An 89063-nucleotide genomic window follows, 5' to 3' on the forward strand; every position below is an offset into this window, starting at 1 on the left:
TATCGACGCCCCGATCCATTACGATGTGCTGGAAAATCTGGCCGGCTTCTTCGGTCGCGATATGCCGGTGCACCGGCATGCCCAGTATCTGCAGATCCACTACATCGACCGTGGTGAGATCAGCTTCCATATCGATGACAAGATCTACCACGTCACCGGCCCCGCCTGTTTTCTGACCCCTCCTTCGGTACCGCACTCCTTTCTGACCGAGGCGGACGCCAAGGGTCATGTGCTGACCATCCACCAGTCCATCGTCTGGCAGCTGATGAAGGATGGGCTCGAGCAGGAGATCGAGAGCAACCTCGGCGAAGGGATCTGTCTCGAACGCGGCAGCCTCAGCCAGGAGCAGCGCAGGCTATGGACGCGACTGGCGCAGAACCTGCGCAACATCCGTGCTGAGTGGTACCAGGAGCTCGCGGCAAAAAACCTGGCGCTGGACTCGCTGGTCCGACTGTTGATCATCCGTATTGCCCGACTGTCTAGCAGACGCGCCGAGAGCATGACCGTCAACAACGACGACCTCAGACTGTTCCATCGCTTCTCCGACCTGATCGAAGAGCATTATCGGGAACAGTGGCATCTGCCGCAGTACACCCAGGAGATGGGCGTATCGGAGAGCCGCCTAAATCAGATCTGTCAGCGGATCTCCAACCGCTCGCCGAAAAAACTGATCCACGACCGTATCGTGCAGGAGTGCAAGCGCCTGCTCACCTTCAGCAGCCTGAGCAGCAGCGAGATCTGCTACCAGCTCGGCTTCGCCGACCCCGCCTACTTCTCCCGCTTCTTCAAGAAACACACCGGCGTTACCGCCCAGCAGTACCGCAAACAGCAGCAGTAGCTCGCTGGATCAACCGTACGGTTGATGTACATACCACTGGCACCGGGGTAATAGTGGCTGTTTCTCGCCCAGTATGATCAAGGAGCGTCGGGATGCTGACCAAGAAGTACCGCCGGAGAATCGTTGAGCTGGAAGAGGCCAATCTTTCCCTGAGCCACCGGAATTCGGAACTCGAAACCCGATTATCGGAGCAGTCAACCCGGATCGATACCCTGACCGACCAGCTCCAAGCAGCACGGCACAACATCCCGGCCAGCCTCTTCCGTACTCAGGTAGCCACGCTAGAGGATCAACTAACAGTCATACATGACCGCGTGCACCTGATCTCCGAAGAGCTGTTCGAACCCATGATCGAATCAGAAGGGTCGAACAAAGAACTGGCCCGGGTCAGTGACGAGTTAGAGCGTCTGAACGCCTCCCTGCTATCAATATCAAACAGCGCAGATAATACTCGGGATATTGTCAATGAACTCAAGAAGTTAGCCACCGACATAAACAGCTTTGCCGGTGCAATCAACAAGATCGCCGAACAAACCAACCTGCTCGCACTTAACGCGGCGATAGAAGCAGCGCGCGCCGGCGAACAGGGACGAGGTTTTGCAGTCGTCGCAGATGAAGTGAGGGAACTGTCCAGCCGTACCCGCGCATCCAGCGAACAGATATCGGATCTGGTACAGAAGATCGACACCAAAACCGCCGCCGTCGATGAGAAAATCGAAGGCTTGAGAGAGCTGTCACAGAGTGCGCGCCAAGTCGCCTCGGACACCGTCTCGTTAACCAAAGCTACCACTCATAAAGCCGGCACGCTGATGGCCTCGGTCTATCGCTCGATGGCCTTTGGCCATGGTTCCGATTCAGCGCTGGAGCTGATCCTGCTCTGCTTCCAGTGGTGGACTCTATGGCACAATGGCCAATCCGAGTATCCCCACACACTTCTCGATCCAAAGGCGACCCGGTTTGGACAGTGGTACTTCGACGGCGACGACAATGAGTTTGATTACCGATCACTCCAGGCTTTTCGGCAGATAGAGCCCTGCATACTGGCACTCTACAAGAGCGGCGAGGATTTGCTGACCACCCTGTCCCCACATGATTACCCGCAAGCCGAGCGTCTTTTCGTAACAATCCACGGCCAGATCAACAAGATAAGCCGTCACATGGACGACATCCAGAACCACCTGTTTCAGCATCTGTAACCCGCACCACAGGCGCCATACGTATCGCCCTGCCGTCGCAGAAGACGCGCCAAGATCATGACCGTCCACAATGCCACCTCAGACGCTGCTACCGTTTCTCAGACCTGATCGAGGAGCATTACCGACGGCAGCGGCACCTGCCGCAGTACCTCAAACAGCAGCAGTAGTTCCCCGGATCAACCGTACGGTTGATTTTTAGCCGATCACAAAAACGATTTAATGAATTTCGTATTTTCGGTGATTCCCCTCTCACCTTCAGTGCAACCGACAAACACAACAAGAAAAGCTAAAAAAACACACTGAGGAACACTTCATGAGAAAAGCATTTCGTCCTTCACTATCCGCACTGCTGTTGGGCTCGGCAATCGCTGCCGCATCCGGCTCCGCTTCCGCCTACAACCTGTACAACCAGGACGGCACCGAGCTGAACCTGGATATCGAGGTGATCCTTGGCCACTTCAGCAGCGAAGAGACCTACGGCAACAGCGAATCCAGCCCCGCCTGGACCGAGGGCTATGCCAAGTACGGCTTCTCCGGCAGCAAGACACTGGGCAACGGCAGCCTGTTCGGTGCGGTCAATGCCGTCACCTCCGGCACCTGGGGCGACGGCGATGCCGCGGGCCTGACTACCGGCGATGAGCGTGAAACCGATATCGAAGACCTATACATCGGCTACCGCACCGATATGGTCGAGTTCTCCGTCGGTCGCCAGAACCTGACCATCGGTGACGGTTTCATCCTCAACGGTGACTCGCTGAACATGGGCGAGGGGCTGGACGGCATCGTGCCGGGGTTCAGCGCCAACCGTGGCGGCGCCTACTGGCTGGCCGCGCGCAAGGCGTTCGACAAGACCGCGGTGCTGCGTGTCGGCGGTGAGTCCGGCCCGCGTGGCGATCTGTTCTGGTTCGAATCCGACAACCCGGCCCAGGCCAGCGTCGAGATGGCCGGGATCAACCTGGAGTACGTCACCGACAAAGGCACCTTCGGCCTGATGCACCTGAAGGGGCTGGATGTGGATGACAACGAAGCCGCGTTCTTCGGTTACGACGGTCGCGACGGCCAGAAGACCACCAGCGTTCGCTTCCAGGGCAACGCCGGGGTCGAGAACCTGTTCCTCTCCGCCGAGTACGTGGATCAGTCCCAGGGCAACAGTAACCCGGATGCCAACGCCTGGTACGCCGAGGCGGGCTGGACCTTCGCCGACATGCCCTGGTCGCCGAGCTTGAACTACCGTTACACCAGCTATGACGAAGGCTACGACCCGCTGTTCTTCGGCTTCAACCGCGGTTACGGCACCTGGTTCCAGGGTGAAGTGGCGGCCAACTACGCCGGTCCCTTCGGCACCGATGCCGACATTCACTATCTGGGCGTGAAAGCCAACCCGACCGAGATGCTGACGGTGGGTGCCTCCTACTTCGACTTCAGCGATACGGTGGGCGGCTCTGGCAGCAACGATGCCAACGAGATCGATATCTGGGCCGAGTGGGTGGCACACGATCACCTGATCATCAGCCCGCTGGTTGGTTTCTACACCCCGGATTCCAACAGCAGCACCCAGGGCAACGACGATACCAACACCTACGTTCAGGTACTGGCGATCGTTCCGTTCTAAACCACGGCCTGCCATCACATGGCAGATTTCGTACTAAAGGCTCCAAGGTCGGGGCGGTGCATACCGCCCTCGGCCCGGTACCACGCCTTGAATAGACAACATTAAAACAAACTCTATGGAGGCAACCATGTCCACCGAACTCTCCCTGCTGATCAACGGCGACAAGGTTGCCGGACAGGGCAACGCGTTCGACGTGATCAACCCGGCCACCGAAGCCGCCATCGCCTCAGGCCGGATGGCCTCGGTCGAACAACTGGATCAGGCCGTAGCCGCCGCGCGCCAGGCGTTCCAGAGCTGGCGTAAAACCTCCGATGCCGAGCGCACCACGCTGCTGCACAAGGTCGCAGACCGTATCGAGACCAATGCCGACGAGCTGGCCCGCATCATCGTGCAGGAGCAGGGCAAACCGCTGTTCCTGGCGCAGATGGAGGTGGGCGGCGCCGTGGCCTGGACACGCTACAACGCCGACCTGGAGATCCCGGTCAAGCTGATCGAGGACAGCGAGCACAAGCGCATCGAAGGCCATCGCAAGCCGCTCGGTGTGGTCGCCTCCATCACCCCCTGGAACTGGCCGCTGATGATCGCCATCTGGCACATCATCCCGGCCCTGCGTACCGGCAACACCGTCGTGTGCAAACCCTCCGGGCTGACGCCGCTGAATACTCTGCGTCTGGTTGAGATCATCAACGAGGTGCTGCCCGCCGGCGTGGTCAACCTGGTCACCGGTGAACGCGAGATCGGCGAGGCGATCAGCCGTCACTCCGGCATCGACAAGGTGATCTTCACCGGCTCGACCCCGACCGGACAGAACATCATGGCCAACGCGTCGGGCAACCTGAAGCGCCTGACCCTGGAGCTGGGCGGCAACGATGCTGCCATCGTGCTGCCCGGCACCGATGTGGATGCCGTAGCGGAGGGGATCTTCCAGACCGCCTTCCTGAACATGGGCCAGACCTGTGCCGCGCTGAAGCGCCTCTACGTGCATGACAGCCTGTACGATGCCCTGTGCACCAAGCTGGCCGAGATCGCCAACGCCCAGGTGGTCGGCGACGGGCTGGCCGAGGGCACCAGCTTCGGTCCGGTACAGAACGCCAACCAGTTCCAGCGCGTCAAAGAGCTGGTCGAGGATGCCAAAGCCCGGGGCGGGCGTATCCTCAGCGGCGGTGCACCGGTCGACGGCAAGGGCTACTTCTACCCGCCGACCATCATCGCCGATGTCAGTAACGGCGTGCGCCTGGTCGACGAGGAGCAGTTCGGCCCGGCCCTGCCGGTGATCCGCTATAGCGATATCGACGAGGCGATCCGCCTGGCCAACGACTGCCCCTTCGGCCTTGGCGGTTCAGTCTGGGGACCGGACCTCGCACAAGCAAACAGCATCGCTCGGCAGTTGGAGTGCGGCACCGTGTGGATCAACGGCCATGCCGAGGTCCTGCCCCACGCCCCGTTTGGCGGCTGCAAGCTATCCGGTGTCGGCGTCGAGTTCGGCGTCGAAGGCCTGCTGGAGTACACCCAGCTGCAGATCGTCAACATCAACCGGTAGCATGCAACACAGCAACCCTCTTCGACATTCAGCTTCCACCATGGCTCTCTGTTTTTGCAGAGGACTCTCATAGCCCCCTATCCGGGGGCTTTTTTTGTTTTTTAGGGGTAAGCGGATTTAATGGTTGATAGATCAACCCCGTAGTTGAGTTCCTCTGCGAAGTCCGGCAGTCCATAACCGATGGTTTTCTTGTAGAACGGAGAGACCTTCGCAGTCGGGGCCTTCTTCTTGTGCTTCGTGGTGTAGAGCATTCGTGCCCGCATCACCTCGAGGTTCAGGTTTCAGCTCCTTTCTGAGGCCCTTGCGCACCTTCTCCAGGGCATCGTTGGCTATGCTGACGATCTCCACCTTCTGCCGGCCTTTCATCTTCATCAGATAGTTGGTCTCTCAAAGCGCTGCTAGTGGCCTAGGAAATCGGCCCGGGCACTGAAAATGTCGCGTACTGTCTTCTCGGCTAGACCGGTCTGAGTCGCCACATAAGTGTAGGGATGTTACTCAGGCAGGTGCAGGATGTTGTTGGGCATTTCGGTCATGCGGCGAGCTCCTTCTCATGTTAACTCCATAATTTTTTGAATTTCGGTCAAACCTTTTCTTAGATGTGAAGGAACTTACTCTGCAATTAGCCTCAGAGCCAAGATTGGTCACAGTGCCTAACAGGTGCCGGGATGAATGACTAAAGAATGCTCCAAAGGTCGACCTTTTCCTGCTCGTGATCGGGCACCATTTCTTGTTGACGTGCATCGCGACTTGCATCTTAATCTTGGGCTGTCAGCAGTCCCTGAAAGCTTCCGAAGTCTTCAAGTCAGCTTTAAAGCACAAACGTGTGCTTCTCCCGTCTTGAAGGATTATATTTTCAAATTTCCAGCCAAGTCTCCGGGTTAATTTTTCTGTCAACTGCAGCCCGAGACCAAAACCAAGATCGTCATCTTTTTCCACTACCGATGTATCGAAGTTTTCTACCTCAACTATCCAACCTTCTTGAGTAATCCGAATCTGCCCCTCCCATGTGTGCTGGAAAGCATTGCGAACAAGATTGCCTATTACGATGCGGGCAGCAGTTTCAGGAAGTTCGAAGGTGCTGGGGGATGTGCGAACAGATAACTGGACACTTTTCCCATCCAGAAGGTATTTAAGATCGCTGGTGATGTTTTCGATCAGTTGATCTAGCCGCACTTCTCTCTGAGGCAGCTCACTGATGTCTTCTCGCCCTAGCCACAACAGGGTCTCAGTCAGATGTTTCATGGTCAGACTAGCGCGATCAATGCGATTGACAGCGGCATCTGCGCGAGAATCGCATTGAACGTCGGGCTGAAAGCTTTTGAGTTTTTCCAACAACTGGATGTTACTGCGTATGACACTGATCGGGGTGCGCAGTTCATGGCTGGCACGCCGAAGGAAGGTTTGCTCCCTATCGAGTCCGTCTTTCACCGAGATTAAGCTACTACGCACCACTTCGGCGAAATCGTTCAGGTCTCGGAATCCGAAATCCGGAACTTTTTCATCAAGCGTTTTTTCGTTCAGCCCCCTAGCCCAAATCCCCAAGCGAGTCACGGGTTGGGCCATTCGATGCATCAGCCACCACACCATCAGTGCCAGGACCACAGCAGTCCCCAATCCGATTGCCAGCAGAGTCACCAGTGAATCTCTGCCATTACGTAGCGCCAAATCGGATACTCTGTCAGGTGAAATGTGGAAACTGACATAAAAAAGATCTTTAGAGGTACCCGTGACCATGTAAAAAACCAACTGATCAAGCTCCTCTTCCGTTCTCTCTAAATTAACTTTCTGAAGCCGGTTAGAGTTTTGGGGCGGCGTGGGCACTGCTGCGACAATCGAATCGGGCTGGTCCGTCCACTCGCGAGTTACCGTGTAACCATCCAAGTCGCTGACCGCGGTATACCCTTTGTCGTTCGCGACAGCCGTTGCGGCTCGAACCATGTGGTCGGCAATAATAGTATCCATGCCTTTCATGAAATATTGGGCAGATAAGAAGCTGTACCCCATGACAAGTATCAGAGCGATGGTTGTAAATGTGAGAATCAGCGACCCTCGGAGACTGGAGTTAAGTTTGATCATCGCTATCTCTCAATGCAAAACCAAAGCCGGGCACTGTCTGAATCATGGGGGACAAAAAACCAGCATCTATTGCTTTGCGCATATAATGAACATGAACTTTTAAGGCATTGCTGTCAGGTAAGCTATCCCCCCATATGGTTGCCTCCAGCTTCTGCCGGGATACCGCTACAGGTGCTTCTCTCAGAAGTATCTCCAGCAGTTTCCAGCCTGTCGGGGACAGCTTCAGGGGGCGACCAGCGCGACAGACCTCTCGCTTGTTCAGATCCATCTTGAGTTCGCCGTAGCGCAAAATCCTGGCCTGGCCACTCCGACGTCGGGTAAGGGCGTTCACCCGAACCACGAGTTCGTCAAGTTCAAATGGTTTAGTCAGGAAGTCATCGGTACCGGAACGAAAGCCATCTAGCTTGTCCTGGAGTTGATCCCGAGCGGTCAGCATCAACACCGGGATATCGTGCCCCATATCCCGCAGCTTCTGGCAAAGAGTCAGCCCGTCGAGCCTTGGCAGATTGAGGTCTAACAGGAGCGCATCGTAATCATGTTTCTGAACGAGCTGAAGTCCGCGAACACCGTTGCTCGCGTGATCACACTGAATGCCTTCAAGTTCTAGGTACTGCACGACGGTGGTAGCTAGGTCATGATCGTCCTCAACCAACAAAACATCTAACATCGCTTTTGGACTCCCTCGCTATATGTCTTACCTATCGTCACTCGCTTCAGGAAAACGGTCATATCTTCTTGAATGGCGATAAGTGATGGTATCAGGATCAGAGTTATCACCGTGGCGAACATAACTCCATAGGCCAGTGAAACAGCTGCTGGAATCAGGAACTGAGCCTGCATGGAGGTTTCACTGAGTATTGGTATGAGACCGGCAAATGTTGTTGCCGATGTAAGCAGCACCGGGCGTAGGCGTCCAACGCACGCGGTTATCATTGCTTGTTTATGATCGTTGCCTTGCCGAATTTCCTGATTGTACTGACTCACCAATAGTAGGCTGTCGTTGACAACCACACCGCTGAGCGCAATTACACCGTTAAAAGATAATATGCTCAGAGGCAGGTCATTCAACCAATGGCCCAGAATAGCGCCAACGATGCCGAAAGGAATTGCGGTCATGATCACTACTGGCTGGATATAGGATTTCAATGGAACGGCCAGCAACATGTAGATCACGAGCAGGGCAAGCATAAACATGGTAGCCATGGACGATGACGTTTCCTGCTGCTGCTCCGCCTCGCCGCCAAACTGAATATCCAGGCCGGGATACTGTTCTTGAAGGTCTTTGGCGATGGTAATCTGTAGGCTCCGGACCAGTTCGGTCACGGATCTGGCTTCCTTGTCCACATCGGAGGTAATGTAAACGGCCCGTTTTCCATCAATACGGGTGATGCTATCGCGGGAAAATCCGTAAGTGACTTCCGCCACTGCGGAAACCGGCACGACATCACCGGACGAAGTTCGGATGTTTGCCTTGAGTACATCGACGGCACTGCCCCGGTCCGATTCTGGATAACGCACTTTTACTTCCACTTCATCTCCGCCACGCTGGTAGCGCTGAACGACCTGGCCACTGAATGCCTGGTATATCTGGGCTGCAAGATCATCGGTGGTGAGCCCCAGGGATTTGCCCTGATCCGTCAGCTTCAGGTTGAGCTGAGGCTGAGTGGGCGTGAGGTTATCATCCAGACCGCTGATCGCGGCAATACCCTGAAGGTGTTCTCTTAATTCGTTGCCCGCTTGATAGAGCACATCGTCATCGTTGGATCGAAGCTCAATACGCAACGCGTCTACCATCATTTGACGACTCTGGATACTGAGCGTTTTTGTGCCCTCGGGATTGCCTGCAAGCGTTCGCCAACGACGGGTAAACTCGTCTAACGTATAGGGCGCATTATCCGTCAACTCGACGGTCACTGAACCGCTTTGGTCATCTTCGGAAATGACCTGCAGGTTAGCAATAGCTATGTCGTCATGACTGCCGGCTGTTCGCAGAGCTTCGTCAACCTGGAACGCCTGAGATTCGAGTTGGCGCAGCGCATTGTGTGTCAGTCCGTAACTTGCATCTTTTTGCATGGTCAAACTGGCGGTCACGGTTTGGGCGGGCACATCTGGAAAGAAGCTGGTTCTCACTGTGCCGTTGAACGGCATGGCGATTACCAGTACAAACATTCCGATGCCGAACAAAACGACCGCGTAACGGTGGGCTATTGCGTGTCCGATTAGGGGGGTGTAGATGCGGTTATTGAGCGAGGCTAAAATTCCATCCGCGCCGTTCTGTATTTTTTGCCACCCCCGAGAGGCCCAGTTTCCGCGTTCCCCATTGCGATGAGTATGCAAGTGGGCCAGGTGAGCCGGCAGGATAAGCTTCGATTCCACGACGGACAATAGCAGGCAAATGGTGACTACTACCGCAAACTGTGCGTATAGCTGCCCGAGCGTGCCACTGATCTGCGACAATGCTGCAAAAGCAGCCACTGTAGTAAAAACGCCAAACAGAGTCGGCACGGCCACCAGCATGGTGCCTTTAATGGTATTGGTGAGTGTATCGCCATACTTTTCCCGCGTCGCATAGACGCTCTCACCCACAACTACCGCATCGTCCACCACGATCCCTAGAGCCATGATAAAGCCGAAGGTAGTGAATTCATTCAGGCTAAGATCGGCGAAGTTTTTGCCCATGAAAAAGAGCGTGCCAAAGAAAATGAATGGCAGTCCCATCGCCACCCAGAACGCCACCTTGAGATTCAGGAAAATAGCCAGTAGCAGGAATACCAGCACGATCCCCATCAGAGCGTTTTCGACCAACAGTGTTAGTCTGCTAGAGATATTTTCACTGCTGTCGCTCCAGCTCGCCAGCTCTATGCCTGCGGGCAACGTCCCGTTCTCCCGCCATTGCTTAATAACTTCTTCAACAGCGGCTACTGTTTTCATAATGTCATCGTCACCAATGCTAACTACATCCAGAGCAAGGCTGTTCCGGCCATTAAACCGGGACAACACTGGCGTTGAGTCATCGAAGGTGTCCCGAATCTTGGCCACATCGCCCAAGGTAACGACGCCCTGCTGAGCCGTAGTGATCAGCGGAATTTTTGCAAATTCTGTGGCGTAATATGATTGCTCGGATGCTTTGAGTTGCAGGAAAAGGCGTTCCTGACGAAGGATGGCCGTTGAAGTATTTGAGGAGAACTGATTGATGGCATCCTGAACATCAGTCAGGGACAGGCCATAAGCCTGTAAACTCGCCTCGTCGATTTCGATAGCCATTATCGGATCAACCCAGCCTGAATAGGTTATCCGACTGATATCCTGTCGTGACAGAAGGTCCGCCTTCAGCCGGTCTCCCAGTTGCTGCAAGGTCTGACGACCGACATCGCCATACAGTTGGAGTGTTATAGCCTGGGATTCCCGTTGACCTTTCTCTACCACCGGCTTTTCCGCATTGGCCGGAAAATTCGAAACACCATCCACCTTGTTTTTAACATCCCGTAGCAGCGCATCCAGGTCGTAATCCGACTGTCGCTCGACGGTGACCGTCACACCCTGGCTGTTAGAGGTAGATGTGATGGACTTGATGCCGGTGACACCCTCCAGAGCGTCCTCGATTTTAATGGCGACACCTTCCTCGCTTTGCTGGGCGGAACCGCTGAGATAGGTCACAGACACTGTAATACTCTCCGGATCAGCTGCCGGAAAGGCTTCCTTGCGTAAGTCGCCAACGCTCAACAGACCCGCAACAATGATGAGGACCAGAAGCAGGTTAGCGGCTACCGGATTGGTGGTGAACCAGGGAATCACACCCTTGTAGTTGTGCTGCTTACTCATCGTATTGCTCCCTGTGAGGAACAACTTTCATTCCTTCGCTGTAGCTGCTTAGTGGCTGAACAAGAACCTTCGCGCTTTTGCTTCTGTCAGGCGGCTCGACGTAGATGTGCCCGGTATCCGAAAAGCGGATGTTAGCGGCGTGAGCGTTCAGAAGGTTGTCGTCGTTGACGGTCCAGATCTCGCCCCGCTGGCTCAGTGCTGATGGCGGTAGCTTCCACAGGCCAGCCACGGCCTTTCCTGGAATTTGTGCGTTAAGGAAAGTGCCGGGATACAGTGGTGTCTCATGGTTGAGCGGTTGTTCCACTGTGACGATCAGGGATCGCAGGCGAGTATCCGTGTTCAGGCTCTTTTCGACACGAGTCACGACGCCGGTCCAGTGCTCCCCGGTTTCATGCTGCTGAAGCTTTACCGGGTAGTCCCCCGACAGGAGAGTTGCCTCGCTGGGCAGCATTGACCAGTCGCTTGCTGACAGAGGAATGGCAACGTCCACTGTACCGGCGCTTAACAATTGCCCGATCTCATTACCCGCTTGTATGTAACTCCCCGGCGCAATTTCCCGGCTCACCACGATGGCGTCGAACGGTGCCTTGATGCGGATACTGGCGAGGTCCGCCTCTGCAGCAGCAACGGCTTGTTTCGCGCTATCCAATGCTGCTTTTGCAGCGGCCAGTTGCGGTTCTCGCAGCACCAGAGGTGAGGTTGGCTCACCCGTTAACCCGGACGAGGACCATTCCTGTTGCGCCTGCTGCAACTCTTGTTGCTCTTGCAAGTAATCCACGCGAGCACTGGCCAGGGTCTCGCGGGCCGACTCCAGTGACGCCCGAAGCTGGCTATCGTCTAATGTGGCGAGGGTTGTGCCACTGGTAACCAATCGTCCGGACTCAAAAGCGTCGTGCACCGCGACAACCTGGCCACTGACACGACTGTTCAGCGCCAGATCAAACCTTGCCTTGGCGCCACCAACCCCTTCAACAGAAGCCTGGTGAGTGGCAGCGGTGATCTCGATCACGGCAACGGTTGGGCTTTGTGGCTCCCTGGCTGCCGGTGTCTGTTGCATAGCCTCCTGGTGCTCGGCCATTCGCCCGCTGTTATAAATAATGACAGCGACCACAAACACGACAGCCAGCAACAGGACAATTATTCGGATGGATTTACGACTCATTCGGTGACTCCCAGGCCCAGCGCAAGCGCCAGGGTGATGCGGTTATCAAGGCGGTTGAAAGTAAGTGTGTCGAGCTGTGCTTCCAGATCGTAGGTCTGCCCCTGTACGTCCAGAAGCTCCAGAATGGTGGCGTTACCGGCACGGTATTTGTCCTGATAACGCGTCAATGTAAGGCGCTGCGTTTCCAAGGCTTGCTGTATATAGGCCTGGCGTTCGGAAAGCGCCTGTTCACGGGCCAGCGCATTGCGGACTTCCTCAACGGCCGTTAGCAGGGTTTCGCGATAGTTCTGGTATTGAATGGCGCTCTCAAGATTGGCGATTTCGACAGCGGCTTTCAGTTTGCCACCCTGAAACAGTGGCGCGGTCAGTTGTCCCAGTAAAGACCAGACCGGATCGGTGAGAAGGGCATCTCCAGGTGAGGCTGCAATGTCTTCCAGTGCGGCTTGAACATCTATCCTCGGAAGCAGGTCTTTATAAGCAACGCTGGCGTCTTTTTCGGCTGCCGCAATGGCGTGCCACGCCGCCTGCAAATCCGGGCGGCGGGCCAGAGTCTGTTCCGGTAATTCAGCCAGTGGTTTCTCTACGTTGGGGTACTCGTCGGGCACCTGATATGGGTTGTCGGTTACACGACCCAGCAGACTGTTCAGCGCTCTCTCACCTTCGCGAATGGACTGTTCAAGCTCGCGTGCTGAAGCACGGGTGCTGAGGGTTGAACTGCGAGCACTGTCAAGGTCATCCAGAGTACCGAGGCCTCGCTGATACCGTTGCAGGATAAATTGCTCGTTCCTTTCAAGGGTGTTCAGCCTTTGCCGTTCTATCGCCAGGGAACGTTTTTGCGAGATCAGGCTTAGCCAGCTACTCATCGTTTCAGACGCCAGCGTATCCCTGGCTGCCTGATAGGTTTCCTGTTGCTGAAACTGGCTTTGCTCTGCTGCGTTAATACCGTCTTCAATGTGTTGCCACAGATCCAGTTGCCAGTTAAGTGTCAGCGACCCTGTGTATTGGCTGTCAGAATCCTTGGTGTTGCTTGCGCTGAACCCAGCTTCCAGCTCCGGGTAGCGGTCACCGCGCTTCTGGCGTAACTGGGTCTTGCTCTGCTCAAGCGCCAGGAGGGTTTGCTGTAATCCGGGGTTATTGGCCAGAGCCTCGGAAACCAGCGATTGAAGTTCCTGGCTGTTTATCAGTTCTGTCAGATGCGTGGCAGAACCCATTGAGTCATCGTTTGACCAGGCTGGCACCGTCAATGGTATGTGGCTGGCCTGGGAGGAATAATCCCTCTGATCACCCATACTGGCACAGCCCGATAGCAGGGCAAGCACCAAGGAGACCAAAAGCAGAAGGTAAGAAGGCATGAACTGTGTCCACCGGCGATAGGGTATTTAGAACCAGATGGACAACTTAAAGACAGAGGGGTTAGAGAAGGGTTAAAGCTTTAATGTTATCAACCACCTTTTCCGTTGGGAGAACGATATGAGTACCTTACAGTAAGTCGTGCATCAACCAGTTATTGCGGACACCCTTTATTAGTCGGGTTACAGATCAGCGGCAGAGTGAAGCGCATAACACCGCCTGGCTTGCGCTGCAACCCATATACTGTATATTTAAACAGTATTTTATTAAGAGCAGCGCCTTCATGTCCGCTTCAAAACCTCTACGAGGCCGGGCTGCCCTGAGCAATCCAGCCAACCGTTTCTCACCCACCCACCAGGAACTCGACGCCGAAACGGAGTTTGACGACGGCGAGGTTACTGACCGAATCGCTACGGTACAGATCGAAGAGCGGCCGAAAACCATCATCAGCCGCAACAGTTCGCCCGATGTACCCTTCGAGCAGTCGATCAACCCCTACCGCGGCTGCGAACACGGCTGTATCTACTGTTTTGCCCGCCCCAGCCACGCCTACTGGGACCTGTCACCGGGGCTCGATTTCGAGACCCATATCATTTGCAAGACCCATGCAGCCGAGCAGCTTGAGAAGGAGTTACGGGGGAAAAACTACCGCTGCACACCGATCACCCTGGGCGCCAACACCGATCCCTACCAGCCGCTGGAGCAGCAACGCCGCACCACACGCGAGCTGCTGGAGGTGATGCTCCGGTTCCGCCAGCCGGTGACGATCATCACCAAGGGTGCGCTGATCACCCGGGATCTCGATCTGCTCGCCGAGTTGGCTCGACAGCAGCTCTGCTCGGTGATGATCAGCATGACCACGCTGGATCCGCAACTCAAACGTACGCTCGAGCCGCGTGCGGCCGGCCCCAGGACCCGGTTAGCGGCGATCCGCGATCTGACCGACGCTGGCGTGCCGGTCGGTGTGTTGGTCGCACCGCTGATACCGATGATCAATGACCGCGAGCTCGAAGCCATTGTCAAAGCCAGTGCCGATGCCGGAGCGCGTTCCGCCGGCTATATCTTCATCCGCCTGCCGCATGAGGTGAAGGATCTATTTCGTGAATGGCTGGACCACCACTATCCGGACCGGGCCGAACATGTGATGAGTCTGATCCGTCAGAGCCGTGGCGGTCAGGAGTATGCCAGTCGCTTCGGCACCCGGATGCGTGGCGAAGGCGCGTTCGCCAATCTGATCGAGCAACGCTTTCGCCTGGCACTCAACCGATACGGCTTGGGCCAGCGTGACCGACTGCAGTTGCGTACGGACCTGTTCTCGGTACCACCCCAGACCGGCGACCAGTTGGCACTGTTCAGTTGAGCTCGCCGCGATAGCATCAAGCCAAAGTCCCTCACTCGGCTTCTCCCATCAAACACGCCTATCAACCGTACGGTTGATAGGCAATGCCTGCTAATTGCACTGTAATGAAGGTGTGTTCAGTCAATAACCCGTTTGCGGGGAGACGCTAGATGCTGCCAACGATCAATACGATCCTCTACGCCTCCGACATCAGCCCGGGCAGCCGTCCCGCTTTTCGCATGGCGGTGGAGCAGGCGCTCAAGCATGATGCCCAGATCATTTTCATCCACGCGCTGGAGCCGTTTAACAGCGCCGCCGCCGAGATGATTGATGATTACCTGCCACGCAAGGTAAACGCGGCCCATACCAACGCCTGGCTGAACACCTACAAGGAACGCATAACCGAAAGGATCCAGAGCTTCCTGGATGAAGAGTTGCCGGAAGGTACCCAGCTGCCCTACCCGACTCTAATAAAAGTACTCGTTGGCCCGCCGGCTAAGGTGATCGTGCGTAGCGCGGACAAGCTGGCTGCCGACCTGATCGTGATGGGTGAACGAAGCGCCTCGACAGCGTCCAGGATTTTCCTGGGTTCCACCGCCCAAAAAGTGCTTCACCACACTCAGATACCGGTACTCATCGTGCCCCTCAATAGCTCGAAAAACTCTAAAAAAGACTAACATACACACGTGAGGTGACCATGAAAAAACAGTTCAAGACATTGCTCGTTGCGGCAGCCGTAGCCGCGGCTCCGCTACTGACCGCAACGACTGCCTCTGCGGCCGACTATCCGTCCCGTCCGGTGAAGTTCGTTGTGCCCTGGCCGCCGGGTGACCTGGAAGATATCCTGACCCGCATCATCGCCGAAGAGATGACCAATGAAACCGGCAAGCCCGCAACTGTCGTGAACAAGGCCGGCGGCGGCGGCCTGATCGGAGCTGCCGACGTGGCCAATACGCCGCCCAACGGCCTGACTATCGGCTCCTTCGTCGCGGACATTCTCACCACCCACGTATTGGCCGGTAACGCGCCGTACGAAAAGGATACCTTCGAGCCTGTCGGTATCTTCCTCGACTATCCGTTCGTCATCGCCACCAAAGCCGACTCGCCATACAACAACCTGAAGGAACTGGCGGAATACTCCCAGACTCACGATGTGTCCCTGGGTCACTTCGGATACCAGGCGCTACCCACGGCGATCACCTTCAAGGCCGCGGTCAAAGAGGGGATCAAATTCGCCTCTGACGCCCCGTTCGACACCAACGACTGCTCTACGCTGGCCACCGGCGATGCGGACGTGATCAACACCACGACTCAGCAGATCCTGGCCTGCTTGAAGTCCGGCGAAGCGAAAGTGATCGCCTCGATCACCAATGAGCGCATCTCTATTGCGCCGGACGTACCAACACTGGCGGAGCAGACCGGTATTTCGCAGACCACCTGGAACGGCCTGTTCGTCAAGAAAGGCACTTCCGAAGAGATCAAGAACCGTATCGCCGAGATCGCACAGAAGGCACTCAAGGATCAGCGCGTATCTGATCTGGTTGCGAACACCGGCGCAGGTATCTACTGGGTTGGCGGCGCGGATGCCGAGAAGCGGGTTGCGAATGACTTTGAAGCCTCGAAAGAGCTGCTCAAGTTCATGAAGTGATCTGCCTGTTGTAACAAGCGAACCCCGGAGTCCATGAGGGACTGCGGGGTTCAGTAGCCGTCACGAGCCCATGAATAACATCTCGACAAAACAGATATCAGCGGCGCAGGAGAACGAGGAGTCCCTGGAGGAGAAATCCTACGGGGTCTACTGGTTCCTGTTGCTGGTGTCAGTGCTTCTTCTATGCCTGCTTCCCGACCAGGCGGCCTGGGTCAATACCAAACGCGGCTGGTTCACCCAGCCCATGGTTGGCTCCGCTCTCGGCCTCAGTGTCATGGCCATCTTTTCGCTGGTCCGTGTTGCCCAGTCACTCAAAGAGTTCCGCAACTCAGCTATCGTCCGCGGTGAAAACACCGTGGAGATGGTGTTCGACGGCCTGGAAAGCTATCGCACTGCGATTGCGTCATCTCTACTGTTCTTCCTGTATATCCAGTCCCTGACTCTGTTCGGCTTTCTGCTGTCGACCGTCCTGTTTACGACAACCCTGCTCTGGCTGTCGCGCCTGCTCGATCGCACCTGGTTTATCACCAACCTGCTCACCGTGGCGGCACTGATCATTGTCTTCCGCATCATCCTGCACATCTGGCTACCGGATGCCTGGCTCTACTCCCTGCTGCCGGACGACCTCGCCGACCTCGCCAACCAGTATCTATAACAGAGGCCCGACACTATGGAGACGTTACTCTTAGGTCTTAATGAAATTGGCCATCTCAATGTGTTGATGGCGATCGTGCTGGGCGCGCTGATCGGCGTGACCATCGGCTCCATTCCGGGACTGGAACCCGCCGGGGTCATGGCGATTCTGTTACCGCTTAGCTTCTCGATGGAGCCGCTGGCCGGCGTCTCCCTGCTGCTCGGCGTGTACGGTGGTGCCTGGTACGGCGGGGCGATACCCGCCATCCTGATGAACACCCCCGGTACCCCGGTGGCGGTGCTGACCACCTACGACGGCCACCCGATGGCGAAACGCGGTGAGGGCAAGCGCGCACTGTCGATCGCCTACACCTCATCGTTTGTCGGCGGCATCATCAGTGTCTGTTCGCTGGTACTGCTCGCGCCCACTCTGTCCCAGGTGGCCCGACAGTTCGGCTCCGCAGAGTTCGCCATGCTGGCCGCACTGGGGATGATCTTCGTTGTGCTTGCCCACCGCAACCATGTGGTTGAAGCGGCGATGATGCTCGGCTTCGGTATCTTCCTCGGTACCGTCGGTCTGGATCGCTCATACAGCACCCAGGTGTTCACCTTCGACCAGAGCTGGCTCCTCGGCGGTATCCCGCTGGTGCCGGCGGTGATCGGCCTGTTCGCCATGTCCCAGGCCTTCGTGCTGCTGTCCCAGCGCGGCAATGACGCACAGAAAACCAAGCTGGAGGGTAGCGGCATGTTCGCTGGCTTTGTCGAACTTCTCCGGCATAAAGTGACGGTGATCCGATCCGCTGCGCTGGGCGTGGTAATGGGCCTGCTGCCCGGTGTCGGCGAGTTCGGCTCGCAGTTTTTTTCCTACACCCTGGCGCAGAAATTCTCCAAGAATCCGGAGAAGTTCGGCGATGGCGCGCCGGAAGGTGTGATCGCCTCCGAGACCTCCAACAACGCGGTCACCGCCTCGGTCATGGTACCGCTACTGGCGTTCGGCATTCCCACCGACGCGCTGATGGCGATGCTGCTGGCGGTGTTCATGGTGCATAACTACATCCCGGGACCGACGCTGTTCGTAGAGCGCCCCGAGTTCATTTCGGGGCTGTATCTATCGCTGTTCCTGATGAATATCGTGGTGTTCCTGTACCTGACCTTCGCCACCCGCTGGATCGTCAACCTGACCCGCATTCGTGGTCGTTTCATCGGTGCCTTCATCCTGGTGCTCGGCTTTATCGGCAGCTACAGCCAGAACTACCGCTTCTCCGATGCGATGATCGCGCTCGGTTTCGCCATCTTCGGCTATATGCTTCGCCGGGCGAACATTCCGGCGGTGCCGATCATCCTCGGTCTGGTACTGGGGCCGGTATTCCTGACCCGCTTCCGCCAGGCGATGGGGGTTGGTGATGGCGATCTGACGATATTCCTGACCCGGCCGATCAGCCTGACCCTGTTCCTGATGATCGTGGCATCGCTGGGCTTCTATATCTGGGGATTACTGCGCAGGAAAAACTGAGCCCCGGCTTGGGCAGGGACGCCCGGATCGGCCACAGGCCGGCGCGGCGAATAGAATTCATTTGACATCAACTCTCACCCGCGCTAATAAGTTAATATATTAACTTTCTTACAAGCGGGTGACAGTTATATGAACGTCAATTCACTGTCGCACTCGGTAGGGCTATATCAGTTCCAGGAGGAATGTCTCGGTCTGCTTACCGGTGTGCTCGACGTACCTAAGGCGATCTCCTACCTTATCGACGAGAAGGGTAAACCGGTGTGCTACAAAGTACACCAGCTGCAGCCCTCGATGCACAGGGAATACGTCAACACCTACCACAAGTACGATCCGCTGCATCCGACCCTGTTCTCCGACAATGATGTCGACGTGGTCAAGATGAGCGATCTGGTGTCCGGTAGTGAGCGCAGCGAGCATCCCTATTTCCAAGAGTTCATCAACCCCTGGGGCGTGCGCGATATCGTCGAGCTGTTCCTGCGCCAGGACAACCAGCTGATTGCCGGTTTCGCCCTGTTCAACCTGGCCAGCCAGCCGGAGATCGATGCCGACTACGTACGCCGGGTGAACAAGCTCTATCAGTTCATGCAGTTCTCGCTGGAGCAGAGCATCGGCTCGCCGAAGAATGCCCAGTTCGACACCTTCTGCAGCCAGCATGGCCTGACCAATAAGGAGCGCCTGGTGGTCGAGCTGGTGACCCAGGGGCTGCCGAACAAATCGATCGCCAACAACCTGGACTGCAGCCTGGCCACGGTCAAGACCCACCTGCAGCATATCTTCCAGAAGCTATCGATCAACAGTAAGAACGAACTGATCTCCACGCTGTACCAGAAGCACTAGTCTCCTACTCCACCCGCTATCCGCACCAGGGCACTATCAACCTTCTGGTTGATAGTCGCCCAAACTCGCATCGATATACTCGATTTTATCGGCCGCGTTCCACCTCGCTGGGACATCGTTGCCGCGCTGGACTCCGCCCCGGCGCGCTTCTCGCGGTCCAAAGAAACCGGAGTAGATCATGCAATCGACAGCCCCAAAAGCGACAACTAAAACACAAAACTTCTGGAACCCGATGGCCCATCCCGGCGACCCGGCCTCGCGCAACTTTATCCAGATCGTCAAAGGCGACGGCAACTACGTCCAGACTGCTGCCGGCGACTGGCTGGTCGACGGTGTGGGTGGGTTGTGGAACGTCAACGTCGGTCATAACCGCCAGGAGGTCAAAGATGCCATCCGCGCCCAGCTGGATGAGCTGGAGTATTTCCAGATCTTCGACGGCTGCTCCCACCCCCGCGTCCACGAGCTGGCCGACAGGCTGGTCGAGATGACCCAACCGGAGGGGATGACCAAGGCGATGTTCAGCTCTGGCGGCTCCGATGCGGTGGAAACGGCGCTGAAGATCGCGCGTCAGTACTGGAAGGCGGTCGGGCAGTCCCAGCGCTACAAGTTCATCTCGCTGAAACAGGGCTACCACGGCGTTCACTTCGGCGGCGCCTCGGTCAACGGCAACACTGTGTTCCGTACCTCCTACGAACCCATGCTGCCGGGCTGCATCCACATCGATACCCCCTGGCTCTACCGCAACCCGTGGAACTGTGAGGATCCGGAGGAGCTTGGTCATCTCTGCGCCAAACAGCTGGAGGCGGAGATCCTGTTCCAGGGCCCGGACACTGTGGCCGCGTTCATCGCCGAGCCAGTGCAGGGTGCCGGCGGCGTTATCGTGCCCCCGGCCAACTACTGGCCGCTGGTGCGCCAGGTCTGCGACAAGTACGGCGTGCTACTGATCGCCGACGAGGTGGTCACCGGTTTCGGCCGCTCCGGCAGTATGTTCGGCGTGCGCGGCTGGGGCGTCAAAGCGGATATCCAGTGTTTCGCCAAGGGGATCAACTCCGGTTATATCCCGCTGGGTGCCACCCTGGTAAACGAGCGCATCTCCAGCGCCATCGAAGGCTGCCAATCCTTCACCGGCGCGGTGATGCACGGCTACACCTATTCCGGTCATCCAGTCGCCTGCGCTGCCGCGCTGGCGTCGCTGAAGATCGTCGAGCAGGAGAACCTGCCGCAAAACGCCGCCGTTCAGGGTGAGCTGCTCAAGCGCAAGCTGGAGCACGCATTGCTCGACTTCCCCGCCGTCGGTGAGATCCGCGGCAAGGGACTGATGATTGCCATCGATCTGGTCGCCAACAAGGAGACCCGTGAGCCGATCGATCCGACCAACGGTTATGCCAACCGCCTCGCTGCCGTGACCATGCGTGAAGGTGCCATCGTGCGTCCTGTGGGAACCAAGATCATCCTCTCGCCAACCCTGACCCTGACCGAAACCGAGGTCGACAAGCTGACCTTGGCGCTGAAGATCGCGTTCCAGGAAGTGAAGGCCTGATCCAACGCTCGAAACTATGCCTCAATTAAGCCTCGATTCGGCAACCCACTTCTATAGGTGATGCAATGTCTGAAAATACCAAGATCGATTTTATCTACCTGTCCGAGCCGGACATGATCAAAGCGGGCGTGACCGATATGCCTGCCTGCGTCGATACCATGGAGGAGATGTTCTCGCTGCTGCACAAGGGTGACTACCGCATGGCCGGCCCCAACAGCGACTCCCACGGCGCCATGATCACCTTCCCGGAAAGCTCGCCCTTCCCGACCATGCCCAAGCCGACCGCTGACCGCCGGCTGATGGCGATGCCGGCTTATCTCGGCGGCGACTTCCAGACCTGCGGCGTGAAATGGTACGGCTCCAATATCGCCAACCGTGAAAAGGGGCTGCCGCGCTCAATCCTGATGATGACCCTCAGCGACATCGATACCGGTGCGCCGCTGGCCCACATGTCCGCCAACCTGCTGTCCGCCTACCGCACCGGTGCGATTCCCGGTGTCGGCGCCCGCCATCTGGCGCGCAAGGATTCGAAAGTGATCGGCCTGCTCGGCCCTGGCGTGATGGGTAAAACCACCGTCGCCTCCTTCATCGCCGCCTGCCCGCAGATCGACACCATCAAGGTGAAAGGTCGCGGCCAGAAGAGCCTCGACAACTTCATCGCCTGGGTCAAGGAGAGCTATCCGCAGATCACCACCCTGCAGGTGGTCGACAGCATCGAGGAGCTGGTACGCGACTCCGACCTGATCTCCTACTGCAACTCCGGCGAAGTGGGCGACCCGACCACCTACCCGATGGTCAAGCGCGAGTGGCTGAAGCCCGGCGCCTATCTGGCGATGCCGGCCAGCTGCAGCCTGGACGACGGCATGAGTGGCCCGGACGTGCGCAAGGTGATGGACAGCATCGGCCTGTACGAAGCCTGGTACGAAGAGGTACCCAAGCCCAGCCACCACGTGATCCCGCTGGTCGGCATGCGCTTTATGGACATGATCGCAGAGGGCCAGATGAGCAAGGACGAGCTGGAAGACCTGGGGGCGATCATCTGCGGTGACACCCCGGCACGCCAGAACGACGACGAGATCATCATCATGTCGGTGGGCGGCATGCCGGTGGAGGACGTGGCCTGGGCCACCAAGATCTACCGCAACGCCATCGAAAAGGGTATCGGCGTCAAGCTGAACCTCTGGGATACCCCGGCGCTGCGCTGATCGCCCTTCGACGCCCCATTCAGGCACGGCGCTGCTCGCCGTGCCGTTTTCGTTACCCGTTTTCGTAATTTATTGTCGAGAAGATCCAATGACCAAGATCGTAAAAGTCAAAACCGGCTCCAAGTTTGAAGAGATCGCCAGCTACTCCCGCTTGGTAATGGTGGATAACCTGATCCACGTTTCCAACACCGCCGGTCGCAACCCGGATACCCAAGAGATCCCGGAAGATGTAATCGAACAGACCGAGCAGGTGTTCAACAATATCGAGCGAGCGCTGGCGGCGGTCGATGCCTCCCTGGCCGACGTCATCATGTCCCGCGTGTTTATCCAGAACCCGGACGACACCCCGGCGGTGATGGAGTTCATCGGTACCAAGTTCCGCGGCATCAACCCGGCCACCACCGTAACCTGCCCGCCGCTGGGCTCCACCGTGTACAAGGTCGAGCTGGAGGTCACGGCTTACCGTGGCGCGTCACAGGCCGAGGTGGAAGAGATCCGCATCGCGCAATAAATCACCGTGGGGTCGGTAGATTCGTCGCTGGCTCTGCCGCTGCTGCAGGACAACCACTATGACCAAAACACTGGAACCCGTCGCTACAGCTGACGAACTTCCCTCCGCCGCCGACGCCGTCATCATCGGTGGCGGTATTGTCGGCGTCACCGCCGCCCTGGCCCTGGCAGAGCGCAATATCTCGGTGCTGTTGCTCGAAAAAGGCCATATCGCCGGTGAACAATCCTCCCGCAACCTGGGCTGGATCCGAAAGACCAGCCGCCATGCCCATGACGTGCCGCTGGCCCAGGCAGCCGACCGCCTGTGGGCTGGAATGCCCGAGCGCATCGGCCGCTCGGTCGGTTACCGTCAGGCGGGTATCATGTTCGTCGCCCGCACCGAAGCGCAGATGGCGTTCTACGAAGACTGGTACAAGTCTGTTGAGACATTGAATCTGGATTCCAAACTGCTGACACCCGGCGATATTGACCGGCTGGTACCTGGCGGCAAGGGCAACTGGGTCGGCGGCATCCATACCCCCTCCGACGGCTATGCCGAACCTTCGATCACCACCAGCGCCATTGCCAACGCGGCGATGAAGCGCGGCGCGACACTGGTGCAAAACTGCGCGGTGCGCACACTGTCCATGTCGGCAGGCAGGGTATCAGGCGTGGTCACGGAAAAGGGCGAGGTACGCTGTTCGCAGGTGTTGCTGGCCGGTGGTGCCTGGTCACGTCGTTTCCTCGGCAACCTGGGCGTGTCGCTGCCGACCCTGCCTCTGATCTGCTCGGTGCTGAGAACTCAGCCGATGGAGGGCCCGACCGACACCGCACTGGGTGCACCGGACTTTTCCTTCCGCAAGCATCAGGACGGCGGCTTTATCATCACCCAGCGCGGCAAGCTCGACGCTCCGGTCACGCTGGATCACCTGCTGATCGGCCACCGCTATCTGGACCAGCTGCGCACACAGCGCAGCTTCCTGAAGATCGGTTTCGGTAAAGCCTTTTTCAAGGATCTGGCGCTGCCACGTCGCTGGAAGGCCGATCGCGAGTCGCCGTTCGAGAAGGTGCGTACCAACGATCCGGACTTTAACGCCGGCCTGAACCAGGACGCGCTGAATAACCTCAAGGCGGCCTGGCCCGCATTTGAGGGAGCCAGAGTGGAAGAAGCCTGGGCCGGCCTGCTCGATGTAACGCCGGATTCCAACCCGGTGATCGACCACATTGAATCGATTCCTGGTCTGACCATCGCCACCGGCTTCTCCGGCCACGGTTTCGGTACCGGTCCGGCCGCCGGCCAGTTGGCCGCTGACCTGGTAGCCGGCGTTGAACCGATCATCGATCCAACTCCATACAGATTTGATCGTCTCTAAGATCGATCCAGACCGACACTCACCCGGTTCAGGGTGAGTGTCGCCATGACGTGTCCCGAGTCCCCTCCCCCGGCTCAACTTATCTCCAAAAACCGCTCTGCCTGCCGACAGGCCCGACGGATCAGCTCCGGCGCCAGCTCACGGGCGGTTTCGGTCTCCTGTCGGCTGCGGATCCAGCCCAGGTAGGTACAGGCTCTGGCGGCCAGGAACAGCTCCAGATCCTCCAGTTCCTGATCCGACAACGCCCGCTCACGGCGATAGCCGTCGATCAACGCCTGTTTCGCCACCGGAAAGCCGGGCTCCTCCTGGATGAAGTAGAGTGCCGTGGCCAGCTCGAACAGGTGCCAGCCGAAGCCGGCGTCGTCGAAGTCGATCAGGCGCACAGTGTCGCCCTCGACCATCAGGTTCTCCGGCACGAAGTCAGCATGGATCAACCCATAACGCTGGGGCGAACGGTCGTAGCCCTCCAGTTTCTCGGCGATACGCTCGCGAACGCTTTCCATCAGCCGTTTCTGCTCCTCGGTCAACAGTTCGAGCTCCCAGAAACGCCCCCAGAAGGGTTCTTCACCCACCAAGCCCTGGCGATCCCAGGCATGACGCTCGAACCCTGCCGGCGGTATCCAGTCGCTTGAGCCGTTGTGCAGCCGGGCAGCCATCACCCCGAGGGTGGAATAGAGATGCTCGATGCGTTCGGCGTTGTCACCCAGCCCCTGCTCCACCGAGCCAAACTGCTCGCCATCGATCCACGCGAACAGATCGATGTCGCGCGCCTCGGGCACGGCCATATGCGACTCACTGACCAGAAGACGCCCGTCGACCGTCGGGATAACTTCCGGCACCGCGATGCCGTTTTCCGCCAGCGCCGACATCCACTGCAGTTCGGAGCGCAATGCTGCGCCACTGTGGTAACCCGGTCGGTGGATACGCAGTGCATAGCGCCGGCCATCGGCGGTATCGACCCGGTATACGGCGTTTTCGCGATACTTCACCAACTGCAGCTCGCTGTCCTGCAACGACCAGTGGCTCAGCGCCTGGGCCGCCATCTGCAACAAGCACTGACTCTGCTGTTCGGGGGTCAATTGATAGAATGCGCTCATACCCGGCCCTCCATCTCAGTCAGCACCTCGTCCAACATCTCCAGCAAAATATCCCCATGCTCTGGCTGGAATGGCATCGGAGGACGGAGCTTAAGAATGGAGTTATGCACACCGATGGTGCTGATCAGCACACCCTTGTCGCGCATCCGATTGATAATGCGCCGAGCCTCGGCCTTGGCCGGTGCCTTGCTGGTGCGGCTCTGTACCAGCTCAACACCGAAGAACATACCCAGGTCACGCACCTCACCGATCAGCTCGTGCTTTTGTTGCAGCTTGTTCAGGCCATCAGTCACATAAGCTCCAGTGGTCACCGCGTTTTGCATCAGGTTGTCCTCTTGCAGAACGTCGAGCACCGCCATGCCAACGGCGCAGGATACGGGGTTACCGCCGAAGGTATTGAAGTACATCGCCTCCTTGCTGAACGCCTCGATCATCTCCGGACGGGCCACGACACCGGCCAGCGGGTGGCCGTTGCCCATCGGCTTGCCCATCGTCACGATATCGGGCGTTACGTCATACCATTGGTGGGCCCAGAAGTGTTTTCCGGAGCGACCGAATCCTACTTGCACCTCGTCAGCGATGTACACGCCACCGGCCTTGCGCACCTTCGCTACCGCCTGTTCCAGAAAGCCGGCCGGTACATTGAGCAAGCCCTCATTGGCAAAGTCCGGGCAGACCAGTATCCCGGCTACCTTAATACCCTCTGCATGAAAGGCGTCGATCGCCTGCTGCACGCGGTCGGCATAGGCCTGCGCCAACGCCTCGCCGGTCAGGCCGTCGATACCGCGGTAGGAGTCGGGTATTGGGAACGCCTTTACCCGCTTGGTGGTTTTCGCCTCCGGCATAAAGCCGGTACCGATCTCGGCCACCGCTTCGGTGTTGCCGTGATAGGCGAAGTCGGTGACGATGATCCCCTGCCCACCGGTGCAGTAGCGCGCCATGCGCAACGCTAGCTCGTTGGCCTCACTGCCGGTGCAGGTCAGCATCGCCATCTGCAGGCTGTCGTCGAACGTGGCGGTGAGCCGCTCCAGGTAATCGACGATATTGTTGTGCAGGTAGCGGGTGTGGATATTCAGAGTCGATGCCTGGCGGCTCAGCGCCTCGACTACGCGGGGGTTGCAGTGGCCCACGTGGGGCACGTTGTTGTAGACATCCAGGTAGCGCTTGCCCTCGCTATCCCAGAGCCAGACGCCCTCGCCACGCACCAGTTGCAGCGGCTTCTCGTAAAACAGCGGGGTGTGATGCCCCATGACACGGTATCTTCTGGACAGAAGATCCTGAGCCTGATTATCGGCCATAGCGATACTCGCCTCCTCAGCTAAAAGTAATCGACTGATTCAGCGTTCAGTATTGGGATCTAGGGCAAGATGCGGGATCCACCGGAAGGTGGACTTGGGGAAATAGCCTTAGCCGTTCAGGTCCAGCAGCACCTTGGCGACAAGCTCGCTGCGTTTTTTCACCTCCGTTTTTCGAAAGATCCGTATCAGATGGGTCTTGACCGTCGCCTCTCCCAAGGCGAGATCCGTGGCAATCGCCTTGTTACTGCTACCGCGCAGCACCAGTTCCAGCACATCGAGCTCACGCTCGGTCAACTCGTACTTGGCGGCGAGATCCTGGCGTTCACTCTCCCTACGCGGCAGGTACACGGCGTTGAGGGCATATTCGAGAAAGGGCTGTACTTTCCTCAGTAAATCCAACTCGTCGGCCCGGAAATTGCCCAGCGACTCCTCCCGCATAATGCTCAGTCCGGCGATGATCTGTCCCTCACGGCGGAAAAACATATCCACGACATAGCGATGGTTAAACGGCACCATGAAATTCTGGTAGTAGAGCGTCTGCTTGAGATGATGAGGGGCGATCCGCGAGTCCAGCGTGACCAGTACCTCATCGCTGTTTGCGAAACGCTCTGGATGTAACGGATCGAGTGCGCCGTACTCCGAGGCGTAGGCCTTCTCCGCATCGGCGGCAAGATTATAGAGCACCGCCCCCTTGTGCTGCATGCCGGGATCGACCAGGAAAAAGGCGGAACTGCTCAAGGAAACCAGGCTGGAGATCAACTCCAGGCTCTTCTGCTGAAACTCCCGTGTGTCGGCATGTTCAATCGTCATCAACGCTACTCATGCATTTCGTGATACGACTGAAAGTTAACATCATAATCTCTTCCTTGTCCCCCTGTGCAGTCGAAGGATGCTGCCGAATACAAAAAAGGCCCCTGCTCGGGGGCCAATCTGATTCTCCGGTGTACAGGAGCCAGGGGTGGAATGATGAGGTCCTGAGTGTCAGGCGCGTTTGATGCTGAGCAGCTGGGATTGGGTATATTCGAGCAGTCCCTCCTCGCCGAACTCGACACCGAAACCGGACATCTTGCAGCCGCCGAACGGGCAGTGCGGCAACACTTCGGCGTGGTTGTTGATCCAGGCGGTACCGCTCTCCAGACGCACCGCGACCTTGCGTGCCTGCTCGATATCGCTGCCCCAGACCGAGCCGCCGAGGCCGTTGGGGTTGTCGTTGGCGCGGGCGATCGCGTCTTCGATATCGCTGTAGCGGATCACCGGCAAGGCCGGGCCGAACTGCTCTTCGTCCACCAGGCGGGTGCCATCGGTAATGTCGGCGACGATGGTCGGCGGGTAGAAGTAGCCGTTGCCCGGTAGCGCTTCGCCGCCGCAGAGTACCTTCGCGCCCTGGGCGCGGGCATCCTCGACCAGCTCTTTGACCAACTCAAACTGCGACTTGTTCTGTACCGGTCCGAAGGTGACACCCTCCTCCAGGCCGGAACCCACTTTCTGCTGCCGTGCAATATCGGCCAAGCGCTGACACAGCTCGTCATACAGCGAATCATGCACATAGAGGCGCTTCAGCGCCGCGCAGGTCTGCCCCATGTTGAGGAAGGCGGTCTGGAAGATCCCCATCGCCACCGCGTCCAGATCGGCGTCGGGCAGTACGATACCAGCATCGTTGCCACCCAGTTCCAGGGTCAGGCGCTTCAGGTTGCCGGCGGCATTGCGCATGATGTCCTGGCCGGTCGGGGTCGAACCGGTGAACACGATCTTGTTGATATCCGGATGACCGGTCATGGCACGGCCGATACCGCCCTCGCCGGTGACGATGTTGATCACGCCGGCCGGTACCTGCTCGTTGATCAACTCGACCAGACGGAGGGTATTGAACGGGGTCAGCGAAGAGGGTTTAACCACCACCGTGTTACCGGTGCGCAGTGCCGGCATGATGTGCCATACCGCGATCATCAGCGGCCAGTTCCAGGGGGTGATCGAGCCGACCACGCCCAGTGGCTTGTGATGCAGTTCGGCCAGGCGCTGCTCGCTGTCCTCGATCACCTTGACCGGGATCTCCAGCTCGGCCGTGTAGCGGGTCCAGGCGATGGCACCGCCCACCTCCATCTGCGCCAGCGCCAGCGGCTTGCCCTGCTCGCGGGTGACGATCTGCGCCAGCTCATCGGCGTTGGCTTCGATGGCGTCGGCGATACGGTGCAGGATCGCCTTGCGCTCGGCGTCCGAGCTGTACTGCCAGCTTTTGAACGCTTCGGCCGCGGCAGCGACCGCCTGATCGACCTGCTCCGGTGAGGCTGCGGGGCAGTCCGCGAAGCGCTCGCCGGTGGCCGGATCGATCACGGCGAAGGGGTCTTTGGCACCGGCGGTAGTCTGTCCACCGATAAGCAGGGAGTATTCAGTCTTCATTTGCAGATCCTCTGGGGCCTTTAAGCAACAGGAGCCGGCGACGAGGCCGGCCCTGTGCGGATATATCTTGTAATTAGCCTTGTAGTGAGTCTTGTAATCAGTTTAGAACGGTACGATCGCCAGCACCTGAACATAGGTGTTGGTATCGTCGTTGCCCTGGGTGCTGGTAGCCGCATCCGGGGTGTAGAAGCCGACCAGCGGGCTGATGATCAGGTGATCGTGCGCCACCCACTCCGCCCAGATATCGATCTCGTTGGCATCGTTGCTGCCGGAGCCGCCCACCGTATCGCTGAAGTCGAAGTACGACGCGCCCACCGTCAGCATCTCGGTCGGGTTGGCTTTCACGCCCAGATAATGAATGTCGGCATCGGTACCGAAGGGACCGGCATAGTTGCCGGCCACTTCACCCTGGAACCAGGTGCCGTAACCGCGGTTGAAGCCGAAGAACAGCGGGTCGTAGCCCTCATCGTAGCTGGTGTAGCGGTAGTTCAGGCTCGGCGACCAGGGCAGGTCGGCGAAGGTCCAGCCCGCCTCGGCGTACCAGGCGTTGGCGTCCGGGTTACTGTTGCCCTGGGACTGATCCACGTACTCGGCGGAGAGGAACAGGTTCTCGACCCCGGCGTTGCCCTGGAAGCGAACGCTGGTGGTCTTCTGGCCGTCGCGACCGTCGTAACCGAAGAACGCGGCTTCGTTGTCATCCACGTCCAGCCCCTTCAGGTGCATCAGGCCGAAGGTGCCCTTGTCGGTGACGTACTCCAGGTTGATCCCGGACATCTCGACGCTGGCCTGGGCCGGGTTGTCGGATTCGAACCAGAACAGATCGCCACGCGGGCCGGACTCACCGCCGACACGCAGCACGGCGGTCTTGTCGAACGCCTTGCGCGCGGCCAGCCAGTAGGCGCCGCCACGGTTGGCGCTGAACCCCGGCACGATGCCGTCCAGCCCCTCGCCCATGTTCAGCGAGTCACCGTTGAGGATGAAACCGTCACCGAAGGTCAGGTTCTGGCGACCGAAGGAGAACTCGACCATCTCGGTACGGTAACCCACGTACAGGTCTTCGATATCGGTGTCGCGCTCGTCACCGGTGGTCAGGCCAGCGGCATCGCCATCGCCCCAGGTGCCGGAGGTCACGGCATTGACCGCACCGAACAGACTACCGTTGCCGACCACCTTGCTGCCGGAGAAGCCGTACTTGGCATAGCCTTCACTCCAAGCAGGGCTGGATTCGCTGTTGCCGTAGGTCTCTTCGCTGCTGAAATGGCCGAGGATCACCTCGATATCCAGGTTCAGCTCGGTGCCGTCCTGGTTGTACAGGTTGTAGGCGGAGGCTGGTGCAGACAAAGCTGCAGCAGCTGCGACCAGCAGGTATCCAGATGTGCGACGGAAAATCTGATTCTTCATTAGCGTCATTCCTCGGGAGTGTGACCAGATGCCGCCCAGGCATCCTTTCTACGCGGAAAAAGTTCTGTGACGCTTGAAGACTAAAACCCGGCTGTAAACCAGTTATGCGGTTGTTGATCGAAGTTGTGGAGTTTTGTAACCAGTTGTAAATATCACGACCGCCCCAGCGCTTTGAGTCGGCGGTACAGGGTCAAAACTCGTGCGAGGCGGGGGCACTCCGATCCGTTATCCAGGTGCCGTGGAGAGCGATGCACGGCTCCCACAGCACAGGGTAACTCTCGATGATGACCTGCCGATCCATACCGGCTTCGAAACGATGCTGCATCGAGGTGCTGGCCAGAGGCTCATCCCGCCCGAGGGCTGCTTCCAGCGCGAAGTCGGCGCACAACTGCGCGTGATTGGTGACGCGGCCTTTCGCCCCTTTTCAGAAACACCCATTACTTGACGCTGGTGGACTGGAAATTCAGCAGTGCCCAGTTACCGCGCTCCTGGCGGTGCCACACTTCGGTGATCGCGGACACCGGCGATGTCGGTTCCTCCTGCCCCTCGCGCTGTAACTTCATCCTCAGGATGCCGGTCAGGATTGCCACCTCGCCCATCACGCTGATCTGGCGGTCCGAGACCTCAACCTTGAGGAAACGCACAGACTGCAAGAAATCGAGATAGCTGTCCCGGTTATCGATCCGGCCCGGCGCATGGATATAGTGCAGATTCGGTGACAGCAACGGCTCCATCGCCGCCCGATCGCCCGCGACCAGCGCGCTCGCACGCGCCAGATGGGCTCCATACACAGCCGCTTCGGCACTGTGCAGCGCTTTTTCACTCATCAAAACCTCCTTCGGTAGTGCTCAGCACAGATCACATCAACCCAAACATTGCAGGTAGCCACAGCGACAGCGCCGGAACCACGTTGATCAGCGCCATACACAGGAACATCATCAGCAGGAAGGGCATCATCGACTTGAACAGCGCCGACATGGAGATCGGTGTGGTCGCCATCACCACGAAGAGTCCCGGCCCCAATGGTGGTGTGACCAGCCCGACCAGCGTTGCCAGGCTGATGACGACACCAAAGTGGATAGGATCGATCCCCATCGCCAGCGCCGCCGGCAATACGATCGGCACCATCACGATCAGGATGCTCATGCTCTCCAGGAACATCCCCAGTACTATGATCAGCAGGTTGATCAGCAGCAGGAACACGATCGGTGAGTCGGTCACTCCGTTGATCAGCGCTACCACCCGATCGGGTACCTCTTCGAACGAGAGCGCCCAACCGAACATGGTGGCCGAAGCGATCAAGCCGGTGATCATCGCGGCATTGAGTGCAACCCGAAACAGCACGTCCGGCAGTTCGGACCAGCGCAGCGAGCGGTAGACCAACGTGCCGATCAGCAGCGCCAGCAGGGAGCCGATCGCACCCGCCTCGGTGGGTGTCATCACCCCCGCCGCGATGCCGGTGATAATGATCAGCGGAATACTCAACGGCACGATATCCTTGAGGAACTCCGCCGGCGTGACTTTAGGTGCATCCGCCTGTCCCTCACGCGGGAACCCGCAGAACAGACCGATCAGAAAGATGATAATCGCGAATCCGATGGTGATCAGAATCCCCGGTACCACTCCGGCCATGAACAGCGCGCCCACCGGCTGAAAAGCGATGACACCGTAGATGATCATCACCATCGACGGTGGAATGATCGGCCCGAGCAGTCCGCCGGAGACCGTCACCGCCGAGGCGAAGTCGCGCTTGAAACCCTTCTTTTCCATCGCCGGGATCATCACCCGACTCATGACCGCTATCTGGGCCAGCGCGGAGCCGAGGATCGAGCTGGTGATGGCATTGGTCAGCAGGTTCACATAGGCGAGACCACCGTGCAGTCGACCGACCAGCATCGACGCGAGTGCGATCAGCCGGTCGGTCAAGCCGCCCCGATTCATCAGCTCCCCCACCATCATGAACAGGGGGATCGCCAACAACCCGCTCTTCTCAAGCGAGCCATAGAGTTGCAGCGGCAGGCTGCCCATCAGCATACTGAGATCGCTTTGCTGCAGAAATACCAGAGTACCGACGAGCAGGGTGATCAGGATCGGCAATCCCATGAACAGGGAGATGAAGAATACCGCCAGGGTGATCATACGCCCTCCCCCAACACCAGGTTGCGCAGCGATTCGAACCAGTTGACGAGCTGATGAAAACTCATCGCCATCAGCGCGATCAGCAGTACGCCGTAGTTGTACCAACGGGGTAACTGGGTAGTCGGTGACAACTCACTCTGCACCAGCGGATCAGACACCCATTGATAGGTAAGCCAGGCGAAAAGGGCCAGGCTTGCCAGCGCCACCAGCTGGAACAGGCAGCTCACCAGTCGGCGCAGCGGCTTTGCCAGCATCAGATAGATGAAATCGATCGCGACCAGTTGCTGCTGGTAGATCAGGTAACTGACGCCCAGAAAGCTCATAGCCACCAGGATCTGCACCGCAACCTCCTCAGCCCAGAACAGCGGCGAGTCGAAGAGATAGCGCAGTACCACCTGGGCGATCAGCAGTAGTCCCAACGATGCGGAGAGGGCGACAAGGGTCCACTTTTCTATTTGGGCGAGCCCGCGGTTCACCCAGCTTATTATGGTCAGCATAGAGAGTCTCCGAACCCGCCGGGCAGACAGGCTGCATCCGACGGGTAGCGCTTGAGCTTATTGTTGTTGCGCCCGTACCTGATTGTAGAAATCGGCAATCAGCTTATCGTTCTCGATGTAACGGTCGCGGATACTCTTCGCCTCCTGCGCATAATCAGCCGCATCAATGCGGATGATATTGACCTTCGCATCCTTCAACGTCTGTAGATTGGCCTGCTCCACCTTCGCCTGCTCTTCGATACCCCACTGCTCGGCATCGGCGAACACCTCGCGGATCAGGGCCTGATCCTCTGCACTCTGCTTATCCCACCATTTTTTCGACACCAGCATGATGCCGGGGAAGGTCATATGGTTGGTCAGGGTCAGGTTGGGCGCCTGCTGGTAAAGCTTCAGCGCCACCACCAGATCCAGGTCCACATCGACGATATCCAGCAGATTGGTGGTCAACGCAGGTGCTATCTCCGGCAACGGCAGTGCAGTGGGTGCAGAGTTGTTGCTCAGCCACCATTCGTTGAAGATCGGTGCCGGGAAAGCGCGCACCTTCTTGTTCGCGATATCCGTCAGGCTGTTGACCGGCTCCACCGAGATCAGGTGGCGCATGCCGGCAATTACGTAACCCAGACCAACCATCCCCTGCGCGTCCATCTTGTCGAGCATCGCCTTGGCCGCCGGCAGCTGAGTTGCCTTGCCTGCCCCCTCGACGCCGTTGAACAGCCCCGGCAGGAACCAGCCGTTCAGGGAGGATTCCCGGTTGGTCATGAATCCTGCGGGAATCACGGCGAAGTTCAGGGCGCCAGCCTGCAGCATCTGGGCGTTCTCCGGATCGCGACCCAGCTTGCCGAACGGGAACACCTTGATCTCCAGCCGACCGTCGCTTTTCGCTTTCAGCTCCTCGGCAAACCTCTCCGATACTTTGCTGAAGATATGCCCCGGTGGTACCGGGGTACTCAACCGCAGGCTTGCAGCCGATGCGGTATTAAGGGTCAACGCCATTGCGGCAAGCGCCGCTGTGATGATCGTTTTCAGCCTTCTGTTGGTTACCCATTTCATGAATATCACCTCTAATATTTATTATTGGTTCGGGTTGGTTTTCGATCCTCAGGCAGCCGACTGGGTCGCGCCGCCCCTCCTCTCTCCACGCTCCGCTTCACGGAGCATCTGTTTCAGCTCGGGTATCACCGTCGCGGCGTTTTCTTCCGTTATCACCGCCATCACGTAGCGGTCGGGACGCACCAGGAACAGCGCATTTTCGACACCGTCGAAGATCCACTCCCTAGCCTTGCCGAAGGCATCTCGGAACACCCGTACGTCACCGTCCGGCACCGGGTTGTATTGCTGGGGCGTGATGCAGACCCGCTGGATATGGGAGGGCAGCTGCTGCTCCCACCCCTTCAACGGTGAAAAAGCCTCCTTGACCGAGGTGCCGTAACCCAGAAGCAGGAATCCCGGCGCACAGCAACCATCCAGCTTGGCCACATGACGCTGTGGATCCTCCAGTGCGGGCTGAGCGATCATGCGGCCCGAACGTGTTTTCTTGGCACTCAGACCGTCGGACAGGAACCAGCCGGAGGTGAAGCGGGGCTTGGGCTTATAGCGCATCTGGGTGACATAATCGCGGGCCGGCGGATAGAGACTCAGCAGGCGCATCCCCGCCTGCATCAGCCGGGCCTGGAACATGGTCGGCGGCATCATGAAGCGGCCCAGAATCGCCGCCATCTCGATCAGCTGCCAGGCGTGGGGTTTGCGCTCATCCTCGTAGGAGTCGAGGATGGTGGCTGGCAGTTGGCCGTGCACCACATGCGCCAGTTTCCACCCCAGGTTGGACGCATCACGGATACCGCTGTTCATCCCCTGTCCGGCAAATGGCGGGGTCAAATGGGCGGCGTCCCCCACCAGGAAGATGCGTCCCTCGCGCCAGCGCACCGCTTCCCTGGCATGAAAGTGATACACCTGCTTGCGCACGATTTCGGCATCGCGGTCGGGTCCGTGATCGGCCATCAAGCGGCGCACGAACGCCTCCTCGACCACCTCTTCCTCGGTCTCGCCGGGCAGCATCATAAATTCAAAGCGGCGTGTCCCATCCGGCCCCGGCAGATTGATACCGGGACGTCGCGGGTCGCAGTAAACCCGCGTCTGGCGGAAGTTGTCACGGGTGCCCTTCAGGTCGATGATCAGCCACTTCTGTTCGTAGGTGAGTCCCTCCAGCGGGATGTCGAGCGTGGTTCGGAAGTAGCTTTTGCCACCATCGGATGCGGCGACGTAGTCCGCCGTCAGTTCGTAGCGGTTGCCTTCGTTATCCTCAACCTCCAGCAACACACCCTGCTCATCCTGACTGAAGTTGACCACCTCGTGTCCGAAGCGGGCATCAACACACTCAAAACGCCGCAGTCCCTGTTTGAGGGAGGCTTCCAGATCGGGCTGGATAAACGCATTGCGCCGCGCGAAGCCGTATTCACTGGCGGTGGGCTCGATGCGGGCGAAAGGCCTGCGCTTCACATCCAGATACACCGATCCATAGTCCAGCGCACACTGACCGATAACTTCCTGATCAAGCCCGATCATCTGCATGGTACGCATCGATTCGTCATCGATGGACACCGCGCGCGGCAGTTGGACCGTGGTCAGGTTTTTTTCCAGTACGACCGTTTGGACACCGTAGGTACCCAGTAGATTGGCCAGTGTCAGTCCATTGGGGCCGGCACCAACCACCACGACCGGCACATGCTGCCGACCGCTCACAGATTTTTTTTCATTATTTGCGGACATAAATCCCCCCGGATTAATCCATCGACTGAGCCAGACACCCAGAAAAAAGCGTGCAGAATCCCCTACCGACAGGTCGGCATTTTTCGTTTTCCGGTTGCTTTATTCGGGGTGCGGCGTCAGGTATGAGGCCGTTTAACTGCGCAGGAAGGCCTGCCCCCAGTAGTTAAGGGTCTTCGGCGTGTGGAGCCAATCGGCGGCGGGCCGACCCTCCATCACCTCCAGCTCAGCGGAGATTTCAACCCAGTTTCCGTCCGGGTCGTGGATCATGAAGAACAGGTTGTTACCGGGACCGTGACGACCAGGTCCCCATTTCAGTTCGATATCCAGCGTGGAGAGGTGGTCGGCCCAATCGCGGATCAGGTTCCAGTCACCCGCTTCGTAGCAGTGGTGATCGAACCAGCGGCTCGGCGCCTTGAACACTGCGAGTACATGGTGCTCCTCATCGCTGCGCAGGAAACAGGCGCGCAGCTCGCCTTCCTCATCCAACACGTTATCGCTGACACTGAGACCGATCACATCACGGTAAAACTCAATCAGTGAATCGACTTCGGTGGTGGCCAGCGCCATATGTTGCAGACGTGCACGATAGGGCATATCCCCCAGGTCGGATTTTTCCGACACACCGTAGATACTGCGGTTACCGTCCGGATCGGTCACCGCAAACACTTCACCATCGAGATAGGGGTTAGCGCAGGGCTCCAGTGTCACACCCTTGCTTTCCAGCCGCGCACGCAGGGAGGCCAGCGCCTCCGCCGACATGCCATAGGCAAAATGCTTGAGTTCTTTCGCATCGCCTTCGCTGATCAGCAGCTTGCGTCCGGGCCCTGTCACCATCCAACCGGCATCGGTGAGCTTGGCTTCGTTACGTAGCGCCGTTGCGTAAAATGTCGCCAGCGCCTCAGGGTTCGGCGACCCCAGTGCCAGATGATCAAGATGTGCGTCGATTGTCATTTTTATTATCCTTCGTTCAGGGCTGGTGGCCTCTTGAGCCCAACACCCCTCGCGTTCAACTTATCGACCTACCTGACGAGCCGTTCGTACTCCCGACTTATCCTGTAGGCCAGCCCAATAATGCGTTCAGCCTCGGCTGCAATCCCGGTGTCGTCGTAATCCTCGATCGGTTGCACGCTGCTTAAACTGCCGATCACCTTCCCGTCGGGATTGAAGATCGGTGCGGCAAGACCGAATACACCCTCATCGACCTCAGCCTTGGTAACCGCATACCCTTTCTGCCGGATCACCCGCAGAGATTTCTTGAACTCGTCCCAGTTGGAACCGAGGTTCGCGCTCTTTATCTCTTCGCTGTAGTTCACGAAGATCTGCATCAACTGGCGATTGGGTAAAAACGCCAGGATCGCTTTCGAGGTCGCGCCCTTCAGCAAAGGCCGTGGAGTACCTCGGGAGTAACTGACCTGACGCCCCACCCCGCCAAACTGCTCAACGCAGATCACCTGATCCTTGAACAGACCGCAGATCAGCCAAGCCACGTTGACCGAGGCGCTGAGCTCCGGCTCGAGCAGCTTCGCCGCCCGCACCAGCGGGTCGGACAGGCGCAGCTGCCGATCCCACTGGATAATCCTTGCACCCAGGGTGTAACGTCCCTGCTCCACCTGAAACAGCAGCCCTGCATCGGCCAACTCCTTGGTGTAGCGATAGGCGGTGGAACGCGTGTACCCCATGGCATCGCATATCCCCTCCACCGACCAGACCGTCGCCTCCTCGGTAAATAGATCAAGGACCGACAACATCCGCTCCAGGCTACTGGTCTTACTGTTGGTTTGAGTCGTATTGGAGCCGGTTACATCCTGGGTGTTGGGTGAATTCATGGTACTCAGCGTTCTTCGTCGATAATGGTATTGCGTAGAATACCAATACCCGAGATCTCGATCTCCACCACATCACCCGGTTTCATCCACACCGGCGGCTCGCGAAACGCGCCCACACCACCGGTGGTACCACTCACGATCACATCCCCCGGTGCCAGTTCGGTGAAGGTGCTGCAGTACTCGATCAAGGCACCTACATCGAAGATCATGTCGGAGGTATCGGTCTCCTGCATCACCTCACCGTTCAGGCGCGTTACCAGATGCAGCGCCTGGGGATCGGGAATCTCATCCTTGGTTACCAGAGAGGGACCGAACCCACCGGTTTGGGGGAAGTTCTTGCCCGGTACGAACTGAATAGTGTGCTTCTGATAGTCGCGCACCGAGCCATCGTTGTAGCAGGAGTAGCCCGCAACGTACTCGAGCGCGTTTTCACGCTTCACATGACGCGCCGTCTTGCCGACCACGACGGCAAGTTCTCCCTCGAAATCCAGCTTGTGAGACACGAAAGGCCGAACGATGGGCTGATTGTGGCCCACCTGGCTGTCGGCAAAACGGGTAAACACCATGGGATGCACCGGCATATCGCGTCCGGTCTCTTTTACGTGGGTGGCGTAATTGATTCCGATACAGAGGATCTTGCCCGGATCGGGGATAACCGGCAGCAGCTCAACCTGATCCAGGGGATAGGATTGGAGCGACTCAACGTCGACGGACGCTACTTTATCGAGCGCACCCGCGGCGATAATAGAACGGAGCGACCCACCCAGCTCATCCAAATGGGGTGAGAGATCCGCGACCATCTCGCCGCTTAGAATCCCGACCGATACCTCACCATTTTTTCGCCGAAACGTGGCTAACTTCATTTTTATTGCTCCATTGGCGTTGGGTTCTCACCTGCGCAACAAGCCTACAACTACAGCTCTCATGCACAGCGTCTCAGGCTTTTAATGATTATTATCCCACAATACAGTATTGTCAATAATTCCTATATTTTGGGATTTTAAAGAATGAAGCCGATTCTTCAGTACATCACACGCCTAGGCCAACGGACTCCGGGAGGGATAGCGCTCTTGGTCGGCGCGCAACTGCTGGTGATCGTTGAGATCCTCTTAACCCGCGGCAATCGCGTAGAGGCGCTGTTGTAGTATGTGGTGAAAACTGTGCTGCACCCCGGTTATGACTTCGATTCTCTCCACCTTGGACACTCCTGTGCACCAGCTCTATGCCTAGGCCGTTGCTGCTACCAAGGTGTTCGGTCTAAACGGGGGCTACTCCACAGGAGCTGCTGGACAGCTTCAGCGCCTTTATCGGCGTTCGAAGCCTAATCGGTTGCTGTAAATGCAGTAGCACAGTGGGCTAGATCCAACCCTGCTGCACCATCCAGCGTGACAATGCGACGCCCTTGGGCTCACCCAGGCGCTCGATCAGCACCCGGGTTGGATTGATATCGGATTGCGCCCGCACCTCGTCCAGCAGCGGCGCCAGTTCAAGGCCGTTCAGATGCCAGATGCCCAGCGGCTGGTCGGGGGTGATCACCACCCGCGCCTCGGTGATAAGACCGTTGTCCACCACCGGCCGCACGCCGGTGCTGACCCGGTCCGGCGTTACCTCCAGATGCAAGGGCTGGCTGTCCGGCCAGGCCCGACGCGCACGCCAGAATGGATGCTCCGGCCACTGGGACTCCTGATCGTAGAAATCACGACCGATGCGGGCGAAGCGGTAGAACAACTGCTCGATTCGGGTTTCATGAAACGCCTTGGCCAGCGCCGCACGCTCAGGATGGCGGATCAGCGTGTTAATCACTGCCGGAGCCTGCAGCGCCGACGACAGCGCCTGAAAGATACCGTTTCCGGAAAGTGGATCCACCGCCATCGCGGCATCGCCGACCCGCAGCCAGTTATCACCGGCGCTGTGCTCACACAGCACCGGCGTGCTGGTGCGGGCATAGACCTCACCGACAGGCTCAGCACCCTCCATGAAAGGTTGCGCCTGCTCAAGCCCGCTGAGGCGTTCATAACACCACTGCCCCAACTGCTGTTTCGGCGGCAACCGGCTGCTGGCCACATCCAGCGTCAGTTGCAGGTAGCGGCGGCCATCCTCACGTTTGGCCATCCAGGCCCAGCCGTCGGCAAAGCTCTGCACCGCCGAGCAGGGAGTGCCGGCCGCGCCCTGCCAGTGCTGCAACAGGGAGACGCTCTGCGCACCGCGAACCCGCGGCACGCCTGAAGCGGGCGCGGCACGGCCCCGCGCCTCGACCAGAAAACCGGCTTCAACACAGTGCTCGCTACCATCGTCACCCACAACGCTAACCGAGAATCCAGCCTCCTGCGAGGCCATTGCCGTAACACGGCCCTGAATCACCCGCACGCCCGAACCGCGCAGATCCTCGACCAACGCCCGGTCGAAGCGCTGGCGCACGATCAGCCGTTCGGTGTTGGCCGCACTTGTCTCGCCGTTCCAGGTCACCGAGCGTGCGGAGGGTGCGGCCAAAGTGGTCAACGCGCGCTCGAAACCGGCGTGACGCATCCCTTCCACGACACGATCGGATACCCCCTCGATGGCATCGAACGGGCGCGGCTCACCGACCAGTGTCACCTCGTAGCCCAGCCGCTTGAGCCCGATCGCCACCGAGGCGCCGGCGGGACCTCCGCCCAGCACCAGGATCTGCGTGTCAGCCATGCTCCCCCCTGCGCTGCTCCGGGCCGATGTAGGCCGCCCGGGCTATCAACCACTCCCGGGCTGCACTCAGTGTCGGCGCGGGATTCTGCTGGAGAAATGCGCCCAGCTGAGCGGTCAGATGAGCACAGCCCAGGCTGGCACCTGAATGCCCCAGGCTGTCGTCCAGCGGCCGCACGCAGCCACCGAAGTCGGCATAGGGCGTTTCCAGGTAGGAGGTCTCGTGCCGGGCGCAGCGGGCATCGCCGGTCATGCGGAACACGCCGGGATAGTGGGATGGATAGACCGGCTCGCCGCGGGCCGGGCTCGAGGCACAGAGGATCACCCCCTGTTTCAGCGCCCGGGTACAGGCCTCGCGCAGGGAGTCCCGGTCCTGGCGCAGGCCGAGGCTCAGGTTGATCAGCTGTGCGCCCTGCTCCACCAGCCAGTCGATCGCCGCAGCCACCTGTGCGCTGCTGGTACTCAGGCGCTCCTGGAACACCTGGGCACTGAGGATCTGCGCCTCGGGCGCCAGCGCCTGGATCACCTCGATCACCCGGCTGCCGTGACCGAGCCGATCCGGCAATGCCGGCTCCAGCCAGAGCTGATTATCGCGCAGGATAAAGGCGGCACTGTCCGCGACCTGCTGCATCGGGGCGCTGCCGGAATCGACCACACCGATACGCACCGGCCTGCTCTCACTCATGTGGAACCTCGGTTATTTCGCTCAGATGACCGTTCTGCAGCAGCAGACGCAGATCGGCACCGGCCAACGTCGACGGCCGGTGGCTGATCAGTATCCGGGTACGCCCGGCAAACAGCCGGTCCACTGCCGCGATCACCTGCTGCTCGGTGGCTTCATCCACCGCCGAGGTCGCCTCGTCCAGCACCAGTACCGCCGGTTGCTGCAACAAGGCACGGGCGATGGCGATGCGCTGTTTCTGGCCACCGGAGAGCTGCTGACCACGCTCGCCCAGCGGCGTGTCCATCCCCTGCGGCAGTTGCTGGATCAGCTCCTCCAGCTGGGCATCAATGGCTGCGCGCAGCACCTGCTCGTCGCTGGCCTCAGGCTTGGCATAGCGCAGGTTGTCGGCCAACGAGCCGCGGAACAGGGTGATCTCCTGCGACACCACCGCCAGCGTGCGGCGCAGATCCGACAGGCTAAGCCCTCTGATATCCACACCGTCCAGCAATATTCGCCCCTGTTGGGGATCGTAGTGACGCTGCAACAGGTCGATCAGCGTCGATTTACCGACGCCGGACGCACCGACCAGCGCAATCTTGCGCCCTGCCGGCAGGGACGCATCGACACCGTTGAGAATCGGTTCTCGCTCACCGTAGGCAAAGTGCACCTGCTCCAGCTTCAGCTCGCCGAACAGGGGGCTCGGCAGGGGCGTGGGCACAGAGGGCGACTCGATCGTCACCTCGCTCAGGCGCAACTCGCTGACCCGGTTCAGGCTTACGCTCATGCGCTGGATCGCCACATAGAGTCCGAGCAGGCTGTTGACCGGCCCGGTGGCCATACCCAGGTAGGTGGAGAAGGCGATCAGCGAGCCTAGCTGCCACTGGCCATGAATCACCCACCAGCCGCCGATCAGAAAGGCGCTGGCGCGGGTCAGCGAGGTCAGCGTACTGGGAATCGCATGGGTGAAAAATTCGGTCACCTGCAGGCGCAGCAACTGGCCCAGGTAGTTGTCGTTGAGCCCCTGCAGGCGCTGCCGCTCACGCCGCTCCTGTCCTGTGGACTGAATGAACTTGATCGCCGGCAGTGTCTCCACCAGAAAACTGGAGAGGTCCGCCGAGCGTTCGCGCATCTCGCGTGTGCGCAGCTCCACCTTGCGCCGCATCCAGCGCAGCCAGAGCACCTCCAGCGGGATCAGCACCAGCACCAGCAGCGACAGCTGCCAGGAGAGCGCCACCAGCAGCACTAGAGCACCGGCAAGGCCGATGATACTGCTCACCGCCGAGAACAGGCTGTCGACGGCAAAGCGCTGGATCTCGGCCACATCGCCGTCGATACGCGAGAGCAGATCGCCGATGCGGCGCTGACCAAAAAAGGTCGGCGAGAGTTTTTGCAGGTGGCCGTAGAGGTCGGTGCGCAGGGCAAACAGGATGCGCCCTGACAAACGGGTGTGCAGATAGCGATTAAGCCCGGAGAGCACGGTGCCGAACAGGCCGACAAGGATCATCGCCACGGCGATCTGCACCAGCGTACCGTAATCTTTCGCCAACAGGCCGTTGTCGATCAGCAGCTTGGTCAGCCAGGGCTGCAGCAGCACCAGCGAGGAACCCAACAGCGACAGCGCCAGCAGGCCGCCAATCGCCCTCTTCTGCGGTCTGACAAAGCTGTACAACCAGCGAAAGCCCTGCTCCAGCCGGGTTCGGTCGGGAGCATGGATCGCACGTACCAGCCATTTCAGCATCGTCTCTCCTCGTTAAAAACGGCAAAACGGGAACCGCCATGTGACAGTCCCCGTTGTCCAATCGCTCACACAACCTATCCCATCAATTACGGATAGTCGCCACCCTCAGATCGGAGGTGGACATGTCGCCAGTCAGCTGGATGGAACCGATCTTCTCCAGCGTATCGCTGTCGTGGATCGAAATATCGCTGCTGGTACCGCCTACGTAGAGGGTCTTACCATCACCCGAGATGTTCAGGTCGTAGTAGGTGTGCGGCATATCATGCACGATCAGCGTCTCTTTTTTGCTGATATCGTGCTTGGACAGCGTATTGAACGAACCGTAAAGAATGTCGGGGTTACGCGGGTCGGCAACAAAGTTGAAGATGATGAACTGGAACGGCAGCACCTCATCCCGTGTCGCTTTACCGGTTTTCAGATCCACGCGGCTGATACCCCACCACCATTCGGCGGTTTCGAAGTTCCAGTCCTCTGAATCGAACTTGGCGGTCACGTAGGGCATGATGTATTCGTGCATCTGTTCACCCTGGGAGTGCATCGCAAATGCATCCGGCGGCAACCAGAGCGGCCCCTTCTCCCAGCTGGCCAGCTTGCTGACCATGCGGACTTCACCGGTCTTCGGGTTGATACCCTTAAGATCGGCACCGCCAAGAATCACCTCGTTCTCGTCGGTCACGGCGATCTTGGTGATACGACGATCCACCGGGAAGGTGCGCACCACCTTCGCATCCATTCCATCCTTGATGTTGAACACGGCCAGGCGCGGCTGCTCAACCTCGAAGCGATCGCTCAGCTTCTTGATCGGGTTCTGCACCGTGTACAGCTCCTTGCCATCGGCACTGACCGCAATCGACTGCATGGAGATCACCTGCTCGGTAGGCGAGGACTGCTCGGCCTTGAAGGTGATATCGCAGTTACGGATATCGAAGCCGTACACATCCTTGGTGCCGTTACTGAGCACATAGGCATGGGTGTTGTCCGGCGACAGCGCGATGGAGCCGGTGCCGAAGGGGCCCGGGATATCGCAGGTGCGCGCAATCGTGTTGCTGCTCATGTCGATCACGTGCAGTTGGTTCGGACGGGTAATCGTCAACAGGAACTCCTGATCGGCCATCGCCTGAGAGGCCAGCGAACCAAGACCAACCGCCCCCAGCACGCCGGCGGATTTCAATACGTTTTTCAGTTTCATCTGCACAGCTCCCGTTACTCGCCGTCCTCGAAAATACCGTCCAGCTTGCGCCAGTCCTCGTTGGCCTTGGCCACGTCCTTACCCCAGTCCGGGTAGGTATGCATGGTGTCGGGCACCTGCGCCGGCCACCAGCAGGCATCGGCGCAGCCGTACAGGTCGGATTCCATCGGCTGGCACAAAGACCCCAGACCACCGAAGGGATCGAGCTCCCAGCCCGGATCGGTGGTAGCGGTGCAACCGACAACGGTTTGCATGGCGACAACGTCTTCAACCTCTTCCGGGCTCACCGCCTGGTTGATCAGCTGTGCTTTCTTATTCAGAGACTTCAGATGTTTCATTGTTAGGCACTCCTCCTGGGAGAGACATGTGCTTCGAAGAACCCGGGGTTCTCAAGCATGATCCGTGAGTACACCTCCACGCCGAAATCGACCCAATCGCGCATCAGGTCGCAGTAGTGGTAGGAGGGGTGTGTCGGATCTCCATATTTGGCGTAACTTTCGTGATAGCAGCCACCGGAACAGAGGTTGCGAATGCGGCAGGTCTCACAGCCGGTATTGCTGCGATCGAGACGCTTCTCGACAAAGGCGCCAAGACTGGCCTTGTCGATACCGGACTCCACCGTGCCGAAGGTGGGCAGGTCGGAGCCGGTAAAGCGATGGCAGAGGTTAAGTCCGCCATCCTTGTCCACCGCCAGCAAACCGACACCTGCACCGCAGGGCACCAGTTTCTTGTTGCCCTCGTACATGTCGGTGATCAGCTGGTGCATGTTGCCGTAGCCGAAGTTCTCGTTGCGCAGCGCGGATTCCAGGTAGCGAGCACCTAAGCGCTTCATGCCTGCGAACACCTCCACCAGCTCCTCACCAGTCAGGTTGAACTCGGCGATATCACCTGAGGTGACAGGCCCGAAGCCGACCTCGAAAAAGCCCAGTTCGCTGTAGAGATGATCGAAGATCGTCTCCACATCCGTGACGCCTCGGGTCAGGGTGACCCGACAGCCCACCGGACGCGCGTTGTAGCGCTTGAGCAACATATCCACCTTGCGCTTGACCACGTCGTAGGTGCCTTGCCCGCCCACGGTAATACGGTTCTTGTCATGCATCGCCTTGGGACCATCCATAGAGATGGTAAGGCCGAAGCGGTGGGCGTTGAACCAATCCACCAGTTCCTCGGTGAGCAGTGTCGCGTTGGTGGTCAGGGTGAAGTCGACGGTGGCGTCGAGCTTGGCAAAACGCTCTTCGCAGTAGGCCACCACCTCGCGGATCAACGGCATGTTGGAGAGCGGTTCGCCGCCGAAGAACACCACGTTGTAGTGGGGCTGATCCGGCGACTCGCGCAGCAGCATCTCCACCGACTTGATCGCGGTGTCGTAGGCCATCTTCTCACCCTTGGACGGGGTGGTCAGATCCTCCTTGTAGCAGTAGGTACAGCTCAGGTTGCAGCCGGTATTGACGTTCAGCACCACCGTGGTGAGCGGAAACTTTTCCACCTTCTGCGGATCGGGATTGATCCGCGCCACCCTGCCATCGCCGGAGATGATCTCTAGCGTGCGCAACTCCGAAAGCACCTCATCGACCTCGGCATGACCAAAGCGACGGTTCAGCGGCTCAAGATCCGACTCCGTCACCCGCTCCTGCGCATCGAACAGCGCCAGCAGTTCACGGCTGAGTCCATCCAGCTCGAAGATTCCGCTACTGGGAATGTGAAACAGCATCTGCCGGGCATCGACATCCACCCTGTGCAGATTCGGTTTCACCAGCGTCATGGTACCCGTGTTTTCCACTTGAGTTACCTCACGTTGCGCGTATTGCGCTCTGTTTCAGTGACTTGCTATCCGGTATATCAGTCGAGCACGCGGCGCACGAAATCCGGCACGGATACGAGCAGACTGCCATCCCCCTCGACCGCCTCACCGGCGTCCTTGACGCTGGCCACGACCGCCAGACGACCGACGTTATTGGCCATCATCTTGCGCTTGGGATTGGGGCCGTCATCGCCCGGTGTGAAAATACCGGCCGCATCGATCGTGCCTGCAAACTCGGCATCCTTCTCTTCGGCGGCCATCTCGTCTGCGGGTTTGATCGACCACTCGGCGGGCATATAGCCCAGGCGCAGGTCATCCTCGGTACCCGGCTTGCCATCGGCACCGGCGCTGTAGCCAACCGCACGGTACGCAACACGCACTTTCGGCATCTTGCTCATTCCGCCGATACGCGCCACTGCGTTTTGCGGTGTCACTTCAACACGGGCCAGTTCGCCGTAAACCGCCAGACCCGATGCAAGCTCAGCCGCTCCGACCTGAACGCTCTGGGTGCCTTCATCGCCCGTGGCCCTGGCCATCAGGTGGATGCGGTCATCGCTGCGTTCGAGCACTTTCTCGACCTTAACGCCCGGGCCCAGATCGATATCGCCATCCAGGTTCTGACCGATGATGGTCAGCGCGGTGGATTCACCCTTGCGAAGATACGAGGGCATGACCGCAACCACGGCCGGCGCCTTGGTATCCTTGAGCGCGCTCATCACGCCGCCAATCTCACGTTCAGAGGCCAGGAACATACGCCCGTTCATGCTCATGCCCTTGGCATCCGCCGCCATGACTTGACGCATCTTCACGCCGTCGATGGTGATCGAGGCGCGCCATTCATAGCCGGTGTACACCGTCGCCTTGCCACTGCCGGACAGCGGTGAGCCATCGGCGTACTGACCTTCCAGGCTCAGGTTGTAGCGTCCACCATCGGCCTTGCTCGTGGTCATCCAGGCATCGTATTCACCCTTGCCCGGCACAAAGCCGGTGACGCGCCAGCGACCATCAAGGTCGGATTTAACCGCCTGCTTCCAGTTGTCCCAGGCCGGTGTCAGCAGCGGATACTGCTCGCCCAGCTGGACGGCCACCTCATCATGGGCGATCTCGTACCATTTGCGGTCACGCGCCAGCGAGTGGAATTCGGTGGTCGGGAACTGGCCCATATGGAAGTTGACCAGCAGCTGCCACTCTTCAGTGGTACGGCGCTGCAGGCCGAACCGTGCCGCCGAGTGACAGCGGGCGCAGGTTTCCGCCAGCGCCTGATCGACCCCTTCCTCTACAAGGTTGGTGTCCTGCTCGAGCAGATACCGGAAAGGTGCCGCCTCGGACGGCGCCAGCCCCTGGGTATCGGCCAGATAGCGCACCACCTCGCGCTTTTCGTCGTCGGAGATCTGAAGACCACGCAGATTGATCATGCGATTGATCGTGAACAGCCAGCCTTCGGGGGTCTTGCGCTGTTCACTGATACGGGAAAAGTTCGGGGCAGACGCGTCCCCGGACTCGGTGTGACAAGCTAGACAGCGATCACGAATAATCTGCTTTGCATCATCCGCCTGTACCGAAGCACTCGCCAGTCCAGCGAGTAACAGCACACCGCTGCCGATCAGTGTCCGTCTGGTTGATTTGTTAGTGGGTGCCATCACTCCCTCACTACTCTGGATAAGTTTGAACTTATTATTGCCCTGCCCGATTAGTTTAGACCTCTGCAAAACTACCGAGCAGGGTTCCTAAGCTACTGCCGGGATGTAAATGAATTTCCGGTGATTCTTGGCGTTTTGTTCGGATATGTAACAGATTGTATCTGGGCAGTTGGTGAACCGGAGTGACGTCCGATATATTGCCGTTATACCTGTCCGGCTCCGACTAAGCGCCGCTGAAGAGATACCATGACCCAGACACAGAACGCCGCACATATTCTGGTCGTCGAAGACGATTTCGCCTCCCGCTCCCTGCTGGTCAGCTATCTGGAGAAGGAGGGGTACCGCGTCAGCGAAACCGATCAGGCCGACGACCTGTGCTCACGGGTGAAAACCGAACAGATCGATCTGGTACTGCTCGATATCAATCTCCCCGGGCGCGATGGACTCACACTGACACGGGAGCTCAGAGCCGCCTCGCGCGTTGGAATCATTCTGGTCACCAGCAAGGGGGATGATATCGACCGCATCGTCGGACTCGAGATGGGCGCGGACGATTACGTGACCAAACCGTTCAACCCGAGAGAGTTGCTGGTCAGGGCGAAGAACTTGCTCTGGCGTATGCTACCGGCGGATACCGTACAGAGCGCACCGGGGTCGCCCTCACGCGCCTGCTGGTACTTCGAGGGCTGGGAGCTGGACTCCTACAAGCGTCAGCTCAGGCACGCCGACGGCCAGAACGAGCGACTGCCCGAGGGCGAGTTCAAACTGCTCAAAACCCTGGTGACCCACCCAGGTCAGGTGATGTCCCGCGACCAGCTGATGGATGCGATCCACGACCGGGAGTGGACACCGAATGACCGCTCGGTGGATGTACTGATCGGCCGGCTGCGACGCAAACTCGGCGACAACCCCTCCGATCCCCAGCTTATTCTCACGGCCCACGGCGCCGGCTACATGTTCGCCGGCGATGTGAAGAGATGAACACGCCACAGGGGTATCAGGTGGATCGCCACCTGCACCGACGCAAGGGTGTACTGATCAGCCGCGCCGTGCGCATGCAGGACGGCCATCAGGTGATACTCAAACAACTGGACCCCGCCCAGTGCAGCCGTGAGGATCTGGGGCGGCTGCAACATGAATACGAGCTGCTCACGTCACTCAAGATCACCGGCATTCTGCGTCCGCTGGAGCTGATCTCAACCGATACTGCACTGGTAGGTGTGTTCGAAGATTCAGGGGCAATCCCGCTTCGCCAGTTTATCTCCGAACGGCAGATGGAGTGGAACCAGTGGATTCCGGTCGCCATCCGTCTTAGCGAACTGGTGGGTCGCCTGCACGAGGCGCGGGTTATCCACAAACAGATCAGCCCGGACCACCTGCTGCTGCATCCAACCACCCTGCAACCGGTGCTGATCGGTTTCGACTACTGCACACGCTTAAGCCGGGAACAGCCCAACTGGCATGCCCAGGCGCTGCGCAGTTCGACACTGGCCTACATCGCGCCAGAGCAGACGGGACGCATCAACCGCACCATCGACTACCGCACCGACTACTACAGCCTGGGCGCCACCCTGTACGAGCTGATGACCGGTCGTCCGCCCTTCTTCGGCGGTCAGGATATCGAGCTGGTTCATAACCAGATCGCGCGTGCGCCGGATTCGCCCAGCCGCATAAACCCGCGCCTGCCGGAGATGGTCTCGCGCATCATTCTGAAACTGCTCGCCAAGGATGCCGCCCAGCGCTATCAGTCCACCGTGGGGCTGATCCACGATCTGCGCCGCTGTCAGAAAGAGCATAACCAGCACGGCCGCATCTCGACCTTCGAGCTGGCTGAACAGGATATTGCCGCCCAGTTTCAGATCCCGCAGCGGCTCTATGGGCGCGAGGCGGTATTGCAACAGCTGCGCGGGCTGATGGACCGGGCCGTGGAGGGCAAACAGACTCTGGTGCTGATCAGCGGCTATGCCGGTGTCGGTAAATCGAGTCTGGTACATGAACTGCGGCAATATGTAAACGAACTCGGTGGTCACTTCAGCAGCGGCAAGTTCGATCAATACCGGCGCAACCGCCCCTACTTCGCCATTATTCAGGCGCTGCAATCGCTGGTCAGACAGCTGCTGACCGAGCCGGAAGAGGCGATCCAACAGCTGCGTACCGAGCTCAATACCAGCATGCGCGGTCAGGGCCAGATGCTGCTGAAACTGATACCGGAGCTTGAGCTGATCATCGGCCCCCAGCCGAGCCTGCCCACTGCCACGCCCGCCGAAGAGCAGCGCCGCTTTTCGCGTCTGTTTATCCGCGTGCTCGATGTGCTGGCCACACCTGAGCGCCCGATGCTGCTGTTTCTAGACGATCTGCACTGGGCCGACCACGCCTCGCTGCAACTGATCGAAACGCTGGTGGAGAGCGGCGAGAGCGCTCATCTGCTACTAATGGGCAGCTTTCGCGATCAGGAGCTAGAACCGGCGCCACAGAAGACGCTGGACCGGCTGCGCCGGCTGCAAAAACCGGTGATCGAGCTGCAACTGGGGCCGCTGGACCTGCAACAGGTGTCCCAGCTGCTGGCCGACACCCTGCGCCGTGACGTGCAGTCCTGCCAGAGTCTGGCCCGCATCTGCATACGCAAAACCCAGGGTAACCCGTTCTTTCTCAGCCAGTTCCTCTATGCGCTGCATGAGGAGGGGCTAATCAACTTCCGCGAGCAGCGCTGGCAGTGGGATGAAAACGCCATTCAGGCGCGCGAGATGACCGACAACGTGGTGTCGCTGATGGTCAGCAAGATCCAGCGCCTGCCCACGGCCACCCAACGCACGCTGCCGCTTGCCGCCAGTATTGGCGGCAGTTTCAACCTGCGCACGCTTTCGGTGGTCAGCAAGCTGCTGCCATCAGAGGCGGTGGACGCGCTCTGGCCGGCGATGACCGAGGGCCTGATCGTGCCGCTGGACGATCAGTACCGTGTGTTCGAAAAGACCGACCAGATCAACACCCGTTACCGTTTTATCCACGATCGCGTTCAACAGGCCGCCTATTCGCTGATTCCGGAACAGGCGCGAGAATCCCTGCATCTGGAGGTGGGACGACAGCTCTGGCGAAGCCTGAGTTTAGATGAGATCGACAACCGCATCTTCGAGATCACCAACCACCTGAATCTGGCCTCGGCGCTGATCGACGATACGCAGGAACGCGTCGAGCTGGCCCGGCTCAACCTGCGTGCCGGCACCCGGGCGCGTGAATCCGCCGCATTCGACGTGGCGATGGATTACCTCAAGCGCGGCCTGTCACTACTGCCGAAAGAGAGCTGGCAGAACCAGTATTCGTTGACCCTGGGCCTGCACACACTGGCTGCCGAAGTGGCCAACATTCGTGGCGAACAGGCGCTCATGGACAGGCTGATTCTCGCCGTGGAACAGCATGCCCAGAACCTGCTCGATCGCGTGCGTGTACACGAGGTCAGAATTCAGTCGCAGGTAGCCAACAACCAGTTCAGCGAAGCGCTGAGTACCGCGCTGACACTGCTGCACCAACTCGGCGTCGAGCTGCCTGAACACCCGACACCGTTTCAAAATGCCTGGATCGCCAACCGGGTCAAATGGCTGCTCAAGCGCACGCCGCCCGAGCGCGTGCCCTACCTTAAATCGATGCAGGAGCCGACGCTGCTGGCGGCGATGCCCCTGCTCACCGGCATGTTCGGCATCGTCAAGTTCTCAAGCTCGGGGCTGCGTCCGATGCTGACGGCCAAGCAGGTCGAACTGACGCTGACCCGCGGTCTATCGGACTCCTCAGCACTGGCTTTCGCCGGATACGGCGGTGTGTTGTGCGGCAAGATGGCGGATATCGATCAGGGTTACCGGCTCGGCCTGCTGGCTCTGGAGCTCGACAAGCGGATGCCCGCCACGGCCAAGCATCACCGCACCCTGTCGTTGTTCAACAGCTATATCCGCCACTACCGTGAGCCGCTGTCGGTCTGCCGCGACTCGCTGCTCGATGCCCACCAGCAGGCACTGGATTGCGGCGACATGGAGTGGGGAGCCTACGCACTGGCCGCATATATACAGTACGCTTTCCCACTGTGTCAGAATCTGGATCAGCTGCAGCCGCGACTGGAGAAAGACACCGAACTTCTGCGCCAGTCCGGTCAGAAGCAGTCGCTGCAATACTCGCTGTTCATTCTGCAAACAATGGAAAACATGCGCGGCCAAAACAGCGACCCGACCCGGCTCGACGGCCGTTTCTACCGCGAGGATCGCGATCTCGCCGAACTCACCCGCGAGAACCACCGTACCGCCATCTGTTTGCACCATTTCTACAAGGCGCTGCTCGGTTTTATCTTCGATGACATGGAAGCGGCCTATCATCACAGCGAGATCGGCCTTGAGCTGCGCGACTCGGTATCCGGCACCTTTACCGTACTCTGGCTGATGCAGATCAACGCCCTGAGCATCATCCAGTTACTGCCAAGCACCAGTATTCTGACCCAACCGGCCCGGCTTAAAACCGTACGCCAGGCCCAGCGTTACATACGCAGGCTAGTCCGTTTCGCACCGGATAACCGGCTGCACCACTACGAACTGCTCAGCGCCGAGCTATTGCGCAGCAAGCGGCGTTACACCAGCGCCATGAACCTGTACGAAAAAGCGATCGAGCATGCCCAACAACAGGGGCTCAAGCTCGATCAGGCGATGGCCTGCGAGCTGGCCGGACGCTTCTATCAGGAGTGGCAAAAGCCCGGGATCGCACGCACCTACCTGCAAGATGCCTACCGGCTGTATGCCGAACTCGGTGCCCGGGCCAAGCTGCAACAGATGAAGGCTCAGTACGACATCGATCTGGAACCACCACGCCCGGTAACGGTGGAATCGCATACCGCAAGCGCGGAGCGCCGCCGCGAGCTGGACAACCAGACACTGGATATCAGCTCGGTCATCAACGCCTCACAGGCGATCTCCGATGAGATCGTGCTGGAGAAACTGCTCAACCGCCTGATGCGGCTCGCGATTCAGAACGCTGGTGCGCAACGGGCGATACTGGTGATGTACCGCCAGCAGCAGCTTTTCATCGAAGCGGAAACCCGCATCGACGAGACACCGGCCCTGTTTACCGCCATACCGCTGACCGAAGGCGCCGATATGCTGCCGCTGAGCATCATCAACTTCGTTGCCCGTACCAAAGATCCGGTGGTGCTGGGCAACGCGGTTGAACACCAGATGTTCCAGTCCGACAGCTATATCCGTCAGCAGCAGCCCCGTTCGCTGCTCACCATACCCATTCTCTACCACAGCGAACTGACCGGCATTCTCTATCTTGAGCACCGTGAAAGCCGGGATGTGTTCAGCCGCGAACGCCTGAAAACCTTACAGATTCTGGCATCGCAGGCGGCGATCTCCATCGAAAACGCCAAACTGTACAAAAGCCTTGAACAATCCGAGCGTGAATACCGCTCCCTGTTTGAAAACGCCAGCGAAGGGATCTTCCGCATCGCGCCCGACGGTCGCCTGATCTCCGCCAACCCGGCGCTGATCTCGCTGCTTGGCTATGACACGTCCGAGCAGTTCCTGCATGAGGTTACCGATCTGGTGATGGACTGCTTTATCGATCCCGCCGAGGGGCAGCTGTTCCTCGCCACGCTGACAGATGGCAACCGTGTAAACGATCTGGAGACACGCTGGCGGCGTCAGGATGGCAGCGATCTGCATCTGTCCATATCGGCACACCGCATCGCCGACGAGCATAACGCGATTCGCTATTACGAGGGCTCGCTCACCGATATCGGCGAGCGCAAGGCGAAAGAGCTGGCGGAGCTCGCGCGTCAGAAGGCGGAAGCGGCCAGCGAGGCCAAGAGCCAGTTCCTGGCCACCATGAGCCACGAGATTCGCACTCCGATGAACGGCATTCTCGGCATGGCGCAGCTGCTCAAGCGCTCGGCGATGAATCCGGCCCAGCGCGAACAGGTCGAGTCAATCTACCGATCAGGCCAATCCCTGCTGACCATCCTCAACGACGTGCTGGATTTCACCAAGATCGAAGCGGGCCAGATGACCTTCGAGGCGGAGGATTTCGAGCTGCGCCAGTTGCTCGAGCAGCTCAAGACCCTGCTCACCCCGATGGCGCGGGAGAAGAAGATCGACCTGATCCTGAGGCTCGACCCGGAGTTGCCCTCACGGGTGCAGGGCGATGCCCGGGCGCTGAATCAGGTGCTGATGAACCTGTGCGCCAACGCGCTGAAGTTCACCGATGAGGGGTATGTGGTGCTCAAGGCCCGCCCTGTGGCCAGTCACGCCGAAGGCCATGTGATCCGTTTTGAGGTCGAGGACAGCGGCATCGGCATTCCGCCCGAAGCGCACGATCGCATTTTCCAGCACTTCAGTCAGGCCGACAGCTCGATCACCCGACGCTACGGCGGCACAGGCCTTGGTCTGTCGATCTGCCGCAAGCTGGTGGAACAGCAGCAGGGCCGGATCGGTTTCGACAGCCAGGCCGGAAACGGCTCGCTGTTCTGGGTTGAGCTGCCCTACCGGAGCGCTGATCAGGCCACTGAGTCTGTCCAGACGACACCGTCGGTTACACCGAGCGAACCCAAGCAGGTGCTGGATATACTGCTGGTGGAGGACACCCCCATCAATCAGGAGGTCACCGCCAGCCTGCTGCGCGCCGAAGGTCACCATGTCAGTATCGCTGACGATGGCTACACGGCGCTGTCGATGCATAACGACAACGATTACGATCTGGTGCTGATGGATATCCACCTGCCCGATATGGACGGTCTGGAAACCACCCGCCGCATGCGCGCCCACCGCGATGCCGACAAGGCGCAAGTACCGGTCGTTGCGCTGACGGCCGCCGTTACCCGGCCGGAGATCCGGCGCTGCAAGGAGGCCGGTATTGAAACGGTACTGAGCAAACCCCTGCAGTTCGAAGAGCTTGAGCAGGTGGTGCGCGCCGTCGGCCAGCTCGAGTGCCCGCCACGTCTATCGATCGATACCGACGCCGATGAAGGCACGCTCAATCTCGCCCTGCTCAACCAGCACCGGCGCATGCTCGGCGATAAGCGAATGCTGGAGCTGCTCGATACCATGCGGACGCAGTGCGAATCACTTCTGCATCAGCTGGAGCAGGCAAAGCGCCCGCAACAACCGGCGCTGCTGCACAAGCTGGCAGGCGCCAGCGCCAACTTCGGGCTGCAGCAGATGGCCGAAATGTGCCGACAGCTGGAAGCCGAAGGCGGGGTGACGGATGAACAACAGGCCCTGCTCAAGGCGCTTTGGGCCGACAGCCTTCAGGCGCTGTCGGCGTTCAATACGACACCCTGCGCACAGACCGAATAGCGCGGCTAGCGCGCCGCGATCAGTGACTCAAGCCAGAGGGCCTGCTGCAACAGCAGAGCATCGCCGCGGGCACGCCCTATCAGCTGCACGCCCAGCGGCAGCCCCGCATCATCCCGCATCCCCGGCACTGTAATTACCGGAAGACCCATCGCCTGCCAGGGTCGGCTCATGTGCGGCGCACCGGTCTTGCCCTGCCCAAGCGGTGCCACACCCGGCGCGGCCGGCGCCAGAATGGCATCCACCTCACCGAGGTGCGACCAGAGCTGCTCGCAACCGGTCTGTGCAGCCAGCAACGAGTCCAGATAGTGTCGATGCTCGAGCCCAAGGCCGGATTCGATCAGTTGGGAGAGCGGCTCGCTCAGCTGATCGGGGAAACGAGATTCATAAGCCAGGTTGCGCGCAACCTCATAGGCCATGATCCGCTGATGATGCTCCACCATCTGCTCAAGCAAACCATCATCGGCAACCTGAACACAGTCGACACCGGCCTGTTGTAAGCGCTCGGCCAGCTGATTCAGCGCACCGCTCATCTCTACACTGGTCTCCCCAACTCTCTCACCGGGGCACAGCGCAATGCGTCGCGGCTTGATCTCGGCATCAAGCGAGAGCGGTTGCGCCTGTCGCAACAGAAGCGCGCGCAACAACTGGATATCTTCGACCCGACGCGCGAACAGGCCGAGGGAATCAAGCGATTGCGCCAGCGGCTGAACCCCGCGCAGCGAGAGCTCGCCGCGGCTTGCGACAAAACCCACCGCACCGCAATAGGCGGCCGGTCGAATCACCGAAGCCGCTGTCTGGGAGCCAAGCGCAACAGACACCATACCGTCGGCAACGGCAGCGGCAGAGCCACTGGAGGATCCGCCGGGCGTGCGCGTCAGATCGCGCGGATTGGCCGTTTTACCCGGCTTGAAGTAGGCAAACTCGGTGGTCACCGTCTTGCCCAGCGTGATGGCACCGGCATCATGCAGCATCGCGACACAGCTGGCGTCATCCACCGGTTGACGCCCGGTGTGAATGGACGAGCCCATTTCGGTGGGCATAGCGGCGGTATCGATGATGTCCTTGATGCCCACCGGCAGCCCCTTGAGCGGACTGGCCTCGTAGGCGTCCTGTTGCCGGCGGTACTGCTGTAGATAGGCCTCACGACTCAGCCGGTGCTGCCAGGCGCCGACCTCGGGCTCACGCGCCTCGATACGGTCAAAACAGGCCTCGATTATATCGAGCGCCGTGCATTCGCCAGACTCTATCGCGTGCAGAGCCTGACGCAGCCCCAGTATGTTCAACGCTTCAGCTTCAGCCATTGTCACTTTTCCATTTCAAAATCGTTATTGAAAACGCTCACTGGATCATCCAGGTCGCCAGCGGCGGATAGGCGGCAACCAGCAGCAACACCAGCAGCTGGAGCGCTACGAACGGGCCGGCGCCCTTGTAGATATCCACCATGCTCACCTCCTTCGAGGCGCTGCGGATATAGAACAGCGCCATCCCCACCGGAGGTGTTAGAAACGAGGTTTGCAGGCAGAGTGCGAGCAGAATGGCGACCCATACGGGGTCAAAGCCGAAGCCCACCATGATCGGCATCACCAGTGGCGCGACAATCAGCACGATCTCCATCCAGTCGAGGAAGAACCCAAGCAGAAACACGATCAGAATGACCAGCGCCAGTACACCGGCGGGCTCGAACGGCAGCGCATGCAGCGCATTTTCGATCACCTCGTCGCCGCCATATCCACGCAACACGACGGAGAAGCAGGAGGCACCGAAGATCAGGGCATAGAGAAAGGCCACGGTGCGCCCGGTCTGATAGCACACCTTGCGAAAATCCGCCCAGCTCAGCTGACGGGAGCGCACAGCCAGCAGCGTCGCGCCCGCCGCCCCGATACCGGAGGCCTCGGTGGGCGATGCGACACCGGCGATGATCGAGCCCAGTACCGACAACACCAGCAGCAGCGGCGCCAACAGCGCAGCGAGAATATCCCTGACCTGAGTGGCAAGCGATGCCTCGCTGCGCTGCTCCGCAGGAATGGCGGGCATGGCACCGGGCCTTAGCAGTGCATAGCCGAGGATAAACAGTACAAAGCAACCGGCCAGCAACAGCCCCGGCAGGATCGCGCCCATGAACAGATCGCCAACCGGTATTCTCAGCTGATCGCCCATCACCACCAGCATGATCGACGGCGGCACCAGAATGCCCAGACAGCCGGTGGCCCCCACCGTGCCTGCGCTGACCCAGCGGGCATAACCTGCATTGATCATCGACGGCAGTGCGATCGTTGCCAGCAGCACGACGGACGCACCGATGATGCCGGTGGACGCGGCCAGCACCACGCCGATCAGGACCACCGCGATTGCAAGCCCGCCGGGTGCCGGCCCCAGCACACGGCGCATGGCATCGATAAGGCGCTCGGCGACGCCCGAGCGCTCCAGCATGAAGCCCATGAAGATAAACATCGACATCGGTATCAGCGAGTAGCTCGATACCGTGGCGAACACCCGGTTGGCAACAAAACCGATCGAGCGCAGCTCGGCCACATCGCCAATATCCAGCGGCTCCAGAACACTGCCCAACGCCGCGAACAGCACGCCCACGCCACCCAGCACAAAGGCCACCGGAAAACCGGTGAACAGCACCAGCATGAAACTGGCGAACATCAGTATGACCAGCAGTACATCCATGGTGTCACCTCACGCCTGATCGAAGCTGATCAACAATCGTCATCACACTGCGCATCAGAATCGCCAGCCCCTGCAACACCAGAAGGCTCAGCCCCAACGCCATGACCCCCTTGATCAGGTAGCGCGCCGGGAGCCCCGAGGGCATGGGAGAGCCTTCGCGTAGCGACCAGGAGTAAGAGGCGATGTTCCAGGCATGCCAGCTCACCAGCAGCGTGAACGGCAGGAACAGAAACAGGATGCCGCAAACCTCCAGCACCGAGCGCCCCATCGGCGAGAGACGGTTGTGCAGCAGATCGACCCGAACATGCTCATCTGCCTGATAGGTGTAAGCGAGACAGCAGAGTACGGCGATCGCATTGAGGTGCCACTGCAGCTCCTCAAGCTCGATCAGGCCCATATCGAACACATAACGCAGGAACACGTTGAGCAAAATGGTCAGGATCAGCAGCGGAAAAAACAGCGAACCGATTTTGCCGACAGCCACCGTCACCCGCTCGATCAGCTGCACAACATTCATCATCATCTCCTACCCGATACTCACCTCAATCGGCCTTGTGGGTACTCCAGAGTGCAACCTTTTCACGGTAGGCATTCAGGGAATCCAACGTGCGCTTGAAGTCGGCATCGGCAGCAGACTGCTCGGCCATCACCTCATCCGTGGCCGTGCGGAACGCCGCCAGCACCGCCGGTGGGAAAGACTTGATCTGAACACCCTTGGTTTCGAAGTCGGCGATCGCCTGCGCATTTGGAATACTGGTGGAGGTGATCGACCAGATATGGGTTTCCCGGCAGGTGTCCTCGATCAGCTCGCGTTGCGCCTCGCCCATCGAGTCCCATTTCTGCTTGTTGATGATCAGTTCGTTGATCGCCGCCGGCTGATGCCAACCGGGCAGGTAGTAGTTCTTCGCCACCTTCTCGAAGCCCATCGCCGCATCGATGGCGGGCATGGAGAACTCGGTGCCATCGATTACGCCGCGCTCAAGGTTGGGGTAGATATCGCCACCGCCAAGCAACACCACCGATGCCCCCACCTTCTTCATCACCTCACCGGCAAGGCCGGCAAAGCGGATCTTCTTGCCCTTGAGGTCATCGATGCTGTTGATCTCGAAGGTGTACCAACCACCGGCTTCTGAATCCATCAGCCCGCAGGGAACCGGTACAACGCCCTGTTTGGCGTAGATCTCACGCCAGATCTCCAGTCCGCCGCCGTTATACAGCCAGCCCAGATAGTCGACGGCGTCGGGGCCAAAAGGCACACCGCCGAACAGCTGCATGGCCGGGAAACGCCCCGCCACATACAGCGGAGAGGTATAACCCGCATCCAGCGTGCCCTGTCTTACCGCATCGAATATCTCCAGCGAGGGCACGAGCTTTCCGGCGGAGTACACCTTGACCTTGATCGAGCCACCGGAGACGGCATTGATCCGGTCGGTGAAATGCTCGGCATTCTGGCCACTGGCCGGCAGTGTCAGCGGCCAGGCACTCTGCAGGTCCATCTTGATGGTATCGGCGCAAGCCGCGGTGGTACCGGCCAGACACAGAGTCGCGGCCATGGCGGCAGTAACGGATTTCAGAGACATGTGGTTCTCCTTAACGTGAGTAAGGTCCCTTTCTACAGGACCGACTGTAACGATTCGGATCAGTGCGCCACCGGCGCCGCCAGTATGCGCAAACACTCTTTCAGCACGTCGCGTTGCGATGCGCTCAACCGCCCGAGGACCTGCTGTTCATGCTCTATCGCTAGGCTGCGCACGCGGTCTATCAGCGTCCGTCCGCTCTCGCTGAGCCCAGAGTCGACCTCGATCAGCCCCTTGTCCCGCAGCCACTCCAGCGTCTCGCGAAGGCTCGCCACCGGCTGTGACACCTGTTGGGCGATCGCCTCGACCGGCGTGTCCGGCGCATCGGCCAGCACCGACAGCACGCGCCACTCCTCGGCGGTTATCCCCAGACGGGTCAGGGTCGGATAAAAGCTCTCCCGACAGGCCGAGAGCGCCTGATGCATCTGGTAGAGCAGGTAATCATTGAGAAAGCCGCCGGTTACCGGCGGGGTCGGCATGTCGCGAACACCGGGGTGAACCTCGGGCACGGCGTAACGGCCGTTGTGGAAAACCAGCGAGCCGACGTTGTCTTCATAGCCGTAGTCGGTGACTTCACCGACGATGATGAAGTGATCGCCGCCGTCGTAAACGCTCCAGGTGCGGCAGGCAAACCAGGCCGCCGCGCCCGGTACGCGAGGGCAACCGTTGGCATCTTCGAGCATCTCGAGTCCGGCAAACTTGTCGTCGCCGCGTCGGGCAAAACGGTTGGAGATTTCGACCTGATCGTCACGCAACACGTTGATGGTGAAGTAACGGCCCTCAGTAAAGGCCTGCAGGCTGTAGGCGCCCTTGTCGATACTCCAAAGCACGAGTGCCGGTTCGATAGACACGGAGTTGAAACTGCTGGCAGTCACGCCGATACGCTCACCCCGGTCGTCGGTAGTAGTGATAACGGTCACGCCGGTGGGAAACTTGCCCAACGCACGGCGGAAATCTTTAGCATCGATAGACATGGGGAACCCCGCTTGAACTGCTTGATGATGATGGCCGCTGGAGAAAACGGCGGGACAGCCCACGGCCCGGTCGTCCCGCCTCAGGCCTCAGGTCAGTACGGACAGGAAGCGCTCGTTCAATACCCTGTCGTGGTAGAAGATCGCCTTGCCCAGCTGATCCACATCCCAGGTCACCGGCGGATGGTCGGGATAGTGATAGTCGCCGGAGCCGTGGGTAAGGCCGTGACGTGTGGGGCCGATGTCGATGGAGGTATCGGTCATCGAGATCAGGTCCGCCGCGCGCAGCACGCTCTCCCAGGTTTCCAGAAAGAATGAAGCGTGGTGGAACTTGCCGGGTTCCGGATGATCGATGAACGCCACATCGTGCGCCTTCATGCTTGCGGTCAGGAACTGCGCCACGCGCGTACCGTCCGGCGTCACCACCTGCTCGGCAAGATCGAAGCCCAGCACATCGCGGAACAGATCAAGCGTCTTGTCCAGGTTCGTACCGTAGAGCAGGCAGTGGTCAAAACGCTGCGCCTGCATCCCCTTGATACCACGCGGCCAGGCTTCCGGATTCTTCTCGCCCACGCCCCACTTGCCTGGCTGTTCCTTGGTCGCGAACAGCTCAAAGGCATGACCGCTCGGCGCGGTGAAACGGACACGACGGCCACAGCCGCTGAGTTCACCCTCGGGGATATTCTCCACTTCGCAGCCAAACGCCAGCAGCTCTTCGCGGCGGGCATCCACCACATCTTCGCTGATGCACTTGAAGCCCATGAAGTCCATGCCGGCGGTGTCGGCTTCGCGCAGCACCACGGAGAACTTGTCCACCTCGGTCCAGCCCTTGAGGTAGACACGCCCCTGGGCGTCACGGTCGGTTTCGATCAGGCCGAGCAGATCGACGTAATGCTTGATCGCTTCATCAAGGTCCAGCACCCGGATCTGCACATGGCCGGGACGCATAATGCCTTTTTTCATTGGGGTTTCCTCTCTTGTTTTTATCGGTTTGCATTCGTTTCGCGCCTGTTCGGGCGCACCTCGTCCTGCCTTAGCCAATGGCGCGGGGCAGCATCAGGGAGAGCGAGGGTACGGTAGCGATCAGCAACAGGCGCAGGATGTCGGCACACCAGAACGGTGTAACGCCCTTGAAGATCGTGGACAGCTTCACGTCGGGCACGACCCCTCTGAGCACGAAGACGTTCATGCCCACCGGCGGGGTGATCAGGCTGATCTCGGTGACCACCACCACGAGGATGCCGAACCAGATCAGATCAAAGCCCAGCGCCTCAACCATGGGGTAGAACACCGGCACCGTGAGCAGGATCATCGACATGCTTTCCAGCACACAGCCCAGCAGCAGATACACCCCGATCAGCATCAGGATCACCAGCATCGGGCTTACGCCCTGCGCCAGTACCCAGTCACGCATGATCACCGGCAGCCCTGTCAGGTTGATGAAGTTGGAGAAGATCACCGCACCAATCACCAGGAAGAACAGCATGGCGGTGGTACGCGCCGCATTGCTCAGCGCCCGTCGCGCCATCATGAAATTCAAGCGACCGGAGAACAGTGCGATCAGGAAGGCACCGGATGCACCGATCCCGGCCGCCTCGGTGGGCGTGAATATGCCGGCATAGATACCGCCCATGACGATGATGAAGATCAGGTTGATACCCCAGACACCCTTCATCGCCTGCAGGCGCTCACGCCAGCTCGAGCGGGGACCTGCCGGGCCGCTCTGCGGATTGATACGCACCGCAAAGGCCACCGCCGCCATATACATCAGCACACCGATCAGCCCCGGAATCAGCCCGGCGATGAACAGCTTGCCGATATCGCTCTCGGTCATCAGGCCGTAGATCACCAGAATCACGCTCGGCGGAATCAAAATGCCCAGGGTGCCACCGGCCGCAATCGCCCCCGTGGCCAGGCCATCGGAGTAGCGGTATTCACGCATGGAGGGCAGCGCCACCTTGGACATGGTCGCCGCCGTCGCCATGGAGCTGCCGCAGACAGCCGAGAACGCACCGCAGGAGACCACGGTCGCCAATGCCAGGCCGCCCTTGAAGTGGCCCAGAAACGCGTTGGCGGCTCGGTACAACTCCTTCGACATACCCGACTCGGTGATCAGGTTGCCCATCAACAGGAACAGCGGCACCACCGACAGGCCATAGGCAAGACCTGTATCGAACGCCACCGAGGCGATCATGTTGAGCGCCGCATCCAGCCCGCGCGGGTTGCCGTATCCCACCATCTGCATCCAGGCGAACCCGCCGACCCCGACCATGCCCATGGCGATGGCCAGTGGCAGTCGGATCAGGATCAGCACCATCAGCAGCACAAAACCAATCAGACTCGCTTCCATTACGCCTCACCTCCGGCGAGCATCGCGCGCAGGCGACGCAGCATGATCGTCAGCTGAGCCAGTACCGACAGCGATGCGGTCACCGCCATCAGATACGCAAGCCACGCATAGGGAATTTCCAACACCGCGGTGGTGTCTTCGTAGGCCTGCACCTTCATCGCATGACGCCAGAGCATCCAGGCAAACACGCCGAAGGCGAGCAGAGTGACCAGATCGATCAGCACCCGCTGAACCGGTCTCAGCCAGCCACGCACGGCCGAGTCGATCAGGTCCACCTCGATGTGTCCCTGATCGGCGGTGACCAGCGGCAATCCCAGAAAGATCACCGCTGCCAGCATCAACTCGGTCAATTCGAAGGCACCGACCAGTGGCGCGGAAAACAGATAACGTCCCAGTACATCGACCAGCGTCACCGCCATCAGCAGGAACATCATGATCACCGCAACGGAATCCAGCGTCAGACGCAGAACCCGCTCAACCCGGCTTGTGTCATCCGGACTACCACTGAGCGTGAGTTTCATCTCGACCTCCTCAGTTCGCGGCGGTCTGCACCGGCGCGTGGCTCAGCGTGCGGAACGCATCCAGAGCGGCCTTACCGTCGATACCCTTGGCCTGAGCTTCCTTGAGCCACTCGGCCTCCATCGGTGCGCTCTTCTCGCGGATCTCGGCAATGAAGGCATCGTCAGCCGTAATGATCTCGTTGCCATTGGCCTTGAGCTGGTTCAGGCCATCGGCATCCACCTGATCCCATACACGACCGGCCAGACGTGCCAGCGCTTCGCCAGACACACTGTCGATCGCCTCCTGATCCTGTTTCGAGAGGCTGGCAAAGCGGTCACGGTTCATCACCACGAAGAAGCTGAAGTTATACAGACCACCGGGCACCAGCGTGGTGTAGCGGGTCTTGTCCTCGATATGGAAGGCAGCGACCGATTCCAACGGGAACAGCGTGCCGTCGGCCACGCCGCTGGAGACCAGTTCATAGATGCTCGAAGAGGGTTTTTGCAGCGTAACGGCACCCAGTGCCGAGGCCAGGTCATTCATGATGCCGCCACCGACACGCATCTTGAGCCCCTTGAGATCGGCCGCCGAGTTCACGCTGTGCTTGCTGTTGTGAATCTGGCCCGGACCATGGGTAAACAGGCCGAGCAGTTTGACATCCTTGTGCTCACCGGCCTTGGCCAGATAGTCGTTGTAGACCTTCCAGTACGCGACCGAGGTACGCTCGGCGCTGTCACCGGCAAAGGGAAACTCGACCATCTTGTACAGCGCGAAGCGGCCCGGCGTGTAGCCCTGTGCTCCATAGGTGATATCGGCCTGACCGTCGCGGGCGATATCGTAGTGCATCTTGGGATGGCCCAGTGCAGAGGGTAGAATCACGATCTTGACCCGGCCTTCGGTGGCGCGCTCCACATTGGCAGCCCAGGGATGCATTACATCCTTGACCAGCGGATGCCCCGCCGGCAGCCAGGACGACATTGTCAAACGCGTTTCAGCCTGAGCGCCCATCGCCAGCAGCGCCAGTACAGCAGAACATGTCAGTGAGATCAGCTTGTTCATTTTCACTCTCCCGTTTATTGTCGTTATGCAGTGCTATGAAGCGCCCACGTCGGCGACGGCTGGCTTCAGATATCGATAACCAGACGCGCACTTTTTGCCCGTGAGCAACACAGTGCGATCTGGTCGTTGTCCTCTTTCTCCTCCTCGGTCAGGAAGTGGTCACGGTGATCCGGCGTACCCTCGAGCACATCGCAGATACAGGTGCCGCACACGCCTTCCTCGCACGACATCTGTACCTTCACCCCCGCCGCTTTCAGCGCCGTCGCGATGCTTTCATTCGGGCCGACCTGCACGGTCACGCCACTGGTTTCAGCAAACACCTCAAACGCCTCGCCGCTGATATCGACCTCGGCGCTGAAGTATTCGAAGTGGATCTGCGCATCCGGCAGGCCCGCAGCCTTGCTCTGCTCGATCACCCAGTCCATGAAGCCGCCGGGGCCACACACGTACACGTGGCTACCCTGCACTGCGTCTTGGCACAGGGCTTTCGGGTCGATGCGTGCGGCATCGCCGGCATCGTCAAAGTGCAGCACCAGTTGCTCGCCGAACTCACGCTTGAGCTCAGCGAGAAACGCCGCCTTGCTCTCGCTGCGGCTGCAGTAGTGCAGTTCAAACGAACGCCCGGCCGCCTTGAGTGCATACGCCATGGCGATCATCGGCGTAATGCCGATACCGCCGCCGATCAGCAGGCTGTGCGCGGCCTCCATCTCCAGCGGGAAATGGTTGCGCGGTGCGCTGATGGTCAGTTCGGCACCGGTTTCAAGTTCTGCGTGGATCCGTTTCGAGCCGCCGCGGGAATTGGGGTCGTTGAGAATTCCCAACCGATACACGCCCTCCCCCGGCGCATTGCTCAGGGAGTACTGACGAATGGTGTCGTCATCCAGAATCACGTCGATGTGCGCACCCGCCTGGAAGGGGGGCAGCGCAGAGCCATCCACAGCGGACAGCACGAACAACGCGATGTCGTCGGTCTGATTCTCGCGGCGCGTCACCGTCGCGCGGATCAGGGTTTCATTGATACTGCTAGTCATTGGCATTACCTCAGCGCATGAACAGGCCGCCGTTGATGTCCCAGGTGGTACCGGTCGCGAAGTAGGCTTCGGGCCGGGCCAGCTGAACCACCATGTCACCGATAAAGTCCGCATCGCCGAGCTGCCCCGCCGGGATGGCGGACAGCAGTGTCGGCAGACGCTCCTCGGGAACCAGTGCTTTCACCATCGGGGAATCAATGGGACCGGGGGCGATGGCGTTAACGGTTACGCCCCGTGACGCCAGCTCCTTGGCAAATACCTTGGTCAGGGTCAGGATCCCGCCCTTGGACGCGGCATAGTGGGCACCGGTGGAGGTGCCCCCGTTCTGCCCGGCCAGCGAGGCCATGTTGATGATGCGGCCGTAGCCCTGTCCGGCCATGTACCCGCCAATCACCTGACAGCCGGCGAAGGTGCCGCCCAGATTGATGCCGACCACCTCATTGAACTCCTGCAGGTCGATCTCCATCACCGGTGTTGCACGGGTCACGGCAGCGTTGTTCACCAGCACTTGAAGCTCACCCCAGCGATCGACCACGGCAGCCAGTGCCGCCTCAAAGTCCGCCCGGTGGGCCACATCAAGCGACACCGACATGGCGGTGTCGCCGCTGGCGTCCAGCGCACGGGCAGCGCGTTGCGCCGCCTCGCCGTCGATATCGCTGATCGCAACCTTGAAACCCGCCGCATGCAGACGCTGGGCGATATGTTGGCCCAGTCCCTGGGCCGCGCCGGTGACCAGCGCAATCTGTGTGTGTGTTGGGTTACCCATGGCCGTCGCTCCTTAGAAGATGAAGCTGACGGTGCGCAGGAAGCCGTCGGCGTGGAGCAGCTTGACCACCTTCTGTTCCAGCTTGAGGCCCTCGGCCGTCGGCTTCAGGGTGTACTCCACATTGGCCGGATAGGTCACCAGCTTGCCGTGGCGCAGCTCGTTCAGGGTCATCGCACAGCGTGCGATCACCAGGTCGTCACCGGCTTCGAGGATGCGCACGCGGGATACCATGCGCACCGTGGAGCCGACGGAGATGGCCGATACCGACTCACCGTTTTCCAGCCGGGCCACGCGCATGCGGCGCATGTCGGCGTCGTCCAGCGCCAGGTTCAGGGTATTCAGGTAGTCGGTCTCGTTGAGGTCCGTCGGCACGATGTAGAGACCGCTGTCGGTCCACAGCGATAGCCACTCCTGGTACGCCTTGTGATCGAGCAGGTCCGCTTCATAGCCGATGAACTCGGTGACCTGCGCCAGCAGTTGGGTATTGGATTTCATCGCTTATTTCTCCTCTGCCGCGGCCATCATCTTTTTGTACTGCTGGTAGGCACCGCGCATGCCGGTCTCGGAGCAGACCGCCCCCTGCGGGTTGCCATCTTCGGAGGTGCGCAGCTTGCTCATGCCGCGGTTGACCAGAATCCAGCCATCGGTACCGGCCATGGAACCCTTCTGCACCCGCTCCCAGGCCTCTCCGTCATCCGGGGTACCGAAGCCCATCGGGCCCTGGAAATGTTCGTGCAGACGCATCCGCTTGTGGTTGAACGCATCAGGTGCGCCGTCACCGCCAAGGGCCACGTGCTGAATTTCGGTCTCGCCGACGCTGACCGGACGCAGCACACGGAAGAACGCCATGGAGCAGGAGACGTTGGGGAACAGGTTGAGGTTGAAGCCGGTACCGTGCGCTGCACGCACCAGTTTTTTCACCTCGTTTTCTGATTTGCCTTCGTCGCGCAGCGCCTGCGCCAGCGCCGAGAAACGCTCCGGGATCGGCTGATCGAGATCGGCTTCCAGATCCACCAGTTGCGGAATCATCACCATCACGCTGTGACCGTTGCCCAGATCCTCGACAAAACCCTCGCCGTCGAGGAAGTCGAAGATGTCGGCGGTGGCCTCGTCCAGCGAGGAGACGAACGACTTGTGCACAATCGGGAAGTGGTAGGCGTCGGTGGTGTTCTCGAGCTGGATCTTCCAGTTACCGGGGAAATTGAAGCGGTGCTCGCCCAGTACTTTCACCGGGTAACCGCCACCCTGTTTCATGAACAGGTCGATCCACTTTTTCGCCCCGCCCAGGAAATCTTCGAGCGGTTCGATATCGTTATTGAAGGTGGCGAACACCATACCCTGGTAGCTCTCGACCCGCAGGCTCTCCAGCGGCATCTCGCTCTTGTCGAAAACGCCGTCGTACTCCTCAGGCTTGGGCAGTGCACGCAGACTGCCGTCCAGACCATAGCCCCAGCCGTGGTAGGGGCAGGTGAACGCCTTGGTCTTGCCCTTGCGCGCCTCGCAGACGGTGGCGCCACGGTGGCGACAGCGGTTCTGCAGTACGTGCAGAACCATCTTGCGATCACGGCTGAGGATCACCGGCTGACGACCGATGTAGGCGGTCTTGAAGCTGCCCGCCTCCGGCACTTCGCTCTCGTGGCCGACAAACACCCAGGTGTTGTTGAACACCAGATCCAGCTCCTCCTCGAAGATCTCGGGGTTGGAGTACAGCTCCTTCTTCACCCGGCCCTTCTCCACATCCACCATATCGGCGGCCTGCAGGCCGATGTTTTTCATATCGATCAACTGGCTCATTGTCGTTCTCTCTTATTCGTTCTCTCCGGCGCCGAGGCCGGTCATCTGTTCTTCGGGCACCGGCAGCGGCTGCGGGTTGTCCCAGGGGCTCTGCACAGGGCGATTGAAGCGGCTGGTGGTGCAGAAGTGGGCGATCTTCCAGCGCCCCTGCTCACGCCTGAACAGCACATCCAGCAGTGCACTGCTCAGCTGTGAGCGGCCGTCGGCGAAGGTGGCGGTTTGCAACAGCACCCAGCTGCCCTCAGCCTCGGTATCGCTCTGCACCTGCACCCGTTCGGAGGTCAGAAAGTGCACGTTGAGGGCAAAATGTGCCGGTGGCAGGGTGTACTTCTCGAACATCGCCCGCACCGCCTCGCGCCCCTCGCGCCGACCGAACGTCGCGGCATAGCGCTTGCCCTTGCCCTCCCAGATCGCGTCCTCCGTAAACAGCGCCATGAGCGGCTCCAGGTCGAAACCCTCGTCGAGGTAGTCGCACAGCTGCATGTACTGATGCAGGCAGGCACTGACCTCGCGCGCCGCCTCAAGCCTGAATACCCGCTGCTTCAACTGCTCCAGTTCGCTCATGGCCAGGGCCTCAGGCACGCTGCACGATCAGTTCGCGGCCGATGCGGGCCTCGACCTTGGCATAGCGCCACAGCTTGTACGGCCCTGAGCCCACCTCGGTGGTGCGAAACAGGTTGCAGCAGGCGGTAACCCGCTCGTAGTCCGCCACGTCGGCGAGCAGATAGGTGGTCCAGGGGTAGCCGCTGGAGGGGCCGACCATGCTCTGGTCGTCGTCCATATTGCCGATCACCTCGACCCCTTCCATGTCGTGGATGCCGTTCCACATCTGGCCAAATGCGGCCCATACCTGAAGTTGCTCGTCACGCGGTGCATCCATGAAGTTCTGGTTGATGCCCATGCAGAACAGGACGCGCAGTGGTTTGTTGTCACTCATGATCTGTCTCTCCGTTGGGATTAGAGGTAGCCCGGCAGCGGGTCGTGGCCGAAGAACATGGCGCCGGCATTCTTGAAGGTGATCGCGCCCATGAAGGCATGCTGGGTCGCCAGCATGGCATCCCGCGCCACACGGCATAGCGGGTGGTCGGTGTAGGCACTGGTCATACCCGCCAACTCATACGCTGTGCGCACCACGGCGGCACACTCATGGGTCAGGTGGCTGGTGGAGAGGCGCAGCAGATTGGTCTGCTCGCGGCTCGGCTCGCCACCGGCCAATACGGCATTCCAGGCCTCGTCGGTGGCGTCGTAGAAGAACGCACGCGCGGAGCGGTAGCGCGCTTCCGCCTTGCCCACCTCGATCTGCACGTACTCACGTTCACCGAGGTTGGGGGCACCGGTCACCGACTTGCGACCGGCGGCCATGCCCTGAATCACATCCAGCGCTTCGCGTGCCAGACCCGCCGTGGTAACCGACAGCACCTGGGAGGCAAAAGAGAGCGAGGGATAGCGGAAGAACGGTGCATCCATGTTTGGCGCACTGCCACGGACGAATGTCCACTCGTCGGGCACAAACACATCCTCGACAACCAGATCGTGAGAGCCGGTCCCGACCATGCCGATCACATCCCAGTTCGGCTCTATCTTGACCTGTTTGGCAGGCATCACCGCCAGCAGTGGCAGCTTCTGTTCGCCGCCATCCGGCTGGATGCCAACCGCGAGAAGATCCGCCCCCATGCAACCGCTGCTGAATCTCCAGCGTCCGTTGAGGATGTAACCACCCTCGACACGTTTGGCCGGCTGGATCGGGAAGATACCGGCGGCAAACACGACGTTGGGGCCCTGTGCCCAAACCTTGTCGATGGTCTGCGGCGGCAGCGATGCCAGGTAGGCGGGGTTCATGCCGAAGCTGGCGATCCAGCCGGCAGAACCGTCGGCTGCCGAGATCGCCTCGACCATCTGCAGGAACTCTTTCGGGGAGCGTTCATCACCGCCAAGTGTCTTGGGCACCATGGAGCGATAGACACCTATCTCCTTGAAGGACTCGATAATGTCCTGCGAGATATGCTTTTGTTTCTCGAATTCGTCGCGGCGCTCGCGCACCTCGGCCAAGAGGGCGTCGAAGACTTTCTCTCCGCCCCAAAGGGATTTATCGATCTGATGGGCTGGCATCGTACACCGCTCCCTTAATCGTATTTATTGTCATGCCGGACTGCTGTTTCCGGCGGGAATTTTTGTGTCTTCAACGTACGCTTGCTCCAAGCACCTGCCCCGAATCGGCAAAGCGGCCAGCACTCCATTTGTGATGGTGCTGACACACCTGCATACACCCTGTCACGACCATAAAAAACGAAGCGTTTTTTCAGCACATTTCGGCAGCTCAGTTCTGTAGAAACACACATGATCAGACTCGCCTATCTCGGGTGTTCGCCAAGGGATGCAACCGCTTGAACAGTTCGTCCGAAGACACCTTGAGAATTTCACTATTCACTTGAATCGTCAACTAATTTGCGAGACATATTTCCTATGACAGAGGTCAATGCAAATTGACGCAGACTATTTTCACAAACATCCAGAAACCAGTGAAAAGGTCTTGATCTCCACAAATAATTGATTATTTTTCATATACTTAAAAACCTAAAAACCCTTTATCCGCCATCGCAAAAACCTCGTCATTTCGCTGCTGCAAAAAATAAATTTCCATTTATGAGATGTTCGATTCCCATAAATAACGACTCAAAACAGGCTATAAAAAATTGCACCAAACTATGCTTATTGGCATCAAAAACGTGCAGATCCATGCACCGTTACGGGACATTGCGCCCCCAGCTTGAGCAAAAGTCCATGCAGCCTCTGCACGATAGACACAAGACGCTGTATACTTGACCGATCAACTATTTTTGAACTGAGCCCCGTGCGGAAAACGACGAGAAAGCAGGCATGAGCAAGAGCAGCAAATCCGACATGTACGATCCGCTGGGCGATAATTTCAGACGGCGGGAGTTTCCGTTCTACTGGGTAGCACAGGTGAATGCGTTATACACCCAAGAGATGGAGAGAATACTGAAGAAGATTGATATGGATCTGCCGCGCTGGCGTATTCTGTTGATTCTGAATGAACATCAGCCGCTGAGCATCTCGGAGATCGCCCAACACGCCGTCGCCAAGCTGCCGACCATCACCAAGATCCTCTATCGCATGCAGGATCAGGGGCTGGTGGAGCTGACCACCTCAGCCAGCGATGGCCGCGTCACACTGGCAACACTGACCGACAAGGGGTATGGCAATCTGAACGAGGTCAGGGACTCGGTCAGCAATATCTTCAAACGCAGTTTCAAAGGCTTTAGCAACCCGCAGATCCACCGCATCAACGACCTGCTGGAAAAGCTCTTCGACAACCTGAAGTCGATTCGGGACTAGTGAAAACATGGGAGCGTGCTGTAGCCGACATACTCATCATCGTCGAGCAAAGTGAGAATCGACCTGAAAAAAAGCCCCAGATGTTATCCGGGGCGAATTACACTACCGAGGTGCCGTATTGCCTTTTACCCCCTGCCCGAGACACGGTGCCCGGACAGGGTTAACTCATCACTCCACGCAGGCATTTAGCGGCGGGCGGCGTTGCACCCAGGGCTGGGCCTGCTCCAACTGATGGGCCAGTGCCAACAGCGTGCTCTCCTCACCGAAGCGTCCGGCAAAGTGCGCCCCGATCGGCAATCCGTCCGGAGTCCAATACAGCGGCACCGACATCGCCGGCTGACCGGTGGCATTGAACAGTGCAGTGTAGGGCGAGTAGCTGTGGAAACACTCGATCAACGTCCCCATATCGGCCTTGTCATCGGCCACATCAAGCGTACCGATCAACGGCGGCTCGCGTGTCAGCGTCGGGGTAAGGATCAGGTCGTAATCGCGCATGAAGTTGGCGAAGGTGCGACCGAGGGCATGAATCCCCTCTATCGCCTGCACATACTGCACGGCACCGATATCGCCCTTCTCCCTCAGGTATATCCGGGTACGCGGTTCCAGCTCCTCTCCGGTTACCGGCGCTCCGCGCATCGCGCCCAGCATATTCAGATAACTGCGCGTGTTCGGGCCGATGATGTCGAACGCCATATTGAAGAACTGCGGCAGATCCACCGGCAACGTCACCGGCAAGACCTGGTGGCCAAGGTTTTCACAGAGTCTCGCCGCATGACGCACAGCTGCCAACGCCTCAGGCGACGAGGGCCAGGGATCCATCTGTTCCACCAGTGCGATCCTTAGCGGTTTGGTCGGCCCCCTCATCGCGTCGACGTAGGAGGCCGGTCGAGCAGGCGCCGCATAAGGTGCGCCCAGATCAGAACCGGCGGTCATATCCAGCAGCGCCGCGCTGTCACGAACCGACAGGGTAATGGCGTGGCCGACGCCCATACCGCCCCAGCCCTCACCGACCAGAGGACCGTTCGGCATCAGACCACGGCTGGGTTTGAGGCCGAATACACCGCAACAGGATGCCGGCACCCTGAGGGAGCCGCCGCCATCGTTGCCGTGGGCGAAAGGCACTACACGAGACGCCACCAGTGCCGCGGCGCCGCCGCTTGAACCACCGGCGCTGCGCTCGGTATTCCAGGGGTTGCGGGTGGCACCGAAACGGGTGGACTCGGTGGTGTAGGAGGTACCGAATTCGGGCGAGGTCGTGGTACCGACAAATACGCAGCCAGCCCGACGCAGGCGGCTGACCAGCTCATCATCCATCCCGGGGCGCGCTTCGCCCAGCGCCAGGGAACCGTTGGTCATACGCGCCTCGGCCAGCGGCGCGAACAGATCCTTGATCAATGTCGGCACACCGGAAAATGGCCCCTTACCGGGCGCCTGCCGGCGGGCCTGATCGTAGAGCTTTTCGGCGACCGCATTCAACTCGGGCTCGACCTTCTCCAGCCGCGCGATGGTCGCCTCCAACAACTCCTGCGGCGTCACCTCGCCCGCGCGAATCGTTTCGGCCAGTGCAGTGGCGTCCGATTGATCGATCAGTGCTTGTATATCCTGCATGATATTTCCTTTCCAATCGTAAAAGGACCGACCGCCAGAACATTGGGGGTAAACAGGATGGCGGTCGGTCGTACAACAGTAGTCAGACGATCAGGTCAGCGAGGTATCGGTGGCACTCGGTGCCGCACGACCGGGTATCATCCGCGCAAGCAGCCAGATACCGGCACCGACGAGACTGGCGATCGCCAATGCGGAGATGGCCTCGCGCAGGTCACCGCTCTGAGCGATCAGTGCCGCCACCACCAGCGGACTGACGAACTGGCCGATATAGAGGCTGGCGGTGAAGCCGCCCATGCCGCGTCCGCGAGTGGCGCCCGTCAGTGCGTTCATCACCGGGGCCATGGAATTGGGTACCAGCAAACCGGCACCGATACCGTGAATGGTGACGGCCACCAGCACGGCGTTGAAACTCTGCGCATGGGCGAGCAACCAGAGCCCCATCGCGATCAGCGCCAACAGCAGGGCATTACAGCCACGAATGCCCAGCAGGCGGCGCATCAGCGGCCAGATCAACGATCCGCCCAGTGTTGCCAGCAGACCCAGACCGGCCGAGGCCCCGATCATCGTGCTTGAGGTTACCCCCATACCGACCAGCAGTGCCGGCGCCTGGACCGGCACGATAAAATTCAGCACCATACCGGCAAACACCAAAAGATAACCGACCAGCAGCGCCCACATGTTGACCTGCTGCGGATCGTTCGCACTGACCTGCTCACGATGCTGTCCCGGCTCCCACAGCACCTTCATCATCAACGGTACCAGTAGTATCGGCAGCAGGTAGAGGTAGAAAGGCGTACGCCAGGAGTGCTCCCCCAGTGCCCCGCCAATCACGAAGAACAGAGAACCGATCACACCGATGGTGACCACCTGGAGATTGACGTACTTCAAGCGCTCCTCACCGCTCCAGTAATCCGCTATCAACGTGGCACAGCAGGTCATCACCGCCGCTTCGGTACAGCCGAACAGCAGGCGTACACCGACAATCGCCTGTAGATCATTCAGGAAGGCGGGAATAGCGCCCAACAGTGCGTAGAGCAGCGTGGCCAGTATCAGCAGGTTCTTGCGACCAAGCCGGTCGGCCAACAAACCGGCCACTGGCGCAAACAGGGCGATCGCCAGCGCCGGACCGGTAATCGCCATCGGCACCAGCACCTGGGCATTCGGCTCGACCGGGCCAAACTCGGCACCCAGCTTGGGCAGAATTGGTGCGACCATGACCGCACCCATAATGGTCAGGCTGCTGCCGAGCATCAGCAACGCCCCTTCACGACCTCCCGTCGCTTGACGGGTCGTAACATTCACTTCAGTCATGACGATCGCTCCTCATCAAAAGCTCTGCGCAATGCGCAGTGCCAGTTGATAGCCCTCGGTACGGTTTTCCGCGTCGAACTCCTTGTAGGCATGCAGCCATACCGCCGGCAGACCCGGTCGGAAGAAGCTCAGGGCGGGCCCTGCCGCGAACACCTGTGCACGGTTGCCATTGCTCAGCCCCGGGCCTTTGTCATCGCTGATCTGGCGGTAGTAGTAGCCACCCAGCCCCAGCGTCCAATCCTTGACATGCTGACCGACCGCGAACTCATGGCGATACTCGGTACCACTGCGATAATCCGTGTCATCGTTGCGGGTATTGAAATCAAGCTGGAAGCTGGAGGAGAGCTCGAAACCTGTATCTGAGATATAGCTGGCGTTGAGAATCGGTGAGAAGGTCCAGTGGTTCAAACCCGGCGACACCAAACGATCCCTGTCGTAATCGCCGGTCGGTGCCTGGATCTGGAACTGGGCGTTCACACCCAGGTTGCGCGAGGGATTCCATTGCAGAATCAGCGGCGTTACCGTCATATCCGCCTGACGAAACAGCTCGGCACTGTCCGAAAAGGTACCGAAGGGTGTCGGTACATTCAGTGATGCATCCATGCGGAAGAACGGCAGTACGGCACTCCAACCATACTTGGCGCCCCACAGTTCATAATCCGTCATACGTACATGGGCCAGGCTCATCGACAGGACGTCGAGGGAAAAATCCACAGGCGTATCCCCTCCCGAGCCGTCCTTGAGTTTATTGGCCGAATAGAAGGCCACACGCGTTCCAAACGCACCATTTGGTGTGGCCGGCGGCATAAAGCCGGCACCGAAATCGTACAAACCAAAGGACGTGGTCGGCGCACCGTTCTCGGTCGCCTGAACGGATGCCGCGGATAGGATCAGAATCGCGCCGCCAACAGCGCGTGTTATTTTTCTTGGATGCATTGGCTACTCCGGTGTGATTGTTGTTCGAGTCAACAATCACACTACAAAGGAGTCAGCCGGACAGGTTATCCGAAATCAGCACAATGTCGCCGCACTCGACTCAGGGTATCCGAGGGACGCTCCCCGAACAGCTGCCGATACTCGGCGGCGAAACGGCTCAGGTGCCAAAACCCCCAGTTCGCGGCAACATCCTGAACAGTCATGGTCGCATCCGCTTGCAGCAGCGCGCGGTGTACGGCGTTAAGCCGCAATATTCTCAGGTAGGCCACGGGGTTGACGCCAAGCGTCTCCTGAAAGCAGTACTGCAGCTTACGGCGGCTGGCACCGACGTGGTTACAGAGATCCATGATCGAGGGAGGGTTGTCGCGATGGCTCAATGCAAACTCACAGGCCCGGTCGACAATCCGCTTACGCGCAGTAGAGGAGAGAGGCGTCACCTCCTCGGAGTCGATCAGATCCAGCAGGTGCAACAGGACCGTATCGCGAATACCGGCGCGAATCGCCGCGTGAGCCAATAGCGTCGGCCCCTCTCCGTCCATGACACTATCGATGAGGGTTGCAAGTTCTTCACGGCAGGAGAAATTAGCCAGCTGAAAGCAGCCTGCTACAACGTCCAAATCCAGCCTGAGGTCCCGCTGCTGTTGCGCAAGCATAGTCTCGAGCAGAGATTTTTCGACAGCGACGCATAGCAAGTCGACTTCCGCAGGGGTGCGCAGATCCGGCAACTGATTGCCGGACGCGGCCAGGACGCTCTGCACGTTGATCGCACGCCCATCGCAATGGAAGTCGTGCTCTTTCACCGCCAACGGCAGACTGAACGTGACTGCGCCGTCCCAGGACTGACCACTCTTGACCATCGCCTGATTGGCCCGGTCTCGGATCAGTTGCATCCCGTCCAGGTCCAGTTCGGTGATGCTGCCTTCAAACAGGCCGGGAGTGACCTGGTTGTAGTCCATCTTCCAGCCGCTGAAGCCGCGCGCGTGCTCTTCGACATTATGGGTGCTCCGATGACGGAGGCCGGAACATCCCAGTGGCGTATCAACGTGCTCAAGGCGCATAACAGCAACGCTCACTATCTTATTCTGATTGTTTTTTAATCAAATCAACTTTTATTCCGAATGACAACCGCCGTCGCCATATTTGCCGAAATCGGATAGTGAGTCTGTATCGATTGATACCATATTGCAGGTTCAATTACCCTCAACGCCCAATCGGGTACCTTGTATCAATCCACTTTAGCGGGTGCCGACGGCTGCAGGAGCCGTTCCGCCTGCCGCCACTTGCGCAACGAATCGACGGTCATGATGCCAAGCGCTGTCCAGATCAAGCCGAAGGTCACCAGCTTGCTCGGGCTCAGCGGCTCATCATAGACAAACACCGCCAGTAGAAAGATGCCACTCGGCGAGATGTACTGGAAAAAGCCCAGCGCGGTCAGGCTTATCCGATTGGCCGCCGCCGCGAAACACATCAGCGGCACCATGGTGATAGGACCGGCGGCGAACAGCAGTAGATAGGTAACGGCCGTATATTGAGCCGGCTCGCTGCCCGGACTGCTACTGAACAACAGATAGCCCGCCGCAACCGGTAACAGCAGGCCGGTTTCCAGCGCCATGCCGGTAAAGCTGTCGACACCGAGCTTCTTGCGCACCAGGCCGTACAGTCCGAAGGTGGACGCCAATACAAGGGCAACCCAGGGCAGACGTCCGAACTGGATCAACTCGAACAGCACGGCGACAACGCATAGTCCGACAGCGAGCGTACGCACTCGATCCAAGCGTTCACGAAAGAACAGCATGCCCAGCAGGATATTGATCAAAGGATTGATGTAATAGCCCAGACTGGCGCTCAGCATCAGGTTGGCGTTGACCGCCCAGATGAAGACACCCCAGTTCAATCCGATCAACACCGTGGAGGCGAGCAGCGCCCAACGCGCACGGTTCGAGCGTAACGCGGCGATCAACATGTGGCGCTTCTTGAACAGCAGAATCAGGCCAAGCGTAATGAGGCAGGACCAGATGATACGGTGGGCCAGTATCTCGAGGGCAGGGATATCCTGCATTACCTTGAAGTAAACGGGTGCGATCGACCACAGAATATAGGCGATCAGGGCGTAGAAAACGCCGCTTTTGGTGGTTTGGTCCATAGCTGATCTTGATCGGTGTCAGTGGGGAGGTGGAGCAAGGATACCTTTTATCCTGTCCGACAAGCCAAGAAAAGATAGACGAGATAAGGGCTGGACAGCGCCAGCCCTGTCACCTCAGCGGGAAAGCAGCGTATGCAGGAACTCGGACCAGCGCTGCGTCTGGCCGTAGTAGTTGGAGATCTCGAGCCGACGCAGGCCGCCTTCCGTCTCCAGCAACAGGGTGGGAAAACCGCCGCCACCGTTGGCATCCAGCATCCGCCGGGTGTCATCGATATGACCCATGACCGATTCGCTCTGCTGCGCAAAAACACGGTGGAACGCCTCGGCCTCCAGGCCGAGACCGACGGCCAGTTCGACCAGGGTATCGAGTTCGGACACCCTGCGCCCGTCGACATAGTGCGCATGCTGGATCACCACATGCATCGCCAGGCCGTCCCCGGCCAGCGCCTCGACCGCCCGAATCGCCGTGATCGGCGGCAGTGAATCCATCACCGTATCCGGATCCTGTATCAGTCCATTCAGATACGCCTCGCCAAACGGCTGCCCGGTGAGTTGCGCAATGCGACGGTCGCTGGAGACGATATGCTGACGCATCGCCGGTACGACCCGCTGCCCCCGCATCAATCCACCGCCATGCAGTACCAGTTCGAACCTCTCCAGTGCCTGAGCGGCCTGGATCAGGGGCTCCGCTGCGTAGCACCAGCCACACAGCGGGTCATAGATGTAGTGCAGTATCGGTTTACTCACACCACCTCCTTACCACTTCATCTCGCCGGTGCTGACCTTGGCGCCGATATCGAGCGCGATCCCCAGGCCCGCGTTCGGGTAGTGCTGCTTCATCACCTCGATCAGGTCGGCGGACCCCTGGGCTTTCGCCAGCTCCTGTTCGAAGGTGTTCAGGTAGGTCTTGGTATACTCCAACGCTTCCAGTCCGGTCGGCGCGCCCTCTGCCATATGGCCGGGGATCACGGTCGTCGGCTGCAGTGCCTCGATACCTTCGAGCGTCCGCCCCCAGTCCTGGCGCGCCTCCTTGCTCTGGGTATCCGCCGTCCACAGGTGCAATCCACTGAACACATTGACGCCACCGACCACCGCCTTGATATCGGGAATCCACAGGTAGCCTCGGAGTGACTGGTCACCGTTCGGACCGCTGACGACCAGCTCATGGCCTTCGATGCTCAACCCCTCGGCCGGCAACGGCTCTGGGATCACAGGCGAGTGCGGTGCGTTGGCCCCCAATTTTGGCCCCCAGAAGCCGACCTTTTTCTCGACCGTGTTGCGAATCCACTCGATGGTGGGAGCGCTCGCGTACACCGGCACGTCCGGGAACTCTTCGCGAATCACCTCGGCGCCGAAGTAGTAATCGGGATCGCCGTGGCTGATATAGATCGCTTTCAGCGTCTTGCCGCTGCTGAGGATATTGGCCACCAGCCTGTGAGCATCCGCGCGGGCGAACTGGGTGTCGACCAGCACCGCTTCCGTCTCGCCGCTGATCAGCACCGAATTGACATGGAAACTGTTAGCGTCGGCGTTGAATACCTGCAGAGACAACGGCTCCGCAGCCTGAACGGCGGTGATGGCCGAGATCGACAGCGCCAGGGTCGCTGCTGCTCCTACGATTTGGGTTTTGAATGAGGTCATCTCACGCTCCTTTTCCGATATTGAAGAGATGACGCCACTCTACCCTCTTGATTGGATATGAAATATGCCTAAAAATGTTACTTATTATTACAATAAGTGAGCAAATATGGATCGTTTGACCGCCATGCAGGTGTTCGCCGAAGTCGCCAAACGGGGCGGTTTCACCGCTGCCGCCGAGCATCTCGATATCAGCCGCGTCAAGGCCACACGCTATGTCAGCGAGTTGGAAAGCTGGCTCGGAACGCGCCTGCTGCAACGCTCCACACGCCGGGTGTCGTTGACCGAAGCGGGCGAGGCCTGTCTGCGCCAGTGCGAGCAGATGCTGGCCCTGACCCAGGATCTGCAGTCAACGGTGGGAAGACGCGACAGTTCGCCGCGCGGACAGTTGCGCATGACCACCAGCATCTCGTTCGGTCAGGCCCATCTGGCCGGCGCCGTGGCCGAGTATCTGCAGCAGTATCCCGATGTGACGGTGGATCTGATGGTGATCGACCGTGCCGTCAACCTGATCGAGGATCGAGTGGACCTGGCGATCCGCACCACCGGCGAACTGGACCCGAACCTGGTGGCCCGACGTATCGCCCCCTGCAGCTCGGTGATCTGTGCCTCTCCGGACTACCTCAGGGCCAGGGGCACTCCCGACCACCCGCGGGCGCTAAGGGAACACAACTGCCTGACCTACACCAACTTCGGCCGCAGCGAATGGCGTTTCGACAATCGCCAGGGTGAGGAGATCCAGGTGGAGATCAGGGGCAACCTGACCGCCAACGAAGCCTCCATTCTGATGGAGGCCGCGCTTGCCGGCGCCGGCGTGACGCAGTTGCCCACCTACCTAGCCAACCCGCTGATCGAACGCGGCGAACTGATCGAACTGCTGCCGCAATGGAGCCCGCCTGAGTTGGTGATCTGGGGTGTCTATCTGTCGCGCCGCCATCTGCCCGCCACGGTGCGCACCATGCTCGACTTTCTGGTCGAGCGTTTTCGCGATGCCCAGCGTTGGGAGAACTCGATTCACAAGACGTCTTGATACACCGAATATGACCAGGGGTAGAGGCAGGCGGCAGGCCCTAGCCAACGCCCCGTGTGACCCCTTATTATTCCTATGTTTAACTGGACTTTAGTTAATATATTAATGACAATTAAGGTCCATATAAGGCTTAGATATTTGACCCACCTGCCCGCAGATGCGTCCATCGGCACGGTACCCACACTATGCGTAAATTCGACGATTCCATACCGCTGAAACTGCTCAAGGCGCGCGAAGCGTCGATGAACTTCTTTCGTCCTGTGCTGCAGGAGATCCCGCTGACCGAGCAGCAGTGGCGCGTCATCCGCGCACTGTACGAATACAAGGAGCTGGAGTCCAAACAGCTTGCCGACCTGTGCTGCATCCTCAGCCCCAGCCTCACCGGCATCATCAGCCGCCTGGAGCAGCAGGGCTACATTCAGCGCCGCAAGTCGACCGAAGATCAGCGCCGCGTGCTGATCAGTCTGACCCAGCAGGCGATCGATATGTTCGAGCGTGTCAGCCCGACGCTGGAAGCGCGCTATCGTGCCATGGCAGAGCAGTTTTCCGACGAGAACATGGCCCTGCTGCACGATCTCCTCAACAAGCTGTGCAAGATAAAACCCTGACACCGATCAATAAGAGATCAACTGACTAACCACTCGCCCAGTTTGTGCATTGACTCTATTTAACATGTTAACTACCTTATTACTTAACATGTTAATAAGTTTATCAGTTTTGCCGTTCGACAAATGCGGCTTGATGACCGGTCGGTCTCCCCGGCAGCCATCACTCGACCCCCTCGACATAATAAAGGTGTTCACAATGGGCGAAATCGTTCTTGCAGCTAAAATCACCCACGTTCCGACCATGCTGCTGTCGGAAAAGCCGGGCAAACTTGAAGGTTGTCGTCAGCAGGCGATCGACGGCCAGCGCGAGATCGCTCGCCGCGCCAGAGCGGCAGGAGCTGATACCGTGGTGGTGCTCGACACCCACTGGCTGGTGAACGCCGGTTTCCATATCAACAGCAACCCCCACTTCAAGGGGGTTTACACCAGCCACGAGTTCCCCCACTTTATCCAGAACCTGTCCTACGAATATGAGGGCAAGCCGGAGCTGGGTGATGCTATCGCCGCCAAGGCGACGGAGCGCGGCGTCCACACCCTGTCCCATCAGGTCGAAACCCTAGATCTGGAATATGGCACGCTGGTGCCGATGTACTTTATGAATCCGGAAGCGGATCTGAAGGTGGTATCGATCGCAGCCTGGTGTACCGTGCACAACCTGAACGACTCACGCGTTCTCGGCGAGGCGATCGCCGAGGCGATCAAGGAGAGTGACAGCAAGGTATTGCTGCTGGCCTCCGGCTCCCTGTCGCACAAGATCTGGGAGAACGAGTTGTACGAAGCGAACAACGGCACCTTCACCATCTCCCGTGAATTCAACCGCCAAGTCGATCTGCGCGTGCTGGAGCTGTGGCAGAAGGGCGAGATCGCAACGTTCCTCAAGATGCTGCCGGAATACGCCCAGTACTGCGCAGGTGAAGGCGGCATGCACGACACCGCGATGCTGTTCGGCGCCTTAGGCTGGGACAACTACACCGGCAAGGGCGAGCTGATCGGCGAATACTTCCCCAGCTCCGGTACCGGCCAGGCGAACGTGGTGTTCCCGGTCCAGTAAGCGACACCTGCTGCACCTCAAGCGGGACTGGCTGGGCTTAAAGCGCCCTGCTATTCCCGCTTGAGCAACTGGCTCCAACTCGGGTCACCCCTCCACTGCCACGCCCTCTGCGGAGGCAACATTGCCCCGAAATACTCCAGACTCGGGCGGCACACCCAGTCTTATCGCTGTAAAAAAACATACATATAAAAGAGTTATAAGATCAGGCTTGAACTTTGCATAATATCTTGCATCGGTAAAGATCGACACAAGCAGAATGCCGGCAACGACGCCTCACCCGATTGCATCCCATCGATGCAGTCGCGTGGGGCGTTTTGTCGTTTCTCACACTGTTTACCCAGCCCGGCCGGAACGCAGAGCCTACCCGGGCCTGGTGTCGAACGGGGCAGAACCACCTCACAGGCGAAAACACAAGGGAGAGTCTGAAATGCAGGGAGCCATACAAAAGTGCTATCAGGAAGGCGACCTGCGGCCTCTTCAGACCAGTTCCGCCCCACTGAGCCGTTGCTATCGGGGCAATGAGCTGACTAGCCATTTTCAGCCGATATACAGCATCGCACACCGATGCGCTGTCGGCTATGAGGGTTTGGTGCGGGCTCATCGACGAGATGGCACTGCGCTGTCCCCTGCCGAGCTCTTTGCCCTGCCCTCGACCAGTGGCGAGATGCTACAGCTGGACCGACTGTGTCGCGCTCTGCATATGGAGAATTTTGCCCACCAAAATACTGAACAGCAGTGGCTATTTTTGAACCTCAACTCCCAGCTACTGATCAGCGAACAACCCGATAGCGGTTTTACCCGCCGCATGCTGGAAGAGAACGCCATTCCCGCTCACCGGATCGTGATCGAGGTTCTGGAAAACCAGATCCAGGACCTTGGCCGCCTGAAAGGCTTTATCGACCATCTGCGCGCGTTGGGCTGCCTGATCGCAGTCGACGATTTCGGTGCAGGCAGCTCCAACTTCGACCGTATCTGGCAGTTGGAGCCGGATATCGTGAAGATAGACCGGCAACTGGTGCTCCGAGCGGCCGAATCCAGCCGGGTCGGCAAAATGCTTGGCGGCATCATCGATCTGCTGCATGGCGCCGGCAGCCAAGTGGTGCTGGAGGGCATTGAAACGGAGCAGCAAGCGATGCTGGCGATCGCGGCCAATGCCGATATGGTTCAGGGCTACTACTTTGCCAAGCCTGAGCCCCGGATCGCGAATCGCCCCGGCGACAGGGAGCGATTCAATCACCTGCTCAAGCTGCGCAAAACCCAGCGTACCCAACTCCATTACGCCAAGGATCTCTATACCCAGGCGCTGGAGTACCAGTTCCGGCGCGCAGCACAGCAGTACCGTCTGAGCCAGGATTTCTCGGCAAGCTGCAACCAACTGCTACAGGAGCCGAACACGTTGCGCTGTTATCTGTTGGATGAATCGGGAGAGCAGGTACACAGCGGCATCACCCCGCGCCATATCGGCGGCGATAGCGGCCGACGCTTTGCACCGCTGCAGCATTATCGCAACGCCAGCTGGTCCCACCGCCCCTATCACTATCTGGCCTTGGAATCACCGGGCCAGACCCAGATAAGCCAGCCTTACCTGTCGATCACCGATTCACGCCTGTGCATCACCCTGTCTCAGGCGATCGATCTGGGGAACCGGTTGAGCGTGTTCTGCTGCGATTTTCTCTGCCCTGAGGAGTGAGTCGGATATCCTGCTCGATACCCGACTCAGAGGGGATCAACCCAGTTCGTTGGCCAGCAGCTCCAGCGCGTACTGCCCGGCGACCGAATTGCCGTTGATATCGAGTGCGGGCGACCAGACACAAACTGACATCCTGCCCGGCACGATTGCCGCAATGCCACCGCCAACCCCGCTCTTGGCGGGCAGGCCAACACGGTAGGCAAACTCGCCCGCCGCGTCGTACATACCGGAGGTAAACAGAATCGAGTTGATCTTGCGGGCAAGCTCCGGTTCGACGATCTGCTCCTGCGCCTGAAGTGAATAGCCGGATGCAGCCAGATAGTTCAACGCCACCGCCAGATCGGCACAGCTCATGCCCAGTGCACAACAGGCGAAATAGGCATAGAGCACATCGTCCACCTCGTTATCGATGTTGCCGAACGCCTTCATCAGGTAGGCCATCGCCGCATTGCGCGAGCGGTGCTGCCACTCTGACTCCAGCACCTCGCGGTCGATCAGTACCCGGTTGTCGCCGGACAGTCGGCGCGCCACATCCTGCAGATACTGCGAGGGGGTGGCGAAGGCGCTGACCAGATGGTCGGTGACGACGATGGCACCGGCATTGATGAAGGGGTTGCGTGGTTTGCCCCGCTCTACCTCCAGCTGGGTCAGGGAGTTGAACGGCATACCGGAGGGGTTGAGCCCCACCCGCTCCCAAAGTGCATTGCCGAACACCCGCAGTGACAGGGTGAGCAGAAACAGCTTGGAGATGCTCTGGATCGAGAACGCTTCGCGGGCATCTCCGGCGGTATAGAGTTCCCCCTCGTTGGTGTAGATCGCAATACCGAAGCGGTCCGCCTCCTGCCGCGCCAGTGCCGGGATATAATCGGCCACCCGGCCCTGCCCCAGCCGACTGCGGGCGCGCTCGGCGATCGATTCAACCCAGGCCCGCATCTGCGGCGCACTTCGGTGCCCCCGGCCGGAGCCGGGGGCTGAGTACAACAGGGGCATCAACCGGCTCCGGCCAGACTGCGCTGCGCCAGCATCCAGAGCTCGCGCAGTGCCACCGAGAACACGGCACACTCCTTCTGCCCAACGCCACGCAGATCCGCCAGCATCTGCTGCCAGCGGCTCAGTGCATCGCCATGATGCGACAGCCACTGCTCGATCGACCTGCCCGCGTCGGCGCTGCTCTGGTCGAACTGCAGCACACTGACGGTCAATGCACGCTGCTGGCTGTCCAGCTCCTCGCGATAACTGTCGCGCGCCATCGCTTCCCAGTGGCTGTCGGCGCTCAGCGCCTTGACCTGCTGATCGAACCAATGCAGTTCCAGCCGCTCGCCGAGGCCGAAATAGATATCCGCCACCTGCTCCAGCGGCTGCCCTGTCTGTGCCGCCACCTCGATAATCGCCAGTGCCGAGTAGAGGCTGTCGCTACCGGCGACGACGCCGGCGAGATCATCCGGCACCCCGACACCGGTGAGTTCGTCGAAGCGGGCCTGCCAGTTCTGCCGCGGTTCGCCACTGAGGCGCTCGGCAAGCGATTGGCTCAGTCCCGCAACGCCCTGACGGTAGCGTTCGACCGCATCGGCGGCATTGCGCAGCAGTTCTGGCTGACGCAATACCCAGCGGCAAGCACGGCGTGCCAAACGCACCAGATCGCTCATCATGTCGAGCTGGACTGCGGCCGGCACACGGTTATCGAGCGCCTCGATTCGCCGCCAGAGTGCCGGCAGCTCGAACAGGTCGCGGCTGATCACGTAGGCGGTCAGGATCTGTGCCAGCCCGGCACCGGTGGACTGACGCAGACGATTGGCGAAGCTCGGCCCCAGGGTGTTGACCATATCGTTGGCCAGCTGCGTGGCGACAATCTCCGGCTTCAGCCGGTGGCGCAGCAGCGGTTCGGCATAGGCCGAAACCAGAGGCTCCGGGAAAGCAGTTGCCAACGCGGCACCCAGGTAGCGGTCGTCGGTGACCTCGGTCGCCCGCATCAGCTCCTCCTTCAGTTCCGCCTTGGCATAGGCGAGCAGCACCGACAGTTCCGGACGGGTCAAGGCCGGACCGCGGTCACGTCGCTCCGCGAACTGGGCATCGTCCGGTATCGCTTCCAGCGCCCGGTCCAGTCGACCACTGCTCTCCAGATGCTGAATCAGGCGCAGATACTCATCCGGGGCATGGCGCACATGGCGCTCTGCCAGACTCAGGGCCTGTACCTGACGATAGTTGTTGCGCAGTACAAGCTCGGCCACCTCGTCGGTCATCTCCGCCAGCAGGCGGTTACGCTGCTTCAGCGTCAGATCACCGGCGGCAACCAGATCGTTGAGCAGTATCTTGATGTTGACCTCATGGTCGGAACAGTCGACCCCCCCGGCGTTGTCGATGAAATCGGTGTTGCAGGCGCCCCCCAGTGCGGCGAACTCGGCCCGGCCCAACTGGGTGAAGCCCAGATTACCGCCCTCGCCCAGCACCCGGCAGCGCAGCTCGCGGGCGTCGATGCGCAGGCCGTCATTGGCCTTGTCGCCAACCTCGGCGTGGGTTTCGCTGCTCGCCTTGATATAGGTGCCGATACCGCCGTTCCAGATCAGGTCCACCGGCGAGCGTAGCAGCGCGCTGATCAGCTCATTCGGCGTCAAACGCGTTTCTGTGATACCGAAGCGCTCGCGCATCGGCTCGGTTATCTCGATCCACTTGGCACTGCGTAAAAAGACACCGCCCCCCTGGGAGATCAGACCGGGGGCGTAATCGGCCCAGGTGGTGCGGGGCAGTGCAAAAAGCCGCTGCCGCTCGGCAAAGCTAGCGGTAGCGTCCGGCTCGGGATCGATAAAAATATGTTGATGGTTGAACGCCGCCGCCAGGCGGATATGCTCGGACAGCAGCATGCCGTTACCGAACACGTCACCTGACATGTCGCCGATGGCGACCACGGTGAAGCTCTCGCTCTGCGTATCCAGCCCCTGTTCGCGGAAGTGGCGTTTGACCGATTCCCAGGCGCCGCGGGCGGTGATCCCCATCTTCTTGTGGTCGTAGCCCTGGCTGCCACCGGAGGCGAAGGCATCGCCGAGCCAGAAGCCGTACTCCTCGGCGATGGCGTTGGCGATATCGGAGAAGGTGGCGGTGCCCTTGTCCGCCGCCACCACCAGGTAAGGGTCGTCCTCGTCGTGACGCACCACATCGGCCGGCGGTACCAGCTCGCCAGCGACCAGGTTGTCGGTCAGATCCAGCAGCCCGCGAATAAAGGTCTGGTAGCAGGCGATCCCCTCGGCCAGCAGCGCCTCCCGGTCGCCGCCATCGGGCAGTCGCTTGGCAACGAAGCCGCCCTTGGCCCCCACCGGTACGATCACTGCGTTCTTGACCTGCTGCGCCTTGACCAATCCCAGCACCTCGGTGCGGTAGTCCTCCAACCGGTCCGACCAGCGCAGGCCGCCACGGGCCACCTTGCCACCACGCAGGTGCACGCCCTCAACACGGGGCGAGTAGACGAAGATCTCGAACCTGGGCCGCGGCTTGGGGATCTCCGGAATCGCGCTCGGATCCAGCTTGAAGGAGAAGTAGCCGCGTGGCAGCCCTGCCTCGTCGGTGCGGAAATAGTTGGTTCTCAGCGTCGCCCTGATCAGCACCAGGTAGCGGCGCAGTATCTTGTCGTCGTCCAGGCTGGAAACGCGATCCAACCCCTCTAAAATACTCTGCTCCAGCCGCTCGGCCAGCGCCTGCACCTTGTCGCTGACCTGACGCGCCGGTTCGAAACGGGCGCGGAACAGTGCCACCAGCTGGCGGGCGATCTGTGGATAACGGCACAGCGCCTCGGCGATATAGGTCTGGCTGAAACCCAGACGCAGCTGTTTGCTGTAACGCGCATAGGCGCGCAGCAGAGCCACCTCGCGCCAGTTCAAACGGGCCGCCAGCACCAGGCGGTTAAACGGGTCGTTCTCGGCATCGCCGTGCCACAGGCGCAGGAACGCCTCCTGCACGATCGGCTTGATCGCCTCCAGCTCCACCGGTTCTGCGCCGCGGGGGGTCAGGGTGAAATCGTGTAACCAGAAACGCTGGCCATCACGGCGTTGTACCGGATAGGGGTGCTCACCCAGCACCTTGAGCCCGAGCTGCTCCAGGATCGGCAACACATCGGACAAGACAATCGAGCGCTCGGCCTGATACAGCTTGCAGCGCAACACCTCGGAGGTCGGCTCCAGCGCCCGATAGAAGCTCATCGCCACCGGCTGGCTCGGCGTCAACTGTTCCAGGTGGTAGATATCGAGCAGCGTACTGCGCGGCGAAAAGTGCTCGCGATAGGCGGATGGGAACGCCTGTACATAGTGCATCGCCAGGCGGTTGCCCTGCTCCTCACCGTTGACATCTACCAGCCCGCGTTTGAGTTCGTCATCCCAGGCCCTTGAGGCCTCGATAACCCGGCGCTCCAAGCGCTTGAAATCGCAGCCGGGGGTCGAGTTCGGATCGACCCTGAGGACGAAATGGACACGGGCCAAAATCGAGTCGGAGAAGCGGGTGCGGAACTCCACCTCCTGCGCCTGCAACTGCTCCGTCAACACCTTCTGGATCTTCTGTCGCAAAGCGCTGTTGAACAGCTCGCGCGGTACATAGTAGAGACAGGAGTAAAACCCTTTGCAGTCGTCCCGGCGAATCAACAGGCGGACCTTGTGTCGCTCCTGCAAGTCAAACACACCTATCGCGATCTGATAGAGTTCATCGATGCTGGCCAGGAACAACTCCTCGCGCGGCAGATCCTCGAGGATATCCAACAGCTCCTTGCTGCTGTGCCCATCGGGGGTAAAGCCGGCACGCTTGAGCACCGCCTGCGCTTTTGTTCGCACCAGCGGGATCTCGGTCAGCGAGCGCCGGTAAACCGGCGAGGTGTAGAGCCCGACGAAGCGGTGCAATGCCCTGACCTTGCCGCTGCCATCAACCGACTGCACGCAGATAACATCGAGATGTGCGGGACGGTGTACCCGGGAGCGTCGCCCTTCGCGGGAGAAGCTCAACAGTTCGCCGTCACTGATGCCGGTGGGGTTCAGCAGCTGATCCCCGCTTTGCCGGGACTGAATACCCAGCGCCTGTTGCGGCAGCCGTTGCCAGCCACTGCCTTCAGCGGCGGGCTCAAACCGGTCGTAGCCGAGAAAGGTAAAATGGTTGTCCAACAACCAGTCGAGAAACTCTGCGGTTTGCTGCGCCTGCTCACCAGCCTGCGACTTCGTCGACTCAAGCAGCTGACTGACACCTTCCCGCATCGGCTGGTGGTCGGTCACCGCCACTCGCACCTCGGTCAGTACATCCAGCAGTCCCTGCTGCAGGGCTTTTAACACCTCAGGATCTGACTGGCGGTCGATCTCGAGATGGATCAACGATTCACGGCGACACTCCACCTCCGGCATCGCTTCGGTCAGTATCGATTGCAGTTGCCCCTGATCACGCTGCACACATAACACGGTGTTGCAGATGGTATGGATCGCCAGTTCGCGGCGATTCAGCTCCATGCGGATAGAGTCGACCAGGAACGGCATGTCCGACTGCAGCACTTCGATCACGGTGTGTCCCGACTGCCAACCGTGCTGTTCGAAGTCCGGATTGAACACACGCACCTTGGGTTCATCGAGGTCATGCTGCTGCAGGAACTGCCAAGCCGATAGGGTGATGCCGAGCAGGTCATCCAGCGAGCGTTGCAGCAGTTCGTCACTGGGTATGACCTGGTAGTAGCGTCGTGCCAGGGCGGTGATGGCTTCGACTTCCTGGACAGGAAAACGCACCTGCAGGTTTTCGCCGAGTCGGCTGATCAGTTGTTCTTTATTATCGTATTCGGGGTGACTATCGGACATTGGGGGCACCTTGCACTAACGCGCAATACGGTTCTTTGGGGTTCTTATAGTTGGTTGCTTATCGTTATTCCGGGAGCAAAAACGCCCGCCCGCAGGCGGGCGTCTCGAACCCGGTTTGGATCAGTGATTCAGAATCTGACTGAGGAACAGCTGGGTCCTCTCATGCTGCGGGTTGTTGAAGAACTCGTGTGGGTCGTTCTCCTCGACGATCTGCCCGGCGTCCATGAAGATCACCCGGTCCGCCACGGTCTTGGCAAAACCCATCTCGTGGGTCACGCAGAGCATGGTCATCCCCTCCCGGGCCAGCTCGATCATCACGTCGAGCACCTCCTTGATCATCTCCGGGTCCAGCGCCGAGGTCGGCTCGTCGAACAGCATCACATCCGGGTTCATACACAGACTGCGGGCGATCGCCACGCGCTGCTGCTGACCGCCGGAGAGCTGCCCCGGGTACTTCAGCGCCTGCTCCGGGATCTTCACCCGCTCCAGGTACTTCATCGCCGTGGCCTCGGCCTCCTTGCGCGGCACCTTCTTG

Annotated in this window: 73 protein-coding genes and 1 pseudogene (1 of these 74 only partly in view); 22 read left to right on the forward strand and 52 right to left on the reverse strand. The window is 59.6% G+C overall.

Translation table 11 applies throughout. From position 1 onward, the window contains the following. From hpaA to IEX40_RS03880, 4 genes are all read left to right on the forward strand, one after another. Positions 1–838 carry the 3' portion of a 4-hydroxyphenylacetate catabolism regulatory protein HpaA gene (gene hpaA / locus IEX40_RS03865; RefSeq protein WP_188745758.1) on the forward strand. 68 nt of this gene lie to the left of the window's left edge, so the window shows 838 of its 906 coding nt (coding positions 69–906); its start codon lies off the left edge, out of view; it ends in the stop codon at positions 836–838. Positions 839–1185: 347 nt separating this feature from the next. After that, positions 1186–2034 (forward strand): methyl-accepting chemotaxis protein, encoded by an 849-nt coding sequence (locus IEX40_RS22075; RefSeq protein WP_229680563.1) that lies wholly within the window; start codon positions 1186–1188, stop codon positions 2032–2034. 313 nt (positions 2035–2347) lie between these two features. After that, the gene (locus IEX40_RS03875; RefSeq protein ID WP_188745760.1) at positions 2348–3646 is read left to right on the forward strand and encodes an alginate export family protein; all 1299 of its coding nucleotides are present in this window, start codon (positions 2348–2350) and stop codon (positions 3644–3646) included. Between the two features lie 127 nt (positions 3647–3773). Further along, positions 3774–5186 carry an aldehyde dehydrogenase family protein gene (locus IEX40_RS03880; RefSeq protein ID WP_188745761.1) on the forward strand — a complete coding sequence of 471 codons (1413 nt, stop codon included), beginning with the start codon at positions 3774–3776 and terminating at the stop codon, positions 5184–5186. 101 nt (positions 5187–5287) lie between these two features. Here IEX40_RS03880 and IEX40_RS03885 read toward each other — a convergent pair. The 6 genes and pseudogenes from IEX40_RS03885 to IEX40_RS03910 form a co-directional block, all read right to left on the reverse strand. After that, positions 5288–5677 (reverse strand): annotated as a pseudogene (locus IEX40_RS03885) (hypothetical protein); the annotation flags it as partial. 277 nt (positions 5678–5954) lie between these two features. After that, positions 5955–7262, reverse strand: coding sequence for a sensor histidine kinase (locus IEX40_RS03890; protein WP_188745762.1), 1308 nt, complete (start codon positions 7260–7262; stop codon positions 5955–5957). Continuing rightward, positions 7249–7929: a response regulator transcription factor gene (locus IEX40_RS03895; RefSeq protein WP_188745763.1), complete on the reverse strand. Its 681-nt coding sequence runs from the start codon at positions 7927–7929 to the stop codon at positions 7249–7251. The genes IEX40_RS03890 and IEX40_RS03895 overlap by 14 nt, the downstream gene beginning before the upstream one ends. After that, the gene (locus tag IEX40_RS03900) at positions 7923–11084 is read right to left on the reverse strand and encodes an efflux RND transporter permease subunit (protein WP_188745764.1); all 3162 of its coding nucleotides are present in this window, start codon (positions 11082–11084) and stop codon (positions 7923–7925) included. Before IEX40_RS03900 ends, IEX40_RS03895 begins: the two co-directional genes overlap by 7 nt. Then, entirely contained in the window at positions 11077–12246 is a 1170-nt protein-coding gene (locus IEX40_RS03905) for an efflux RND transporter periplasmic adaptor subunit (RefSeq protein WP_188745765.1), read from the reverse strand. The genes IEX40_RS03900 and IEX40_RS03905 overlap by 8 nt, the downstream gene beginning before the upstream one ends. Next, positions 12243–13457, reverse strand: a complete 1215-nt coding sequence (locus IEX40_RS03910) for a TolC family protein (RefSeq protein WP_229680543.1) — start codon at positions 13455–13457, stop codon at positions 12243–12245. Before IEX40_RS03910 ends, IEX40_RS03905 begins: the two co-directional genes overlap by 4 nt. Before the next feature lie 422 nt (positions 13458–13879). Between IEX40_RS03910 and IEX40_RS03915 the strand changes: the two genes are divergently transcribed. From IEX40_RS03915 to IEX40_RS03960, 10 genes are all read left to right on the forward strand, one after another. Then, positions 13880–14956: a PA0069 family radical SAM protein gene (locus IEX40_RS03915; RefSeq protein ID WP_188745767.1), complete on the forward strand. Its 1077-nt coding sequence runs from the start codon at positions 13880–13882 to the stop codon at positions 14954–14956. A gap of 149 nt (positions 14957–15105) precedes the next feature. Further along, positions 15106–15612, forward strand: coding sequence for a universal stress protein (locus IEX40_RS03920; RefSeq protein ID WP_188745768.1), 507 nt, complete (start codon positions 15106–15108; stop codon positions 15610–15612). A 20-nt stretch (positions 15613–15632) separates the two neighbouring features. Then, complete coding sequence (locus IEX40_RS03925; protein WP_188745769.1) at positions 15633–16583, forward strand: tripartite tricarboxylate transporter substrate binding protein; 951 nt, start codon at positions 15633–15635, stop codon at positions 16581–16583. Positions 16584–16653: 70 nt separating this feature from the next. Continuing rightward, positions 16654–17238 carry a hypothetical protein gene (locus tag IEX40_RS03930; RefSeq protein WP_229680544.1) on the forward strand — a complete coding sequence of 195 codons (585 nt, stop codon included), beginning with the start codon at positions 16654–16656 and terminating at the stop codon, positions 17236–17238. A gap of 15 nt (positions 17239–17253) precedes the next feature. Continuing rightward, a complete protein-coding gene (locus IEX40_RS03935; RefSeq protein WP_188745770.1) occupies positions 17254–18729 on the forward strand; it encodes a tripartite tricarboxylate transporter permease in 1476 nt (491 codons plus the stop codon). A gap of 129 nt (positions 18730–18858) precedes the next feature. Next, on the forward strand, positions 18859–19566 hold the full coding sequence (locus IEX40_RS03940) for a helix-turn-helix domain-containing protein (protein ID WP_188745771.1): 708 nt from the start codon (positions 18859–18861) through the stop codon (positions 19564–19566). A gap of 178 nt (positions 19567–19744) precedes the next feature. Further along, positions 19745–21106 (forward strand): aminotransferase class III-fold pyridoxal phosphate-dependent enzyme, encoded by a 1362-nt coding sequence (locus tag IEX40_RS03945; RefSeq protein ID WP_188745772.1) that lies wholly within the window; start codon positions 19745–19747, stop codon positions 21104–21106. Positions 21107–21171: 65 nt separating this feature from the next. After that, complete coding sequence (locus tag IEX40_RS03950; RefSeq protein ID WP_188745773.1) at positions 21172–22311, forward strand: ornithine cyclodeaminase family protein; 1140 nt, start codon at positions 21172–21174, stop codon at positions 22309–22311. A gap of 88 nt (positions 22312–22399) precedes the next feature. After that, entirely contained in the window at positions 22400–22822 is a 423-nt protein-coding gene (locus tag IEX40_RS03955) for a RidA family protein (protein WP_036183350.1), read from the forward strand. A gap of 58 nt (positions 22823–22880) precedes the next feature. Beyond that, the gene (locus tag IEX40_RS03960; protein ID WP_188745774.1) at positions 22881–24173 is read left to right on the forward strand and encodes an NAD(P)/FAD-dependent oxidoreductase; all 1293 of its coding nucleotides are present in this window, start codon (positions 22881–22883) and stop codon (positions 24171–24173) included. A gap of 74 nt (positions 24174–24247) precedes the next feature. On the opposite strand, the gene IEX40_RS03965 is transcribed toward IEX40_RS03960, so the two are convergent. From IEX40_RS03965 to IEX40_RS04025, 13 genes are all read right to left on the reverse strand, one after another. After that, a complete protein-coding gene (locus IEX40_RS03965) occupies positions 24248–25270 on the reverse strand; it encodes a phosphotransferase enzyme family protein (RefSeq protein WP_188745775.1) in 1023 nt (340 codons plus the stop codon). Then, positions 25267–26568, reverse strand: coding sequence for an aspartate aminotransferase family protein (locus IEX40_RS03970; RefSeq protein WP_188745776.1), 1302 nt, complete (start codon positions 26566–26568; stop codon positions 25267–25269). Before IEX40_RS03970 ends, IEX40_RS03965 begins: the two co-directional genes overlap by 4 nt. A gap of 108 nt (positions 26569–26676) precedes the next feature. Then, a complete protein-coding gene (locus IEX40_RS03975; protein ID WP_188745777.1) occupies positions 26677–27378 on the reverse strand; it encodes a helix-turn-helix transcriptional regulator in 702 nt (233 codons plus the stop codon). A 171-nt stretch (positions 27379–27549) separates the two neighbouring features. Beyond that, positions 27550–28965, reverse strand: a complete 1416-nt coding sequence (locus tag IEX40_RS03980) for an aldehyde dehydrogenase family protein (protein ID WP_188745778.1) — start codon at positions 28963–28965, stop codon at positions 27550–27552. Positions 28966–29067: 102 nt separating this feature from the next. Continuing rightward, on the reverse strand, positions 29068–30366 hold the full coding sequence (locus tag IEX40_RS03985) for an alginate export family protein (RefSeq protein WP_188745779.1): 1299 nt from the start codon (positions 30364–30366) through the stop codon (positions 29068–29070). Between the two features lie 437 nt (positions 30367–30803). After that, on the reverse strand, positions 30804–31193 hold the full coding sequence (locus tag IEX40_RS03990) for a nuclear transport factor 2 family protein (protein WP_036186856.1): 390 nt from the start codon (positions 31191–31193) through the stop codon (positions 30804–30806). A 31-nt stretch (positions 31194–31224) separates the two neighbouring features. Further along, positions 31225–32505: a TRAP transporter large permease gene (locus tag IEX40_RS03995; RefSeq protein ID WP_188745780.1), complete on the reverse strand. Its 1281-nt coding sequence runs from the start codon at positions 32503–32505 to the stop codon at positions 31225–31227. Next, a complete protein-coding gene (locus IEX40_RS04000; protein ID WP_188745781.1) occupies positions 32502–33002 on the reverse strand; it encodes a TRAP transporter small permease in 501 nt (166 codons plus the stop codon). The genes IEX40_RS03995 and IEX40_RS04000 overlap by 4 nt, the downstream gene beginning before the upstream one ends. 57 nt (positions 33003–33059) lie before the next feature. Continuing rightward, positions 33060–34052, reverse strand: coding sequence for a TRAP transporter substrate-binding protein (locus IEX40_RS04005; protein WP_188745782.1), 993 nt, complete (start codon positions 34050–34052; stop codon positions 33060–33062). A gap of 48 nt (positions 34053–34100) precedes the next feature. After that, the gene (locus IEX40_RS04010) at positions 34101–35768 is read right to left on the reverse strand and encodes a bifunctional 3-(3-hydroxy-phenyl)propionate/3-hydroxycinnamic acid hydroxylase (protein WP_188745783.1); all 1668 of its coding nucleotides are present in this window, start codon (positions 35766–35768) and stop codon (positions 34101–34103) included. A gap of 132 nt (positions 35769–35900) precedes the next feature. Then, positions 35901–36719 carry a VOC family protein gene (locus IEX40_RS04015; protein WP_188745784.1) on the reverse strand — a complete coding sequence of 273 codons (819 nt, stop codon included), beginning with the start codon at positions 36717–36719 and terminating at the stop codon, positions 35901–35903. A gap of 68 nt (positions 36720–36787) precedes the next feature. Further along, positions 36788–37594, reverse strand: a complete 807-nt coding sequence (locus tag IEX40_RS04020; RefSeq protein ID WP_188745785.1) for an IclR family transcriptional regulator — start codon at positions 37592–37594, stop codon at positions 36788–36790. A 5-nt stretch (positions 37595–37599) separates the two neighbouring features. After that, positions 37600–38457 (reverse strand): fumarylacetoacetate hydrolase family protein, encoded by an 858-nt coding sequence (locus IEX40_RS04025; protein ID WP_188745786.1) that lies wholly within the window; start codon positions 38455–38457, stop codon positions 37600–37602. A 144-nt stretch (positions 38458–38601) separates the two neighbouring features. On the opposite strand from IEX40_RS04025, the gene IEX40_RS04030 reads away from it, so the two are divergent. Then, positions 38602–38739: a hypothetical protein gene (locus tag IEX40_RS04030; protein ID WP_188745787.1), complete on the forward strand. Its 138-nt coding sequence runs from the start codon at positions 38602–38604 to the stop codon at positions 38737–38739. A 211-nt stretch (positions 38740–38950) separates the two neighbouring features. Here the strand turns inward: IEX40_RS04030 and qhpG are convergent, their stop codons facing one another. The 7 genes from qhpG to peaA form a co-directional block, all read right to left on the reverse strand. Next, positions 38951–40273, reverse strand: a complete 1323-nt coding sequence (gene qhpG, locus IEX40_RS04035) for a flavin-dependent monooxygenase QhpG (protein WP_188745788.1) — start codon at positions 40271–40273, stop codon at positions 38951–38953. Further along, positions 40266–40955 (reverse strand): subtilisin-like serine protease QhpE, encoded by a 690-nt coding sequence (qhpE, locus tag IEX40_RS04040; protein WP_188745789.1) that lies wholly within the window; start codon positions 40953–40955, stop codon positions 40266–40268. The genes qhpG and qhpE overlap by 8 nt, the downstream gene beginning before the upstream one ends. Further along, positions 40948–42672 carry an ABC transporter ATP-binding protein gene (locus IEX40_RS04045; protein ID WP_188745790.1) on the reverse strand — a complete coding sequence of 575 codons (1725 nt, stop codon included), beginning with the start codon at positions 42670–42672 and terminating at the stop codon, positions 40948–40950. Before IEX40_RS04045 ends, qhpE begins: the two co-directional genes overlap by 8 nt. An 82-nt stretch (positions 42673–42754) precedes the next feature. Beyond that, positions 42755–43861, reverse strand: a complete 1107-nt coding sequence (peaD, locus tag IEX40_RS04050; protein ID WP_188745791.1) for a quinohemoprotein amine dehydrogenase subunit beta — start codon at positions 43859–43861, stop codon at positions 42755–42757. Positions 43862–43875: 14 nt separating this feature from the next. Further along, positions 43876–44199 (reverse strand): quinohemoprotein amine dehydrogenase subunit gamma, encoded by a 324-nt coding sequence (gene qhpC, locus IEX40_RS04055; protein ID WP_036186887.1) that lies wholly within the window; start codon positions 44197–44199, stop codon positions 43876–43878. A gap of 2 nt (positions 44200–44201) precedes the next feature. Next, complete coding sequence (gene peaB, locus IEX40_RS04060) at positions 44202–45623, reverse strand: quinohemoprotein amine dehydrogenase maturation protein (RefSeq protein ID WP_188745871.1); 1422 nt, start codon at positions 45621–45623, stop codon at positions 44202–44204. Positions 45624–45700: 77 nt separating this feature from the next. Next, on the reverse strand, positions 45701–47302 hold the full coding sequence (gene peaA, locus IEX40_RS04065; RefSeq protein ID WP_188745792.1) for a quinohemoprotein amine dehydrogenase subunit alpha: 1602 nt from the start codon (positions 47300–47302) through the stop codon (positions 45701–45703). Between the two features lie 246 nt (positions 47303–47548). On the opposite strand from peaA, the gene torR reads away from it, so the two are divergent. Then, positions 47549–48283: a two-component system response regulator TorR gene (torR, locus tag IEX40_RS04070; protein ID WP_188745793.1), complete on the forward strand. Its 735-nt coding sequence runs from the start codon at positions 47549–47551 to the stop codon at positions 48281–48283. Further along, complete coding sequence (locus IEX40_RS04075) at positions 48280–54624, forward strand: AAA family ATPase (RefSeq protein WP_188745794.1); 6345 nt, start codon at positions 48280–48282, stop codon at positions 54622–54624. The genes torR and IEX40_RS04075 overlap by 4 nt, the downstream gene beginning before the upstream one ends. 5 nt (positions 54625–54629) lie before the next feature. Here IEX40_RS04075 and IEX40_RS04080 read toward each other — a convergent pair whose 3' ends face one another. From IEX40_RS04080 to IEX40_RS04155, 16 genes are all read right to left on the reverse strand, one after another. Further along, positions 54630–55925, reverse strand: a complete 1296-nt coding sequence (locus tag IEX40_RS04080) for an amidase (protein ID WP_188745795.1) — start codon at positions 55923–55925, stop codon at positions 54630–54632. 37 nt (positions 55926–55962) lie between these two features. After that, positions 55963–57300, reverse strand: a complete 1338-nt coding sequence (locus tag IEX40_RS04085) for a TRAP transporter large permease (protein WP_188745796.1) — start codon at positions 57298–57300, stop codon at positions 55963–55965. A gap of 4 nt (positions 57301–57304) precedes the next feature. Beyond that, on the reverse strand, positions 57305–57823 hold the full coding sequence (locus IEX40_RS04090; RefSeq protein ID WP_229680547.1) for a TRAP transporter small permease subunit: 519 nt from the start codon (positions 57821–57823) through the stop codon (positions 57305–57307). A gap of 19 nt (positions 57824–57842) precedes the next feature. Next, the gene (locus tag IEX40_RS04095) at positions 57843–58880 is read right to left on the reverse strand and encodes a TRAP transporter substrate-binding protein (RefSeq protein WP_188745798.1); all 1038 of its coding nucleotides are present in this window, start codon (positions 58878–58880) and stop codon (positions 57843–57845) included. Between the two features lie 59 nt (positions 58881–58939). Continuing rightward, positions 58940–59851: a flavin reductase gene (locus tag IEX40_RS22080; RefSeq protein WP_229680549.1), complete on the reverse strand. Its 912-nt coding sequence runs from the start codon at positions 59849–59851 to the stop codon at positions 58940–58942. 87 nt (positions 59852–59938) lie between these two features. Beyond that, positions 59939–60811 carry a catechol 2,3-dioxygenase gene (locus IEX40_RS04105; protein WP_188745799.1) on the reverse strand — a complete coding sequence of 291 codons (873 nt, stop codon included), beginning with the start codon at positions 60809–60811 and terminating at the stop codon, positions 59939–59941. Positions 60812–60881: 70 nt separating this feature from the next. Further along, positions 60882–62198, reverse strand: coding sequence for a TRAP transporter large permease (locus tag IEX40_RS04110; protein WP_036186898.1), 1317 nt, complete (start codon positions 62196–62198; stop codon positions 60882–60884). Next, positions 62198–62719, reverse strand: a complete 522-nt coding sequence (locus IEX40_RS04115; RefSeq protein WP_188745800.1) for a TRAP transporter small permease — start codon at positions 62717–62719, stop codon at positions 62198–62200. Before IEX40_RS04115 ends, IEX40_RS04110 begins: the two co-directional genes overlap by 1 nt. Positions 62720–62729: 10 nt before the next feature. Further along, positions 62730–63758, reverse strand: a complete 1029-nt coding sequence (locus IEX40_RS04120; protein WP_188745801.1) for a TRAP transporter substrate-binding protein — start codon at positions 63756–63758, stop codon at positions 62730–62732. Positions 63759–63823: 65 nt separating this feature from the next. Continuing rightward, on the reverse strand, positions 63824–64789 hold the full coding sequence (locus IEX40_RS04125) for a PDR/VanB family oxidoreductase (RefSeq protein ID WP_188745802.1): 966 nt from the start codon (positions 64787–64789) through the stop codon (positions 63824–63826). Positions 64790–64799: 10 nt separating this feature from the next. Beyond that, positions 64800–65555, reverse strand: a complete 756-nt coding sequence (locus IEX40_RS04130; protein ID WP_188745803.1) for an SDR family NAD(P)-dependent oxidoreductase — start codon at positions 65553–65555, stop codon at positions 64800–64802. Between the two features lie 12 nt (positions 65556–65567). Continuing rightward, positions 65568–66050 carry an aromatic-ring-hydroxylating dioxygenase subunit beta gene (locus IEX40_RS04135; protein ID WP_036186902.1) on the reverse strand — a complete coding sequence of 161 codons (483 nt, stop codon included), beginning with the start codon at positions 66048–66050 and terminating at the stop codon, positions 65568–65570. Positions 66051–66053: 3 nt separating this feature from the next. Further along, positions 66054–67349, reverse strand: coding sequence for an aromatic ring-hydroxylating oxygenase subunit alpha (locus IEX40_RS04140; RefSeq protein WP_188745804.1), 1296 nt, complete (start codon positions 67347–67349; stop codon positions 66054–66056). Positions 67350–67361: 12 nt separating this feature from the next. Beyond that, positions 67362–67913: a nuclear transport factor 2 family protein gene (locus IEX40_RS04145; RefSeq protein ID WP_188745805.1), complete on the reverse strand. Its 552-nt coding sequence runs from the start codon at positions 67911–67913 to the stop codon at positions 67362–67364. 10 nt (positions 67914–67923) lie between these two features. Then, positions 67924–68286, reverse strand: a complete 363-nt coding sequence (locus IEX40_RS04150) for an IacB protein (RefSeq protein WP_188745806.1) — start codon at positions 68284–68286, stop codon at positions 67924–67926. A 20-nt stretch (positions 68287–68306) separates the two neighbouring features. Next, positions 68307–69458 (reverse strand): acyl-CoA dehydrogenase family protein, encoded by a 1152-nt coding sequence (locus IEX40_RS04155; protein WP_188745807.1) that lies wholly within the window; start codon positions 69456–69458, stop codon positions 68307–68309. A 768-nt stretch (positions 69459–70226) separates the two neighbouring features. Between IEX40_RS04155 and IEX40_RS04160 the strand changes: the two genes are divergently transcribed. After that, a complete protein-coding gene (locus tag IEX40_RS04160) occupies positions 70227–70706 on the forward strand; it encodes a MarR family winged helix-turn-helix transcriptional regulator (protein ID WP_188745808.1) in 480 nt (159 codons plus the stop codon). 168 nt (positions 70707–70874) lie between these two features. Here IEX40_RS04160 and IEX40_RS04165 read toward each other — a convergent pair whose 3' ends face one another. The 7 genes from IEX40_RS04165 to IEX40_RS04195 form a co-directional block, all read right to left on the reverse strand. Then, positions 70875–72314 carry an amidase gene (locus IEX40_RS04165; protein WP_188745809.1) on the reverse strand — a complete coding sequence of 480 codons (1440 nt, stop codon included), beginning with the start codon at positions 72312–72314 and terminating at the stop codon, positions 70875–70877. A gap of 90 nt (positions 72315–72404) precedes the next feature. Next, positions 72405–73625, reverse strand: a complete 1221-nt coding sequence (locus IEX40_RS04170; protein ID WP_188745810.1) for an MFS transporter — start codon at positions 73623–73625, stop codon at positions 72405–72407. Between the two features lie 15 nt (positions 73626–73640). Continuing rightward, entirely contained in the window at positions 73641–74561 is a 921-nt protein-coding gene (locus tag IEX40_RS04175) for a SphA family protein (protein WP_188745811.1), read from the reverse strand. A gap of 65 nt (positions 74562–74626) precedes the next feature. Beyond that, entirely contained in the window at positions 74627–75619 is a 993-nt protein-coding gene (locus IEX40_RS04180) for a helix-turn-helix domain-containing protein (RefSeq protein ID WP_188745812.1), read from the reverse strand. A gap of 167 nt (positions 75620–75786) precedes the next feature. Continuing rightward, positions 75787–76704, reverse strand: a complete 918-nt coding sequence (gene rarD / locus IEX40_RS04185) for an EamA family transporter RarD (protein WP_188745813.1) — start codon at positions 76702–76704, stop codon at positions 75787–75789. A gap of 114 nt (positions 76705–76818) precedes the next feature. Beyond that, on the reverse strand, positions 76819–77451 hold the full coding sequence (locus tag IEX40_RS04190; RefSeq protein WP_188745814.1) for a DsbA family protein: 633 nt from the start codon (positions 77449–77451) through the stop codon (positions 76819–76821). 9 nt (positions 77452–77460) lie between these two features. Next, complete coding sequence (locus tag IEX40_RS04195; protein ID WP_188745815.1) at positions 77461–78345, reverse strand: MBL fold metallo-hydrolase; 885 nt, start codon at positions 78343–78345, stop codon at positions 77461–77463. Positions 78346–78451: 106 nt separating this feature from the next. On the opposite strand from IEX40_RS04195, the gene IEX40_RS04200 reads away from it, so the two are divergent. The 4 genes from IEX40_RS04200 to IEX40_RS04215 all read left to right on the forward strand — a co-directional run bounded on the left by IEX40_RS04200 (position 78452) and on the right by IEX40_RS04215 (position 82721). Next, positions 78452–79372, forward strand: coding sequence for a LysR family transcriptional regulator (locus IEX40_RS04200; RefSeq protein WP_188745816.1), 921 nt, complete (start codon positions 78452–78454; stop codon positions 79370–79372). A 185-nt stretch (positions 79373–79557) separates the two neighbouring features. Further along, positions 79558–79980 carry a homoprotocatechuate degradation operon regulator HpaR gene (gene hpaR, locus IEX40_RS04205; protein WP_188745817.1) on the forward strand — a complete coding sequence of 141 codons (423 nt, stop codon included), beginning with the start codon at positions 79558–79560 and terminating at the stop codon, positions 79978–79980. Positions 79981–80176: 196 nt separating this feature from the next. Then, entirely contained in the window at positions 80177–81031 is an 855-nt protein-coding gene (gene hpaD, locus IEX40_RS04210; protein ID WP_188745818.1) for a 3,4-dihydroxyphenylacetate 2,3-dioxygenase, read from the forward strand. A gap of 427 nt (positions 81032–81458) precedes the next feature. Then, positions 81459–82721, forward strand: coding sequence for a sensor domain-containing phosphodiesterase (locus IEX40_RS04215; RefSeq protein WP_188745819.1), 1263 nt, complete (start codon positions 81459–81461; stop codon positions 82719–82721). Positions 82722–82757: 36 nt separating this feature from the next. On the opposite strand, the gene glsB is transcribed toward IEX40_RS04215, so the two are convergent. From glsB to IEX40_RS04230, 3 genes are all read right to left on the reverse strand, one after another. Continuing rightward, entirely contained in the window at positions 82758–83711 is a 954-nt protein-coding gene (glsB, locus tag IEX40_RS04220) for a glutaminase B (RefSeq protein WP_308421589.1), read from the reverse strand. Beyond that, on the reverse strand, positions 83711–88528 hold the full coding sequence (locus IEX40_RS04225; protein WP_188745820.1) for an NAD-glutamate dehydrogenase: 4818 nt from the start codon (positions 88526–88528) through the stop codon (positions 83711–83713). The genes glsB and IEX40_RS04225 overlap by 1 nt, the downstream gene beginning before the upstream one ends. A 120-nt stretch (positions 88529–88648) precedes the next feature. Beyond that, the coding region (locus tag IEX40_RS04230) for an amino acid ABC transporter ATP-binding protein (RefSeq protein ID WP_229680551.1) at positions 88649–89063 on the reverse strand (415 nt) is incomplete at its 5' end.

The organism is Marinobacterium zhoushanense (genome assembly GCF_014641945.1).
In the GTDB taxonomy this organism is placed as follows: domain Bacteria; phylum Pseudomonadota; class Gammaproteobacteria; order Pseudomonadales; family Balneatricaceae; genus Marinobacterium_D; species Marinobacterium_D zhoushanense.

Coding starts and splice junctions, on each gene's coding strand:
- IEX40_RS22075 (WP_229680563.1), top strand. CDS start 1,186: ATGATCGAATCAGAAGGGTCGAACAAAGAACTGGCCCGGGTCAGTGAC.
- IEX40_RS03875 (WP_188745760.1), top strand. CDS start 2,348: ATGAGAAAAGCATTTCGTCCTTCACTATCCGCACTGCTGTTGGGCTCG.
- IEX40_RS03880 (WP_188745761.1), top strand. CDS start 3,774: ATGTCCACCGAACTCTCCCTGCTGATCAACGGCGACAAGGTTGCCGGA.
- IEX40_RS03890 (WP_188745762.1), bottom strand. CDS start 7,262: ATGATCAAACTTAACTCCAGTCTCCGAGGGTCGCTGATTCTCACATTT.
- IEX40_RS03895 (WP_188745763.1), bottom strand. CDS start 7,929: ATGTTAGATGTTTTGTTGGTTGAGGACGATCATGACCTAGCTACCACC.
- IEX40_RS03900 (WP_188745764.1), bottom strand. CDS start 11,084: ATGAGTAAGCAGCACAACTACAAGGGTGTGATTCCCTGGTTCACCACC.
- IEX40_RS03905 (WP_188745765.1), bottom strand. CDS start 12,246: ATGAGTCGTAAATCCATCCGAATAATTGTCCTGTTGCTGGCTGTCGTG.
- IEX40_RS03910 (WP_229680543.1), bottom strand. CDS start 13,457: ATGGGTTCTGCCACGCATCTGACAGAACTGATAAACAGCCAGGAACTT.
- IEX40_RS03915 (WP_188745767.1), top strand. CDS start 13,880: ATGTCCGCTTCAAAACCTCTACGAGGCCGGGCTGCCCTGAGCAATCCA.
- IEX40_RS03920 (WP_188745768.1), top strand. CDS start 15,106: ATGCTGCCAACGATCAATACGATCCTCTACGCCTCCGACATCAGCCCG.
- IEX40_RS03925 (WP_188745769.1), top strand. CDS start 15,633: ATGAAAAAACAGTTCAAGACATTGCTCGTTGCGGCAGCCGTAGCCGCG.
- IEX40_RS03930 (WP_229680544.1), top strand. CDS start 16,654: ATGAATAACATCTCGACAAAACAGATATCAGCGGCGCAGGAGAACGAG.
- IEX40_RS03935 (WP_188745770.1), top strand. CDS start 17,254: ATGGAGACGTTACTCTTAGGTCTTAATGAAATTGGCCATCTCAATGTG.
- IEX40_RS03940 (WP_188745771.1), top strand. CDS start 18,859: ATGAACGTCAATTCACTGTCGCACTCGGTAGGGCTATATCAGTTCCAG.
- IEX40_RS03945 (WP_188745772.1), top strand. CDS start 19,745: ATGCAATCGACAGCCCCAAAAGCGACAACTAAAACACAAAACTTCTGG.
- IEX40_RS03950 (WP_188745773.1), top strand. CDS start 21,172: ATGTCTGAAAATACCAAGATCGATTTTATCTACCTGTCCGAGCCGGAC.
- IEX40_RS03955 (WP_036183350.1), top strand. CDS start 22,400: ATGACCAAGATCGTAAAAGTCAAAACCGGCTCCAAGTTTGAAGAGATC.
- IEX40_RS03960 (WP_188745774.1), top strand. CDS start 22,881: ATGACCAAAACACTGGAACCCGTCGCTACAGCTGACGAACTTCCCTCC.
- IEX40_RS03965 (WP_188745775.1), bottom strand. CDS start 25,270: ATGAGCGCATTCTATCAATTGACCCCCGAACAGCAGAGTCAGTGCTTG.
- IEX40_RS03970 (WP_188745776.1), bottom strand. CDS start 26,568: ATGGCCGATAATCAGGCTCAGGATCTTCTGTCCAGAAGATACCGTGTC.
- IEX40_RS03975 (WP_188745777.1), bottom strand. CDS start 27,378: ATGACGATTGAACATGCCGACACACGGGAGTTTCAGCAGAAGAGCCTG.
- IEX40_RS03980 (WP_188745778.1), bottom strand. CDS start 28,965: ATGAAGACTGAATACTCCCTGCTTATCGGTGGACAGACTACCGCCGGT.
- IEX40_RS03985 (WP_188745779.1), bottom strand. CDS start 30,366: ATGAAGAATCAGATTTTCCGTCGCACATCTGGATACCTGCTGGTCGCA.
- IEX40_RS03990 (WP_036186856.1), bottom strand. CDS start 31,193: ATGAGTGAAAAAGCGCTGCACAGTGCCGAAGCGGCTGTGTATGGAGCC.
- IEX40_RS03995 (WP_188745780.1), bottom strand. CDS start 32,505: ATGATCACCCTGGCGGTATTCTTCATCTCCCTGTTCATGGGATTGCCG.
- IEX40_RS04000 (WP_188745781.1), bottom strand. CDS start 33,002: ATGCTGACCATAATAAGCTGGGTGAACCGCGGGCTCGCCCAAATAGAA.
- IEX40_RS04005 (WP_188745782.1), bottom strand. CDS start 34,052: ATGAAATGGGTAACCAACAGAAGGCTGAAAACGATCATCACAGCGGCG.
- IEX40_RS04010 (WP_188745783.1), bottom strand. CDS start 35,768: ATGTCCGCAAATAATGAAAAAAAATCTGTGAGCGGTCGGCAGCATGTG.
- IEX40_RS04015 (WP_188745784.1), bottom strand. CDS start 36,719: ATGACAATCGACGCACATCTTGATCATCTGGCACTGGGGTCGCCGAAC.
- IEX40_RS04020 (WP_188745785.1), bottom strand. CDS start 37,594: ATGAATTCACCCAACACCCAGGATGTAACCGGCTCCAATACGACTCAA.
- IEX40_RS04025 (WP_188745786.1), bottom strand. CDS start 38,457: ATGAAGTTAGCCACGTTTCGGCGAAAAAATGGTGAGGTATCGGTCGGG.
- IEX40_RS04030 (WP_188745787.1), top strand. CDS start 38,602: ATGAAGCCGATTCTTCAGTACATCACACGCCTAGGCCAACGGACTCCG.
- qhpG (WP_188745788.1), bottom strand. CDS start 40,273: ATGGCTGACACGCAGATCCTGGTGCTGGGCGGAGGTCCCGCCGGCGCC.
- qhpE (WP_188745789.1), bottom strand. CDS start 40,955: ATGAGTGAGAGCAGGCCGGTGCGTATCGGTGTGGTCGATTCCGGCAGC.
- IEX40_RS04045 (WP_188745790.1), bottom strand. CDS start 42,672: ATGCTGAAATGGCTGGTACGTGCGATCCATGCTCCCGACCGAACCCGG.
- peaD (WP_188745791.1), bottom strand. CDS start 43,861: ATGAAACTGAAAAACGTATTGAAATCCGCCGGCGTGCTGGGGGCGGTT.
- qhpC (WP_036186887.1), bottom strand. CDS start 44,199: ATGAAACATCTGAAGTCTCTGAATAAGAAAGCACAGCTGATCAACCAG.
- peaB (WP_188745871.1), bottom strand. CDS start 45,623: ATGACGCTGGTGAAACCGAATCTGCACAGGGTGGATGTCGATGCCCGG.
- peaA (WP_188745792.1), bottom strand. CDS start 47,302: ATGGCACCCACTAACAAATCAACCAGACGGACACTGATCGGCAGCGGT.
- torR (WP_188745793.1), top strand. CDS start 47,549: ATGACCCAGACACAGAACGCCGCACATATTCTGGTCGTCGAAGACGAT.
- IEX40_RS04075 (WP_188745794.1), top strand. CDS start 48,280: ATGAACACGCCACAGGGGTATCAGGTGGATCGCCACCTGCACCGACGC.
- IEX40_RS04080 (WP_188745795.1), bottom strand. CDS start 55,925: ATGGCTGAAGCTGAAGCGTTGAACATACTGGGGCTGCGTCAGGCTCTG.
- IEX40_RS04085 (WP_188745796.1), bottom strand. CDS start 57,300: ATGGATGTACTGCTGGTCATACTGATGTTCGCCAGTTTCATGCTGGTG.
- IEX40_RS04090 (WP_229680547.1), bottom strand. CDS start 57,823: ATGATGATGAATGTTGTGCAGCTGATCGAGCGGGTGACGGTGGCTGTC.
- IEX40_RS04095 (WP_188745798.1), bottom strand. CDS start 58,880: ATGTCTCTGAAATCCGTTACTGCCGCCATGGCCGCGACTCTGTGTCTG.
- IEX40_RS22080 (WP_229680549.1), bottom strand. CDS start 59,851: ATGTCTATCGATGCTAAAGATTTCCGCCGTGCGTTGGGCAAGTTTCCC.
- IEX40_RS04105 (WP_188745799.1), bottom strand. CDS start 60,811: ATGAAAAAAGGCATTATGCGTCCCGGCCATGTGCAGATCCGGGTGCTG.
- IEX40_RS04110 (WP_036186898.1), bottom strand. CDS start 62,198: ATGGAAGCGAGTCTGATTGGTTTTGTGCTGCTGATGGTGCTGATCCTG.
- IEX40_RS04115 (WP_188745800.1), bottom strand. CDS start 62,719: ATGAAACTCACGCTCAGTGGTAGTCCGGATGACACAAGCCGGGTTGAG.
- IEX40_RS04120 (WP_188745801.1), bottom strand. CDS start 63,758: ATGAACAAGCTGATCTCACTGACATGTTCTGCTGTACTGGCGCTGCTG.
- IEX40_RS04125 (WP_188745802.1), bottom strand. CDS start 64,789: ATGACTAGCAGTATCAATGAAACCCTGATCCGCGCGACGGTGACGCGC.
- IEX40_RS04130 (WP_188745803.1), bottom strand. CDS start 65,555: ATGGGTAACCCAACACACACACAGATTGCGCTGGTCACCGGCGCGGCC.
- IEX40_RS04135 (WP_036186902.1), bottom strand. CDS start 66,050: ATGAAATCCAATACCCAACTGCTGGCGCAGGTCACCGAGTTCATCGGC.
- IEX40_RS04140 (WP_188745804.1), bottom strand. CDS start 67,349: ATGAGCCAGTTGATCGATATGAAAAACATCGGCCTGCAGGCCGCCGAT.
- IEX40_RS04145 (WP_188745805.1), bottom strand. CDS start 67,913: ATGAGCGAACTGGAGCAGTTGAAGCAGCGGGTATTCAGGCTTGAGGCG.
- IEX40_RS04150 (WP_188745806.1), bottom strand. CDS start 68,286: ATGAGTGACAACAAACCACTGCGCGTCCTGTTCTGCATGGGCATCAAC.
- IEX40_RS04155 (WP_188745807.1), bottom strand. CDS start 69,458: ATGCCAGCCCATCAGATCGATAAATCCCTTTGGGGCGGAGAGAAAGTC.
- IEX40_RS04160 (WP_188745808.1), top strand. CDS start 70,227: ATGAGCAAGAGCAGCAAATCCGACATGTACGATCCGCTGGGCGATAAT.
- IEX40_RS04165 (WP_188745809.1), bottom strand. CDS start 72,314: ATGCAGGATATACAAGCACTGATCGATCAATCGGACGCCACTGCACTG.
- IEX40_RS04170 (WP_188745810.1), bottom strand. CDS start 73,625: ATGACTGAAGTGAATGTTACGACCCGTCAAGCGACGGGAGGTCGTGAA.
- IEX40_RS04175 (WP_188745811.1), bottom strand. CDS start 74,561: ATGCATCCAAGAAAAATAACACGCGCTGTTGGCGGCGCGATTCTGATC.
- IEX40_RS04180 (WP_188745812.1), bottom strand. CDS start 75,619: ATGCGCCTTGAGCACGTTGATACGCCACTGGGATGTTCCGGCCTCCGT.
- rarD (WP_188745813.1), bottom strand. CDS start 76,704: ATGGACCAAACCACCAAAAGCGGCGTTTTCTACGCCCTGATCGCCTAT.
- IEX40_RS04195 (WP_188745815.1), bottom strand. CDS start 78,345: ATGACCTCATTCAAAACCCAAATCGTAGGAGCAGCAGCGACCCTGGCG.
- IEX40_RS04200 (WP_188745816.1), top strand. CDS start 78,452: ATGGATCGTTTGACCGCCATGCAGGTGTTCGCCGAAGTCGCCAAACGG.
- hpaR (WP_188745817.1), top strand. CDS start 79,558: ATGCGTAAATTCGACGATTCCATACCGCTGAAACTGCTCAAGGCGCGC.
- hpaD (WP_188745818.1), top strand. CDS start 80,177: ATGGGCGAAATCGTTCTTGCAGCTAAAATCACCCACGTTCCGACCATG.
- IEX40_RS04215 (WP_188745819.1), top strand. CDS start 81,459: ATGCAGGGAGCCATACAAAAGTGCTATCAGGAAGGCGACCTGCGGCCT.
- glsB (WP_308421589.1), bottom strand. CDS start 83,711: ATGCCCCTGTTGTACTCAGCCCCCGGCTCCGGCCGGGGGCACCGAAGT.
- IEX40_RS04225 (WP_188745820.1), bottom strand. CDS start 88,528: ATGTCCGATAGTCACCCCGAATACGATAATAAAGAACAACTGATCAGC.